Genomic DNA, 115,343 nt, shown 5'->3' with positions numbered 1-115,343 from the left:
GACGCTCCTCGGGTCGTCGCGGGTGCCCCACCCCGAGGTCAACCCCCAGGTCGCCTCCCTGGACCACGCGATGTGGTTCATGCGCCCGTTCCGCGCCGACGACTGGTTGCTCTACGACCAGACCTCGCCGTCGGCCGACGGCGGCCGCGCCCTGACGCAGGGCCGCATCTTCGACCGGCAGGGACGCATGGTCGCGGCCGTCACGCAAGAGGGACTCGCGCGCACCGGTCGCGAGATGCCCGAAGATCAGCACGCCCGGACCGATCGGTGAGCGCCGGATCGCGACCGCGGATCGGGGTTCTCGCGCTACAGGGTGACGTGCGCGAGCACGTCCACGCCCTGCACGCCAGCGGCGCCGAGGCCCTGCCCATCCGCAGGCGGGCCGAACTCGACGAGATCGACGGCATCGTCATCCCGGGCGGGGAGTCGACGACGATGAGCAAGCTGCTCGGCATCGTCGATCTCTTCGATCCACTCGTCGAGCGCCTCTCCGACGGACTGCCGGCCTACGGTTCCTGCGCGGGCATGATCATGCTCGCCTCCACCATCCTCGACACCCGTCCCGACGCGCGGCACCTCGACGCCCTCGACATCACGGTGCGCCGCAACGCCTTCGGTCGTCAGGTGGAGAGTTTCGAGACCGATCTCGACTTCGCCGGCATCACCGATCGCGTCGGCGCCCCGGCGATGCGCGCGGTCTTCATCCGGGCGCCGTGGGTCGAGTCGATCTCGCCCGACGTCGAGGTTCTCGCCCGGGTCCCACGGGGTCCGGCCGAGGGGAGGATCGTCGCCGTACGCCAGGGGAAGGTGCTCGCGACGTCATTCCATCCGGAAGTGACCGGCGACCGTCGTGTACATGAATACTTCGTGGAGATGGTGCGTCGGTAAGATCGTGCCGAACCAGCGATAGTGCAAGCGCCTGCGGCAGGAGTCGGCAGGTAGAGGAACGCCGGATGTGGGGCTCGTGGGCCCGGCAGCGTGCCGCGGGCACCCCCCGCCGCGCACCGGCACCGGGAAAGGACGGACATGAGCGGCCATTCCAAATGGGCCACCACCAAGCACAAGAAGGCGGTCATCGATGCCAAGCGCGGCAAGATGTTCGCCAAGCTCATCAAGAACATCGAGGTGGCGGCACGTACCGGCGGTGGTGACCCGGCCGGCAACCCCACTCTCTTCGACGCCATCCAGAAGGCGAAGAAGTCCTCGGTGCCCAACGACAACATCGAACGCGCCCGTAAGCGCGGCGGTGGTGAAGAGGCGGGCGGCGCCGACTGGCAGACCATCATGTACGAGGGCTACGGCCCCAACGGCGTGGCGATCCTGATCGAGTGCCTCACCGACAACCGCAACCGCGCCGCCGGTGAGGTCCGCACCGCGATGACCCGCAACGGCGGCAACATGGCCGACCCGGGCTCGGTGTCGTACCTGTTCACCCGTAAGGGCGTCGTCACGCTCGAGAAGAACGGCCAGTCCGAGGACGACGTCCTGATGGCCGTGCTCGACGCCGGTGCCGAAGAGGTCACCGATCTCGGGGACACCTTCGAGATCGTCAGCGAGCCGACCGACCTGGTCGCGGTGCGCAGCGCCCTGCAGGACGCGGGTATCGACTACGACTCGGCCGAGGCCAGCTTCCGCGCATCGGTGGAGGTCGCCGTCGATGCCGACGGCGCGCGCAAGGTCTTCAAGCTGATCGACGCACTCGAGGACTCCGACGACGTGCAGAACGTCTACAGCAACGTCGACATCAGCGACGAGGTCCTCGCCGAGCTCGAGAACGACTGATCGCCCACCGCCTTCACGAGGGCGTGTTGATCATCGGAGTTGTCCCCGCGCCCCGATAGGATCTCGAACAACTGTTCGTAACACTGTTCGGATTCCTGGGAGGGTACGAGTGCGCGTCATGGGCGTCGATCCGGGTCTCACCCGGTGCGGTATCGCACTGGTGGAGTCGGGTCGTGGGAGGTCGGTGACCGCACTCGACGTGGACGTGGTGCGCACGCCGAGCGACATGGAACTGGCCGAGCGTCTGCTGGCCGTCTACACCTCGGCGTGTCACTGGCTCGATGTCCATCAGCCCGATGTGGTCGCCATCGAACGGGTCTTCGCGCAGAACCAGGTGTCGACCGCGATGGGTACCGCGCAGGCCGGCGGCGTGATCGCGCTCGCGGCGAGCCAGCGTGGCGTACCCGTACGCTTCCACACGCCGTCGGAGGTCAAGGCCGCCGTCACCGGCAGCGGTCGCGCGGACAAGGCGCAGGTCACCGCGATGGTCACCCGGATTCTCGGCATGCAGACCAAGCCGAAACCCGCCGACGCCGCGGACGCACTCGCGCTCGCGATCTGTCACTGCTGGCGCGGGCCCATGATGGAGCGGATGGCCGCCGCGCAGAAACAGGCCGACGCGGCCGCCGCGAAGCACCGTCAGCGGCTCGCCCAGGCACGAGAGGGGAGTCGCGCATGATCGCGTCAGTCCGCGGTCCGGTTCTCGAGATCGCCCTCGACCATGCCGTGATCGACTGTGCCGGAGTCGGTTACCGGGTGCTCGCGACCCCGGTGACGTTGTCGCGGCTGCGGCGCGGCGACGAGGCGACGCTTCTCACCTCGATGATCGTCCGCGAGGACTCGATGACGCTGTACGGGTTCACCGAACCCGACGCCCGCGCGCTGTTCGCGCTGCTGCAGACGGTGACCGGGGTCGGTCCGCGGCTGGCGATGGCGACTCTCGCAGTCCTCGAGCCGGAGGCGTTGCGTCGCGCACTCGCCGACTCCGACACCAAGGCGCTGACGTCGGTGCCCGGCATCGGCAAGCGCGTCGCCGAACGACTCTGCGTCGAACTCCGGGACAAGGTCGACCGGCCGGCGGGCGACACGTCGGCCGGCACCGTCGTCGCCGGCGGAATCCGCGAACAGGTCGCCGAGGCGCTCGTCGGCCTCGGCTTCACCGCCGGCCCGGCCGAGAAGGCGGTCACCGCGGTGCTCGCCGAGAATCCCGACGCCGACGCCTCCACCGCGCTCCGCCGCTCGTTGGCGCTGCTGGGCAAGGCCTCGTGATGACGGGCGACCCCGACGACCTCGAGGAACGCGAGGTCAACGCGACACCGGTCCGTTCCGACGGTGACCTCGACGCAGGCCTGCGTCCCCGGTCGCTGGCCGACTTCATCGGTCAACCGCGCGTCTGCGAACAGCTCGAGCTCGTCCTGCACGGGGCGAAGGGACGCGGCGGGACCCCCGACCACATCCTGCTGTCCGGCCCACCGGGACTCGGCAAGACCTCGCTCGCCATGATCATCGCCTCGGAGATGGGCGCCGCGATCCGCGTGACGTCGGGACCGGCGCTCGAACGCGCCGGTGACCTCGCCGCGATGCTGTCGAATCTCGTCGAGGGTGACGTCCTGTTCATCGACGAGATCCACCGCATCGCCCGGCCGGCCGAGGAGATGCTGTACCTCGCGATGGAGGACTTCCGCGTCGACGTGGTGGTCGGCAAGGGGCCGGGCGCCACGTCGATTCCGCTGGACGTCGCCCCGTTCACCCTGGTCGGCGCCACCACTCGCTCGGGCTCGCTGACCGGCCCGCTGCGCGACCGCTTCGGGTTCACCGCGCACATGGAGTTCTACGACCCGGCCGAACTCGTCCAGGTCCTGAACCGTTCCGCGGGAATCCTCGGCATGGGACTGCGTCCCGACGCCTCGGAGGAGATCGCGCGCCGCTCGCGCGGCACGCCCCGCATCGCCAACCGTCTGCTTCGCCGTGTCCGTGACTACGCCGAGGTCCGCGGTGACGGCTCGATCACCGTCGACGTCGCCCGGGCCGCGCTCGCGGTCTACGACGTGGACGAACTGGGCTTCGACCGCCTCGACCGGGCCGTCCTCGACGCTCTGATCCGGGCGTTCGGCGGGGGACCGGTCGGGGTGTCGACGCTCGCCGTGGCGGTGGGCGAGGAGCCCGCGACCGTCGAAGAGGTCTGCGAGCCCTTCCTCGTCCGCGCGGGGATGATCGCCCGCACGCCGCGTGGCCGGGTCGCCACCGCAGCGGCGTGGCATCACCTCGGTCTGACGCCGCCCGCCGGCGCGATGAACGCGTCCTTCGGCACCCGGCCTCGCGACATCGGAACGGACCCCCTGTTCGACGAGCTGTGACCCCCACCCGCGCTGCGTGACGTCGCCGCATGTGACGCGGGGCACCACCTGCGGGGATGATCTTGCCGGCGGACGTGGCACACTGTGTGGAGCACAGCGTGGCCGTTGCCGCCTCACGCCCGTCGGCGCGGGGCGGGGGTCCACGCGGTACACCCCGAAAACACAAAGGACTGACTCTCACCCATGGACGCTCTGCTCTTCCCCCTCTTGCTGGCCCTTCTCGCCGGCTTCATGTTCTTGTCGATGCGGAAGCAGAAGAAGCGCATGGCCGAGATGCAGGACATGCAGAACTCGGTGTCCACGGGTGCGCGTATCCAGCTGACCTCCGGCCTGTACGGCACCGTCATCGACGCCACGTCGTCGGATTTCGTCGATGTGGAGATCGCCACCGGCGTGATGACCCGCTGGAACCGCCTCGCGATCATGCGCGTCATCCCCACCGACGAGGCCGCCGCCACCTACGCGGGCCACACCGCACCCGAGGTCGAGTACGACGACTACGCCGACCACTCGGACTCGGTGAGCCTGGACAAGCCGTCGTCCGACGACGCGCGCGACACCGACAAGTAATCCCCGCGCAGCGCCGCGCCGTCCAACGGCGTGGCGCCTCCTGCCCACCTCCCGCGCAACACCTGTCCTGCTGAGGTCTGCGTGCCGCGCTGTGATCTCGGCGCGCGCACGCAGACCTTCGGAGTCGGTGGGTCATGCGGTCCCAGCATCCTCGGCCGGTTGACGTTCCCAAAGGAGACCTGAACAGCTGTGACTACTCCTCGTTCGACTGCAAAGGCGGACAAGCCCGCCGGCAAGCGGTCGCGACCGAGTCGAGAGATCCCGCCGTGGCGTCCGCTCGTGGCCTTCCTCGCGCTCCTCGCCGTCGTGTACGGGCTGATCTACTTCACCGGTCCCCAGACGCTCGAACCCAAGCTGGGCATCGACCTCCAGGGCGGAACCCGGGTGACGCTCACCGCGCGCACCGAGGACGGCAAGGAGCCGACGCGGCAACAGCTCGACCAGGCCAAGCAGATCATCGAGCAGCGTGTGAACGGGCTCGGTGTGTCCGGCTCCGAGGTCGTCGTCACCGGCAACAACCTCGTGATCACGGTGCCCGGCGAGGACGGCGCGCAGGCCAAGTCGCTGAGTCAGACCGCGCGGCTGTACGTGCGGCCGGTGGTCGGCGCCACCGCGGCGACCCCGCAGCCGCCGAAGCCGGAGGACCAGACCGCGAAACAGGCCGACGCAATGCCCACCGAGGTGGCCGCGGCGGCGATCGCCGAACAGCGCAAGCTCCGCCAGGCCCCCGGCGACGCCAAGCAGGAACAGCTGGTGCCGCTGCAGGAGCAGATGGCGAAAATGGACTGCTCGCCGACCGCCAACGACCCCCTCCGGGGCAACGACCTGCCCGACCAGTACCTGGTGGCCTGTTCCACCGACGGCAAGGAGGTCTACCTCCTCGGCCCGCAGATCATCGACGGTCGCGACATCAAGGACGCGTCCGCCGGCACCGATCCGCAGACCGGTGAGTGGGTCGTCACCCTCGAGTTCAAGGGCAAGGCCGCGGACTTCTGGCCCAAGTACACCGCGCAGGAGGCCCCCAACCGCACGCAGACCGCGTTCACCCTCGACTCGGCGGTCGTCTCGGCGCCTGCGATCAACGAGCCGATCCCCGGTGGCCAGACCCGCATCAGCGGCAGCAGCGCCGACCCGTTCACCGAGAAGTCGTCGAACGAGCTCGCGAACGTGCTGAAGTACGGCTCGCTGCCCCTGTCGTTCAATGCCTCCGATGCCGAAACCGTCTCGGCGACACTGGGTCTCTCGTCGCTGAAGGCAGGTCTGCTCGCCGGCGCGATCGGTCTCGTCGCGGTGTTGATCTACGCGCTGGCCTACTACCGGATGCTCGGCCTCCTGACGACGCTGTCACTGGTGCTCGCCGGTGCGATGGTCTACGGCATCATCGTGCTGCTCGGACGCTGGATCGGGTTCACGCTCGACCTCGCCGGCATCGCCGGTCTGATCATCGGTATCGGTATGACCGCGGACTCGTTCGTCGTCTACTTCGAACGCATCAAGGACGAGATGCGCGAGGGCCGGAGTTTCCGTTCGGCCGTGCCACGCGGTTGGGCCAGCGCCCGCCGCACCATCTGGTCGGGTAACGCGGTCAGCTTCATCGCCGCCGCGGTGATCTACATCCTGGCGATCGGCGAGGTGCGCGGCTTCGCGTTCACGCTGGGCCTCACCACGATCCTCGACGTCATGGTCGTCTTCCTGGTGACCCACCCACTCGTGGTCTACGCCAGCCGGTCGGCGTTCCTGTCCAAGCCGAGCGTCAACGGCCTCGGCGCGGTCACCGAGGTGGCCCGCGAGCGAAAGGTCGCAGCCCGCCGCCAGGCCGAGGCCACCGGCACCGAAGCGGCCCGCGTCGACGCGTCCACCAGCGAGAAGGGGACTGTGCGATGACCCGTCCGGACAACCCGAACAAGGACGCGCGGGAGACCACCGGCACCACGGTCGCCGAACCGCCGGCGCCGTCCACCGGGACCGACGCCGACTTCGTCTCCGACACCCGGCGAGGGTTCTTCGCCCGGCTCTACACCGGCACCGGCGCCTTCGAGATCGTGGGCAAGCGGAAGACCTGGTACATCGTCACCGCCGTGATCATGCTGATCTGCCTGGCGTCGATCGCCATCCGCGGGTTCACCTTCGGCATCGACTTCGAGGGCGGCACCCAGATGTCGGTCCCCGTCGTCTCGTCGGAGGTCACCGCGGACTCGGTCGAGAAGGTCGTCGCCGAGGCCCTCGGCGAAGAGCCCGAATCGGTCCAGACCGCGGGCGCCGGCGACAGCGCCACCGTGCAGGTGCGCACCGAGACCCTCGACATCGCCCAGGCCGAGGCGGTCACGCGCGCGCTCGCCACGGAGTTCGGTCCCGAGCTGGCACCCAACGAGGTCAGCATCTCCGACGTCAGTTCCACCTGGGGCCGTGAGATCACCGAGAAGATGGTTCTCGCGCTCGCGGTGTTCCTGGTCATCGTGTTCGCCTACATCGCCGTCCGGTTCGACCGGGAGATGTCGATCGCGGCCATGGCATCGCTGTTCTTCGACATCGTGTGCACCGCGGGTGTCTACTCGCTGGTCGGCTGGGAGGTGACGCCGGCGACGGTGATCGGCCTGCTGACCATCCTCGGCTTCTCGCTGTACGACACGGTCGTCGTGTTCGACAAGGTCGCCGAGAACACCCGCTCGGTCCTGCAGACGACGCGTCGTACCTACGGCGAGCAGGCGAACCTCGCCATCAACCAGACCCTGATGCGATCGATCAACACGACGATCATCTCGGTGCTGCCGATCATCGCCCTGATGGTCGTGGCGGTGTGGCTGCTCGGGGTCGGCACGCTGAAGGACCTCGGCCTGATCCAGCTCGTCGGCGTCGTGGTCGGCGCCTACTCGTCGATCTTCCTCGCCGCGCCGCTGCTGGTGACGCTGAAGGAACGCCGTCCGGACGTCGCCCGGCACACCACGAAGGTGATGAACCGTCGTGCCGGGATCACTTCCGGCGCCGGCTCGACCGACACCGAGCGGCCGGTGCGTCGTCGCCGCGGCGCGGCCGACACGGACGACACCGACCGGGCGGTACCGACCGGCAAACGCCGTCGCAACCGCTAGTCTCACCGACGTGATCGTCAGGCACCGGGAGTTCATCAGGGTCCTGAGCCTGCTCGTCGGGGTCGTCACGGGCGCGGGCGTCCTGACGGCGTGCGGGGACGACGGGCCACCGACCCTCGACTACGTGGTCGACGCCCACGTGACCAGCTACAACGCGAACACCGTGGACGGCAACGCCGACGGCGTGATCATGGCGACCAGTCGTCTCCTGCCGGGTTTCAGCCTGCTCGGACCCCGGGGGCAGGTCATCCCGGACCGCGACGTCGGCACCGTGACCCGGATCCCCGGACGCGCCACGACGCTGCGGTACGAGTTCACCCCCGAGGCCGCCTTCACCGACGACGTCGCCCTCGACTGCGACGACCTGGTGTTGGCGTGGGCAGCGATGAGTGGGCGCTTCCCAGGTTTCACGCCGGCGACGACGGCCGGGTACCGCGACATCGAGAAGGTAGAGTGCGCACCCGGCGCGAAGTCGGCGACGGTGACGTTCGCGCCAGGACGTGAGTACCGCGACTGGCTGTCGCTGTTCGGCGCGGGCACGCTGCTGCCCGCCCACGTGGTGGCCCGCGAGGCCGGAGTCGCCAACGTCGTCGACCCCATCCGGGCGATGGACCGCGGTGCGCTGGCCCGCATCGCCACCGCCTGGAATACGGGCTTCGATCTGACCTTCGGTCCGGTCGACCATGCGCGGTTCCCGGCCTCCGGGCCATACCGCATCGACCGCTACTCCCGGTCGGGCGGACTCGTCCTGATCCCCAACGAATCGTGGTGGGGCGACAAGCCCGAGACCTCGCGCATCGCGATCTGGGGCCGCGGCACCGATTCGGCGCGCCGCCTTCCCGACGGGAAGTTCGACATCGTCGACGTCACCGCGGGAATCGTGGAGGGTGACATCGCCGGCACACCCGGCGCGGACGGACCGGCCTCACCCGCCCGGGCGCTCGGCGTGGAACAGGTCGTGCTCGCGGGACGAGGCGTCTTCGGGGACGTGCGGATGCGGCAGGCCTTCGCCTCCTGCGTTCCGCGTGCCGACCTCGCCCGTGACTTCTCCGGCGGCGCCCAGGTGTGGAATCTGCGCGTGCTCGCACCCGCCGACAACCTCGCCGGGCCGATGAACACCGAGTTCGGCCGCGCCTACGAGCGCCCGGATCTCGAACGGGCACGGACGCTGCTGCGCGCCGCGACCGGTCAGGGCGCGGGGGACGGGACATCGACGACGTCGGGTCTGCAGCCGCGTCGTGTCCGCATCGGGTACGTGGCGCCGACCCTGCGGTGGCAGCAGATGGTGGCGGCCATCGCGGCGTCCTGCCGGGAAGCCGGATTCGTCGTCGAGGATGTCGCCACGCCCGACGTGCAACCAGAATCACTGGGCAAGGATGTCGATGCCCTGATCACGGCCGGGGGAGACTCCTTCGCCGCATCCGGCGCCGCGGACCCGAGCCGGGACGCCTACACGCTGCGCGGCGGTGACCCGCTCAACCTCTCCGGCACCGGGGGCCCTCAGGTCAGTCGTGGGATCGACCAGTTCGCGGTCACCGTGTCCGTACCCGACCGGCTCCGTCTGGTCCGCTCGATCGAGAACGCGAGCTGGTCGTCGATGCCGTCGATCCCCCTGTTCGCCGCGCCGCGCATACGGCAGTGGAAGGATCAGGTGGGTGGCGTCGCGGCCGGACTCAGTCGCGCAGGCACCGGGTGGAACATGGATCGATGGACGATCGGCAAATGACGGTCGAGTGGCAGTGCAGACAAGCGGTAGGGGAGAACTGATGGGTGGCGTGGTACCCGAACGGACCGCGGAAGCGGTGGCACGTGCCCAGGCGGCGATCGCCCGGCACACCCGCCTCGTCGACGACTTCCCGAGCGCCGGGATCGCCTTCAAGGACCTGACACCGGTCCTGGCCGACGCGGAGGGATTGTCCGCGATCGTCACGGCCCTGACCCACGGCTGCGGCGCGATCGACCTCGTCGCCGGCATCGACGCACGCGGCTTCCTCCTCGGTGGTGCGGTCGCCCGCGAACTCGAGGTCGGGGTGCTCGCGGTGCGCAAGGGCGGCAAACTGCCGCCTCCGGTACACGCGGTCAGCTACAGCCTCGAATACGGCAGCGCGACGCTGGAGATCCCCGCCAACGGTCTCGACCTGAGCGGGCAGCGCGTCCTTCTCGTCGACGACGTGCTGGCCACCGGCGGTACCGCGGTGGCCGCTGCGGGTCTGCTCAGCCGGGCCGGGGCGAGTGTCACCGGCGTCGCGGTGATCATGGAGCTCGTCGGGCTCGGCGGGCGCGACACGATCGCTCGCGGGCTGGGCCCAGAGGTGCCCGTCCACTCGGTGGCGCTCGACTGACGGTCGCGGGTGACCGAGGATCTAGACTCGATTGAGACCACGACAGGACACGGACCATACGGAGGAGGACCGGCGATGCCCGATGAATCCGGCACGGCTGAGCGCTCCGTGACTCCCGCGGCCGACTCGTCTGCGTCGCCGGTCGGCGAGGGCACCGGACCCGGCGTCCCCACCGCGACGTCGACCTCGACCTCGCCATCCGCCTCGCGGCGCGTGCGCGCCCGTCTGGCCCGCCGCATGACCGCCACCCGCAGCCAGGTCCGGCCGGTCCTCGAGCCCCTGGTCACGCTGCACCGCGAGATCTACCCGAAGGCCGACGTCGCCCTGCTGCAGCGGGCCTACGACGTCGCCGAGGAGCGCCACAGCGGACAGAAACGCAAGTCCGGCGACCCGTACATCACCCATCCGCTGGCGGTCGCGACGATCCTGGCCGACCTCGGCATGGACACCACCACCCTGATCGCCGCGCTGCTGCACGACACGGTCGAGGACACCGGCTACTCGTTGCAGGCGCTCGAACGTGACTTCGGCCCCGAGGTCGCCCATCTCGTCGACGGCGTGACCAAACTCGACAAGGTCGCGCTGGGCAGTGCCGCCGAGGCCGAGACCATCCGCAAGATGATCATCGCGATGGCCCGCGACCCGCGTGTCCTCGTGATCAAGGTCGCCGACCGGCTCCACAACATGCGGACGATGCGGTTCCTCCCGCCGGAGAAGCAGGCGCGCAAGGCGCGCGAGACATTGGAAGTCATTGCGCCGCTTGCGCATCGCCTCGGTATGGCGACCGTGAAGTGGGAGCTCGAGGACCTCTCGTTCGCGATCCTGCACCCCAAGCGCTACGAGGAGATCGTGCGTCTGGTCGCCGACCGCGCCCCGTCGCGTGACACCTACCTCGCGCGGGTGCGTGCCGACATCAACAACGCGTTGTCCGCGGCGCGGATCCACGCGACGGTCGAGGGGCGTCCCAAGCACTACTGGTCGATCTATCAGAAGATGATCGTCAAGGGACGCGACTTCGACGACATCCACGACCTGGTCGGCATGCGCATCCTGTGCGAAGAGGACCGTGACTGCTACGCCGCGGTCGGCGTCGTCCACTCGTTGTGGCAGCCCATGGCGGGACGCTTCAAGGACTACATAGCCCAGCCGCGCTTCGGCGTCTATCAGTCGTTGCACACCACCGTGATCGGGCCCGAGGGCAAGCCGCTCGAGGTGCAGATCCGGACGCACGAGATGCACCGGACCGCCGAGTTCGGCATCGCCGCCCACTGGCGCTACAAGGAGAACGGCTACCGGAAGTCGGGCAAGAAGTCCGACACCACCGAGATCGACGACATGGCGTGGATGCGCCAGCTGCTCGACTGGCAGCGTGAGGCCGCCGACCCCGGTGAGTTCCTCGAATCGTTGCGGTACGACCTCGCGGTCCGGGAGATCTTCGTCTTCACGCCGAAGGGCGACGTGGTCACCCTCCCGGCCGGTTCGACGCCGGTCGACTTCGCCTACGCGGTCCACACCGAGGTCGGTCACCGCTGTATCGGTGCCCGCGTCAACGGCCGGCTGGTCGCGCTCGAACGCAAGCTCGAGAACGGCGAGGTGGTGGAGGTGTTCACCTCCAAGGCGCCCACCGCCGGCCCGTCGAAGGACTGGCAGACCTTCGTGGTGTCGCCGCGGGCCAAGGCCAAGATCCGCCAGTGGTTCGCCAAGGAACGCCGCGAGGAGGCCCTCGAAGCCGGTAAGGATGCGATCGCCAAGGAGGTCCGCCGCGGCGGACTTCCGTTGCAGCGCTTGCTGTCGGCGGAGTCGATGGCGGCGATCGCCAAGGAGCTGCGGTACACCGACGTCACCGCGCTGTACACCGCGGTGGGGGAGAATCATGTCTCCGCACGGCATGTCGTCAACCGGCTCGTGGCATCTCTGGGTGGTATCGAGGACGCGGAGGAGGCGCTCGCCGAGCGGTCCACACCGTCGACGATGCCGACCCGCTCGCGTCAGGGCGGAGATGCCGGCGTGGTCGTCGACGGCGTCGACAACGTGGTGATCAAACTCGCCAAATGTTGTACGCCCGTACCAGGCGACGACATCATGGGCTTCGTTACCCGCGGCGGCGGTATCAGCGTGCACCGCACGGACTGCACCAATGCGACCTCGCTCCAGCAGCAGTCGGAACGGATCCTCGACGTGTCGTGGGCGCCGTCCCCGGAGTCGGTCTTCCTCGTCGCCATCCAGGTCGAGGCCCTCGACCGTCACCGCCTGCTGTCCGACGTCACCAAGGTGCTCGCCGACGAACGCGTCAACATCCTCTCGGCGTCGGTGACCACCAGCCGCGACCGCGTGGCCATCAGCAAGTTCACCTTCGAGATGGGCGACCCCAAGCACCTCGGCCACGTGCTCAACGTGGTCCGCAACGTGGAGGGCGTCTACGACGTCTACCGCGTCACCTCGGCGGCGTGACCTCGAGTAGCGGCGTCCTCGCTACGCTCGGTCGACGCTACTCGGCCAGCGGGGCGCTGGTTGAGCCGGCACCGAGCGAAGCGAGGAACCCTCCCGCTGGTTGAGCCGGCACCGAGCGCAGCGAGGAACCCTCCTGCTGGTTGAGCCGGCACCGAGCGCAGCGAGGAACCTCCCTGCTGGTTGAGCCGGCACCGAGCGAAGCGAGGAACCCTCCCGCTGGTTGAGCCGACACCGAGCGAAGCGAGGAAACCTCCCGCTGGTTGAGCCGGCACCGAGCGCAGCGAGGAGCCGTGTCGAAACCACAGATCCCGTTGCGTCTTGTCCCGGTAGCCGGGCCAGAACGCAACGGGATCTGTGTCGTCGGAGCCGGTTTCGCTAGTCGATGACCGCGGTCTCGATCGTCACCGGGAGCTTCGGCTTGCCGTCGCCGGGTTGGCTGCCGGCCGGGCCGGGGGTGATGCCGCCGGCGTAGACCTTGTCCAGCACGGCGAGGCCGGGCTCGTCGACCTTGCCCACGATGGAGTAGTCGGGACCGAGTTCGCTGTCGTTGATCACGATGAACAACTGGCTGGACCCGGTGTTCGGGTTCTGCCCGCCCTGGCTGCTGTTGGCGATCGCCACCGTGCCGCGCGGGTAGACCACCGGCTGCGATCCGCTCATCGGGTCGGGCTGTCCGACCTTCTTCAGGTCGGTCGGTGGCTCGTCGGGGCTGGTCCAGCCGGGCCCGCTCATGCCGGTGCCGGTCGGGTCGCCGCACTGCAGGATCTTCAGCTTGTCGCTGGTGGTCATGCGGTGGCAGGTCGTGTCGTCGTAGAACTTGTTCTCGATCAGCGAGGTGACCGCGGCGACATTGCACGGGGCGCTGTCACGTTCCAGTGTGACCGGCAGGACACCCTGGGTGGTCGTGAAGGTGGCCTGCTCGGTGCCGGACTTCAGGACCTTGTCGTCGGGCTTGGGGGACTTGCGCTCGTTCTTCGCCGCCGCCTTCAGCTCGTCGAGTTCGGCCTGGTACTGCGGCTTCTGATCGGCCGGCACGGTGTCGGGAACCTGGTCGGGGAGCTGGTCGAACCGGCTCGGCGAGTCCTCGAACGCGCAGGTGGTCCAACGTGCGGCCTCCCGGTCGTCCATGATCTTCTTCACCACGACGGCGGTCACGCCGGCGACGACGGCGACCACGACGGCGGTCGAGACCGAGGCGATGACGATCTTCCGCTTGCGCCGTGCGAGACGCTCGGTTTCGAGGCGTTCCTCGAGCTTCCGCTTGGCCGCCTCGCGGCGCTCCTCATTGGTGGTCACGCGGGTGGATCCTCCTGAATCCCGGCATAGTCTGCCGACGATCTGCGCGGACGTCACTTACTCGAGAGGCAAGTGTGCCAGTTGTACCTGAGAACAGCGTTCAGTGGGTGGTGGAGTGGGGTGTCGCGGCACGCGTGCCAGCGCGACCGCACCGCCTGTCGGCCGCCGTGGGCAGCTAGGACACAATGGAGGGACCCGCGACCCGATCCGAGACCCTCGAGGAGTGCCATGCTGATCACCGGATTCCCTGCCGGCATGTTTCAGACGAACTGCTACCTCGTGGCGGCCGAAGCCGGATCTGATGCGGTGATCATCGACCCGGGCCAGGACGCCGCGCCGCGCGTGCGCGAACTGCTCGCCGAGAACGACCTCACCCCGGTCGCCGTCCTGCTGACCCACGGCCATCTGGACCACACCTGGAACGCCACGCAGTTGTGCGACGAGTACTCCATTCCCGTCTACATCCATGCCGCCGACCGGCCGATGCTGACCGATCCCGGCCTGGGCATCGGGCGCGCGCTCGGCGCGATGATCGGCGACGAGAAGTTCCGCGAACCGGAGAAGGTCGTCGAGTTCGACGACGGTGAGCCCGTCGAACTCGCCGGCATCCACTTCTCGGTGGACCTCGCACCCGGCCACACCCAGGGCTCGGTGCTGTTGGGCATCGAGGTGACCGTTCCGGGGGAGTCCGGGTCCGACGCTCCGACGACGGTCCCGGTCTGCTTCTCCGGTGACGTGTTGTTCGCCGGGTCCATCGGACGCACCGACCTGCCCGGCGGCAACCATCAGCAGCTGCTCGACTCCATCGCCGCGAAGCTGCTGCCGTTGCCGGACGACACCCTGGTGCTGCCCGGGCACGGACCGCAGACCACGATCGCGCAGGAACGCGCTGCAAACCCCTTCCTGGTCGACCTTCGGGCTCCGGGAACCGACACCATCGCCACTGATCGACCGAAGGGACGACACGGACTGTGAGCGGAGCATTTCAGGCACCCCGGGGTATCCCGGACTACTTCCCGCCGAGTTCGGCGGATTTCCGGAAGGTGCGGGACACGCTCACCGACGCCGCGCGTCGTGCGGGATACGGACACATCGAGCTGCCGATCTTCGAGGAGACGGCGCTGTTCGCCCGCGGTGTCGGCGAGTCGACCGACGTCGTCAGCAAGGAGATGTACACCTTCACCGACCGCGGTGACCGGTCGGTGACGCTGCGACCCGAGGGCACCGCGGGCGTGGTGCGCGCGGTCATCCAGCACGGCCTCGACCGCGGTCAGCTACCGGTCAAGGTCTGCTACGCCGGACCGTTCTTCCGCTACGAGAAGCCGCAGACGGGTCGCTACCGGCAGCTGCAGCAGGTCGGCGTCGAGGCGATCGGCGTCGACGACCCGGCACTCGACGCCGAGGTCGTGGCCGTCGCCGACGAGGGTTACAAGCGACTCGGACTGTCCGGCTATCGCCTGGAGATCACCTCGCTCGGTGACGATGCGAGCCGCCCGCGCTACCGGGAGGCGTTGCAGGAGTTCCTCTTCGGGCTCGACCTCGACGAGGCGACCCGTAAGCGCGCCGAGATCAACCCGCTGCGCGTGCTCGACGACAAGCGTCCGGAGATCCGTGAGGCGACCGCGAACGCGCCGTTGCTGATCGATTATCTGTCCGACGAGGCGAAGGCGCACTTCGACCTCGTGCTGGCCAACCTGGACCGCCTCGGCGTGGCCTACGAGATCAACCCGCGACTCGTGCGCGGCCTGGACTACTACACCAAGACCACCTTCGAGTTCGTGCACGACGGTCTCGGCGCGCAGTCGGGCATCGGCGGCGGCGGACGCTACGACGGACTGATGCGCCAGCTGGGCGCCAAACAGGATCTGTCGGGTATCGGTTTCGGCATCGGTGTCGACCGCACGATGCTGGCGCTCGAGGCCGAGGGTGTCGCCGGCACCCAGGCGGCGCGCTGCCAGGTCTTCGGCGTCCCGCTCGGTGCAGACGCCAAGGCCGAACTCGTCGGCGTCGCAGGCTCATTGCGTGCTGCGGGCATCAGCGTCGACATCGCCTACGGCGATCGCGGACTCAAGGGTGCGATGAAGGCCGCCGACCGTTCGGGGGCGCGTCTGGCACTAGTTCTCGGTGAGAACGAACTGGCCGACCGTCAGATCGAGGTCAAGGACCTGAGCAACGGCGAACAGCACAAGGTGGCGCTCGACGATCTCGTCGCCGAGGTCGCCCGGCTGCTCGGCTGAGGTCGTCGGCACAGCGACTTCGCAGCCGGTCGGGTTGATTCTCGTCACTCGGAGCCTTCCTTTCCCGTGTCCTAGTAACGTCTCCGTCGGTCACGGCAGGCCAGCAGATCTGCGTCGCGGCCGCAATTGGTCACGCGGGCATGCCCAGTGTTCGCGATCTCAAGATCAGGCTGGGTCGACGGAGGGTGGTAGTTCGCCATGGCGGAGTTGAGTCCGAAGATCAAGCAGAAGAATGCCGATAAGTGGTTGTCTGCGCTCGCACAGGATCTGTTTCCCGGTGAGACCGTTTGGGCGTTCTTCGGGCGTGGGCGCATCAAGCCGGTGACCAACGCAATCGCGGTGACAAACGCAAGGGTTGTCGGCTTCTATGCGGCGGAGCGCACAACAGAAAAGCGACTTCCGCTCGTGGTCTTCGGCGACAAGATTCGTGGAATCGATTTTCGCGAGAAGATGGGGACGATCAGCGTCGTCGTATCGACCGATGTCGGGGACGTCGTCGTTGGCATTGTAGACAAGACCGAGGTCGACTTTGCGCGTTACTATCTGGACTACCTCTGGCGAAATGGCGTTGATCCGGCTGTCAGTGCGGGTGTGAAGCAGTTTCGCGAAGAATCTGCGGCCGCGGATACTGCGAGACAGGAATGGCTTCGTCAACGTGATTCCGTCGAAGTATTCGGCAGTGCGATGAAAGACAAGTGGTGGGATGCCTGCGCTCGCCACTCTCGCGACGGTGAGCTGCCGTGGTTCATCATCAACGGAGGTGCGGACGGGCGTCTGTTCGCATTCGAAGATCGCCTGGTGATCTCGAAGACCGGGGGGATGACGAGTTTCATGGCCGGGGCGACCGGTGGAGGGAGAGAGACAGTCTTCCACTATGTCGACATCACAAGCATCGAGTACAACAGCGGTTTCATCAACGGTGTGCTGGAAATTCTGACGCCCAGCTACCAAGGCACGGCGAATCACGACTTCTGGAACACCGGCAGAAATTCGAACAGCAATCCCTACGAATTGTCCAATGCCCTGCCACTTCCCAAGTTGATGTATCAGCAAGTGCAGCCGCGGATCAGAGAACTCCAGCAAAAGGTTGCTGCGGCGAAGCGTCCGCACGTCATTCTGCAAGAGCAGGTCGCGCCAAGGCCGTCGTCGAGCGGTGGTCTCGCTGATGAGCTCTCGAAGCTCGCCGACATGCATCAGCGCGGACTGCTCGATGACGCCGAGTTCAAGGCCGCGAAACAAGCAGCAATCGCAAAGCGCTCGTAGCGCCGAGATCCGGCGATGCGCGACGGATGAGGCGGAGGACTACGCGCTGAGCTCGGCGGCCAGCACGTCCAACGACGCAGCAGCAGGTGGCGCTCGACATGTCGTCGCCGAGGTCGCCCGGCTACTCGGCTGACGGCGGCGCGGGGAATCGCCCCTGCCTGTCAGGGGCGGCTCTCGTGCGCGCCGATCACACGGCTCCAGGGTTGAGCCGCGCACGCGCGAGTTCGCTCGCGGAGGCGCCCAACGAGAGCCACAGCGCGCTGACGTCGTCGGCAAGTTGCTCCCGGCTGACCGGGAGGGTGCCCTCGGCCCACGAGAGGATCGCCTGGGCCGTGCCGCCGATGACGAAGGCCGGCGCGGTGTGGGCGAGGGAATCGGCCTCGAGTTCGACGCCGTGGATGGTCCGCGCGTGTTCGACGAGGATCGCGGTGAGGCCGGCCATCGCGTCGGTTCGCCGGGTGAGCGCGGCAGGTGTCCCGGCTGCCCCGCCCAACAGGATTCGAGCCTTGCGCCGATCGGTGCCGAGCACACCGATGATCGCGTCGACCGCTCTGCGGGCCTGTACGTCGAGGGGGGCGTCCAGCGATGCCAGGTATGCGGCGATCGCCGACTGTGCGACCTCGGTCGAGATGGTGTCGATCACCGCGTCCGCGAGGGTGTCGAGATCGGGGAAGCTCTCGTAGAAGTAGCGCTTGTTGAGGCCGGCATCGGCGCAGATGCCGGCCACGGTCGCCGCCCGCCACCGTCCTTCACTCATGAGGGTCGAGGCGACGTCGACGAGCGCGGTGCGTCGGCGCGCGGACCTGTCCGCGGCGGACTCGCCGCCGTAGCTGCGCTCAGTGCTCGTCGAACTCACCGGCCCATCCTTCCATCCGCGATGCCTGGGGTGTTGACACCCCGCACCCTATCTGGCACATTTCGGTACCACATGGATGTGGCACGCGCTGGTACCAGAAATGAGGATGCGATGAGTGCAGAGTTGACCACGGCCGATCAGAGACGCGGAGGGGAGCGGGCGCCGCTCGCCATGCTGTCCGAACTTCGAGCGCTTGCCGCCGACCATCCGCACCGGGCGCGCGTGGAGACCTGGAACTATCTGCGCCAGTTGGGATCTCGTCAGGACCGGGAAGCTCTGCGGTTGTTGTTCGGCGAGGGTGACGAACCGGAAGGCCTCGACGGCAAACTCGAAGGCCAGATCGTCGGCAAGCTGTTCGGGATCCCCGAGGCCGCGCTGGCCAATCCGCTGATGAAGATCGATCCCACGTGGCGAGGGAAGTCGTTCGACGCGCGGGCGGGTACGGGTCTCAACCGGTTGTCTCCGATCGCGGCGGTGGTCATGCCGATCATCACCGCCGGCCACCTCGGTCTGCGCTACGTCGACGGTGAGATGGAGGGGTTCCACTTCGACCATGCCCCGGACATCGGGCTCATCGAGCCGCGGGTCCGGGTGCGGGCCCTCGATTACGGTGTCCCGCAGTACAACAACCCGGCGGTGCGCACGTTCCCGATCCGCCGGACCCGCGACGAGATCGTCGAACTGACACCGGGCGTGTACCTCGGTCGTGCGCTGCTGTTCGCGTCGGACGAGGAAGTGCGCCTGATCGCCTACTTCGCGCTGCGTCAGCCCGTGGGCAGCCCGCTGTGATCGCGCTTGCGGGTGCTCGCGTCTGCGTGACCGGCGGTGCTCGCGGGATCGGTGCCGCGACCGCCGCGGCGCTGGTCGAGCGTGGGGCGACGGTGTGGATCGGCGACCGTGACCTGGTGGCGGCCACCGCGACCGCCGACCGGCTCGGGCCCCGGGCACACGCCCATCATCTCGATGTCACCGACACCGACTCCTTCGCCGGGTTCATCGACGCGGCCTCGGCACGCGGGCCGGTCGACATGCTGGTCAACAACGCCGGAATCCAACACATGGGACGTCTCGTCGACCAGGACCTCGACGCGTTGCAGCGCGAGCTGGACATCAATCTCGGCGCGGTGCTGACGGGCACCCGCCTCGTTCTGCCCGGGATGATCGAGCGCGGACGCGGCCACGTGGTCAACGTGTCGTCGATGGCGGGCAAGATCACCACGCCGGGGATCGCGACCTACTGCGCCTCGAAGTTCGGGGTCGTGGCGCTCTCACGGGCGGTCCGCGCCGAACTGGCGGGCACCGGTGTCACGTTGACGACGATCATGCCCGCGGCCACCCGCACCGACCTCACCTCGGGGGTGCTGCTGCGACTGCAGCCGACGCTCGATCCCGCGGAGGTGGCGGCGGCGATCGTCGACAGCGCGCGGCACGGCCGGGGAGAGGTCACCGTCCCGCGGTACCTCGCCGGCATGGGAGTCCTCGAGGAACTCATCCCGTCGCCGATCATGTGGTGGCTCAAGAGGTTCGTCGGGGGAGTCGACTACGGGGCCTTCGACCCCGCCAGGCGGAAGGCCTACCTGGACCGCAGTCGGGCGTCGTAGGGGTCAGGCCTCGTGCCGGCCGGTCATCTCGTCGGCCAGTACGTCCAGCGACACACCGCCCAACGCCAGTGCGCGCGTGTGGAAGTCCTTGAGCGTCCACTCCGGATGAGCGCTCAGTGCGGCGTGCCTGGTGTGCTCCCAGACCCGTTGTCCCAGTGCGTATGACGGCGCTTGCCCGGGCCAGCCGAGGTAGCGGTCGAGTTCGAAGCGCAGCACCGAGTGGTCCATGGCGACCGAGGCGGTCAGGAACTCCCAGGCCTTCTCCGCGTCCCAGATCCCGCCACCGAGCGGCTCCGGAGCCGGCAGGCGGCAGTGCACACCGATGTCGACGACCACCCGGGCCGCGCGCAGCCGCTGGGAATCGAGCATGCCCATCCGATCGCCCGGATCCTCGAGCCAGCCGAGTTCGTCCATCAGCCGCTCGGCGTAGAGTGCCCAGCCCTCACCGTGTCCCGAGGTGAACGACGCCAGCTTGCGCCACGCGTTGAGGTCGGGATCGACGATGGCCGAACCGAGTTGGAGATGATGGCCGGGGACGCCCTCGTGGTAGACGGTCGTCTTCTCCTGCCACGTGTGGAAAACGGTCTGGTCGTCGGGGACCGCCCACCACATGCGGCCCGGCCGCGACAGGTCGGCGGTCGGCTGGGTGTAGTAGATGATCCCGGTCGACGACGGCGCCAGGCGGCATTCGAGGCGGGACAGTCGTTCCGGGATGTCGAAGTGGCGGCCGCCTAGTCCGGCGACGGCGGCGTCGGAGGTCTCCTGCATCCACTCCACGAATTCGTGACGATCGTGGATCTGGTACTGCGGCTGCCGATCCAGCCAGGCGAGGGTCTCGGCGACCCCGCGTCCGGGGAGGAGCCCCTCCGCGATCTCGTGCTGCTCGGCGACGATCTGTTCGAGGCGCGTGATCGCCCACGCGTAGGCCTCCTCCGGATCGGCGTCGGCGCCCAGATACGACGGCAGGTGGAGCAGGTAGCGGTCCCGGCCCACCGCGTCGTCGTCGACGGCAGACGGGAGGACCTGGGTCTCGAGGTAGTGGGCGAAGGTGCCGAACGCGGTCCGGGCCGCGTCGAGGGCGGTGCCCAGCGTGCCGGCGAGCGCCGGGTCGTCGGCGATGGCACCCGTGTTCTCGGCGATGGCATCGGTGGCCGAATCGGCCTGCCGGACCACCGCGGCGACCTGACGGCGCGCGATCGGGGGACCGTGCCGCAGTCGGTGTGCCAACCCGTCGACGGCCCGGTTCAACGCGCCGGGGATCGCGGTGAGGCGGGCGAGGAACACCTCGCGATCGGACCGGGTGTCGGTGGGCATCAGGTCGAAGATGTCCCGCATGGCCTGCAGCGGTGAAGCGATGACGTTGCACTCGCCGATGTGCTCACCCGCGTCCGCGAGGGCGAGTTCCCGTCGCAGTGATGCGGTCATCGTCGCGACGGTCACCCGGTCGATCGCGTCGGCGACGGGAGCGTCGGCCAGTGCGGCCAGGGTGTCTGCGGCGACCGCGGCCCGTTCGGCACACCCGTGCGCGGAGAAGTCGGTCAGCGCGTCGTTCCGGCCGTCGTACCCGACCTCGGTGCTCAGCAGCGGATCGAGCTCGCACAGTCGATCGAGGTGGGCCTCGGCGATCGCGTCCACTTCGGTGCGTCGACGGGGACTCGTGGGGGTTGCGGCCATGGGGGTCATCTCGACATCGCGTCAGAGGTCGTTGGTGGCGAAGGTGTCACACCGGTTGGGGTCGCCGGACTGGTATCCGATGCCGAACCACCGCGCACGCTGCGTGGCCGAACCGTGCGTCCAGCCCTCCGGGTTGGAGCCCGGTCCCTGGATGGTGTCGTCGCCGATCGCCTTCGCGGTCTGGATGACGGTCGTGATCTGCTGCTCGGAGATGGGGGCGAGCAGGGCATCGGGACCGTCGTCGGCGTGATTGGCCCAGACGCCGGCGAGGCAGTCGGCCTGCAGCTCCACGCGCACCGACCCCGAGCGCGGGCCCTGCGAACCCATCCGCTGGCCCTTGGCGAGGGCACCGGTGAGGTTCTGCACGTGATGCCCGTACTCGTGGGCGACCACGTATTCCTGGGCGAGCGGACCGTCGCTGCCGCCCATGCGGCGCAGCTGCGTGAAGAAGGACGGATCGAAGTAGGCGGTACGGTCGGCGGGGCAGTAGAACGGCCCGGTCGCCGCACTGGCCGCGCCGCACCCGGTGTTGACCGAGTCGGCGAAGATGACGGTCTTCGGCGGCTGGTAACCCGGCATGAGGTCCGACCACACGTCGTCGACGCTGACCGTGGTCGCCTTGATGCGGCAGATGGTGTTCTCGTTCGCCATCTCATAGGTGCAGGCGTCGAGCTGCTGCTGGATCTCGGCCGCAGCCGACGACGTTCCCTGCTGGCCGGTCTCGCCGCCGAGTAGTTCGCCGGGGTTCACGCCGAACAGCAGGGCGACGATGGTGATGAGCAGCCCTGCACCGCCGCCGAGCGCGATACGCCCGCCACCGCCGCCACCGCCGGAGACGTTGCCGGTGTCGATCGATCCGCTGCCTTGGAAGGTCACGCGGTCATTCTGGCACGCCGTGGTGCCCGCGCCGGACATCTCCGGGTGGCCGGATTCGGGGCACCGACGCCGATGCGGCACGATGGGTACCTGGCCTGCGTTTCCACCGGGTCACGAACAAGCCGACACAAACAACGCTTCTCCACGCCGCCCGCCAGCCGGGCCGGCCGTGTGACGTTGGGAAGGACTCTCAGTGCTCCGCACGCATTCCGCAGGTTCGCTGCGCCGCGCCGACGCGTCGCAGACCGTCACCGTCGCCGGTTGGGTCGCGCGCCGACGCGACCACGGCGGTGTGGTGTTCATCGACCTGCGCGACTCCACCGGCCTGGTGCAGGTGGTGTTCCGCGAGGAGACGGTGGCCACGGCCGCCCACCGCCTGCGCGCCGAGTACTGCGTCGCCGTCACCGGTGTGGTCGAGGTCCGTCCGGAGGGCAGCGAGAACCCGAACCTCAGCTCCGGCGAGGTCGAGATCAACGCCGTCGAACTCGAGGTGCTCAACGAATCGGCACCGCTGCCGTTCCAGCTCGACGAGTCGCCGGGCGAGGAGGCGCGTCTGCGTCACCGCTACCTCGACCTCCGGCGCGAGGGGCCGAGCGCCGCTCTGCGTCTGCGGTCGAAGGCCAACGCCGCCGCCCGCGGTGTCCTCGCCGCCCACGACTTCGTGGAGATCGAGACCCCGACGCTGACCCGTTCGACGCCGGAGGGCGCCCGCGACTTCCTGGTGCCCGCGCGTCTGCAGCCCGGCACCTTCTACGCCCTGCCGCAGAGCCCGCAGCTGTTCAAGCAGCTGCTGATGGTCGCCGGCATGGAACGCTACTACCAGATCGCGCGCTGCTACCGCGACGAGGATTTCCGCGCCGACCGCCAGCCCGAGTTCACCCAGCTCGACATCGAGATGAGCTTCGTCGACCAGGACGACGTCATCGCGGTCGCCGAGGAGGTCCTGGTGGCGCTGTGGAAGCTCATCGGCGTCGAGATCTCGACCCCGATCCCGCGCATGACCTATGCCGACGCGATGCGCCGGTTCGGTTCGGACAAGCCGGATCTGCGCTTCGACATCGAACTCGTCGAATGTGCCGAGTACTTCGCGAACACCCCGTTCCGCGTGTTCCAGGCGCCGTATGTCGGCGCCGTCGTCATGCCCGGTGGTGCCTCGCAGCCGCGCCGTCAGCTCGACGCCTGGCAGGAGTGGGCGAAGCAGCGCGGCGCCCGCGGCCTCGCGTACGTGCTCGTCGGCGAGGACGGAACCCTCACCGGTCCGGTCGCCAAGAACCTGTCCGAGGAGGAGCGCGCCGGGCTCGCCGCTCACGTCGGTGCACAGCCGGGCGACTGCGTCTTCTTCGCCGCCGGCGAGGTCAAGTCCTCCCGCGCCCTGCTCGGCGCCGCCCGCGGCGAGATCGCCTCGAAGCTCGGTCTGATCAAGCCGGACGACTGGGCATTCGTGTGGGTCGTCGACGCGCCGATGTTCGAGCCGACGGCCGAGGCCACCGCCTCCGGCGACGTCGCACTCGGCAACTCGGCATGGACCGCGGTGCACCACGCGTTCACCTCGCCCAAGCCGGAGTCGATCGAGAAGCTCGACACCGCTCCGGGTGAGGCGCTCGCCTATGCCTACGACATCGTCTGCAACGGCAACGAGATCGGCGGCGGCTCGATCCGTATCCATCAGCGTGACGTGCAGGAGCGCGTCTTCGAGATCATGGGCATCGGCCACGACGAGGCGCAGGAGAAGTTCGGCTTCCTCCTCGACGCCTTCGCCTACGGCGCCCCGCCGCACGGTGGCATCGCCTTCGGCTGGGACCGGATCACCGCGCTGCTCGCGGGTGAGGCCTCGATCCGCGAGGTCATCGCGTTCCCGAAGTCCGGCGGCGGCGTCGACCCGTTGACCGAGGCGCCCGCGGCGATCACCCCGCAGCAGCGCAAGGAGTCGGGCATCGACGCCAAGCCGGTGCCGCGTGGCGGTGCCGAGCAGGACGCGAGCGTCCCGGGCAAGGCGACGACGGACAAGGCAACGACGGACAAGGACAAGGCAACGACGGACAAGTAGTTCCGTCGAGCAACGAAAAGCGGTGGCCGAGCGTGAGTTCGGCCACCGCTTTCGTTTCCGGACGGTTGCCGCCGAGCGGGCGCCCACCACCTGTGAGAGATTCTCCCCATGTCTGCGAGCAAGGGATTCCCGGAGGTGCGTCGGTGACGATCAAGGTGGCTCTCGAACACCGGACGAGCTACTCCTTCGATCGCCCGACGAAGATCTACCCGCATGTGGTCCGCCTGCGCCCCGCGCCGCACTCGCGGACGCCGATCGAGGCCTATTCGCTGAGGGTCGAGCCCGGTGAGCACTTCCTCAACTGGCAGCAGGACGCGTTCAGCAACTACCTCGCGCGGCTCGTGTTCCCCGAGCCGTCGACCTCGCTGAGCATCACCGTCAGCCTCGTCGCCGACCTGACGGCGATCAACCCCTTCGACTTCTTCATCGAGGACTGGGCCGAGCACTACGGGTTCGAATACCCCGAGGAGCTGCGCCGCGACCTCGAGATCTTCCTGCGGCCGGTGGGCGTCGGCGAGGGCGAATTCGCCGGTGCGCCGGTCCATCCGGAGGTCGCCGCCTTCGCCGCGCAGAACAAGCCGGTCGGCAGGACGCGTGTCATCGACTTCCTGGTGGCGCTGAACACCGCCGTGCGCGAGGCCGTCGGTTACACCGTGCGTCTCGAGGCAGGGGTGCAGACACCCGAGTTCACGCTGTCGAGTGCCATCGGTTCGTGCCGCGACTCGGCGTGGCTCCTCGTGGCGTTGCTCCGCGAACTCGGCCTGGCTGCGCGGTTCGTCTCCGGCTACCTCGTGCAGCTGACCTCCGACATCACGTCGCTCGACGGGCCCTCGGGTCCCGACGCCGACTTCACCGACCTGCACGCCTGGACCGAGGTCTACCTGCCCGGCGCCGGTTGGGTCGGTCTGGACCCGACGTCCGGCCTGTTCGCCGGCGAGGGACACATCCCGCTCGCGGCCACGCCGCATCCGGTGGGGGCCGCACCGATCACCGGCGCGACCGGTCCCTGTCACGCGACGCTCGACTTCTCCAACACCGTCACGAGATTCCACGAGGACCCGCGCGTCACCCTGCCGTACACACCCGAGCAGTGGAACCGCGTCGTCGACCTCGGTGCACTCGTGGACGAACGCATGGAGCGCGACGACGTCCGCCTCACGATGGGTGGCGAACCGACCTTCGTGTCCATCGACAACCAGGCCGACCCCGAGTGGAACACCGCCGCCGACGGACCCCACAAACGGCTCCTGGCATCCCGTCTCGCCGAACGGCTCAGGGGGGCCTACGCCCCGCAGGGTCTGGTGCGGCGCAGCCAGGGCAAGTGGTATCCCGGAGAACCGTTGCCGCGCTGGCAGATCGAGATCATCTGGCGCGCCGACGGCGAACCGATCTGGCGTGACCCAGACCTGCTCGCCGATCCGTGGTCGATGCCCGAACAGTGTGGCGCGGCGATCGAGACGGAGACCTACGGCGCCCACCCGGACACGAGCGGCGGTGGAGAACCGGCCCGGGCCGAACCGGCACACAAACTGCTGACCGCGTTCGCGGCGAATCTCGGTCTGCCCACGGAACAGGTGCTGCCCGCCTACGAGGATCCGCTCGTGCGGATGCGCGAGCTGGCCACCATGCCGCCCGGAGACCCCGGCGACGACCCGACCCTGCCCACCGCACGGAGGTTCACCCAGGCGGAGTTCGACGTCGAGCTGGATAGCCTGGCGGACGGCGACGAGGAGGTACTGGCGCCCGAGAACGATTCGGTGGCCCGGCGTCGCTCCGTGTTGTCCCGGCTCGACGCCGCGGTCACCGACCCCAGCGCCCACGTCCTTCCGCTGAACCGGTCGGAGGACCGGACCGCCTGGCAGAGTGCGGTGTGGTCGACCCGGCGCGGTCGGATCGTCCTCACGCCGGGTACCTCGCCCGCGGGTCTGCGCCTGCCGCTGAACTCACTGTCATGGGGGCCGTCGCCGACCCTGTTCGAGGCCGACCCGTCGGCGCGCCACGACGCTCTGCCCATCGACCCGGCCGCCGCACTCGGGCACACCGTGCGCGCGGTGGACCCGACGCAGTTCCTGCCGCGCACGGCGCTCGTCGCCGAGGTCCGCGACGGCGTCACATACGTGTTCATGCCGCCCACGTCGACGGGCGAGGAGTTCCTCGCCCTCGTCGAACTGGTGGAGGGCGCCGCCGCGACGACCGCGACCCCGGTCGTGATCGAAGGCTATGGGCCGCCGTCGGATCCGCGCCTGACGTCGCTGTCGGTGACTCCCGACCCGGGCGTCATCGAGGTCAACATCCAGCCGACGGCGAGCTTCGCCGAACAGTCCGAACTGCTCGAGTCCCTCTACGATCACGCCCGCCGCGTCCGGCTCGGCACGGAGAGCTTCGACCTCGACGGCAGCCACGGCGGCACCGGCGGCGGCAACCACATCACGCTGGGCGGTACGACGCCCGCCGACTCGCCGATGTTGCGCCGTCCCGATCTGCTGGTGTCGATGCTGACCTACTGGCAGCGCCACCCGTCGCTGTCCTATCTGTTCTCCGGCCGCTTCGTCGGCACCACCTCGCAGGCGCCGCGCGTCGACGAGGGCCGGGAATCGGCGCTCTACGAGTTGGAGATCGCCTTCGCCGAGATCGACCGGCTCGCCGCGAGGACCGGAACCGGCGAGGGGTCGCCGCCGAATCCGTGGGTCGCCGACCGTGCGTTGCGGCATCTGCTCACCGACATCACCGGCAACACCCACCGCGCCGAGTTCTGCATCGACAAGCTCTACAGTCCCGACTCGGTGCGCGGGCGGCTCGGACTGCTGGAACTGCGTGCCTTCGAGATGCCGCCGCACCACCGGATGGCGATGGTCCAGTCGCTGCTGGCGCGCAGCCTGGTGTCGTGGTTCTGGGGCAAGCCCTACCGGGCCCGGCTCATCCGCCACGGCGGCGACCTGCACGGCAAACATCTGTTGCCGCACCACGTCATCGCCGACATCGCGCTCGTCGCCGAGGAACTCCGCGAGGCGGGCTACCCATTCGAGACCGCCTGGCTCGATCCGTTCACCGAGTTCCGTTTTCCGCGGCTGGGGACCGTGCAGATCCGCGACCAGGAAGTCGAACTGCGCGGCGCCATCGAACCGTGGAACACGCTGGGGGAGGAGTCGACCGGAACCGGTACCGCCCGCTACGTCGATTCCTCGATCGAACGGGTCCAGGTGCGTGTCCTCGGCGGTGAGGACGATCGTTACCTGTTGACCTGCAACGGTTTCCCGATCCCGCTCCGGTCCACCGGCCGATCCGGCGAACGGGTGGCGGGCATCCGGTTCCGGGCCTGGCAGCCGCCGAGCGCTTTGCATCCGACGATCAGCATCGACACCCCGCTGACCTTCGACCTCGTCGACACCGTCAACGGGCGGTCGGTGGGCGGCGCGACCTACCACGTCGTCCATCCGGGTGGACGCGCCTACGACCGACCACCGGTGAACGCCGTGGAGGCCGAATCGCGCCGCAACGGGCGCTTCGAGGCGACCGGTCACACAACCGGCACCGTCGACGTCGGGCTTCTCCGGGAACGACAGGCCCGGCAGGCCATCGACTTCGGGGTCCCTGGGATCCTGGATCTGCGTCGGGCACGTACAGTTCTCCGGTGACTTCTTCGCCGGGCAACGCTTCCGCGGTGTTCGATGCCTCCACGGTCTTCGATCGTTACCGGAACGAGGGTTACACGCTCTTCGACGTCCCCGGACCCGGCGATGCCGAACCGGCCGCCGGCGCCCACCACGACGAGCTCCTCGACTCCGCCGGCATCGTTCGTCCCGCGTGGGAAGATCTCGTCCGGCTCTATCAGCGGCGCGGTGACGCCCGGTTGCGCGAGTCCGCGGATCGTCTCGCCGCGGCGGTCCGTGACGACGGTGTGGTCTACAACGAGTTCGACGGTCAGGCCACGCACACCCGAGACTGGGACATCGACGCGGTGCCGCTCATCGTCGACGGTGTCGAGTGGGCCGAGCTGGAGAGGGCCATCACCCAGCGGTCGATGCTGCTCGATCTGCTGCTGCGTGATCTCTACCGCGACCAGAAGACAATCACCTCCGGTCTCGTGGCCCCCGAGATGGTCTTCGGGCACCCCGGCTACATCCGCAAGGCGGCACGTCTCGAGGTCGCCGGACCTCACGCCCTGTTCCTGCACGCGGTCGACGTATCGCGTTCCGCCGATGGGCGTTTCGTGGTCTACCGGGACCGCACCCAGGCCCCGTCGGGCATCGGCTTCTCGATCGTCGGCCGCAGACTGCTGACCAAGACGTTCCCGCAGGTGTTCCAGGCCTGCGCGCCGCGACCGGTGACCGGTTTCGTCGGGACGATGCGCCTCGCGCTCGCCGAGTACGCCCCGCCCGGGGTCGACGACCCGACGGTCGCCGTGCTCAGCCCGGGAAGCATGTCCGAGACTGCCTTCGACCAGGCCTACCTCGCCTCGGTTCTCGGCTATCCGCTGGTCGAAGGTGCGGACCTCACCGTGCGTGACGGCGCGGTCTACATGCGTTCGCTCGGGCGGTACAAGCGGGTCGACGTCCTGCTGCGCCGCGTCGACGCCGCATATTCCGACCCGCTCGATCTGCGGACCGATTCCCGACTCGGCGTCGCCGGTCTGGTGGAGGCGATCTCGCGAGGCAACGTCACGGTGCTGAACACGCTGGGGTCCGGTGTTCTCGAGAATCCCGCGCTGCACACCGTGCTCGAACGGCTTGCGCCGGTCCTGCTCGACGAGGAACTCGCGCTCGGGTCGGTCACCACCTACTGGGCCGGAGATGCGCTGGAGCGCAGCAAGATCCAGAGTCGCATCGGTTCGCTGGTGCTGACCGACACCCGCACCGACGACGAGTTCATCGGGCCGTTGCTCGACGCGCGAACCCGTGCCGAGGTCGCCGCGCGGATCGAATCGCAACCGTGGGCCTGGGTCGGGCGCGAACTCGACGCCTACTCGGTGGCGCCGACCGTCACCGCCGGGACGCGACCCGGACGTCACACGACCGCGCTGCGTGCCGCGCCCGTGTCGGTGCGGGCCTTCAGCGTCGCCCAGGGGCCCACCTACGCGGTGATGCCGGGTGGTCTCGGCGCCGTCCTGGCCGACGGGGTCGAAGGGGCCGCCCACCACGTCGTGTCGGCCAAGGACGTCTGGGTCACCAGCACGGAGGTCGGCGGACACGTGTCGCGCCGTTCGGAGACCCGTGTCGAACCGGCCGGCGAGGTCGTACCCGAGACGGGCCGGCCCGTGCCGCTCGAGTACTCGGAGGTCGCGGCTGCCGCGAGTCCCCGCGTGCTCGCCGATCTGTTCTGGCTCGGCCGCTACGCCGAACGCACCGAGCAGGTCACCCGGCTGGCGAAGGTCTCGCGCCAGCGCTATCAGGACTTCCAGTACCGCCCATGGATGTCGGGGACCCCGGCGGTACCGCTGCTGCTGCACGCGGTCGCCACGATCACCGGAACCGACGGCTACCTCGACACCGCCGATCTGCTGGTCTCGGGCACCGACCGTCAGCCCGCGCCGGACCAGGTCAACGAGGCCATCGAGAAGATCGCCGATCTGACCGTCGCCCGCTCGATCCCGGGTACGGTCGCCTACTCGGTCGACCGGCTCGTCGGTTCTGCCCGGGCGGTCCGTGACCAGATGTCGACCAGTACCTGGATGGTCCTGGCGCCCGTCGAACGGGTCGTCGCGAGCACCGCGCGGCTGGTCTCGCGGTCGCGGGCGGAATCCGATTCCGCCCTGGACCTAGGTCCGGATCTGGCGCGGGCCCACGAGGAGGTCCTCCACGGCGTGCTCGCGCTGACCGGCCTGCAGGAGGAGTCGATGGTCCACGACCCGGGCTGGATGTTCATGGATCTGGGCCGGCGCATCGAACGCGCGATCACCCTCGCCCACCTGACTCTCGCGATGTTCGCGCAGGCGCACGACACCGACGTCGAACAGGCGCTGCTGGAGTCGTATCTGGTCGCCAACGAGTCGTCGGTGATCTACCGGCGCCGCAACCGCGGTCTGTACCGGTTCTCGAGCGTCGCCGAGTTGCTGCTGTTCGACCCGACCAACCCGCGGTCGATGATCTTCCAGCTCGAGAAGATGAACCACGATCTGACGTCGGTACCCGAACCGCTGCGCTCGGCCGGGGCCGAACGAGGTGTGCAGGACATGATCGCCGAGCTGCGTCGGAGCGGGCCGGCGGACCTCGCCGGCGTCGACTCACAGGGCCGCCGGGCAGCGCTCGCCGACCTGATGACCGCGCTCCGCGCGGGGGCCCGCGACCTGTCCGATCTGCTGGCCAGGAGCCGTTTCGCCATGCCTCGCCAGGCGCAGCCGATCTGGGGCGGAGGTGAGATGTGAGCACGCGCGTCTACCGGGTCATGCATCGCACCCGGTACACCTACAACGACGACGTGTCCTCGTCGTACGGCCGCTGCTACCTGACCCCGCGCGACCTGCCCGGACAACGGGTGCGGTCGACCACGGTCGACATCGAACCCGAACCCGACGACCGGTCGACGGGCATCGACGTCTACGGGAACCACGACAGCTACTTCCACGTCCGCACCGCGCACCGGGAACTGACGGTCACCGCACGGTCGGTCGTCGAGGTGGATCCGGTCGATCAGGGCGTGCTCATCGGCCCCGCGGCCCGGGCCCCGTGGGAGTCGGCACGCCCGGCGGTGGTCGGGGGCCGCGAGGCCGCGCTCGCCGTCGAGTTCGTCCTCGATCTCGACCCGCCGGAGATCACCCGGTCGGTGCGCGACTACGCCGCCGCGGTGTTCACCCCTCAGCGTCCGCTGATCGAGGCGGTCACCGACCTCACGACCCGGATCTTCACCGACTTCGCCTATCGTTCCGGTTCGACGGCCATCTCGACGCGGGTCGACACCGTCATGCAACGACGCGAGGGCGTCTGCCAGGACTTCGCCCGGGTCGCGATCGCGTGCCTGCGCTCGGTCGGACTCGCCGCCCGCTACGAATCGGGCTACCTGGCGACCGACCCGCCGCCGGGCAAGGAGAAGATCTTCGGCGCCGACGCGAGCCATGCGTGGGCGGCGGTCTGGATGCCCGACGGCCGCTGGCTGGCGTTCGACCCGACCAACGACAAACTGGTCGACGAACGCCACGTCACGCTGGCCTGGGGCCGCGACTACGACGACGCCCCGCCGTTGCGCGGGGTCATCTACACCGACTCGACGAAGAGCCACATCGACGTCTCCGTGGACGTGAGTCCGGCGCAGTCACCCGAACCCGGAACCGGGGCCTGAGACACCGCGCGTCGGGACCATCGCGGGCACATCGCGGCACGAATTGTGACCAGGGCACCGAAACCCCTGCGACGCAGTGGTTTCGACGCACACGCTCGCGGGTACAAGATCCGCAACGTCGTACAGAAGGATGAACAATGGTGTTGCACCCCCGTTGCAACGGGTACCTTGGGATACGCCATGACGGTCATTACTGAAAGCCGCATCACCAGCGTGGTGCGGGCGGCAGAGGCGCTGCTGTCACACCGCGCCGGTTCCTCGGTAGTCCTCGACGACCCCGAGGACCTCGGAGGTAGCGGCCGTACGACGGTCGTTCGGGTGCGGGTGGCGCAGAACCCCCTCAGCATGGACCGTTCGCTGGTGATCAAGGCGTTGCCCGAGCACGAGGACCCGCAGGCCTTCCACCGCGAGATCGCGTCGTACAAGTACGCCACCGCGCTCCCGAACGAATCGCGACCGGGCCCTCAGCTCATCGCCTCCGACCCCGACCTGCGCCTGATGGTTCTCTCTGATCTCGGTCACGGCCGGTCGATGATGGAGTTCCTCGACGGCGACGACCCGGTGGAGACCTCCCGCGCGGTGAGCGCCTGGGGTCAGGCCCTGGGCCGCATGCACGCGGCGACCGTCGGCGGCGAGATCGACTTCCTGGCGCTGGTCCGCCGCGGCCCGTCGGGTACCGAGGGGCGCGACATCCTCCGTGACGAGGCCAGACACTCGGTCGATGCGCTCTCCGGACAGGCCGCCGCGCTCGGTGTGCAGGTGCCGGATCGGGTTCTCGAGGCGCTCGAGACCGCCGCCGCCCTGTTCGACGACGGCGAGCACCGCGCGTTCAGCCCGTCGGACGTCGGTCCCGAGAACATCATGCTCAACGACGACGGCGTGCAGTTCATGGACTACGAGTGGGGCGGGTTCCGCGACGCCACCCTCGACATCGCCTACGCCGTGGTCACCATGTCCGCGCAGCTGCCCGCGCGCGCCGCGTCCCGCGCCACCGACCTCGAGGTGTCGATGGTTGACGCCTGGCGCTCCGAGGTGAACCCGATCTGGCCGGCCCTCGCGCACGAGCGCGAGATGCAGCGCAAGGTGCTCGTCGCCCGGCTGCTGTGGGTATGGCTGTCGACCGCCTGGATGCTGCCTGCCGACACCGACCTGGTCGACCCGGAGTCCGCGATCGGTCAGGACGCCGACGCGAGCCTGGAGATCCCCCCGTTCGACGCGGCACTCCAGAACTCCGCAGCGGGTACCCCGATCGAGAGTGGCGGATTCACCCACGACTGGGCGCTGCACACGAACGATCCGCGCGTCCTCGTATCCCGCTGGACCGATCTCGCGGCAGCCGCCGGCCGTGCCGGTGAGGACGCGATCGCCGACTTCGCGACCGCAACGGGCCTCGCGTTGCAGCGCATCTGGATGGCCTGATCGGCTCGTGGACGGATTGTTCGACCCGCCCGTGGATCCCCGGGCCGGAACCGGTGTGCCGACGCCCGGCGCCAACGGACTGACCGCGGCGCCGTCACCGACCGCACCGCTCGCGGTCCGGATGCGCCCACAGACCCTCGACGAGATCGTCGGCCAGCAGCACCTGCTCGGCGACGGTTCGCCGCTGCGGCGCCTGATCAGCGGGGTCGGTGCGGCATCGGTGCTGCTCTACGGCCCGCCGGGCACCGGCAAGACGACGATGGCGTCCCTGATCGCGCGCGCGACCGGCGGCCGGTTCGAGGCGCTGTCGGCGCTGTCCGCGGGCGTCAAGGAGGTGCGCGCCGTCATCGACGTGGCGAGGCGCCGCTTGATCGAGGGCCAGCAGACGGTCCTGTTCATCGACGAGGTCCACCGCTTCTCCAAGACCCAGCAGGACGCGCTGCTCGACGCGGTGGAGAACCGCATCGTGCTGCTCGTGGCGGCGACCACCGAGAACCCGTCGTTCTCTGTCGTCGCGCCCCTGCTGTCGCGGTCGCTGGTGCTCCAGTTGCGGTCGCTCACCGACGACGACATCCGTGAGGTGCTCACCCGGGCCGTCGCCGACCCGCGTGGCCTCGACAGGCAGGTGGAGGTGACCGACGCCGCCTACGATCACCTGGTGGCGGTCGCCGGCGGCGACGCCCGCCGGGCGCTGACGGCGCTCGAGGCGAGTGCCGACTCGACCACCCGGGTCGACCTCGCCGACGTGGAGACGGCCATCGACCGCGCGGCGGTGCGCTACGACCGCGACGGCGATCAGCATTACGACGTGACCAGCGCGTTCATCAAGTCGATCCGCGGTTCCGACGTCGACGCCGCGGTGCACTATCTGGCGCGGATGATCGCGGCGGGGGAGGACCCGCGCTTCATCGCGAGGCGCCTGATGATCCACGCCAGCGAGGACATCGGCATGGCCGATCCCACCGCGCTGCAGACCGCGGTGGCCGCCGCGCAGGTGGTCAACCTCGTCGGCATGCCCGAGGCCAAGCTGGCATTGACCCAGGCCACCATCCATCTGGCGACCGCACCCAAGTCGGCCGGAGTGGTGTCGGCGATCGGCGCCGCGCTCGCCGACGTCGAGGCCGGCAAGGCCCGAGCGGTACCCGCCCACCTGCGCGACAGCCACTACGCAGGGGCCAAGAAACTCGGCAACGGCGTCGCCTACCAGTACCCGCACGACCATCCGGACGGGGTGGTGGCCCAGCAGTACGCGCCGGACGACCTCGTGGGCGTCGACTACTACGAGCCCACCGATCATGGGCTCGAACGCGAGATCGGGCCGCGCGTCGCACGCCTGAGATCCATCGTCCGGGGTGCCGTCACACGTCGCCGATCCCGCTGATCACGGCGGGGATGACGTACCGGGACCGGTTCCGCGACGCGCCGACGGTACTCTGGGATGTCGCGACAACCAACGGCGAGGACAAGACCAACAGTGCAGACGCATGACATCCGGAAGCGCTTTCTGGACCACTTCATCAAGGCCGGCCACACCGAGGTGCCCAGCGCCTCGCTGTTGCTCGACGACCCCAACCTGCTGTTCGTCAACGCCGGCATGGTTCCGTTCAAGCCGTACTTCCTGGGCGAGCAGACCCCGCCGTACTCCCGCGCGACCAGCGTCCAGAAGTGTGTCCGCACCCTCGACATCGACGAGGTCGGCATCACCACCCGCCATAACACCTTCTTCCAGATGGCGGGCAACTTCGCCTTCGGTGACTACTTCAAGCGCGAGGCCATCAACTTCGCGTGGACCCTGCTGACCAACAGCGTGGAAGACGGCGGCTACGGCATCGATCCGCAGAAGCTGTGGCCCACCGTCTATCTCGACGACGACGAGGCCGAGGCCATCTGGCGCGACGAGATCGGTGTGCCCGCCGAACGCATCCAGCGTCGCGGCCTGAAGGACAACTACTGGTCGATGGGCGTCCCCGGTCCGTGTGGTCCGTGTTCGGAGATCTTCTACGATCGCGGCCCCGAATACGGCATCGAGGGCGGCCCGGAGGCCGACGAGGACCGCTACATCGAGATCTGGAATCTCGTGTTCATGCAGAACGTCCGTGGTCCGGGGGGTGGCAAGGACAATTACGAGATCCTCGGGCCCCTGCCCAAGAAGAACATCGACACCGGCATGGGCGTCGAGCGCGTCGCCTGCATCCTGCAGGGCGTCGACAACGTCTACGAGACCGACCTGCTCAAGCCGATCATCGATCTGGCCGCCGAACTCACCGGCCGCGCCTACGGCGCCGGCTCGCATGCCGACGATGTGCGCTTCCGCGTGATCGCCGACCACGCCCGCACCTCGGCGATGCTGATCGGTGACGGCGTGCTGCCCGGCAACGACGGCCGCGGCTACGTGCTGCGTCGCCTGCTGCGCCGCGTCGTGCGGTCGATGCGTCTGCTGGGGGCCGGGGACAACCAGGCCACCATGGGCGCGATCATCGGCAAGGTCATCGACCTGATGGCCCCGTCGTATCCGGAACTCGAGACCGAGCGCACCCACATCGTGGACGTCGCGGTGGGCGAGGAGACCTCCTTCGCCAAGACGCTGGCCGCCGGTTCCAAGCTGTTCGCCGACGCCGCGACCGCCACCAAGAAGTCTTCGAGCACCACCATCACCGGCGCCGACGCGTTCACCCTGCACGACACGTACGGCTTCCCGATCGACCTCACGCTCGAGATGGCCGCCGAGGCCGGACTGTCGGTGGACCAGGAGGGCTTCACCGCCCTGATGGCCGAGCAGAAGCAGCGCGCCAAGGCCGATGCCACGGCGCGAAAGACCGGGCACGCCGACCTGAGCGTGTACCGCGACTTCCTCGACCGCGGACCCACCGAGTTCACCGGCTTCGACGAACTCGTCTCCGAGGCGCGCGTCCTCGGACTCGTCGCCGACGGCGCACGTGTGCCCGTGGCGACGGCCGGGCAGGAACTCACCCTCGTGCTCGACCGCACCCCGCTCTATGCCGAGTCGGGTGGCCAGATGGCCGACGTCGGCACCATCACCACCGGTTCCGGTGTGCGCCTCTCGGTCACCGACGTGCAGAAGGTCGGAAAGTCGGTGTGGCTGCACAAGGTTCGGGTGGACGAGGGCGAGATCGAGGAGGGTGACGAGGTCCTCGCCGCCGTCGACACCGCATGGCGCCACGGAGCGACGCAGGGCCACTCGGGCACCCACATGGTGCACGCCGCCCTGCGCGAGGTGCTCGGACCCGGTGCGACGCAGGCCGGTTCGCTGAACCGTCCGGGCTACCTGCGTTTCGACTTCAACGCCCGCGGACCGGTGACCGAGTCCCAGCGTCGGGAGATCGAGGAGATCGCCAACGCGGCCGTCGAGGCCAACTATCAGGTCAACACCTTCGAGACCGGACTCACCGAGGCCAAGGCGATGGGCGCGATGGCGCTCTTCGGCGAGAACTACGGCGATGTCGTCCGCGTCGTCGAGATCGGCGGCCCGTTCTCGATGGAGCTGTGCGGTGGCACACATGTCGTGTCGTCGTCGCAGATCGGTCCGATCACGCTGATCGGCGAGTCCTCCGTCGGCTCCGGGGTGCGCCGCGTCGAGGCTTACGTCGGCATGGACTCGTTCCGTTTCCTGTCGAAGGAGCGAGCGCTGCTCGCCGGTCTGGCGTCGTCGCTGAAGGTGCCGTCCGAGGAGGTGCCCGGCCGCGTCGAGCAGCTCGTCACCAAGCTGCGCGACGCCGAGAAGGAACTCGCACGGGTGCGTGCCGAACAGGCGCAGACGGCCGTCTCCGGTCTCCTCGACACCGCGACCACCATCGGCTCCACGCTCGTCGTCGAGGGCCGGGTCCCCGGGCTCGACGCCAACGGACTGCGTTCGGTCGTCACCGACCTGCGTGGCCGGGTCGCCGACCGCCAGGCCGTGATCGCCATCTTCTCGCCGAACGGCGAGGGACCGGATGCCAAGGTGCCGTTCGTGATCGCCACGACCGCCGCGGCCCGCGACGCCGGTATCAAGGCCGGCGACCTCGTCAAGGAGGTGGCGCCGCTCGTCGGTGGCCGTGGAGGTGGCAAGCCCGACCTCGCCCAGGGATCGGGAACCGAACCCGGCGGTGTCGACGCCGCCCTGTCGCGTATCCGTGAGTTCGTCGGCTGATGCCTTCAGATCAGGGCCCGTCGCCCCGACGCGGTCGCCGACTCGGCATCGACGTCGGGAGTGTCCGGATCGGTGTCGCGGTGTGCGACCCCGACGGCATCCTCGCCACACCGGTCGAGACGGTCCGCCGAACTCCTTCGGCCGCAACCGATCTCGACCGGATTGTGGACCTGGTGAACGAGTACGAGGCGATCGGCGTCGTCATCGGGCTGCCGAAGACGCTGAAGAACACGACCGGGGTGGCCGCGGAGACCGCGCGCGCCTTCGGGGACCGGCTCGCCGAGCGCATCGCGCCGGCCGAAGTGCATTGGCAGGATGAACGTTTCACCACCGTGACCGCGCAGCAGGCGCTGCATGCGAGCGGCCGGTCGGTGAAGTCGTCACGAGGGGTCATCGATCAGGCGGCCGCGGTCGCTATCCTTCAGGGATGGCTGGATGCGCGACGGTGAGTCCGATGGTCCCTCGACAGAGTCGGGAGGGGAACCGGCGGTGACCGAAGAACGGCGTCGTACGCGACACCGGGACAACCATGGCGGCCGTGCCGAGGGCATGGATCCGGAACGTCTGCGGTATTTCACGCAGCCGGCCGAGGGGTCGCCCAACACACGGCATCGTCGTCGGCGTACGGGACAGCTCGGCGAGCCCGGTGACCTCGCGAACCCGCCTCAGGGCGGCACGGCGGGTCATGTCGGTGCCCCCCGGCGTGCGACGCCCGTCCGGATCCCGCCGGGCGGACAGCCCCCGCGGCCTCCGCGTACCCAGGCGGCACCTCCGCCGCCGGTCGCTCCGCGCCGGCCCGCGCCGCCGCCCCCTCCGCCGACGCCCGCTCACGAGGCGGCCGACACCGCCGAGCCCGAGCTGCCGCAGGCCCCAACCGAGTACCTCGAACCACGCTACGACGAGCGCGAGTTCAGCGACGTCGACAATCAGGAGTCCGCGTACCCCGAGTCCGCGTACGCCGAACCCGCGTACGCCGAACCCGTGCCGGACGGCCGGCGCGGACACGGCGGTCGCGACGAGGAGGACTGGTGGCCGGGCGCCGACGACGTCGAGCCGGCACCGGCATCACGGCGCCCGCGACGACGCTCCCGCGCGAACCAGAAGAAGCGCCGGGTGGTTCTGGCGCTCGCTGTCGTGTTCATGCTCGCGCTCGTCGGCGGCGTCGGATACTACGGTCTGCGTGCGACCGGGGTTCTGGAGTCGCGTAAGGACTACACCACCACGGCGGGCGCCGGCGACGTGATCGTCGACATCCCCGAGAACTCGACCCTCGCCGACTTCGGGCGCATCCTGGTCGACGCCGATGTCGTCGGCAGTGTGCGTGCCTTCATCGACGCCGCGGACGGTCAGCCGATGTCGGGTGGGCTCTACAAGATGAGGACCCAGATCCCGGCGTCGACCGCCGTGGAGATGCTCACCGACGACAGCGCCCAGCACCGCGTCGGACGCGTGGTGATCCCGCCGGGTCTCCAGCTCGACTCCAAGACCGGCATCGACGGCAAGATCACGCCGGGTATCTTCCAGATGATCCAGGACGCCACGTCGACCGAGGTCAACGGCCAGCCCGAGGGCGTCACCGTGGCCCAGCTCGAGGAGGCGGCCGCGAAGGCGACCCCCGAGGAGCTCGGGGTGCCCGAGTGGGCTAGGGAGAACGTGGCGTCGATGACCGGGGACCACCGCCGCATCGAGGGCCTCATCGCGCCGACGACGTGGGAACGCGTCGAACCCGATCACACCGCCGTGCAGATCCTCAACGAGATGATCACCCAGAGCGCGGTGATGTTCGACCAGTGGGGGCTGGTGGACAACAACAAGTCGGGACTGGCGCCGTACGAGACGCTGATCGCCGCGTCGATCGTCGAACGCGAGGTGCGCCACGTCGAGGACGCCCCCAAGGTCGCCCGCGTCATCCGCAACCGTCTCGACGAGGATCAGCGGCTGGAGATGGACTCGACGCAGAACTACACCGCCGCCGTCACCAACATCGACGTGCACGGTGAGGCCTACAAGGCCGACAACGAGTGGAACACCTACCGCTACAAGGGTCTTCCGCCGACCCCGATCGCGGCCGTCGGTGTCCCGGCACTCGAGGCGATGCTCGACCCGGCACCGGGATCGTGGCTGTATTTCGTGACCGTCGACACGGCGGGAACCACGTTGTTCGCGAACACCTTCGAAGAACACAAGCGCAATCGCCTCGTCGCCTGTCAGAACAAGCTGGTGTCGACGGGATGCCGGTGATCCGTTCGCCGTACGGGGATCACCGCCGGGCGGCGGTGCTCGGTTCGCCGATCGGCCATTCGCGGTCACCGGCGGTGCATCTCGCCGCCTATCACGCCCTCGGACTCGACGGCTGGTCCTACGACCGGATCGAGTGCACGGCCGACGAGCTGCCCGGGATCGTGTCGGGCGCGGCACCCGAGTTCATCGGGTTCTCGGTGACGATGCCGAACAAGCTGGCCGCGCTGGACTTCGCGACCGAGCGGACCGAACGTGCTGCGCTGGTCGGATCGGCGAACACTCTGGTGCGCACCGATGACGGCTGGCGGGCCGACTGCACCGACATCGACGGCATGACGGGCGCGCTGGCGGCACTGGGCGTCGACGCCGACATCGCCGCGGGGGCCGCCCCCGATGCGGTCGTGATCGGCGCCGGCGGCACGGCGCTGCCGACCGTCGTGGCGCTCGCCGAGGTCGGCGTCTCGACGATCTCGATCGTGGCGCGCGACGCCGGACGTGCCGCGGCGGTCCTCGACCTGTGCGACCGCCTGGGCATCGCCGGTGAGGTCATCGCCTTCGAGGCCGGTGCCGCACTCGAACATCGCTGTCGCGACGCCTCCGTCGTGGTGTCGACGGTGCCCGCGCCGGCCGCCGAGATCCTCGCGCCGGCCATCGCCCACGCGGGCAAGGTCGTGGACGTGATCTACGACCCCTGGCCGACGCCGCTGGCGCAGGCCGTCGAGGCGGCCGGTGGTGCCGTCGTCGGGGGACTGGTCATGCTGCTGAACCAGGCGTTCCGTCAGGTCGAGCTGTTCACCGGGTTGCCGGCACCTCGCGAGGCGATGACGAAGGTGCTCATCCCCAACGCGTGAGGGTGTGGAGACCTCGCTCGCCGGCACCCACCGGGGGCGCGATGCTCGGCGCATGGTCGAGCTCTCGATTTCGGTGTGGCTGCTCACGATCGCCGTCACCGACGCGCGCACCCGGCGCATCCCCAACGTGATGGTCTGGCCCGGACTCTGGGCGGTGGCGCTCAGCGCGGTCGCACAGCCGTCCGTCGGACTCGCCGCGGCGGCGGCCGCGACGCCGTATCTGCTGACCTTCGCCGCCGGGTGGTGCGGCGGGGGTGACGTGAAGCTGGCCTTCGCCTGCGGCGGTCTCACGCTGTCCTGGGACACCGCGCTGGTCATGGTGGCTCTCGCCGCCCTGCTCTCCCTGGTCGCGGTCCCGGTCGCGACGATGGCAGAGACATCGCCGACGGCGCGGTCACGAGGCCGGGCGCACGCACCGGCGCTCGTCGGCGCGTTGATCGTCGTGTCCGATCTGCGCTGACGACGCCCGCCCCACGACCGCTGTCGGCCACTCGTGGGGCACATGGAACAATTGATCACTGTGCTGCGCTGGATAACTGCCGGAGAATCCCACGGACCCGCCTTGGTCGCCCTCGTCGAGGGCATGGTCGCCGGGGTCGAGGTGACCTCCTCGGACATCGCCGAACAGCTCGCCCGCCGTCGCCTCGGTTACGGCCGGGGCGCGCGGATGAAGTTCGAGGCCGACAAGGTCACCGTGCTCGGTGGCGTGCGCCACGGCCGCACGATGGGCGGCCCGGTGGCCATCGAGATCGGCAACACCGAGTGGCCCAAGTGGGAGACCGTGATGGCGGCCGACCCGGTCGATCCCGCCGAACTCGAGGGCAGCGCCCGGAACGCGCCGCTGACCCGTCCGCGCCCCGGGCACGCCGACTACTCGGGCATGCTCAAATACGGCTTCGACGACGCCCGTCCGGTCCTCGAACGTGCCAGCGCCCGGGAGACCGCTGCCCGCGTGGCCGCGGGCACCGTCGCCCGCAACTTCCTACGCCAGGTCTTCGGCATCGAGGTCGTCTCCCACGTCATCTCGATCGGCGCGAGCGATCCCTATGTCGGTCCGCCGCCGCGCTTCAGCGACCTCGAGGCCATCGACGCCAGCCCGGTCCGCGCGTTCGACGCCGCCGCCGAGAAGTCGATGATCGACGAGATCGAAGCCGCCAAGAAGGACGGCGACACCCTCGGCGGTGTCGTCGAGATCGTCGCCACCGGCGTGCCGGTCGGACTGGGTTCGCACGTCAGCGGAGAGACCCGGCTCGACGCGCGCCTGGCGGCCGCTCTCATGGGCATCCAGGCCATCAAGGGAGTTGAGGTCGGCGACGGCTTCACGACCGCCCGCCGCCGCGGCAGCGAGGCCCACGACGAGATGGTGCCCGGACCCGACGGCGTGCTGCGGTCGACCAACCGCGCGGGCGGCCTCGAGGGCGGCATGACCAACGGCGAGGACCTGCGCGTCCGGATCGCGATGAAGCCGATCTCGACGGTGCCGCGCGCGCTGTCGACGATCGACATGGAGACGGGGGAGACCGCCAGCGCGATCCACCAGCGTTCGGACGTGTGCGCCGTGCCCGCGGCCGGTGTGGTCGCCGAGGCGATGGTGGCGCTCGTCGTCGCCCAGGCGGCACTGGACAAGTTCGGCGGCGACTCGGTCGCCGAGACCTCCGCGAACCTCGGCGCCTACCTGACAGCCGTCCACGCGCGCCCGCCGCGCCCATGACGCAGACGCCGACCCCCACGCGGCCGACCACGGGGCGCCGCCCCGCCGCAGTGCTGATCGGCTTCATGGGTGCGGGCAAGTCGACCGTCGGGCGTCTGCTCGCCGACCGGCTCGGGGTCGACTTCGTCGACACCGACATCGAGTTGGTCCGGCGTACCGGGCGCAGCATCCCCGAGATCTTCTCCTCCGACGGGGTCGACGGGTTCCGCACGATCGAGGAGAACGTCGTGACCGATGTCCTCGACAACCACAGCGGGGTGGTGTCGCTCGGTGGAGGTGCGGTGACCACCGCCGGAGTGCGGGATGCACTGACCGGTCACCGTGTGGTCTACCTGCGGGTCAGCGCCGAACGCGGCTACGAGCGGGTCTCCGGCACCGACCGGCCGCTGCTCGACACCGAGGACCCGGCCGCCCGCTATGCCGAACTTCTCGCCGAGCGCACCGACACCTATTCGTCGGTGTGCTCCTTCGAGGTGGACGCCGATGCCGCTCCCGAGGACGTCGCCGACGCCATCGTCACCGAACTCGCCCGCGAACTGATGTGAGGACAGACCCATGACCGACACCGAACCCGTTGTGATCCGCGTCGATGCCGGCGCGCCGTATGACGTGACGATCGGCCGCGGGCTGCTCGGCGAGGTCGCCGCGGCCGCGGCCGGCGCCGACCGCATCGCGATCCTGTACCAGCCCCCGCTCAACAAGACCGCCGAGCAGATCCGGGAATTCCTGGCGGACAAGGGCTTCGACGCGCACCGCATCGAGATCCCGGACGCCGAGGCGGGCAAGGACCTGTCGGTGGCCGCGTTCTGCTGGGAGGTCTTCGGCCGGATCGGTCTCAAGCGCAACGACAAGGTCATCAGTCTCGGCGGCGGTGCCGCCACCGACCTCTCCGGGTTCGTCGCCGCCACCTGGATGCGCGGCATCGGGGTCATCCACGTCCCGACCACGCTGCTGGCGATGGTCGACGCCGCGGTGGGCGGCAAGACCGGCATCAACACCGAGGCGGGCAAGAACCTCGTCGGGTCGTTCCACGAGCCCGACGCGGTCCTGATCGACATCGGCACGCTCGAGACGGTGCCGCGCAACGAGATCGTGGCCGGGCTCGCGGAGGTCATCAAGACCGGTTTCATCGCCGACCCGACCATCCTCGACATCATCGAGGCCGATCCGGAGGCCGCCCTCGACCCGACCGGGCCGGTGCTCCCGGATCTCATCCGCCGGTCGGTGCAGGTGAAGGCCGACGTCGTCTCGGCCGACCTGAAGGAGTCCTCGCTGCGCGAGATCCTCAACTACGGCCACACCCTGGGCCACGCGATCGAGCGACGCGAGCGCTACCGCTGGCGTCACGGTGCCGCGGTGTCGGTGGGCCTGGTGTTCGCCGCCGAACTGGCGCGCCTGGCCGGGCGTCTCGACGACGCGACGGCCGACCGTCACCGGTCGGTGCTCGAACTCGTGGGCCTGCCGACCTCCTACGACCCCGACGCCTTCGCCGACCTGCTCGAGGGCATGGCGGGGGACAAGAAGAACCGTTCGGGTGTGCTCCGCTTCGTCGTGCTCGACGGACTGGCCAAGCCGGGCCGGCTCGAAGGACCCGACCCCGGCCTCCTCGCCGCCGCCTACTCCGCGGTGGCCGGCGGGGCGGGGAAGAGCACCTCGGTCCTGCTCTAACCACACGTCGGTACCCGCGGCGACCGGGGTAACCCATTGGTCCGTGATCCGAAAGAACGCGACGGACCCAGGTCCGCTGCCTGATCCGAAAGATCGCGACGAACCGAACGCCGCCGCCGGAGGTGCGAGGTACGGAAGCCTCCGGGCTGAGTAAGCGACGAAGGCGCGCGCATCGAAGTCGACGAGGCTCGAAGGCCAGGTGAGTCGACTTCGTGAGCCCTTCGCGACGCGTCCGCCGTAGGTTCCGGAGTTCGCGTCCCCGAGAGCGACGTCCGAGGGCATTCTGCCCTCGGACACCGCTGAGCGGGATGCGACTTATCGCGCACCGGTCCGTTGGAAAGGGCGAGCGCCGACGGACGCGTCCACGTGAGCGCTGGCGGAGGGCGTATTGCCCTTGCCGGCCCCTGAGATGGACGCGACTTTCGGCCCCGCCCGGCCCGCAGTGCAGCCCCTGGCGGCCCAGTGCACGGACAAGGGTCGCGGGTGTGACGAGCCCGTCGCGTGTGATCCGCGGAGCCCGTTGCCTACCGTGACTCGGTTTCTTTTGTATTCCACGACGTCCGGCCAGCCGGCCGCGGGTACTGAGGTGCGCACCCCCGAAACGACATCAATTGGCGTGGGGTTGCGGCGTGCGCGCCTCACACCTACATGAACAGACGAACCCACTGCCTTCGCCGGGCAGTGGGTTCGTTTGTTTGTAAGGTTCGTCGTCTGTCGCCTACTGGGCCGCGTCGGCGTGCCGGTCCTCGTGGACCGACCAGTCGTCGGAGGCGCCCTTGTTCTGCTCGCGGCGGATCAACCAGCGGCCGATGGCGGCACCGACGAACGCGGGGACGAACACGAGCAGAGCGGTGAACGAGGCACCGGCGATCAGCTCGACGAACAGGCCGGCCTGGCCGATCCCGGCGAGGACCGTGTTGCCGATGATCCACGAGATCAGCCCGGCGGCGACCCCGGCCAGGACACCGGCCTTCAGCCAGCGCACGGTGAGATCCGCGTAGTCGTCCGGATCGGGATTGGCGCGCGCATCGCGAATACCGTCGAAACCACCCCAGACCAGGGCTACCAGGACGACCGCCGCGATGGCGACGGTGCGCCACACGGTGGAGTTCAGCGGGGCCTCGACCACTGCGACACCGAGCAGGATTCGGGCGAGGACGTGAACAGCGGTCATCGCCAGACCGCGTACCAACCACGTAGACATGCGCGTCATACTACGCATCCGTGCCGTGATTGCGGACACACCTGGTCGATGTGGCCGGCTCCGCGTGCCGGGTTCGCACAGTCGGACGTCCCGCCGTAGCGTTGCTCGGGTGCCGATCATCCACGACACCGCCGGCCGACGAGACCGGCTGCGGAACCAGTTACGCGACCACTCGGGAGCCGACGCGGAGGTCGCGGCGTTCGTCGTCTCCGACCTCGTCAACGTCCGGTACCTGACCGGCTTCACGGGTTCCAACGCGGCAGTCCTCATCGACGTGTGCGACCCCGCGGGGGACCGGATCGCCACCGACGGCCGCTACCTCACCCAGGTCGCCGCGCAGGTCCCCGATGTCGAGCCCGTCATCGAACGCGCCTGCGTCCCCGCCCTGGTTGCGCACGCGCGGACCGCGGGTGCCGCCCGTATCGGCTTCGAGGCCGATGCCGAGACCGTCGCCGGGCACCGTGCGCTGACCGCGTCGATCGAGGATTCCGGGGTCGAACTGGTCGGTCTCACCGGCGTCGTGCAGGGTCTGCGGGCCGTCAAGGATGCGGGGGAGATCGCGTTGCTGCGCGCTGCCTGCGCGATCGGCGATGCCGCTCTGGCCCGGATCATCGCCGACGGTGTCCTGCGCGCCGGAACCACCGAACGCGAAGCCGCCCGCGCCCTGGAGTTCGAGATGTACCGCCTCGGCGCCGACGGCATCGCCTTCGAGACGATCGTCGCCGCCGGGCCGCACTCGGCGATTCCGCACCACCGGCCCACGCACACCGCGCTGGCCGACGGCGACCTCGTCAAGATCGACTTCGGCGCCGTCGTCGGCGGCTACCACTCCGACATGACCCGAACCTTCGTGCTGCAGCGTGCCGCGGACTGGCAACGCGACATCTACGACCTCGTCGCCACCGCGCAGGCCGCCGGACGGACCGCTCTCGCCCCGGGCATGGAGCTGCGGGACGTCGACGCCGCGGCGCGTGCCGTCATCGACGACGCCGGGCACGGCGACCACTACGTGCACGGACTCGGCCACGGCGTGGGCCTCGAGATCCACGAAGCGCCGGGAATCGGCAAACTCTCGACGGGTACACTGCCATGCGGTGCTGCGGTCACCGTGGAGCCCGGTGTGTACCTACCCGGATGGGGTGGGGTCAGGATCGAGGACACCCTGGTCGTCACACAAGGCGACCCGGAACTGTTGACCACCACCGACAAGACATTCACCGTCATCTGACTGCAAGGGAAGAAACACCACATGGCGACCACCGCCGATTTCAAGAACGGCCTCGTGCTGCGCATGGACGACCAGCTCTGGCAGATCCAGGAGTTCCAGCACGTCAAGCCGGGCAAGGGTCCCGCATTCGTGCGCACCAAGATCAAGAACGTGATGAGCGGCAAGACCGTCGACAAGACCTTCAACGCCGGCGTCAAGGTCGAGACCGCCACCGTCGACCGTCGGGACATGACCTTCCTGTACAACGACGGCACCGACTACGTCTTCATGGACGCGCAGGACTACGAGCAGTTCGCCCTGCCGCCGGCCGTGGTCGGCGACGGCGCGCGCTTCCTGCTCGAGAACATGACCGTGCAGGTCTCGCTCAACGAGGGCACCCCGCTGTTCGTCGAACTCCCGGTCACCGTCGAGCTCATCGTCGCCCAGACCGACCCGGGTCTGCAGGGTGACCGCTCCACCGGCGGCACCAAGCCCGCCACGCTGGAGACCGGCGCCGAGATCCAGGTGCCGCTGTTCATCAACACCGGCGACAAGCTGAAGGTCGATTCGCGCGACGGCAGCTACCTCGGCCGCGTCAACTCCTGACCTGTGAAACAACCCGGAACCCGACACAAGGCGCGGCGGCGCGCGGTGGACCTGCTCTTCGAGGCCGAGGCCAAGAAGGTCAGTCCCAGCCAGCTCGTCGCCGAACGCCGAGAGTATGTCCGCACCGACGAGAGCGTCGGCTCGATCCACGACTACACCGCCACGGTGATCCAGGGTCTGGCCGACGATCAGGACCAGATCGATGCGGTCATCTCCTCCCATCTGCGCGAGTGGACGCTGGAGCGTCTGCCCGCGGTCGACCGCGCCATCATGCGCCTGGCGACCTGGGAGCTGTTCAACTCGCTCGACGTCGACCCCATCGTGGTGGTCGACGAGGCGGTGGAGCTCGCCAAGGAGCTGTCCACCGATGATTCGCCGGCCTTCGTCAACGGAGTGCTCGCCAAGATCGCCGAGCTCGCGCCGCAGGTCCGTGCCGCCGCGTCCGCCGAGCCGAGCGGTCCGGCCGCCGGCGATTCCGCCGCGGACTGAACGGCACCCCTCTCCGGGTTCCTCCGGAGTGACGCGATGCGTCGAGAATGTGGCGCAGGTCGCGGGAATTCGTCTGTCTCGCGACGCGGTGTAAAGTGTCGCGAGACAGACATCCTTTAACGATCCGTCCTGCGAGGCGGAGAAGGAGGTCGGCTTTGGCCAGCCCCGCTCCCAGGGTGCTGCTCGATGCCGCTGACGTGTCGCGCACGATTGCTCGTGTCGCACACCAGGTGATCGAGAAGACAGCTCTGGACTCGCCCGACGCCCCGCGCGTCGTTCTCATCGGAATTCCCACTCGCGGAACATCTCTCGCGACTCGTCTGGGTTCCAAGATCGGCGAGTTCGCCGGTGTCGAGGTGCCGGTGGGCTACCTCGACATCACTCTCTACCGCGACGATCTGCGCGGCAAGCCCCATCGCCCGCTCGAACGGACGATGGTCCCCGCCGGCGGCGTCGACGGCGCGATCGTGATCCTCGTCGACGACGTGCTCTACTCGGGGCGCACGGTCCGCGCCGCCCTGGACGCGCTGCGCGATCTCGGACGCCCCGCCGCGGTCCAGCTCGCGGTGCTGGTGGACCGCGGCCACCGCGAATTGCCGCTGCGCGCCGACTATGTCGGCAAGAACATCCCGACCGCTCGCGACGAGCAGGTGTCGGTGCATCTCACCGAACACGACGGAGTCGACGAGGTCGTCCTCAGCTCGGCTACGAACGCCGTTGCCGCCGAGGGCGATTCGTGATGCGGCATCTGCTCTCCACGCAGGACCTGAACCGCGACGAGGCCACAGCGCTCCTCGACGACGCCGAGCGTTTCGAACAGGCCCTCACCGGTCGTGAGGTCCGCAAGCTCCCGACGCTCCGTGGCCGGACCGTCATGACGGTCTTCTACGAGAACTCCACCCGCACCCGCGTCTCCTTCGAGGTGGCAGGCAAGTGGATGAGCGCCGATGTCATCAACGTCAGCGCCTCGAGTTCCTCGGTGGGCAAAGGCGAATCGCTGCGCGACACGGTCAAGACCCTGCACGCCGCCGGTGCCGACGCCCTGATCGTCCGCCACCCCGCGTCGGGCGCGCCGGCCCAGATCGCCGACTGGACAACCGATTCGAACGGTGAGGGTCCCGCGATCATCAACGCCGGAGACGGCACCCACGAACATCCCACGCAGGCCCTGCTCGACGCGCTCACGCTGCGCCAGCGGCTCGGCTCGCTGGAGGGACGTCGCATCGCGATCGTCGGCGACGTCGTGCACTCACGGGTCGCGCGGTCCAACGCGCACCTGCTGTCGACCCTCGGCGCCGAGGTCGTCCTCGTCGCCCCGCCGACCCTGCTCCCGGCGGGAGTGGGTGAGTGGCCGGTCACCGTCTCGGGCAACCTCGACGCCGAACTGCCCGCCGTCGACGCGGTGATGATGCTGCGCGTCCAGGCCGAGCGGATGAACGGCGGATACTTCCCGAGTCCCCGTGAGTACTCGGTCCGCTTCGGTCTCAGCGACCGCCGCCTGGCGATGCTCGCCGACGATGCGGTCGTCCTGCATCCGGGGCCGATGCTGCGCGGTATGGAGATCGGCTGGTCGGTCGCCGACTCGCCGAAGGCCACCGTCCTCGAGCAGGTCCGCAACGGCGTCCACGTACGCATGGCGGTCCTCTTCCGGCTGCTCGTCGGGTCCGACTCCGCGGGAGCCCACCTGTGACCACCACCCCCAGCACGTCAGGAGTTCGCACGTGACCGCCCCGGCAACCGGAACCGTCCTCATCGGCGAGGTCCGTCCCTACGGCGAGGGCGAGCCGATCGATGTCCTCGTCGTCGACGGCGTGATCACCGAGATCGGCGCGGGCCTGTCCGCACCCGAAGGTGCCGAGCGCATCGAGGGCAGGGGCGGAGTGCTGCTGCCCGGGTTCGTCGACCTCCACACCCATCTGCGTGAACCCGGTCGCGAGGACACCGAGACCATCCGGTCCGGCTCCGAGGCCGCCGCCCTGGGCGGTTACACCGCAGTGTTCGCGATGGCCAACACCAGCCCGGTCGCCGACAACTCCACCGTCACCGACAACGTGTGGCGCTCCGGCCGCGAGGTCGGGCTCGTCGACGTGTACCCGGTGGGTGCGGTCACCGTCGGGCTCGAGGGCGAACAGCTCGCCGAGATGGGCATGATGAACGCCGGCGCCGCGGGCGTCCGGATGTTCAGCGACGACGGCAAATGCGTCCACGACCCGCTCCTCATGCGCCGCGCCCTGGAGTATGCGACCGGACTGGGCGTGCTCATCGCCCAGCACGCCGAGGAGCCGCGCCTGACCGTCGGCGCCGTCGCCAACGAGGGCGCCACCGCGTCCCGGCTCGGACTGGCCGGCTGGCCGCGTGCCGCCGAGGAGTCGATCGTCATCCGCGACGCGCTTCTCGCCCGCGACGCCGGAGCACGCATCCACATCTGCCACGCCTCGACCGAGGGCACGGTCGAGCTGCTGCGCTGGGCCAAGGACCAGGGGATCGCGATCACCGCCGAGGTGACCCCGCACCACCTGCTCCTCGACGACTCGCGTCTCGAAACGTACGACCCGATCAACAAGGTCAATCCGCCGCTGCGGGAGGTCCGTGACAAGGAAGCCCTGCGCCGGGCCCTCGCTGATGGGATCGTCGACTGTGTGGCCACCGACCACGCGCCGCACGCCGCGCAGGAGAAGTGCTGCGAGTTCGCCCAGGCCAAGCCGGGCATGCTCGGGCTGCAGACCGCGCTCCCGATCGTCGTCGAGACCCTGGTCAAACCGGGACTCCTCGACTGGCGCGGCGTCGCACGGGTCATGAGCGAACGGCCGGCGCAGATCGTCGAACTGACCGATCAGGGCCGCCCGATCGAGGTCGGCGAACCCGCCAACCTCGCCGTCGTCGACCCGGACACCTCGTGGGTGGTCCGCGGAGACGAGCTGGCCAGCCTGTCGCGCAACACTCCGTTCGAGGAGATGACGATGCCGGCGACCGTCACCGCCACCGTCCTGCGCGGGGTGGTCACCACCCGCGAGGGTCGGGTGACCCGATGAGCGTCGAGTCCCGCCGAGGGCTGGTGCCGGCCATCCTCTCACTCGTCGTCGCCGCGTCGCTCTTCACCACCTGGCTCGGCTACGGCAGGTTCGTGTTCAACGCGTGGTTCATCGGCGTGTGCGCGCTCATCGCCCTCGGCCTGCTGTCGATGTTCTACCTGCTGATCACCGGCAACAAGAAGAAGCAGGCGGCACAGGCCGAGCTCATCGGCGAACTACCGCCGACCCCGGCCGACCTCGGGGCGGAGTACCGCGGCCCCGACACCGGCCTCTACCTCGGCAGCACCATTGCACCGAGCTGGCAGAACCGCGTGGTCGTCGGTGACATCTCCGACCGCGCGTCGGCGACGATCGCCGAGTTCGCAGCGGGCGTCCTCATCTCCCGCCAGGGCGCGAGCGACATCTGGATTCCGCGAGAGGCGATCACCGCGGTACGGACCGAACGCGGCATCGCGGGCAAGGTGATGAGTGCCGACGGTGTCCTGGTGATCCGATGGGTCCTGCCCAGCGGCACCGAGATCGACACGGGAATCCGCGCAGACGACAAATCGATCTACCCCGGCTGGGTGAACGCCTTTGCCGGGCAGCATGACAGTGGACAGGGGACACAGGAATGAACACAGCGGTCTTGGTGCTGGAGAACGGCCAGGTGTTCACCGGCCGGAGCTTCGGCGCAGTGGGCGAGACCCTCGGTGAAGCGGTGTTCTGCACCGCGATGACCGGCTACCAGGAAACCCTGACCGACCCGAGTTACCACCGGCAGATCGTCGTGGCCACCGCGCCGCAGATCGGCAACACCGGCTGGAACACCGAGGACGGCGAGAGCACCGGCAGCGCGGGCAGCACCGGGGTCGACGGCGACTCCGGAAAGATCTGGGTGGCCGGATATGCGGTGCGAAACCCCACCCGACGAGTCTCGAACTGGCGCGCGACCACCTCGCTCGAGGACGAACTCGTCAAGCAGGGGATCGTCGGCATCGGCGGGATCGACACCCGCACCGTGGTCCGCATCCTCCGCGACCACGGCTCGATGAAGGCCGGCATCTTCTCCGGACCGGCGCTCGCCGACACCGACGAACTCGTCGGTCGGGTGCGCAACCAGCCGGACATGAAGGGCGCCAGGCTCGCCGATGAGGTCACCACGTCCGACGGGTATGTCGTGGAGCCTCTCGAGGCGCACCGGTTCACCGTCGCCGCCATCGACCTCGGGATCAAGACCAACACCCCGCGGATGTTCGCCGAGCGGGGCGTCCGTACGCATGTGCTGCCGGCGACGGTCGCGCTCGACGCGATCGCCGACCTCAGGCCCGACGGCGTGTTCCTGTCCAACGGTCCGGGCGACCCGGCGACCGCCGACGACATCGTCGAGCTCACGCGTGGTGTCCTCGGGCAGGACCTGCCGCTGTTCGGCATCTGCTTCGGCAACCAGATCCTGGGCCGGGCCCTCGGCCGGTCCACCTACAAGATGAAGTTCGGGCACCGGGGCATCAACATCCCGGTTGTCGACCACGCCACCGGCAAGGTCTCGATCACCTCGCAGAACCACGGCTTCGCACTCGAGGGCGAGGCGGGGGAGGAGTTCGACTCCGACTTCGGCCGCGCACGGGTCAGTCACGTCTGCGCCAACGACGGCACCGTGGAGGGCGTCGAGCTGCTCTCCGGCCGCGCCTTCTCCGTGCAGTACCACCCGGAGGCGGCCGCCGGCCCCCACGACGCCGCGTATCTGTTCGACAAATTCGTCACCCTGCTCGAGGGTGACCGTGCGTCCCGGAAGACCAAGAATCAAGGAGCGAGTGCCTGATGCCGCGCCGCGAAGACATCAACCACGTCCTGGTCATCGGCTCGGGGCCGATCGTCATCGGTCAGGCTTGTGAATTCGACTACTCGGGTACCCAGGCCTGCCGCGTCCTCAAGGCCGAAGGCCTGCGTGTCAGCCTGGTGAACTCCAACCCGGCGACGATCATGACCGACCCCGAGTTCGCCGATGCCACCTACATCGAGCCGATCACCGCCGAGTTCGTCGAGAAGGTGATCGAGGCCGAGCGCGACGCCGGACATCCCATCGACGCCGTGCTCGCCACCCTCGGCGGGCAGACCGCATTGAACACCGCGGTCGCGCTGCACGACCGCGGCTCGCTGGAGAAGTACGGCATCGAGCTGATCGGCGCCGACTTCGACGCCATCCAGCGCGGTGAGGACCGCCAGATGTTCAAGGACATCGTGGAGAAGGTCGGCGGCGAGAGCGCGCGCTCCCGCGTCTGCCACACGATGGACGAGGTCCGCGAGACCGTCGCCGAACTCGGCTTCCCGGTCGTCGTGCGTCCGTCGTTCACCATGGGCGGCCTCGGCTCGGGCATGGCCTACGACGACAACGACCTGGAGCGGATCGCCGGCGGCGGTCTCGCCGCGTCGCCGACCGCCAACGTCCTCATCGAGGAGTCGATCCTCGGCTGGAAGGAGTACGAGCTCGAGCTGATGCGCGACAACCGCGACAACGTCGTGGTCGTCTGCTCCATCGAGAACCTCGACCCGGTCGGTGTGCACACCGGCGACTCGGTGACCGTCGCCCCGGCGATGACCCTCACCGACCGCGAGTACCAGATCATGCGTGACCTCTCGATCGACATCCTGCGCGAGGTCGGCGTCGACACCGGCGGCTGCAACATCCAGTTCGCCCAGGACCCGCGCGACGGACGCCTCGTCGTGATCGAGATGAACCCGCGTGTGTCGCGGTCGTCGGCACTGGCGTCGAAGGCGACCGGCTTCCCGATCGCCAAGATCGCCGCGAAGCTGGCCATCGGCTACAGCCTCGACGAGATCGTCAACGACATCACCAAGGAGACCCCGGCCTGTTTCGAGCCCACGCTCGACTATGTCGTGGTCAAGGCGCCGCGGTTCGCGTTCGAGAAGTTCCCGGGCGCCGACGACACGCTGACCACCACGATGAAGTCGGTGGGCGAGGCCATGAGCCTCGGCCGCAGCTTCGCCGAGGCGCTCGGCAAGGTCATGCGCTCGCTGGAGACCAAGGCCGGCGGCTTCTGGGTGGAGGCCAACCGGCCCGACCCGAAGACCGTCGATCTGCCCGCGCTGCTCGAGGAGATCAAGACGCCGAAGGACGGGCGTCTCTACAAGCTGATGCTGGCCTTCGAGGCCGGCGCCACGATCGAGGACCTGTACGAGGCCACCGCCATCGATCCGTGGTTCCTGGCCGAGATCGGCGGGATCGCCGCGCTGGGTGCGGAGATCCGCGACGCCGACATCCTCGACGAGGCCTTGCTGCGCGAGGCGAAGTCGACCGGCTTCTCCGACCGTCAGATCGCCGCTCTCCGTTCGGATTTCGAGGACGAGGCGGCGGTGCGTGCGCATCGCCTGTCGCTCGGTGTGCGCCCGGTCTACAAGACCGTGGACACCTGTGCGGCCGAGTTCGAGGCGAAGACGCCCTACCACTACTCGACCTATGAGCTCGATCCCGCGGCCACCAGCGAGATCGCGCCGCAGCCGGATCGTCCCAAGGTGCTGATCCTCGGTTCGGGCCCGAACCGCATCGGACAGGGCATCGAATTCGACTACTCATGTGTCCACGCCGCACTCACGCTGAGCGAGGCCGGCTACGAGACCGTGATGGTCAACTGCAACCCGGAGACGGTCTCGACCGACTACGACACCGCCGATCGCCTGTACTTCGAGCCGCTGACCTTCGAGGACGTGCTCGAGGTCTACCACGCCGAATCCCAGTCGGGCACCGTCGCCGGTGTCATCGTGCAGCTCGGTGGCCAGACTCCGCTGGGTCTCGCACGTCGCCTCGAGGAGGCGGGTGTCCCGATCGTCGGGACCAGCCCGGCCGCCATCGACCTCGCCGAGGATCGCGGCGAGTTCGGCAAGGTCCTCACCGAGGCCGGTCTGCCGGCCCCGGCGTTCGGTACCGCGACGAGCTTCGCCGAGGCCCGTGACACCGCCGCACGCATCGGCTATCCGGTGCTGGTGCGTCCGTCCTACGTCCTGGGCGGCCGCGGCATGGAGATCGTCTACGACGAGAAGTCCCTGGAGGACTACATCTCTCGCGCCACGGAACTGACCCCCGACCATCCGGTGCTGGTCGACCGGTTCCTCGAGGATGCGGTGGAGATCGACGTCGACGCCCTGTGCGACGGCGAGGAGGTCTTCATCGGCGGCGTGATGGAGCACATCGAGGAGGCCGGTATCCACTCCGGTGACTCGGCGTGTGCGCTGCCGCCGGTCACCCTCGGCCGCGCCGACCTGGCGATGGTCCGCACCTCCACCGAGGCACTCGCCAAGGGCATCGGGGTGAAGGGTCTGCTCAACGTCCAGTACGCGCTCAAGGACGACGTCCTCTATGTCCTGGAGGCGAATCCGCGCGCGAGCCGCACGGTGCCGTTCGTGTCGAAGGCGACCGCGGTGCCGCTGGCCAAGGCGTGTGCCCGCGTCATGCTCGGGTCGTCGATCGCCGACCTGCGCAAGCAGGGCATCCTGCCGGAGACCGGCGACGGTGGCGAGACCCCGGCGACCGCGCCGATCTCGGTGAAGGAAGCGGTCCTGCCGTTCAACCGGTTCCGTCGCCACGACGGCAGCGGGGTCGACAACCTGCTGAGCCCGGAGATGAAGTCCACCGGCGAGGTGATGGGCATCGACGCCGACTTCGGTCGCGCGTTCGCCAAGTCGCAGACCGCCGCCTACGGGTCGCTGCCGACCAGCGGCAAGATCTTCGTGTCGGTGGCCAACAAGGACAAGCGGGCGCTGATCTTCCCGGTCAAGCACCTCGCCGACCTCGGCTTCGAGATCCTGGCCACCGAGGGAACCGCAGATGTGTTGCGTCGCAACGGAATCAAGTGTGAGACCGTCCTCAAGCACTTCGAGGCCACCGCGGGAGAGCGGACGGTCGTGGACATCATCCGGGCGGGCGAGGTCACGATGGTGATCAACACCCCGTTCGGCAACTCCGGCCCCCGCGTCGACGGCTACGAGATCCGCAGTGCCGCGGTGTCGGTGAACATCCCGTGCATCACCACGGTGCAGGGCGCCAGCGCGGCGGTGCAGGGCATCGAGGCCGCGATCAACGGCGATGTCCAGGTCCGCTCCATCCAGCGACGCCACGCGGACATGGCCGGCCTCTCATGACGGTGGCGTCCGCATGACGCGGGCGTCCGGCTTCGGCGCCCGCTACCGGCGGGTGACGGCCGAACGCGGACGCCTGTGCGCGGGTATCGACCCGCACGCGGGTCTGCTGACCGACTGGGGCCTGGACGTGTCCGTCGACGGGTTGTCGCGGTTCGCCGACATCTGCGTCGAGGCGCTGGCCCCGTCGGCGGCGGTGATCAAGCCGCAGGTCGCCTTCTTCGAGCCGTTCGGCGCCGCGGGCTTCGCGGTGCTCGAACGGGTCATCGCGGGCTGCCGCGAGGCGGGTGCCCTGGTGATCGCCGACGCCAAGCGCGGTGACATCGGCTCGACCATGTCGGCGTACGCACAGGCGTGGTTGGCCGACGCCTCACCGCTATGCGCCGACTCGGTGACCGCCTCGCCGTACCTCGGCTACGAATCGCTGCGCCCGGCGCTTGACCTGGCGCGGGCGGGGGAACGCGGCGTGTTCGTCCTCGCGCGAACCTCCAATCCGGAGGGCGGAGACGTGCAGCAGGCGCGGACGGGGGAGCGGACGGTCGCCCAGTCGATCGTCGATGCCGCGGCGGCCGAGAACGCCGACGGCACCGCGACCGCCGGCCTCGTCGTGGGTGCGACCCGCGAGCACGGACTCGACCTGGCCGACCTGAACGGCCCGATCCTGGCGCCGGGTCTGGGTGCTCAGGGAGCCACCGCCGAGGATCTGAAGGCGGTCTTCGCCGGCGCCGACCCCGGGTGGGTGCTGCCGGCGAGTTCGCGCGGAGTGCTCCGCGCCGGTCCAGACGTCAACGCACTGCGCGACGCGTTCGTCCGGGCGCGCGACGAGATCGAGACCGCGCTGGGCTGAGGCGACCGCCCGGTTCCGTGCGACGCCGCGACACGCGCAAAGCGTCGTCGAATTCCAGACGAATCTGGTCACACCACTCCAGTCACATCTGTCTCAGTACGTCGATCGCTCGATTGCAAGTATTTCGCATTGCTATCGATCTAGTTCACCGGCGCCACTGTCGTGACCTGCGGGTATGATGTAAAACCCGTCGTCAGAGCGGTGCAACACCGAGTGGAGCGCCGGCGTGCCGGGCCGAAGTGCTGCGGTGCACTACAACATGAGAAAACACCGCGAAAACGGGGGGTCGCGCTCGCAAATGCCTGATCACGTGGGTACGGTCGCATTCGCCGCCAACAATCGGCGGTGCCGGACGGGTACCCCACCCGACCGCATCGTTGCGAAGACGACGCAGCGCCGCCAGCGTGGCAACAGCCGTCGGACGCCTCACGGCGGACGATGACAGTCCCAATCAAGAACGAAAGACGGAGGAACCCGTGGCCCTTCCCCAGTTGACTGACGAGCAGCGCGCCGCTGCGTTGGAGAAGGCAGCTGCCGCTCGTCGCGTCCGCGCTGAGCTCAAGGAGCGCCTGAAGCGCGGTGGCACCGATCTCCAGCAGGTGCTCAAGGACGCCGAGAACGACGAGATCCTGGGCAAGATGAAGGTCTCGGCACTGCTCGAGGCCCTGCCCAAGGTCGGCAAGGTCAAGGCTCAGGAGATCATGACCGAGCTGGAGATCGCCCCGACCCGCCGCCTGCGCGGTCTCGGCGACCGTCAGCGCAAGGCTCTGCTCGAGAAGTTCAGCTCCTGAACGTGAGCAATGCAACCGAACACGGCAGCGTGACGGTCTCGTGGGACCGGCGGTGACCAACCGGCCGGATACCGCGGGAGCCGCACGCACGAGGGGTCGACTGATCGTTTTGGTCGGCCCCTCGGCCGTCGGCAAGTCCACCGTGGTCGCCAGGGTGCGCGCCGCATTGCCGGACCTGTACTTCAGCGTCTCGGCGACGACCCGCGCAGCGCGTCCCGGTGAGGTCGACGGCCGCGACTACCACTTCGTCTCGGCCGAGGACTTCGACCGGATGATCGCCGGCGACGAGCTCTTGGAGTGGGCCGAGATCCACGGTGGCCTGCAGAGATCGGGTACCCCGCTCGCGCCCGTCCTCGCCGCTCTGGAGGCCGGTAAACCCGTTCTGGTGGAGGTCGACCTCGTCGGTGCGCGCAACGTCGTCACCCGTCTGCCCGAGGCGACCACCGTCTTCCTCGCCCCGCCGAGCTGGGACGAACTCGTCGCCCGGCTGACCGGCCGCGGCACCGAGAGCCCCGAGGCGATCGAGCGCCGGCTCGCCACCGCGAAGGTCGAGATGGCCGCCCAGGATGAGTTCGACCACGTCATCGTGAACAGCGAAGTCGACCGAGCGGCCTCCGACTTGGTATCCTTGCTGGTCGGACCTGAGCAGCCCACCGCGCCCGCGACCTGACCAGCCTCTCTGACATCCCAGACCTCGACGCAGGAGTTTGTGTGACCACCCCGACCAATTTCGACATCACCGAGATCGCCGACGCACCGGCATACGACACACCGCTGGGTATCACCAATCCGCCGATCGACGATCTCCTCGAGCGCGCCTCGTCGAAGTACGCCCTCGTCATCTACGCCGCCAAGCGTGCGCGCCAGATCAACGACTACTACAACCAGCTCGGTGACGGCATCCTCGAGTACGTCGGCCCGCTGGTCGAGCCCGGCCTCCAGGAGAAGCCGCTGTCGATCGCGCTCCGCGAGATCCACTCCGATCTGCTCGAGCACACCGAGGGCGAATAGTCGCGGCGTCGGGGATGACCACACCGACCAAGACACGACGCCGAATCCTCATCGGCGTCGGTGGAGGCATCGCCGCATACAAGGTGTGCTCGGTGATCCGCCACTTCACCGAGTCCGGGCACGACGTCCGCGTGGTGCCGACCCCGGCAGCCCTCGAGTTCGTCGGCAAGGCCACCTTCGAGGCGCTCAGCGGTAACCCGGTCAGCACCACCGTCTTCGACGACGTCGACGAGGTCGCGCATGTGCGTCTGGGCCAGGGCGCCGACCTCGTGATCATCGCGCCGGCGACCGCGGACCTCATGGCCCGCGCTGCTCAGGGACGCGCCGACGATCTGCTCACCGCATCGCTGCTCACCGTGCGGTGCCCGGTGCTGTTCGTGCCGGCCATGCACACCGAGATGTGGGAGCACCCGGCCACCCAGGCCAACATCGCGACCCTGCGCGAACACGGTTCGACCGTCATGACCCCGGCGTCCGGTCGCCTGACCGGCACCGACTCCGGCCGCGGTCGTCTCCCGGACCCGCAGGAGATCGCCCTCATCGGCGAGCTGCTCCTCGACCGCGCCGACGCGCTTCCGTACGACCTCGCCGGTGTCCGAGTGCTGATCAGTGCCGGCGGCACCCGCGAACCGCTCGATCCGGTGCGCTACCTGGGCAATCACAGCTCGGGCAAGCAGGGTTTCGCCCTGGCCCGGGCAGCTGCACAGCGTGGGGCGAGCGTCACCGTCGTCGCCGGTTCGACGACCGACCCGGGTGACCCCGCCGGCGTGCACATCGTCCGGATCTCGAACGCCCAGGAACTCTCCGAGGAGATGACCAAGCGCGCGGCCGACGCCGATGTCGTCATCATGGCCGCCGCCGTGGCCGACTTCCGGCCCGTCGCGGTGGCCGACGCCAAGATCAAGAAGGGCGATCAGGGTCCGGCCCCGATCGAGCTGACCACCAACCCGGACATTCTCCGCGGGCTCGTCGAGGCGCGGGACGACGGCCGTATCCCCTCGGAGACCGTCATCGTCGGATTCGCCGCCGAGACCGGCGACGAGACCGGCGGGGTCCTCGACCACGGTCGCGCAAAGCTCGCCCGCAAGGGTTGCGACCTGCTGGTGGTGAACGCGGTCGGCGACGGCAAGGCGTTCGGCACCGAGGACAACACCGGCTGGCTGCTGTCGGCCAAGGGTGACGAGACCGCGCTGCCCTTCGGGTCGAAAACACTCATGTCGAGTCGAATACTTGACGAAGTGCGACAACTGGTGCCTGATGGTCCGGGGGCCTGAGCGGCACCGCAGCGAAACCGACCGCTGTGTAGTTTTGAAGTGACTCCCACCGGCCACGACGACCGGACGATACCTGCCAAACGGCGCCGGAAGATCCGCGCGCGAGATCTCGAGAGGATCTGATGACCACCTCGTCACGCCTGTTCACGAGCGAATCCGTCACCGAGGGGCATCCCGACAAGATCTGTGACGCGATCAGCGACTCGATCCTCGACGCCATCCTCACCGACGACCCCAACGCGCGGGTCGCGGTGGAGACGCTGGTGACCACCGGCCAGGTCCACGTCGCGGGTGAGGTCACGACCACCGCGTACGCAGACATCCCCGGCATCGTCCGGGCCAAGATCCTCGAGATCGGTTACGACTCCTCCACCAAGGGCTTCGACGGCGCGTCGTGCGGCGTCAACGTCGCGATCGGCGCCCAGTCGCCGGACATCGCCGGCGGCGTCTTCAACTCCCACGAGAGCCGCAGCGGTATCTCCGAGGACGAGATCGACAGCCAGGGCGCCGGCGACCAGGGCCTGATGTTCGGTTACGCCACCAACGAGACCCCCGAGCTGATGCCGGTGCCGATCGCGCTGGCCCACCGTCTCTCCCGTCGTCTCACCGAGGTCCGCAAGGACGGCACGCTGCCGTACCTGCGTCCCGACGGCAAGACCCAGGTCACCATCGAATACGACGGTGACACCCCGGTCCGCCTCGACACCGTCGTCCTGTCGACCCAGCATGCGGCCGACATCGACCTCGACAACCTCCTCGCTCCCGACATCAAGAAGCAGGTCGTCGACGCGGTGCTCGCCGACATCGACCTGCCGACCCTCGACACCTCCGACTACCGACTGCTGGTCAACCCGACCGGCAAGTTCGTCCTCGGCGGCCCGATGGGTGATGCCGGCCTGACCGGACGAAAGATCATCGTCGACACCTACGGCGGCATGGCCCGCCACGGCGGCGGCGCCTTCTCCGGCAAGGACCCGTCGAAGGTCGACCGCAGCGCCGCCTATGCGATGCGCTGGGTCGCCAAGAACGCGGTCGCCGCCGGCCTGGCAAATCGCATCGAGGTCCAGGTGGCCTACGCGATCGGCAAGGCCGCGCCGGTCGGCCTGTTCGTCGAGACCTTCGGCACCGAACACGTCGACCCCGCGGTCATCGAGCGGGTCATCAAGGAGAACTTCGACCTGCGTCCGCTCGCGATCATTCGCGACCTGGACCTGCTGCGCCCGATCTACGGCCCGACCGCCGCGTACGGCCACTTCGGTCGTACCGACGTCGATCTGCCGTGGGAGCGGACCGACCGCGCGGACAAGCTGCGCGCGGCCGCCGGTCTCTGACCCCGAAGGGCGCAGTCCCTGCCCCCGAAAGGCGCACGGGTCCCGGCTGATTCGCTGCCGGTGGCCCGTGTTCTGCCCATTCTCGGACTCGCACACCTCGACCGGCCGTTCGACTACCTGATCGACTCCGATCAGGATGCGACGGCGGTTCCCGGTGTGCGGGTCCGTGTTCGGTTCTCCGGTCGTCTCGTCGACGGGTACCTGCTCGACCGGATCGAGAAGAGCGATCACCCCGGCAAACTGGGGTGGCTCGACCGGGTCGTATCCGCCGAACCGGTCCTGTCGCCGGAGTTGGCGACGCTGTGCCGTGCGGTCGCCGATCGCTACGCCGGCACGATGGGAGACGTTGTCCGTCTGGCGATCCCGCCGCGACATGCGCGGACCGAGAAGGAGACGACACCCGAGCCCGCGACTGTCGTCGAGGCGCCCGATCTGGAGGCGTGGTGTCGCTATCCACTGGCCGAATCGTTCCTCGAGGCGCTCGCCGACGGCGGGCACCCGCGGGCGGCGTGGCAGGCCCTGCCGGGTGAGGACTGGCCGCGTCGGCTCGCCGAACTCGCCGCGGCGACCCTGGCGGCCGGACGCGGATGCATCATCGTCGTGCCCGACCAGCGGGACCTCGACCGGGTGTGGGCGGAATGCGAGCCACTCATCGGCGATCGGGGAGTGGCTCTGGCCGCCGGGCTCGGGCCCACCGCGCGGTACCGCCGCTGGCTGGCCGCACGCCGGGGTGCGGCGAAGCTCGTGATCGGCACGCGCAGTGCGGTTTTCGCGCCGGTCGCCGACCTCGGTCTGGTGGTCGTCTGGGACGACGGCGACGACAGCATGGCCGATCCGCGGGCGCCGTATCCGCACCCGCGGGAAGTCGCGGTGCTGCGGTCGCACCAGGAACGCTGCGGACTCATCCTCGGCGGCTTCGCCCGGACGGCGGAGGCGCAGGCGCTCGTCGCATCGGGCTGGGCACACGACCTCGTCGCCGACCGTCCGCTCGTCCGCCACCGCAGCCCACGGGTGCAGGCCATCTCCGACGACGACCGCCAGATCGCGCGCGATCCGATGGCGAGGTCCGCACGCATCCCCGAGGTCGCCTTCGATGCGGCCCGTTCGGCGTTCGCCGCCGACCAGCCGGTGGTGTTCAGCGTTCCGCGCCGCGGTTACGTGCCGTCGCTGGCGTGTACCCGGTGCCGGGAACACGCGCGGTGTCGTGCCTGCAACGGACCCGTGCAGATGGACGGCCACCAACGTCTGAGTTGCCGATGGTGTGGCCGCCCGGAGCGATCGTTCCGCTGCCCCGAGTGCGGCAACACGAAGGTGCGGGCGACGGTCACCGGCGCCCGACGGACCGCCGAGGAACTCGGACGCGCCTTCGCGGGCGTGCCGGTCCACACCAGTGGCGGAGACACCATCATCGACGAGATCGAGCCCGGCGCACGGCTCGTCGTCGCGACACCGGGGGCCGAACCGGTCGCCCCGGACGGCTACGGGGCGGCGATCGTCGTCGACACGTGGGCACAACTCGACCGAGCCGATCTTCGTGCGGAGGAACACGCGGTGCGACGCTGGATGGCGCTGGCCGGCATGGTCCGACCGCACGGCGACGGAGGTCGCGTGGTGATCGTCGCCGACTCGACGCTGGCGCCGGTCCAGGCGCTGATCCGTTGGGATCCGGTCGGTTTCGCATCGCTGCAGCTGAATCAGCGTGTCGAACTGGGCTTCCCGCCGGCGGTCACGATGGCGTCGGTGGACGGTCCGACGCAGGTGATCACCGACTTCGTCGAACATCTCGAACTACCCGAGGGGTCGGACGTGCTCGGGCCCGTGCCGCTTCCACCGGGAGTGCGGCCGCCGGCCGGTAGCGCCGAGTGGGAGGCCGCCGCGGACGACGAGATGGACCGCATCCTGGTGCGGTTGCCGCGCAAGCACGGACGGCTCCTCGCGCAGGCTCTCGCCGCGGGGCAGGCGCGGCGCAACACGCACCGGCAGACCGGGCCGATCCGGGTTCAGGTGGACCCGCCTACGATCGGATGAATGCGCATCGTTTTCGCCGGCACCCCCGAGGTGGCCGTGCCGTCGTTGCAGGCCCTGCTGGACTCGCCGTCGCATGAGGTCGTCGGCGTCATCACCCGGCCCGACGCGGTGTCGGGGCGTGGTCGCAAGGTCGTGCGGTCACCGATCGGCGTGCTCGCCGACGAGCACGGCCTGGAGGTGATCACCCCGCGACGGATGTCCGAGCCGGAGGTCGCCGAGGTTCTGCGACGCTGGGCCCCGGATTGCGGTGCGGTGGTGGCCTACGGCGGACTCGTGCCGGAGGATCTTCTCGCGCTCCCGACCCACGGCTGGATCAACCTGCATTTCTCGGTGCTGCCGGCCTGGCGTGGCGCCGCGCCGGTGCAGGCAGCGATCGCCGCGGGCGACGAGGTGACCGGTGCGAGCACCTTCCGCCTGGAGAAGGGTCTCGACACCGGGCCGGTGTTCGGCGTCCTCACCGAGACCATCCGGCCCACCGACACCAGCGGTGACCTCCTCGGGCGTCTGGCCGAGGCCGGGTCGGGTCTACTGGTGAACACGCTCGACGGCATCGAGGCCGGGGGACTCGTCCCGGAACCGCAGACCGCTGCCGGTGTAAGCCACGCGCCGAAGGTCGAGGTCGAGGACGCGCGGATCCGCTGGGATCTGCCCGCGCACATCATCGATCGCCTCATTCGCGCCTACACCCCGGCACCCGGTTCGTGGACGAGTCTCGATGAAGCCAGGATCAAGGTGGGCCCCGTGCGGCCCGTCGCCGACGACGACACGTCGCTGCCGGAACCGGTACGCGCGGAGCCACTGGCCGCGGGGGTCATCGCGGTGACCAAGAAGGCGGTGTTCGTCGGTACCGGTTCGACGCCGGTACGACTCGGCACCGTTCAGCCGCCCGGTAAGAAGCCGATGCCGGCCGCCGACTGGGCCCGTGGCGCCCGACTCACCGATGGGACGGTGCTGGGATGAGTACAGATCGACGACCGAACCAGGGCAAGCGCGACAACAGCTCCGCGAAGTTCCGCCAGAAGGATCTGGACCCGGCGCGTGTCGCGGCCCGGGACACCCTGCGCGCGATCCGTGAGCGTGACGCCTACGCGAATCTGGTTCTCCCGAAGATGCTGCGGGACCGCAGGATCGAAGGTCGCGACGCGGCCTTCGCGACCGAACTCGCCTACGGCACGGCGCGGGCCCAGGGGCTGCTGGATGCAGTGATCGCCTCGGCGGCCAAGCGTCCCGTCGGCGAGATCGACGGCCCGGTGCTCGATGTACTGCGGTTGGGCGCTTACCAATTGCTGCGTACGCGCGTCGGATCCCATGCCGCGGTGTCGACGTCGGTGGACCTGGTGCGTTCCGAGAACGGGATGGGACCTTCGGGTTTCGCGAATGCCGTGCTGCGCAAGGTGTCGCAGAAGACCGAGGAGATGTGGGTCGACGAGCTCGCGCCGTCGCCGGCCGAGGATCTCGTCGGCTACCTGGCCTTCCAGTACGCGCATCCCCGCTGGATAGCGGAAGTGTTCCGGGATGCGCTCGGCGGCTCGGCCGGCCAGTTGCAGGCGGCACTCGCTGCCGACGACGAACGTCCGCCCGTACATCTGGTCGCCCGGCCGGGTTACATCACCGCCGAGGAGCTGGCGCTGACCAGCGGGGGAGAGGAAGGCAGGTTCTCGCCGTATTGCGTGTATCTGCCGAGCGGTGATCCGGGCGACGTGGATGCGATCCGTGAGGGATATGCCGGTGTGCAGGACGAGGGCAGCCAGCTGATCGCGCGCGCGGTGACGGTCGCCGAGGTCGCCGACGACTCCGGCCGCTGGCTCGACATGTGCGCCGGACCCGGCGGCAAGGCCGCGCTGATCGGCGCGCTCGCCGACATCGACGGCGCCCGGCTGGACGCGATCGAGGTGTCGAAGCATCGCGCCGAGCTGATCCGCAAGGTCGTCAGCGACCTCCCGGTGACCATCCATGTCGCCGACGCCCGGTCGAGTGGCCTCGAACCGGGATACGACCGCATCCTGCTCGACGCGCCATGTTCCGGGCTCGGCTCGCTGCGTCGCCGGCCCGAATCGCGTTGGCGCCGAACCGCTGCCGACGTCGACGAGCTCGTCGTGCTGCAGAAGCAGTTGCTGACCGAGGCGCTTCGGCTCGTGAAACCCGGTGGAATCGTGGTCTATTCGACCTGTTCGCCGCACCCGGCCGAGACCACCGCCGTGGTCGCCGACGTGCTGGCCTCGGTCGACGGTGCCCGCCAGCTCGACGCCCGCCCGCTGGTGACCGTCGGAGAGCTCGGACCGGAACTGCTCGGCGATGGTCCGCATGTGCAGTTGTGGCCGCACGTCCACGGCACCGACGCGATGTTTATGGCGGCGCTCACGAGGGACTAGAGGTCAGTGTCCTGCTGACCCTGTCACTGCTGCGACGCCTTGGTAGTCGGCGACCGCGGCTTGGCCGGTCGGTTCGTATTCGAGGATCAGGAGTCCTGCGGGCGTTGCCGTTTGGTGTGTCAGTCGAAATCCGAGGCTGGTTGCGTTGCGACCGAACAACTGTCGGCCGGTGCCGAGCGCTGTCGGGGCGACGACCAGGCGTAGCGCGTCGACGAGACCGGCTTCGAGGAGCGACCCGGCGAGGGTGTTGCTGCCGTGGACCTGAAGTTCGCGGCCAGACTTCGATCGCATGGTTGACACCGCTGCCACTGCATCCCCGCCGAGGAGAGTTGCGGGCCCCCACGGGAGTTCGGTGAGCGTGCTGCTCACGACGTACTTGGGTAGGCCGTTCATCCGTTCCGTGAACGGGTCTCCGGGGTCGGTGATCTGCGGCCAGTCGCGGGCGAAGGCCTGGTAGGTTCGACGCCCCAGGAGCAGTCCGTCGGCGAGGTCGAGCCACGCCGATGCCTTCCGGATGAAGGTCTCGTCCATGTGCGGCACGAGCCATCCGCCGGCGGAGAAGCCGTCGGAGGTGTCCTCGTCGGCCGATCCGGGTCCCTGGGTGACGCCGTCGAGAGTCATGAATTCGGTGATGGTGATCTTCATTGCCGGGCCTCGCTTTCCACCAGTTCGGTGAGCGCGGCGGTCACCGAGCCCCAGCCGTCGTAGAAGCCGAGTTCATGATGTCGGTCGCGATCGGATGGATTGCCGTGGCGCACGACGACGCTGTACTCGGTTCCGTCGGTGTGTTCGGCGAAGGTGATCTCGGCGGTCATGGGGACCGGTGCCGGTTCCGCGGGTCGCCAGGAGCTGTCGATCGCGTTGGTGAACACCAGACGCTCGGTGGCGTCGACGACGAGGAAGACGGCGTCCATGTGCGGGATGAAGGTCTCCCCGTCGTCGCTCATCTGCGTGACCAGGGCGCCGCCGGGGCGTGGCTCGAGTCGTTCGACTCGGGTGACGGTCGGGGAGGGCGTCCACCATTTCGCAAGCTGCTCGGGTCGGGTCCACGCATTCCAGATTCGTTGTCGCGGTGCGCGGATGATGCGTTGCAGGGTCAGGTCGAGTTCGGGGTCGATCATGATGTCTCCTCTGGTTCGGTGACGAAGGCTTCGAGTCGGTCGGTGCGTTCGGTCCAGACGATGCGCTGGTGTTCGAGCCAGGTCTGCAGGCGTCGCAGGCGTCGCCGGTCGAGCGTGCACATCCGCGTTCGGCCGGTCTTCTTGGTCATGACCAGTCCGCTCTCCTCGAGGACCTTCAGGTGCTTCATGAAGGAGGGGAGCGTCATGGGGAAGGGGCCGGCGAGTTCTCCGACTGTCGCGGGGCCGCGCCCGAGTCGCTCTACGACGGCGCGGCGGGTCGGGTCCGCCAGCGCACCGAAGATCTCGTCGAGCGTGACCGAACTGTTTGCCATGTGGCTAAGTGTTGCATGATTGGTCGCTGAACTCAACGGCTAAGTGATCTGGGTGAGGAGTGGTTGTGGAAAGGCACGGCGGAGCAGTGAGTATTCAGGTACTATCGAACGTATGTACGAAACCGATGTAGCGGAAACGCGGAGGCCGGCAACGGGCGACTTGCGCGCTCTCGTGAGCCTCCTTGCCGGCATGGCTGCGGGGGCTGGCGAGGCCGAGTCGGTGGAGCGGCTGACTCTGCTCGAGGAGATCAAGTCGGCGTGCACTGCGGCCCAGGTGCGTGAGACCGCGAATCTCGACCGGCTGCGTGCGGACGACGAGGCCGCGCGCAATGTTCCGCAACCGCGCCGGGGTCGAGGGCTCGCCGCCGAAGTCGGCTTGGCGCGCAAGGCCTCACCGCAGAAGGGGAGTCAGTACCTCGGATTCGCTCGTGCTCTGGCGCACGAGATGCCGCACACGATGGCCGCACTCACGGACGGGGTGTTGACAGAATGGCGAGCCACGATCCTCGTCCGCGAAACCGCTTATCTGACTCGCGAATCGCGGGAGGAGATCGACCGGCGGGTGTGTGGCGATCCGGAGGCGCTGGTGGGCGCCTCGGACCGAGAGATCGAAGCGCGGGCGAAGCGTCACGCGTACGAACTCGAGCCGGCGGCGGTGGTTGCGCGAAAGGCCAAGGCCGAGAGAGATCGTCGAGTCAGCGTACGATCTGCACCGGATCTGATGACCAAGCTGTCGGCGCTGTTGCCGATGACGCAGGGGATCTCGGTGTATGCCGCGCTCAAGAAGCACGCCGATTCGGTGCTCGGTGCGGACGATCGCACCCACGCCCAGATCATGGCCGACACGCTGGTCGAACGCGTAACCGGTCGCGCTGCCGCAGAGCCGGTTCCGGTGTCGGTGGATGTCGCCATGTCCGATGAGTGTCTGCTCGGGCTGAACGATTCGGCCGCGGAAGTGAGGGGGTATGGGCCGATCCCGGCAGCAGTGGCACGGGAACTTGTCGCCGCCTCGGTTTCGCCGGACGGTGAGACCGCCTCGACGCTGCGTCGTCTCTATGCACGTCCGTCCGATGGTGCGTTGGTGACGATGGAGTCCCGTTCCCGCGGATTCCCTCCCGCACTCGCGCACTTCATCCGGTTACGAGATCAGCGGTGCCGCACTCCGTACTGCGGTGCGCCCATCACGGAGATCGATCACGCGAAACCCCATCGTCACGACGGCCCCACGAGCGAGGCCAACGCCGACGGCATCTGCGTCACCCACAATCGTGCGAAAGAGGCCGATGGCTGGACATATTCGGTCCGCGTGGCCGGCGACATCCGGGTCATCGACGTCATCACTCCGACCGGTGCACGACATCGGAGTACGGCACCGCCGGCCGTCGGGCATCGAGACCCTGAACAAAGCGTCATCGAAACGAAGCTGCTGCAGTTGCTCGCGGTGGCCTGAGTCTTCGGTCGAGTCCGGGTTGTGGATGACACTTCCCGACATTCGTAGGCTCGTATTAGGTTGTCTGATGTGGCGTGTCGTCATGGGCGTCTGCGCCGAGGACGGGGGAACGGACCTGATGGCGGATCGTTTTGGGAGAGCCCATTTCGTCGGGTGCTTACTCGTTGCGGCTATTGCGCTCGTAGTTGCGGGTTGCGCCACGAGCCGCCTGGTTTTATGTCGGATTGAGAGCCAGTCCATGGCGTCGGACGGGAGAACCGTGCCGACATCGTGGCGTGCGATTCTCTTCCCCCGAACCCGGATCTGCCCGCTGTGGGTGTCGAAGAGGGATTGCAGCCCTGGCCGACGCTGCCCCCATTTCCCGGGTGGCCGGCCAGCGGGGTCTGAGACACCCGAGCGCTTTCGTCCGCAGACCCCACCTCGCCCTACACTTGTCCACCATGTGCACCGCCGGTAACGCGCCCATGATCGCCCCGTCCATCCTTTCCGCGGACTTCGCGAATCTCGCCGACGAGGCGGCGGCCGTTGCCAAGCCCGGAGCCACCCGTGCCGACTGGTTGCACGTCGATGTCATGGACGCGCACTTCGTGCCGAACCTGACCCTGGGTCTGCCGATCGTCGAGAGCCTGCTGAAGGCGACCGACATCCCGCTCGACTGCCATCTGATGATCGAGAACCCAGAGCGCTGGGCGCCGCCTTATGCCGAGGCCGGCGCGTACAACGTCACCTTTCACGCGGAGGCGACCGAGAACCCGATCGGCGTCGCCCGCGACATCCGCGCCGCCGGCGCGAAGGCCGGCCTGTCGCTCAAGCCGGGTACCCCGCTCGATCCCTATCTGGAGATCCTCCGCGACTTCGACACCCTGCTGATCATGAGTGTCGAACCCGGCTTCGGCGGACAGAAGTTCATGCCCGAGGTCCTCGAGAAGGCCCGCGCCATCCGCAAGTTCATCGACGCCGAGGACCTGAGGCTGCTCGTCGAGATCGACGGCGGCATCAACGCCGACACCATCGAAGAAGCCGCCGAGGCCGGAATCGACTGCTTCGTCGCCGGCTCGGCCGTCTATGGTGCCGCCGACCCTGGCCAGGCCGTCGCCGCCCTACGCGAATCCGCCGCCCGGGCGCGCGCCAAGAGCGACGTCTGACGCACCTCGTGGACATCGCCGCCGCCATGGATCGCGCCGTCGAGGCGTCGTATGCGGCCATGGGTGTCAGCTCGCCCAATCCTCCTGTCGGAGCAGTGATCCTGGCGGCCGACGGCACCCTGGCGGGCGTCGGTGCGACCCAACCGCCGGGCGGCCCGCATGCCGAGGTGATGGCACTGCGCGCGGCCGGCGAGGCAGCGCGGGGTGGTACCGCGATCGTCACGCTCGAGCCCTGCAACCACACCGGACGCACCGGGCCGTGTTCGCAGGCACTCATCGAAGCGGGCGTTGCCGAGGTCCACTACGCGGTCGGTGACCCCAACCCGGTCGCCGCGGGCGGCGCCGACACCCTGCGAGTTGCCGGCGTCCGGGTGACCGGGGGAGTCGCGGCCGACACCGTGGAGAACGGTCCACTGCGTCCGTGGCTCACCCGACAGCGGCTCGGGCGGCCGATGGTCACCGCCAAGATCGCCGCCGGCATCGACGGCCGGATCGCCGCACCCGACGGCACCAGTCAGTGGATCACCGGTCCCGAAGCGCGCGACCACGCCCACCGGCAGCGCGCACGCCTTGACGCCATCGTGATCGGCACCGGCACCGCACTCGCCGACAACCCCACACTCACCGCCCGCACCTCCGCCGGCGGCCTCTACCCACAGCAGCCGGCACGCGTGGTGCTCGGACACCGCGACCTGCCCGCCGACGCCAACCTCCGCGACGACACCGGAGGGCCGCTGGTCCTGGTCCGATCACATGACCCAGCCGACGTCCTCGCCGCACTTCCCGACGCGCTCTGGGTCCTGGTGGAGGGCGGCCCGCACATCCTGGGCGCCTTCTTCGACGCCGGGCTCGTCGACGAGGTGCACGCCTACGTGGCGCCGATGGTGCTGGGCGCCGGTCGTAGCTCCGTCGAGATACCCGGGGTCATCACGCTCGCCGACGCCAAGAGGTTCCGCACCGTGCACACGACGACGCTCGGCGATGACGTCTTGATCACACTCGCACGGCGTTCGCCGACGATCCGGCAGGACTGAGCAGGCCGAGATGAGCGACACACCGACAGGCATCCATTTCACTCAGCGAAATCGCAATGCGACGCCGTTCTTGCATCGTGCTAGCGTCGATATCACCAGTTCTCGGGGCGGGGTGAAATTCCCCACCGGCGGTGATGAGGGTGCGGTGGATACGCATCTTCCAGCCCGCGAGCGCCTGTCGAACGGCAGGGACAGCAGATTCGGTGAGATTCCGGAGCCGACGGTCACAGTCCGGATGCGAGAGAACAGGCGACACAGTGCCGCCCTGTCTGCTCCGAGCGAGCAGGAGGAGTGCGTGTTCACCGGAATCGTGGAAGAACTCGGCGTCATCGCCGACCGCGAGGATCTCTCTGATGCAGCCCGCTTCACCGTGCGGGGACCCATCGTCACCGCCGACGCGGGCCACGGCGACTCCATCGCGGTCAACGGCGTGTGTCTGACCGTCGTCGACCTCCGTCCCGGCGAGTTCACCGTGGACGTGATGGGTGAGACGCTGCGCCGCAGCTCCCTGTCCGACCTCGCCGCGGGGAGCACCGTCAATCTCGAGCGCGCCATGCCCGCGAACGGGCGTTTCGGCGGCCACATCGTGCAGGGCCACGTCGACGGGACCGGTCGCGTCCTGTCCGTCAGTCCGTCGGAGAACTGGACGGTCGTGCGGATCGGCGTCCCGGACAAGCTGACCCGCTACCTCGTCGAGAAGGGGTCGATCACCGTCGACGGGGTGTCGCTGACCGTCTCGTCGGTGGGCGGATCGGGTGACGACTCGTGGTTCGAGATCTCCCTGATCCCCACCACCCTCAACGAGACCAACCTCGGTGCCACCACGCCGGGCACCGTGGTCAACCTCGAGGTCGACGTGATCGCGAAGTACGTGGAGCGCCTTCACCTGGGCTCCGAACACAGAGATGTCCCTGCGCTTGATGTCCCTGCGCTTGATGTGACAGAGGCGAAATGAGCACAACGAGTGAGGTTCTGATGAACGAATCGCCGCGCGACGGTGACGACGTGACCAGTGGTGAGGGAGTCACGTTCGACACGATCGAACGGGCCATCGCCGACATCGCCGCGGGCAAGGCCGTCGTCGTGGTCGACGACGAGGACCGCGAGAACGAGGGCGACCTGATCTTCGCGGCCGAGATGGCCACCCCGGAACTCGTCGCCTTCATGGTGCGCTACACCTCGGGCTACCTGTGCGTCCCGCTCGACGGCGACGCCTGCGACCGCCTCGGCCTGCCACCGATGTACTCGATGAACCAGGACAAGCACGGCACCGCCTACACCGTGACCGTCGACGCCCGCGAGGGCATCGGCACCGGGATCAGCGCCTCGGACCGCGCCACCACGATGCGTCTGCTCGCCGACCCGGCGGCCACGGCCGGCGACTTCACCCGTCCCGGACACGTCGTCCCGCTGCGGGCCAAGGAGGGCGGCGTGCTGCGTCGTCCCGGCCACACCGAGGCCGCCGTCGACCTGGCCCGCCTCGCCGACCTCGCACCGGCAGGCGTCATCTGCGAGATCGTCAGCCAGAAGGACGTGGGCTCGATGGCCCGCACCGACGAGCTGCGCGTCTTCGCCGACGAACATGACCTCGCGCTGATCTCGATCGCCGACCTCATCGCGTGGCGCCGCCGCCACGAGAAGCACGTCGTGCGCGTCGCCGACGCCCGGATCCCCACCCGCCACGGCGACTTCCGCGCCGTCGGCTACTCCAGCGTCTACGACGACGTCGAGCACGTCGCCCTGGTGAAGGGCGACATCGCCGGCGAGGACGGCGAGGGACACGACGTCCTGGTTCGTGTGCACTCGGAGTGCCTGACCGGCGATGTCTTCGGCTCGCTGCGCTGCGACTGCGGTCCGCAGCTCGACGCCGCGATGGAGATGGTGGCCGCCGAAGGCCGCGGCATCATCCTGTACATGCGCGGCCACGAGGGACGCGGCATCGGCCTGCTGCACAAGCTGCAGGCCTACCAGCTGCAGGACGCCGGCGCCGACACCGTCGACGCCAACCTGGAACTGGGCCTGCCCGCCGACTCCCGCGACTATGGCCTCGGCGCCCAGATCCTCGTCGATCTCGGGGTCACGTCGATGCGGCTGCTCACCAACAACCCGGCCAAGCGCGTCGGCCTCGACGGCTACGGCCTGCACATCGTCGACCGCGTGCCGATGCCGGTGCGCGCCAACGCCGAGAACCTGCGCTACCTTCGCACCAAGCGCGACCGGATGGGACACGACCTCGTGGGCCTCGACGATCACGCGCATCCCAGCGACGACGCATCCGAAGGAGCCCCCGCATGAGCGGCCACGGAGAACCGACCCTCGAACTCGCCGACGCCGGCACGCTCCGGCTGGCGATCGTGTCGTCGCAGTGGCACGAGAAGATCTGCGGCGCACTGCTCGACGGTGCGCTCCGGGCGGCCGACGAGAACGGTGTCACCGAGCCCACCGTCGTGCAGGTCGCCGGTGCGATCGAACTGCCGGTCATCGTGCAGGCGCTCGCCCGCACCCATGACGCCGTCGTCGCGCTCGGTGTCGTGATCAAGGGCGAGACACCGCATTTCGAGTACGTGTGCGACGCGGTGACCGCCGGGCTGACCCGCGTCTCGCTCGACGAGTCGACCCCCGTCGGCAACGGTGTGCTGACGGTGCTGACCGAGGACCAGGCGATCGCGCGGTCCGGCCTGCCCGGCTCGACCGAGGACAAGGGCGCGCAGGCGACCGTCGCCGCGCTGGCCTCGGCACTGACTCTTCGTGCACTGCAACGCGGCGAAGCCCTGCCGACTGCGGTCGGAGGAGCATCGGCGTGACCTCCCCTCGTTGGGACCTGGTGTACCGGCCGCGCAAGCTGCCGCGATACGCGATCGCGGCAGCCGTCGTGATCATGGCGATCCACACCACCTTCGGGCTGCTGCTGACGATCGACGACGTCGGCGTCCGTAACCTCGGCGGCGCCGACCAGGTCGCGATCATCCTCATCGGTGTCCTGTTCACGGGCGCCGCCCTGCTGCTGACCCGGCCGCGGTTGCGTGTCGGCCCCGACGGCGTCGAGGTGCGCAACCTGGTACCCACGCGCCTGTTCACCTGGGACAAGGTCCTCGGACTGACCTATCCGGAGAAGGGGTTCGGCGCCTGGCTGCTGTTCCCGTCCGACGAACACATCACCGTGCTGGCGGTCCAGGCGGGCGACGGTCCGCGGGCCATCGAGGCGATGGCGCGGTTCCGCGAGCTCGAAGAGCGCTATCGCGGGACCGTCCGACCCGCCAACTAGCCTGGAACACGTGGCCGACCCGACTACCTACCGTCCTGCTCACGGAACCATCCCGACCGATCCTGGGGTGTACAAGTTCCGTGACGAGCACGGTCGTGTCATCTACGTGGGCAAGGCCAAGAACCTCCGGTCACGCCTGACGTCGTACTTCGCCGACATCGCCTCGCTGCATCCGCGCACCCGCCAGATGGTGACGACGGCGGCGTCGGTCGAGTGGACCGTCGTGGGCACCGAGGTGGAGGCACTCCAGCTCGAATACAACTGGATCAAGGAATTCGATCCGCGGTTCAACGTCCGCTACCGCGACGACAAGACCTATCCGATGCTGGCCGTCACCCTCAACGAGGAGTACCCGCGGCTGTTCGTCTACCGCGGTCCGCGGCGCCGCGGCGTGCGCTACTTCGGGCCGTACTCCCACGCATGGGCGATCCGAGAGACCGTCGACCTGCTGACGCGGGTGTTCCCCGCGCGGACCTGCTCGGCGGGCGTGTTCAAGCGGCATCAGCAGATCGACCGTCCGTGCCTGCTGGGCTACATCGACAAATGTGCCGCGCCGTGCATCGGCCGGGTCGACGCCGAGGAACACCGCGAGATCGTCGAGGACTTCTGCGACTTCCTGGCCGGCCGCACCGACCTGCTGATCCGCAAGCTGGAACGTGACATGACGGTTGCGGCCGAGGACCTCGACTTCGAGCGCGCGGCCCGCCTGCGCGACGACATCGGCGCACTGCGGCGTGCCATGGAGAAGCAGGCCGTGGTGCTCGGAGACGGCACCACCGCCGACGTCGTCGCGGTCGCCGGCGACGAACTCGAGGTGTCGGTCCAGGTCTTCCACGTGCGCGACGGCCGCGTCCGAGGTCAGCGAGGCTGGGTCGTCGAACGCAGCGACAACGGGACCGACGGCGATGTCATCGGCGACTTCATCACCCAGTTCTACGGTGCGCAGGTCGATTTCGACGCCACGGTCGACGTGGGTGAGGACCGCGCTCACGGCGAGTCGGTGCCGCGTGAGGTGCTGGTCCCCGAATTACCGGCCAACGCAGCCGAACTCGAGGAATGGCTGTCCGGACTGCGGGGGAGCAGGGTCACCCTGCGGGTGCCGCAGCGCGGTGACAAGAAGGCGCTGTTCGAGACCGTCGCCCGGAACGCCGGGGAATCGCTCACACAGCACAAGCTCCGACGCGCCGGCGACCTGACCACCCGGTCGGCCGCGCTCACCGAGCTTCAGGAGTCCTTGATGCTCGACCAGGCGCCGCTGCGCATCGAGTGCGTCGACATCTCACATGTGCAGGGCACCGACGTGGTCGCCTCCCTCGTCGTGTTCGAGGACGGCCTGCCGCGCAAGTCCGACTACCGGCACTATTCGATCCGCCACGCCGCGGGTGACGGCCATTCCGACGACGTCGCGTCGATCGCCGAGGTCACCCGCCGCCGGTTCCTGCGTCACCGTGCCGACCGCGACGCACCACCACCGGAGTCGGGGGAGGTCGGCGCCGAGCCCCAGACCCCCGCGCAGCCACGGAAGTTCGCGTATCCGCCCAACCTGTTCGTCGTCGACGGCGGTGCGCCACAGGTGCATGCGGCGGCGGCGGTCCTCGACGAACTGGGGGTCACCGACGTCTCGGTGATCGGCCTCGCCAAACGCCTCGAAGAGGTGTGGGTGCCCGGCGAGGACGACCCCATGATCCTGCCGCGCAGCAGCCAGGCCCTGTTCCTGCTGCAACGTGTACGCGACGAGGCGCACCGGTTCGCCATCACCTTCCACCGCAGCAAGCGAAGCAAGCGGATGACCGAGTCGGTGCTCGACGGCATCCCGGGTCTCGGGAAGACGCGACGCACCGCGCTGGTGACGCACTTCGGATCGGTCGCGCGTCTGCGTGAGGCATCCTTGGAGGAGATCGCCAAGGTACCCGGGATCGGCCTGACCACCGCGCGTGCCGTGCAGACCGCACTCGGCGGTGACATGGTTGCAGAGACGGTGTCGCCGGTGATGAGCGAGACCGTGAACGAGGCAGAGATGACGGTGGTGACCGGTGACGCGGGACGGGGTGTCGATGAGTGAGCGGGCCGAGGCCGAACACGACGAGAGGCCGGCCGATGGCACGTCCGACGCGGCGCCGGACGAACTGACCGTCCTGTTCGTCACGGGCATGTCCGGCGCGGGTCGCTCGACGGCGGCCAACGTACTCGAGGACGACGGCTGGTACGTCGCCGACAACGTTCCGCCCTCACTGATCTCGACGATGGTCGGGATGGTCCGCGAGAGCGATCCCACGATCACTCGTCTCGCCATGGTGCTGCGTGCTTCCGACCCCAACCTCGCCCATGAACTCGAGCAGCTGCGGGACAGCCTCGGACAGTCGGGGATTCGTACCCGTCTGCTGTACCTCGACGCGAGCGAGGAGGCACTGGTCCGCCGGTTCGAACAGGTTCGTCGCCGACACCCGTTGCAGGGCAAGGAGACCCTCGTCGAGGGCATCGCCCGCGAACGTGCGATCCTGGCGCCCATCAAGAACGTCGCGGACCTCGTCGTGGAGACCTCGGGGCTGACCGCGGCCAAGTTGCGTTCCGTGGTGGAGGGTGTGGCACCCGGTGACACCGAACCGCGGCTGAGCATCGCGGTGCAGTCCTTCGGCTTCAAGTACGGATTGCCCATCGACTCCGATCTCGTCGCCGACGTACGGTTCCTGCCCAATCCGCACTGGATCGACGAACTGCGCGACCACAACGGTCGGGAGGCGCCGGTCCGCGATTACGTCCTCGGTCAGCCCGACGCCGGTGACTTCCTCGACCTCTACACCGGCCTGGTGTCCATCGTCGGTCGCGGCTACCTGCGGGAAGGCAAGCGCTACATGACGATCAGTGTCGGCTGCACCGGCGGTAAACATCGCAGTGTCGCCATCTCCGAGGAGCTCGCCCACCGGCTCCGCAAGGCCGTCGACGACGCCGGCGCGGCCTCCTACGACGTGCGCGTGATGCACCGTGATCTGGGGCGCGAATGACCCAGAAGATCGTCGCCCTCGGAGGCGGCCACGGCCTGTACGCGACACTGACCGCGATGCGCTATCTGAGTACCGACATCACCGCGGTGGTGACGGTCGCCGACGACGGGGGATCGTCGGGCCGCCTGCGTGCGGAGCTCGGACTCATCCCGCCCGGTGATCTGCGAATGGCGCTGGCCGCGTTGATGTCTGCGCCGAAAGCCCTCGAGGACTTCCAGACCGCCGGAGATCCCGACACCCGACGACGCCACGAGCTGTGGGCGGAGGTGCTGCAACACCGCTTCGGTGGTCGCGGCGCACTCGCCGGACACCCCATCGGCAACCTGATGCTCGCCGGTCTCACCGAGGTCCTCGGCGACACCGTGGCCGCACTGCAGGAGCTGCGGTCGATGTTCGGGATCGTCGGACAGGTGCTGCCGATGTCGACCGTCCCGCTCGACATCGAGGCCGACGTGTCCGGGCTCGAGGCCGACCCGCGCATCAGCCGCGAGATCCGCGGTCAGGTCGCGGTCGCGACGACGCCCGGCAAGGTGCGCCGCGTGCGGTTGATCCCCGAGGATCCACCGGCCTGTGAAAGTGCGGTCGAGGCAATCGAATCCGCCGACCTGGTGATGCTCGGCCCGGGTTCCTGGTTCTCCAGCGTGATCCCGCATGTGCTGGTGCCGGAGCAGCTCAAGGCGTTGCAGCGCACCAGCGCCCGAAAGGTGCTCGCGGTCAACCTCGCACCCGAACCGGGGGAGACGCCCGGGTTCTCGGTGGAGCGGCATCTGCACGTCCTGCACGCCCATGCCGACACGTTCCGCGTCGACCACGTCCTGGTGGACGCGTCGTCGGTACCGGCCGGACGCGAACGCGAGCATCTCGTACGCGCGGCCGGACTGTTCGGCGCGGAACTGAACGTCGGCGATGTGGCGGTACCCGGCCGCCAGGTCCATGACCCGGCGAAAGTCGCCGCCGTGGTGAACGAACTGTGCGAAGGTGAATCGAACCGTTACTCTGACCGGGCGGACGCCTGAGCCAGGCGATGATTCGGCGTTTTCTCGAGGGACGTGTGGGCTGTTGACAGGAGGACAGGGACCGGTGGCGATGACGGCGGCGGTGAAAGACGAGCTGAGTCGCCTGTCGGTGACTCAGGTGAGTTGCCGGAGAGCCGAGGTGTCGGCGCTGCTGCGTTTCGCCGGCGGTCTGCACATCGTGGCGGGCCGCGTCGTGGTGGAGGCCGAGGTCGACATGGGCAATGTCGCGCGGCGCCTGCGACGCGAGATCCACGACCTCTTCGGCTACGGCTCGGACGTTCACGTCCTGCGCGGCGGCGGGCTGCGCAAGTCGGCGCGCTACATCGTGCGCATCACCAAGGACGGCGAGGGCCTCGCCCGGCAGACCGGCCTGCTCGACCTGCGTGGCCGCCCGGTGCGCGGCCTTCCGGCCCAGGTCGTCGGCGGTAGCGTCGCGGATGCCGAAGCCGCTTGGCGCGGAGCATTTCTCGCCCATGGATCGCTGACCGAGCCCGGGCGTTCGTCGGCGCTGGAGGTCAGCTGCCCCGGACCCGAGGCCGCGCTCGCGCTCGTCGGCGCAGCCCGCCGGCTCGGCGTCACCGCGAAGGCCCGCGAGGTCCGCGGCGCCGACCGTGTCGTGATCCGCGACGGCGAGGCGATCGGCGCGCTGCTCACGCGGATGGGTGCCCACGACACACGCCTGGTGTGGGAGGAACGCCGCATGCGCCGCGAGGTGCGTGCGACCGCCAACCGCCTCGCCAACTTCGACGACGCCAACCTCCGACGTTCGGCCCGCGCGGCGGTGGCCGCGGCCGCTCGCGTCGAACGCGCTCTGGAGATCCTCGGCGACGAGGTGCCCGATCACCTCGTGGCGGCGGGCCAGCTGCGCATCACCCACCGGCAGGCCTCTCTCGAGGAACTCGGCCAGCTCGCCGACCCGCCGATGACCAAGGACGCCGTCGCCGGACGCATCCGCCGTCTGCTGTCGATGGCCGACAAGAAGGCGCGCCAGGACGGCATCCCGGATACCGAGGCGGCGGTCACCTCGGAGCTCCTCGACGAAGCCTGAGCGGAGCGGGAAAGCCGACAGGCGGACCTGCGGTGTGCCGGACCGAACCCCTCCTACTAGGCTGAGGTCGACGTGTGCGGACCGGGGATCACTCGTGTGCCATCGGTGACCGCTCACGGCGCGGCCAGCAGGGCTTGACCCACAGGCCTGACCATGAATACCGCTAAGGAGCACAACTGTGACTGTTCGGGTAGGCGTCAACGGATTCGGCCGGATCGGCCGCAACTTTTTCCGTGCCGTCGAAGCGCAAAAGGCTTTGGGCACCACTGACATCGAGATCGTCGCGGTCAACGATCTCACCGACAACGCGACTCTCGCACACCTGCTGAAGTTCGACTCGATCCTCGGTCGTCTGCCCGAAGACGTCAGCCTCGAGGGCGACGACACCATCGTGGTGGGCGACAAGAAGATCAAGGCGCTCGAGGTCAAGGAAGGCCCCGCCGCGATCCCGTGGGGCGACCTGGGTGTCGACGTCGTCGTCGAGTCGACCGGCATCTTCACTGCACGCGCCAAGGCCCAGGGTCACCTGGACGCCGGCGCCAAGAAGGTCATCATCTCGGCCCCCGCGTCGGATGAGGACATCACCATCGTCATGGGCGTCAACGACGACAAGTACGACGGCAGCCAGAACATCATCTCGAACGCCTCGTGCACCACGAACTGCCTCGGCCCGCTGGCCAAGGTCCTCAACGACGAGTTCGGCATCGTCAAGGGCCTCATGACCACGATCCACGCCTACACCCAGGACCAGAACCTGCAGGACGGTCCGCACAAGGATCTGCGTCGCGCCCGCGCCGCCGCCATCAACATCGTGCCCACCTCGACCGGTGCCGCCAAGGCCATCGGCCTGGTGCTGCCGGAGCTGAAGGGCAAGCTCGACGGCTACGCCCTGCGTGTGCCGATCCCCACCGGCTCGGTCACCGACCTCACCGCGCAGCTGGCCAAGACGGCCACCGCCGATGAGATCAACGCCGCGCTCAAGGCCGCTGCCGAGGGCCCGCTGAAGGGCATCCTGAAGTACTACGACGCCCCGATCGTCTCCTCCGACATCGTCACCGACCCGCACAGCTCGCTGTTCGACGCCGGCCTGACCAAGGTCATCGACGATCAGGCCAAGGTCGTGTCCTGGTACGACAACGAGTGGGGCTACTCGAACCGCCTCGTCGACCTCATCGGTCTCGTCGGCAACTCGCTCTAGTCCACTCGTCGTACAACGGAAAGAGGAGTCAACGCCTCATGGGTGTTCCCACTCTGAAGAACCTTCTGGAAGAGGGTGTTTCGGGTCGGGGAGTGCTGGTCCGCTCGGATTTCAACGTCCCGCTCGACGGGTCGACGATCACCGATCCCGGCCGCATCCTCGCCTCCCTGCCCACCCTCAACGCGCTCATCGACGCCGGTGCCAAGGTGATCATCACCGCGCACCTGGGTCGTCCGAAGGGCGAGCCCGACCCGAAGTTCTCGCTCGCGCCTGTCGCGGCGCGCCTCGGCGAGGAACTCGGCCGCAACGTGCAGCTCGCCGGTGACGTGGTCGGAACCGACGCGCTCGCCCGCGCGGAGGGTCTCACCGACGGCGACGTCCTGCTCCTGGAGAACATCCGCTTCGATCCGCGGGAGACCTCCAAGGACGACGCCGAACGCGAGAAGCTCGCCGAGGCCCTCGTCGAACTGGTCGGCGAGGACGGCGCGTTCGTGTCGGACGGCTTCGGAGTGGTCCACCGCAAGCAGGCCTCGGTCTACGACGTCGCCAAGCTCCTCCCGCACTACGCGGGAGAGCTGGTGGCGGCCGAGGTCGAGGTCCTGTCGAAGCTCACCGACGAGGTGACCCGCCCCTACGCGGTCGTCCTCGGCGGCTCGAAGGTCTCCGACAAGCTCGGGGTCATCGAGGCGTTGGCTCCCAAGGTCGACACGCTGGTCATCGGCGGCGGCATGGCGTTCACCTTCCTGGCCGCACAGGGCCATCCGGTGGGTACCTCGCTGCTGCAGGAGGACCAGATCGACGTCTGCAAGAGCCTGCTCGAGCGTTTCGGCGACGTCATCCACCTGCCCGTCGACGTGGTGGTGGCCGACAAGTTCGCCGCCGACGCCCAGGCGCAGACGGTGGCCGCCGACGCCATCCCCGACGGCTGGATGGGTCTCGACATCGGACCGGAGTCGGTGAAGCGATTCGCCGCGGTCCTCTCGGGTGCCCAGACCGTTTTCTGGAACGGTCCGTCCGGTGTGTTCGAGTTCGAGAAGTTCTCGGACGGCACCCGCGGGGTCGCGGAGGCCATCGCCGGTGCGACCGGCAACGGCGCGTTCACCGTGGTCGGTGGCGGCGACTCGGCCGCCGCGGTGCGGACCCTGGGTCTGCCCGACTCCGACTTCTCGCACATCTCCACCGGAGGTGGCGCATCGCTGGAGTACCTCGAGGGCAAGGAACTCCCCGGACTGAAGGTGCTGGAGAGCTGAACCATGGCAACTCGTAAACCGCTCATCGCGGGCAACTGGAAGATGAACCTCAACCACCTCGAGGCCATCGCGCTGGTTCAGAAGATCGCCTTCGCGTTGCCCGCGAAGTACTTCGACAAGGTCGACGTGACGGTGATCCCGCCGTTCACCGACATCCGCAGCGTGCAGACCGTCGTCGACGGCGACAAGCTCCTGCTCACCTACGGTGCGCAGGACCTGTCGCAGCACGACTCGGGTGCCTACACCGGCGAGATCAGCGGTGCCTTCCTCGCGAAGCTCGGCTGCACGTTCGTCGTCGTCGGCCACTCGGAGCGTCGGACCCTGCACGGTGAGACCGACGAGATCGTGCTGGCCAAGACCAAGGCCGCGCTCAAGCACGATCTCACCCCGATCGTCTGCATCGGCGAGGGGCTCGAGATCCGCGAGGCGGGTGAGCACGTCGCGTACAACGTGGCACAGCTCAAGGGCTCTCTCGCCGGCCTGTCGGCCGCCGAGATCGCCAAGACCGTCATCGCCTACGAGCCGGTCTGGGCCATCGGCACCGGCCGGGTGGCCGGCGCCGCCGACGCCCAGGAGGTCTGCAAGGCGATCCGCGAGACCCTCGCGGAGATCGCCGACGAGCAGACCGCGGCCTCGGTCCGCATCCTCTACGGCGGCTCGGTGAATGCCAAGAACGTCGGCGACATCGTCGGCCAGACCGACGTCGACGGTGCTCTCGTCGGCGGCGCGTCGCTGAAGTCGGACGAGTTCGCGACGCTGTCGGCGATCGCCGCGGGTGGCCCCTTGCCCTGACGGGTCACACCCACGCGTACACTGTGGCAGGTTGGTGTCGGCTCACGTCGGCACCACCTGCTACAGCTGTATCTCCAGGTGTTTACGGAAGGGCGTTTCGACTCGTGACTGTGCAAGGTGCACTCGACATCGGATTGATCGTGACCAGCGTGCTGCTGATCGTGCTCGTCCTGCTGCACCGCGGCAAGGGTGGCGGTCTGTCGTCGCTGTTCGGCGGCGGTGTCCAGTCCAGCCTGTCGGGTTCGAGCGTCGTCGAACGCAACCTCGACCGGCTGACCATCTTCGTCGGCCTCATCTGGGTGATCTTCATCGTCGGCGTGGGCGTCGACATCAAACTCTCCTGAGCTGGTTTCTGCTTCGGACCTCGGGCGACGCGTGATACGCGTCGCCCGATGCTTTCCCCGGGATGCCGGATGGCCCCGATCTCGGGATACTTGGTCGCATGAGTGAAACCGCCCCCTCCCGGGGAGCCCCGGCATCTCGTCCGTCCATGTCGATCGTCGACCACATCGTCGTCGACGACGAGGGCCGTGCACTCACCGAACCCTTGCGTGAGGACATCCGTCTGCTCGGCGGCATCCTCGGCGAGGTCGTCGCCGAACATTCCGGCACCGACGTCTTCGATCTCGTCGAATCAGCTCGTGTGGCCGCTTTCGGCGTGCGCCGCAACGAGATCGACCGCAACGAACTCGCGGAGATGTTCACCGACCTCGACGTGTCCACCGCGGTTCCGGTCATCCGCGCCTTCAGTCACTTCGCGTTGTTGGCCAACCTGGCCGAGGACATCCACCGCGAACGTCGCCGTGCCATCCACGTGCGAGCCGGTGACCCGCCGCAGAGGTCCAGCCTGGCCGCGACCTACCGGCAGCTCGCCGACGCCGGACTCGGCGACGAGGAGGTCGGCAAGGCACTCGCCGACGCCAACGTCGTGCCGGTCATCACCGCCCATCCCACCGAGACCCGGCGCCGCACGGTGTTCGAGGCGCAGAACCGGATCACCGAGCTGATGCGCTTCCGCGGCCGTACCGAACTGACCCCCGACGAGGACGCCGAGGTCACCGAGGCGATCCGGCGTCAGATCCTCACGCTGTGGCAGACCGCGCTCATCCGCCTCGAACGACTCACCATCCAGGACGAGATCCGTTCGGGGCTGCGCTATTACGACGCCTCGTTCTTCGACGTGGTGCCGGCCATCAACACCTCCGTGCGCGCCGCCCTGCGGTCGGCCTACCCCGGCGCGGGTCTCGCCGACGAGCCGATGATCCGCATGGGGTCCTGGATCGGCGGCGACCGCGACGGGAACCCGTTCGTGACCGCCGAGGTGGTCACCCTGGCGGCCACCCTGGCCGCCGAGACCGCGGTGGGACACCACCTCGCCGAACTCGAGAACCTCGCCCAGGAACTAAGCATGTCTGCGCGGCTGATCACCGGAACCGAACCGCTGCTCGAACTCGCCGGTGCCGACTCCGAGGACCCCGGCGCCGACGAGCCGTTTCGGCTCGCGTTGCGGCACATCCGATCCCGCCTCGCGGCGACCGCCAACCAGATGTTCGACGAGGACTTCCTCTCGTCGAGCGATCTGTTCCTCGGCGACGGCAAACCGCCCTACTCCGACGCCGCCGAGTTGCTCGTCGACCTCGACGTCATCGACGCGACCCTGCGGGTCAACAACGACGCCTCCATCGCCGACGACCGGCTCCTCACCCTCCGGGAATCGGTGCGCACGTTCGGCTTCCACCTGTCCGGGCTCGACATGCGGCAGAACTCCGACATGCACGAGGAAGTGGTCGCCGAACTCCTCGCCTGGGCAGGCGTGCACGGCGACTACGCCTCGCTCGACGAGGCGGAACGCGTCGAGATCCTGTCCGCCGAACTGCAGCGGCGCCGTCCGCTGACCAGTCCCGATGCGGAACTGAGCGAGCTGGCGACCAAGGAACTCGCGATCGTGCGGGCGGCCGCGAAGGCAGTCGCGACGTTCGGTCCGGAAGCGGTGCCCAACTACATCATCAGCATGTGCACCTCGGTGAGCGACATGCTCGAAGCGCTCATCCTGCTCAAGGAGGCCGGCCTCTACGACCCCGGCGCCGCCGGCGAGAACGACCCGCGCTCCACGGTGCGGGTCGTACCGCTGTTCGAGACGATCGAGGATCTGCAGCAGGGCGCTGCGACCCTGCTCGCCGTTCTCGAGGTGCCCTTCTACCGGGCGCTCGTGGAGTACCAGAACGGCATGCAGGAGATCATGCTCGGTTACTCCGACTCCAACAAGGACGGCGGGTACATGGCCGCCAACTGGGCGCTCTACCGCGCCGAACTCGACCTCGTGGAGGCGGCGTCCCGGTCGGGAATCCGGTTGCGGCTCTTTCACGGTCGCGGTGGAACCGTCGGCCGCGGCGGCGGCCCCAGCTACGACGCCATCCTCGCTCAGCCGCCCGGGGCGGTGCAGGGGTCGCTGCGCATCACCGAGCAGGGCGAGATCATCGCCGCCAAGTACGCCGAGCCGGTGACCGCCCGCCGCAACCTGGAGACACTGCTGGCCGCGACCATCGAATCGTCGCTGCTCGACGTCGAAGGTCTCGGCGACGAATCGGAGTCGGCGTACGAGATCATGGACGACATCGCCGCCAGGGCACGTGCGGCCTACAGCCGTCTCGTGCACGAGACACCGGGGTTCGTCGAGTACTTCACCACCTCCACGCCGTTGTCGGAGATCGGTGCCCTCAACATCGGCAGTCGTCCGGCGTCTCGTAAGCAGACCGAGAAGATCACCGATCTCCGCGCGATCCCATGGGTGCTGTCGTGGACGCAGTCGCGGGTGATGCTGCCGGGCTGGTACGGCACCGGTTCCGCGTTCGAGGAGTGGGTGGCCGACGACCCGACTCGCCTGGAGGCCCTGCAGCGCTACTACGAGAAGTGGCCGTTCTTCCGCACCGTCATGTCCAACATGGCGCAGGTGTTGGCGAAGTCCGACATGGGGCTGGCGCATCGCTACGCACAGCTCGTACCCGACGAGGAGCTGCGCGAGCAGGTGTTCGGAATGATCGTCGACGAGCACGAGCGCACGATCGGCATGTGCGCCAAGATCACCGGCATCGATGATCTGCTGCACGACAACGCGGCCCTCAAACGTTCGGTCTACAACCGATTCCCGTACCTCGAGCCGCTCAATCTGCTCCAGGTGGAGCTGCTGCGCCGGTTCCGCGCGGGGGAGGACACCCCGTTGTTGCGTCGCGGCATCCAGCTGACCATGAACGGTCTCGCGTCGGCGCTGCGCAACAGCGGTTAGCCTCGAGGAGCTGTGCTCAGCCGTAGTGGCAGACGTAACTGACGGCCTCGGTGACCTCGATGTCGAACGAGGAATCGCCGGGCACCGAGAACGAGGTGCCGGCGCCGTAGGGAGTCCAGTCCTCGCTGCCGGCGAGACGCACTCGGCAGGTGCCGGAGTGCAACTCCATGATCTCGGGTGCCCCGGTCCCGAAGTTCAGCGTCGCGGGCAAGATGACGCCGGCCGACTTGCGGGTCCCGTCGGCGAGGAGGAACGTGTGGCTCACGCACTTGCCGTCGAAGTAGACGTTGGCGCGCGGGTCGAGCGTCACGTTCGCGTAGGTCGAGGTCTCGGTCACGATCACCGAGCCTAGCGTGAAGCTATGAAATCACGTGATCTGGGAGGCGGCATCCTCGTCGAGGAACCACATGGTCTCGTCGGTGCCGCGGGCGCCGGCGCACGGCCAGTCGGCCGGGTCGGCACCGCGATGCGCGGCGGCGACGGCTTCGGCCTTGTCGCCGCCGGCGACGAGGAACCACACGTTGCGGGACCGATTGACCACCGGCAGGGTCAGGGTGATCCGACGGGGCGGCGGCTTGGGGGAATCCTGCACGGCGACAACCGATTTCTCGGTCTCCGCGGTGGCTGCGGTGTGCGGGAAGAGGGAGTTGATGTGGCCCTCGCCGCCCATGCCGAGCAGGTGCAGATCGAAATGCGGTGCCACGCCGTCCGACGACCGTCCGGCCAGGATCGCCGCGTAATCGGCTGCGGCAGCCTCGATGTCGTCGCCGAGCGGGCCGTCGGACGGGGCCATCGGGAACACCCGCGACGGATCCACCGGCACCTTGTCGAGCAGGGCCTCACGCGCCTGACCGGAGTTGCGTTCCGGGTCGTCGGCGGGCACGAAACGGTCGTCGCCCCAGTACACGTCGACCCGCGACCAGTCGATGGTGCCGCTGTCGGCGGCGAGCGCCGACAGGATCGCGATGCCGTTGCTGCCGCCGGTGAGCACGATGCTCGCGTCCCCGCGTTCGGCCTGTGCGCGGGTCACCAGGTCGACGAAGCGCGCGGCCGCGGTGGCGACGAGTTCCGGCTTGGACTCGAAGACGAGCGTCTCGACAGCGGTCATGGTGTGAGAACTCCTTCGTTCGTGTCGATGAAGTCGACCCCGGGGACACCCCGCAAGGCGACGGCATAGACCTCGTCGGTGTCGAGGCGCCGGAGCTCCTCGGCGATGCACACGGGTAGGTCGCGGTGGCCCATCGCGATTCGGCCGTCGGGCTTGCCCGGCATCGTCAGCACCGCGTTGTTGCCCTCGTCCACGGCGAGGATCGTCGGACCCTCGTCGCGGTGAAGACGGATCTCGAAACTCCCGCGACGGCGCCGCGTGGGTACGTCGAGCGCCGAATGCAACCACCCGGCGATGAGGTCCACCGCCGGGGAATCGTGCGCGCCCGTGACGTCCACCGCGGTGATGCGCGAATGCGGCGGACGGTCGACCGCCGAGGCGAGGATGGCCCGCCAGTGCGTGATGCGCGACCACGCGATGTCGGTGTCGCCGGGGGAGTATGTCTCGAGGCGGCGCGCGAGCACCGTGGCCGGATCGGCGTCCTTCGTGGCATCGAGGATGCGACGGTGACCGAGCCTGCCGAGGGGATCGTCCGCGGGGCGTGCGGGGCCTTCGCCGGGCCACCACGTGACGACGGGGGTGTCCGGCAACAGGAACGGTGTGACGACGCTCGCCGGTTCGTCGGCGAGCGCGCCGTACAGCGACAGCACCACGACTTCCGACGCGCCGGCGTCCCCGCCCACGCGAATCTGTGCGTCGAGGCGCGAATTCCCTTCGCGGGTACCGTGATACACGACGATGACGCGGCTGGGGTGCTCGCGGCTGGCACCGATGACGGCCTCGATGGCGCCCTCCATCGGTTCGCCCTGTTCGACGCAGACGACCAGGGTGAGCACGCGACCGAGACTGAGCGCGCCGCCGGCCGCCCGCACCTCGATGATCCTCTTCGCGACACTTCGGGTGTCCGTGTCGGGCAGCTCGACGATCATCGCGGATCCTCCTGGAGGGGCTGGGCGGTGGACATCAGGGCCGGCGCCACGCGCGTCCCACGCGGGCCATCATCTCGTCCGCCGACGGCGGACCCCAGGTTCCCGACTCGTAGGTGTCGGGGGAGTCCTCGGCGGCCCACTGTTCGAGCACGGGATCGAGGATCTTCCACGACAATTCGACTTCCTCGTTGACCGGGAACAGTGACGGCACGCCGAGTAGGACGTCGAGGATGAGGCGCTCGTATGCCTCCGGGGACGCCTCGGTGAACGCGGTGCCGTAGCTGAAGTCCATGTTCACGTCGCGGACCTCCATGCTGGAGCCCGGCACCTTGGATCCGAAGCGCAGGGTGATGCCCTCGTCGGGCTGCACCCGGATGACCAGCGCGTTCTGGCTGAGCTCCTCGGTCATCGTCTGGTCGAACGGCAGATGCGGGGCGCGCTTGAAGACCAGCGCGATCTCGGTGACGCGCCGGCCGAGACGCTTGCCGGTCCGCAGGTAGAACGGCACACCCGCCCAGCGACGGGAGTCGACCTCGAGGGCGATCGCGGCAAAGGTCTCGGTCTTGGAGTCCTTGGCGAAGCCGTCCTCCTCTTTGAGCCCGGCCACCTTCTCGCTGCCCTGCCAGCCCGGACCGTACTGGCCGCGGGCGGTGTTCTGATCGATCGGCAGGACGTTGCGAGTGGCCGCCAGGACCTTGATCTTCTCGGCCTGTAACTGCTTGGGCTCGAAGGAGATCGGTTCCTCCATCGCCACCAGGGCCATCAGCTGCAGCAGATGGTTCTGGATGACGTCGCGTGCGGCACCGATGCCGTCGTAGTAGCCGGCCCGCCCACCGATGCCGATGTCCTCGGCCATCGTGATCTGGACGTGGTCGACGTAGTGCGAACTCCACAGCGGGTCGAACAGCTGGTTGGCGAAGCGCAGCGCCAGGATGTTCTGCACCGTCTCCTTGCCCAGGTAGTGGTCGATGCGGAACACCGACGACTCCGGGAAGACGTTGTTGACGATGGCGTTGAGTTCGCGGGCCGACTCGAGATCGTGGCCGAACGGCTTCTCGATGACCACGCGGCGCCAACTGTCGCCGTCCGGTGTCGCCAGCCCGCTGCGCTCGAGCTGTTCACACACCGTCGGGAACGCCTTGGGCGGGATCGACAGGTAGAACGCGTGATTGCCGTCCGTGCCGCGTTCGTCGTCGAGCGACTTGAGGGTGTCGCACAAGTTGTCGAACGCGGCGTCGTCGTCGAAATCGCCCTGCACGAAGCGGAAACCCTCCGCGAGGCGCTCCCACACCTCCTCGCGGAAGCCCGTGCGGGCGTGTTCCCGCACGGCGTCGTGCACGATCGCCCCGAAGTCCTCGTCGGTCCAGTCGCGTCGGGCGAAACCGACGAGAGCGAACGACGGGGGGAGCAGGCCGCGGTTGGCGAGGTCGTAGACCGCAGGCATCAACTTCTTGCGTGCCAGGTCACCGGTGACGCCGAAGATGATCAGACTGCACGGACCCGCGATGCGGGGCAGCCGTTTGTCCTGTGGGTCACGGAGCGGATTGGTCCAAGAACCGGGTCCCACTGAATCCTCACCGGCGGCCACGACGGCCTCAGCCCTTGATCGCCGCGGACAACTGCTCGGCGGTCGCGTTGAGCAGGTCGTTCCAGGCGTCCTCGAACTTGCTCACGCCCTCCTCCTCGAGGACCTTGAAGACATCGACCGTGTCGACGCCGAGCGCCGCGATCTTGTCGAAGACCTCCTGCGACTCCTGCGCGAGACCGATGATCGAGCCGGTGTTGACCCAACCGTGGTCGGCGAAGGCGTCCATCGTCTTGCCCGGCATGGTGTTGACCGTGTTGGGCGCGACGAGCTCGCTGACGTACAGGGTGTCCGGGTAGTCCGGGTTCTTCACGCCGGTCGACGCCCAGAGCGCGCGCTGCGGGCGAGCGCCCTTGGCGAGGAGGTCCGGGAAGCGCGACTCGACCTCGAAGACCTGCTGGTAGGCCGAGTAGGCGAGACGGGCGTTGGCCAGCGCCGCCTTGCCCTTCAGCTCGGTGGCCTCCGGGGTGCCGATGGCGTCGAGGCGCTTGTCGATCTCGGTGTCGACGCGGGAGACGAAGAACGACGCCACCGAGTGGATGTTCGACAGGTCGTGGCCGGCTTCCGCGGCGGCGTCGAGGCCGTCGAGGTAGGCGTCCATGACCTCCTTGTAGCGCTCGACCGAGAAGATCAGCGTCACGTTGACGCTGATGCCCTCGGCGATGACCCGGGTGATCGCCGGGAGTCCGGCCTTGGTGGCCGGGATCTTGATCAGCAGGTTCGGGCGGTCCACGATCTTCCACAGCTCGATGGCCTGGGCGACCGTGGCGTCGGTGTCGTGCGCCAGACGGGGATCGACCTCGATGGACACCCGGCCGTCGACGCCGTCGGACTCCTCGTGCACCGGGGCCAGTACGTCGCAGGCGTCGCGGACGTCATCGGTGGTCACCGTGCGGATGGTGCCGTCGACATCGGTGCCGCGGGCGGCCAGCTCGGTGACCTGTGCGTTGTAGGCGGTGCCCTTCGACAGTGCCGCCTGGAAGATCGACGGGTTGGTGGTCACGCCGACCACCGACTTGGTCGAGATCAGTTCGGCGAGATCACCGGAGGTGATCAGGTCCCGGGACAGGTCGTCCAGCCACACCGAGACACCGGCGGCGGACAGTTCGGCGAGCTTCTCGTTCTGGGTCACGATTCTCTCCTTGATGAGTGTGGATGAGCCGGTGTCGTGGGCGGCCGGTCAGCCGGCGACGACTCGTTCGGCGGCGGCGGTGACCGCCTCTGCGGTGATCCCGAACTTGGTGAAGAGCACCTTGTAGTCGGCCGACGCGCCGAAGTGCTCGATGCCGACGATCTCGCCGCCGGCACCGACGATCCGGTACCACGGCATCGCGATGCCGGCCTCGACGGCGACACGCGGAACCGAGGGAGGCAGCACGTGGTCCCGGTACCCCTTGGGCTGCTCGTCGAACCACTCGACACACGGCATCGACACGACGCGGGCCTTGATTCCCTTGTCGGCCAAGGCCTTCTGTGCCTCGACCGCCAGGTGCACCTCGGAACCGGTGCCGATCAGCACGACCTGCGGGTCGCCCTCGGAATCGCTGAGCACGTAGCCGCCGTTGGCGACGCCCTGCGCCGAGGTGCCCTCCAGGATCGGGACGTTCTGGCGGGTGAGCGCCAGACCGACCGGGTGGTTGCGCCGGGTCAGCAGGTGCGCCCATGCGTGAGCGGTCTCGTTGGCATCGGCGGGACGCACGACGTCGAGGTTCGGGATCGCGCGCAGTGCGGCCAGGTGCTCGATCGGCTGGTGGGTCGGGCCGTCCTCGCCGAGACCGATGGAGTCGTGGGTCCAGACGTAGATCGGGTCGATCTCCATCAGCGCGGCCAGGCGCACGGCCGGACGCATGTAGTCGGCGAACTGCAGGAAGGTGCCGCCGTAGGCGCGGGTCGGGCCGTGCAGGGCGATGCCCGACAGGATCGAACCCATCGCGTGCTCGCGGACACCGAAGTGCAGGGTGCGGCCATACGGGTTGGCCGACCACTTCTTGGTGCTGATCGACGTCGGGCCGAACGAGGGCTCGCCGTCCATCGTGGTGTTGTTCGAGCCGGCGAGGTCGGCGGAACCGCCCCACAGCTCGGGAAGGACGGGCGCGAGGGCGCCGAGGACCTTGCCCGACGCGCTGCGCGTGGCCACGTCCTTGTCGCCGACGTTCCAGGTCGGCAGCTGCTCGGTCCAGCCCTCCGGGAGCTCATGGGCGGTCAGGCGATCGAACAGTGCCTTGGCGTCGGGGTTCTTCTCGGCCCACGCGTCGAACGATGCGGTCCAGGCCTTGCGCTCCTCGGCGCCGCGGTCGACGAGTTTGCGGGTGTGCGCGATGACCTCGTCGGTGACCTCGAAGTTCTTCTCCGGGTCGAAGCCGAGGACCTTCTTGGTGGCGGCGACCTCGTCCTCGCCGAGTGCGGCGCCATGAGCCATGCCGGTGTTCATCATGTTGGGCGCCGGGTAGCCGATGATGGTGCGCAGGCAGATGATCGACGGACGGTCGACGACCTCCTGGGCGGCCTTGATCGCGGCCTCGATGGCCACGACGTCCTCGCCGCCCTCGACGGTCTGGACGTGCCAGCCGTACGCCTCGTAGCGCTTGGCGACGTCCTCGGACAGGGCGATGTCGGTGTCGTCCTCGATCGAGATCTGGTTCTGGTCGTAGAACACGATCAGGTTGCCGAGCTGCTGGGTGCCGGCGAGTGAGCTCGCCTCGGAGGTGACGCCCTCCTCGATGTCACCGTCGGAGGCGATCACGTAGATGTAGTGGTCGAACGGGCTCGCGCCGACCGCGGCATCAGGGTCGAACAGGCCGCGCTCGCGGCGGGCGGCCATCGCCATGCCGACCGACGAGGCGAGACCCTGACCGAGCGGCCCGGTGGTGATCTCGACGCCGCGGGTGTGGCGGAACTCCGGGTGACCCGGGGTCAGCGAATCCCAGGTGCGCAGCGCCTCGATGTCCTCGAGCTCGAGACCGAAGCCACCGAGGTACAGCTGGATGTAGAGGGTCAGGCTGGAATGTCCGCACGAGAGCACGAAGCGGTCGCGGCCGGCCCAGTCGGTGTCGGTGGGATCGTGACGCATGACGCGCTGGAAGAGCGTGTAGGCCAGGGGGGCGAGGCTCATCGCGGTGCCGGGATGACCACTGCCACACTTCTGCACCGCATCGGCGGCCAGCAGGCGGGCCGTGTCGACGGCCCGGGTGTCGAGGTCGCTCCAGTCGTCCGGATGGCGAGGGGTGGTCAGTGCGCGGATCTCATCTGTGTCGGCCACGATGGTGATTGTCTCCTGTGCCTGCTCGGGTTTTCGGCGCGTTCGGGTCCAGAGTAATCGGCCGCGAGGGTGCCCTGCGCGCCGACCGAAACTTACCGCCCGGTTCGCCGATCGGCGCCGGTCGCGGGCTCGGCCACGACGCGATTACGGTTCGCGAAGGCAAACGTCTACCATGCTCTGTAGTAGCCCGCGGCGATCTGTGCGGGCGGACGAGGAGTGTTCGTGAGGATAGGGGAGCGTGTGAGCGGAGACCATCCCGCCGCATCCCACTCGACCGACACCGCATCACCGCAGGTCTCGACCGAGCCGGTCCTGCCGGCGGATCTGACGTGGGCCGGACGTGTGCGCGCGACGGTGCTCGCCTATGTCGCGCTCACCAAACCGCGGGTCATCGAGCTGCTGCTGGTGGCGACGATCCCGGTGATGCTGCAGGCCGATCGCGGCCATGTCGACATCGCCGTCATCGCCTTCACCCTGATCGGTGGCTGGCTCGGCGCCGGCAGCGCGAACACCCTCAACATGGTCGTCGACGCCGACATCGACAAGAAGATGAAGCGCACCGAGCGCCGACCGCTCGCCCGGCGCGCGGTGGCCACACGGAGTGCGCTGATCTTCGGTCTCGTGCTCTGGGCCGCCTCGTTCGCGGTGCTGTACTTCGCCGCGAACCTGCTGTCCTCGCTGCTCGTCTCGGCGACGATCATCTTCTACGTCGGCGTCTACACGATGATCCTCAAGCGCCGCACCTGGCAGAACGTGGTGTGGGGCGGCGCCGCCGGATGCATGCCGACGCTCGTCGGCTGGGCAGCGGTGACCGGCTCACTCAGCTGGCAGCCGATCGTGCTGTTCCTGGTCATCTTCTTCTGGACCCCGCCACACACCTGGGCGCTGGCGATGCGCTACAAGGAGGACTACAAGGCGGCCGGCGTGCCGATGCTCCCGGTCATCGCGACCGAGGAACGCGTCACCAGGCAGATGCTGGTCTACACGTGGCTGACCGTCGTCACCTCGCTGGCCCTGATCCCGGCGACGAGCTGGATCTACACGGTGATCGCGCTGGTCGCCGGCGGCTGGTTCCTCGAGCGGGTCACCAAGCTCTACCGCGACACCAAGCGCGGCGCCGAGGTGAAACCCCTCAAGGTGTTCCTGCAGTCCAACGAGTACCTGGCGATCGTCTTCTGCGGTCTCGCGGTCGACGCGGTCGTCGGCCTGCAGACGATCTCGTCGTACTTCTGATCTCCGTTCGCCGCCGCCGTCAGGAATCCGAGGGCAGCAGCACCGTCGTACCCGTCGTCTTGCGGGCTTCGAGATCTGCATGGGCCTGTGCGGCGTCGGCCAGGCGGTAACGCTGTCCCACCCGCACGTCCACGTCGCCGTCGAGGATGGCCTCGAAGTACTCGCCGGCCCGCCAGTTCAGTTCCTCCGGCGTCGCGGTGAAGTGCGCCAGGGTGGGTCGTGTCACCGCCAGCGAACCGGCCGGGTTGAGGCGCTGCAGATCGAACGGCGGCACCGGTCCACTCGACGCCCCGAACAGCACGATGATGCCGCGGACCGCCGTGGCGGCCAGCGACTGCTCGAAGGTGTCCGCGCCGACGCCGTCGTAGACCACCGGGACACCGAGGCCGTCGGTGAGTTCCCGGACGCGCGCGGCCAGGTCGTCCCCGTACCGCAACACATGGTCGGCGCCGGCCTGCCGGGACAGGTCCGCCTTCTCGTCGGAGGACACCGTCGTGATCACCCGCAGTCCATGACGTTTGGCCATCTGGGTGAGGATCAGCCCGACCCCGCCGGCCCCCGCGTGGATCAGCACGGTGTCCTCCGGATGAGGGTGGGCGCTGCCGTCGAGCAGGTAGTGGGCAGTGAGACCCCGGAGCAGCGACGAACCGGCGATCGCGTCGTCGACACCGTCGGGCACGACCACCGCCTGCGCGGCGGGGACCGCGACGAGCTCGGCATACGACGCAGGCGCGGCGCACCAGGCGACCCGCTGTCCCACCTCGAAGCCGGTGACCTCCGGACCCACGGAGATGATCTCGCCGGCACCCTCGGTGCCCGGGATGTACGGCGGGATCGACGGGTACAGGCCCCGCCGGAGATAGGTGTCGATGTAGTTCACGCCCACCGCGGAGGTCCGGACGATCACCTCGTCGGCGGCCGGGATGGGGTCGTCGACGGTACCGAAAGCCAGGACGTCCGGGCCGCCGTGACGGGTCACCTGTATCGCACGCACGACACCGTTCTACACGCCGAACAGGCCGGATGTGACGCCCATCCCGGTATCGGGAGCGCTCTGCGCTCACCGGTATGCTGAGCGTCATGACTGACAGTGCCGCCACCGACACCACCGCAACGCCGACGGTTCAGGCCCCGGGCGATGTCGTCGCCTCGGTGAAGAAGTTCGTCGCCCGTGAGGGCGGCAGCGCCAAGGTCGTCCTGCAGGCGATCGGTGCGGCCGGTGTCCGTATCACGCTCGTCGGTGACGCCGGTGGAGTCCTCGGCGACCGGGTGGTCCCCGACCTCGCCACCGCCCAGGCCGTCGTCGACGCCGTCGATGGCCTCGAGATCGCCGAGTGGGACCGTGACCTCACCTCGGAGACCACCGTCAAGCCGTCGCATTACCGCAAGATGGCCGGCTGGGTCGCCCGGCAGAAGCGCTTCCCGAAGCCGCGCAACCGCGCGATCCTCTGACGCGGCCGTCCACCCCGTACACGAGAACGACCCCCGACGTGCACATCGTCGGGGGTCGTTCTCGTTGTGGGCGGGGACTCAGGCAGCGTCGACGCGCGGCTGATCGGTCGCCCGCGCGACCAGCACCTGCCAGGTCGCGCCGATGAGCAGCAGCGCGCTGCCGAACATGTGCGCGATGACGAGCGCGACGGGGAGATCGGTCGCGAACTGGACGAATCCGATCACACCCTGCAGTGCGAGCAGCGCCACGAAGACCAGCGCCGAGCGCTGCTGCGGACGCGCGAACACGCGGGCGTACACGAGTGCGGCCAGGCCCAGACCGACCAGGACGAACACCGCGTCGGCGTGGAGCTGGGTGGCGTTGTCGGGGTCGAGTCCGTTCCGTGGGGCGTCGACGTCGCCGGCGTGCGGACCGGAACCCGTGACCACCGTGCCGAGATAGATCGTCACCCAGGTCACCACATAGATCAGCCAGGCGAGGTAGACCCCGAGCCGGCGCGTGGCCGACGCGGGGACATCGGCGTCGACGGCGGCGGGTTCGGCGGGCGTCGGGTAGGGCCGCAGCCGATAGACCAGGACGGTTGCGGCCGACACGAGCGCCATCGACAGCAGGAAGTGCAGGGCGACGACCCAGGGGTTGAGGTCGGTGAGGACGGTGATCCCGCCGATCACGCCCTGGAACGGGATGCCCAGCGCGATCAGGGTGACCGTCCACTTGTCGCGGCGCGCCGACCCGGCGTAGCGGAGCACCGCGACCCAGGCGGCGATCGCGATGATGATCAGCACCCAGGTGAGCATCCGGTTGCCGAACTCGATGGCTCCGTGAATGCCCAGTTCCTCGTGCGGGACGAAGGAGTTGTCGGTGCATCGCGGCCAGGTCGGACAACCGAGACCGGAACCGGTCACCCGAACCGCGCCGCCGGTGGCGACGATGCCGACGTTCGACACGAGCAGGGCGATCGCCCAGCGGTGGACGAAGCGGATCGTCGGCCGGCCGAATCCGGGTATGAACCGCCAGACCCCACGCGCCGCCGGCCGGGGGTCGCGCTCGGCGGGAGCCGGGTCGTCGGGTCGTGTCGAAGAAGTCTGCGACGTCGTCATCGGAATCGGAACCACCTCACGGCCAAGGTGCCGGCCACTGCGGCCCACACCAGCAAGACGCCCACCCCGAAGGCGTCGAACGAACCTCGTGCGGCCATCTCCAGGGCCTCACTGAGCGCACCCGAGGGGATGCACCGTGCAAGGGTGTGCACGGGGCCGGGCACGTTGGAATCGACGACCACGAGGCTGCCGAGACCGATGAACGCGAACCACAGCAGGTTCGCCAGGGCCAGGACGACCTCGGCCTTGAGCGTGCCGCCCAGCAGCAGGCCGAGGGTGGCGAAGCAGGCGGTGCCGATGGTGATCACCAGGGCGCCGATGAGCAGGCCGAGCGCGTCGGGCCGCCAGCCGAAGGCGAATCCGATGGCGCCCAGGATGACCGACTGCAGGGCCACCACGATCAGCACCGCCACCGATTTCCCGACGATGATGCCCCACCTCGGGATCGGTGTGGCGCCCAACCGTTTCAGCGCGCCGTAGCGCCGGTCGAAGCCGACGGCGATCGCCTGGCCGGTGAACGCCGTCGACATCACGGCGACCGTCAGGATCGCCGGGACGAAGAGCGTGGCGCGCTCGGCCGGACCGTCGCCGAAGGTCGTGTTGATGGGCAGCAGGCACAACCCGATGAGCAAGGTGATCGGGATGAACATGGTGAGCAGCAACTGCTCACCGTTGCGGAGCAGGAGCTTGAGCTCGAGAGCGGACTGGGCGACGATCATCGCCGTCAGGGATGCCGGGCGCGGCGCGGGACGGAACATGCCCTCGGCGAAGAGGGCCGTCTGGGGAGCGGGGGAGTTCACTGTGGGGCTGTTCACTGTCGTAGGGCCCGTCCGGTCAGGTCGAGGAAGACGTCTTCGAGACTCCGGGTCTCGACCCGCAGGTCGGTGGCGAGGACGTTGATCTTGGCGCACCAGGCGGTCACGGTCGCGAGCACCTGCGGGGTCATCGGGCCGAGGACGAGGTAGGAGCCCGGGTTGGGCTCGGTGCAGTGATATCCCTCGGGCAGTGCGAGCGTCAGCATCGACAGATCGAGTCCGCGGGGCGCGGTGAACCGCAGTTCGTTCTCGGCGCCGGTGCTGGTGAGGTCGGCGGGGGTTCCGGCGGCGACCGCGCGGCCGTGATCGATGATCACGACCTGATCGGCGAGCTGCTCCGCCTCGTCCATGAGATGGGTCGTGAGGAGGACGGACACGCCGTCGGCGCGGAGGCGGTCGACGAGCTCCCAGACGACGAGACGTGCGTGGGCGTCGAGGCCGGCGGTCGGCTCGTCGAGGAACACGAGCTCGGGACGGCCGACGATGGCGCAGGCGAGGGCGAGGCGCTGCTGCTGCCCGCCGGACAGCCTGCGGTACGACGTGCGTCGGACCTCGCCGAGCCCGAGCGCTTCGATGAGGAACTCGGGGTCGATGGGGTCGGCCGAATACGCCGCGACCAGCCGCAACATCTCCTCGGCACGAGCTCCGGGGTAGGCGCCGCCGCCCTGCAGCATCACGCCGACGCGGCGCCGGAGCGCGTCGTTGTCGGCAATCGGATCGAGTCCGAGGACCCGCACGGTGCCGGCGTCCGGCTCGGTGAAGCCCTCACAGATCTCGACGGTGGTGGTCTTGCCCGCGCCGTTCGGTCCGAGGAGGGCGAGGATCTGGCCGCGTTCCACGGTCAGATCGAGCCGGTCGACCGCGGTACGGTCGCCGAAGGTCTTGACCAGTCCGCGTACCTCGACCGCGGGAACACTCAGCAGACGATCGTTCATCTGATCGTCGTCGTTGATCTGCCGAGAAGTCGTGCCGCGCACACAGGTCAGACTAGGCGCTCGGACCCCGCGGACGAAAAACGCCGTGCGCGGGTGCGGTGGGGGATCGTCACCGCGTCGGCGCGTTCTCCGCGGGCTCCGGGGTGTCGTCGGAGGCCCCCCTTCTGCGACGACGCCATCGGCGCGGTGACCGGTCCTCGAAGAACAGCGCGGTCAGCGCTGCGACCATGATCACACCTGCCAGAAGACCCTGCGCGAGAACGACTCCGCTGGTGTTGGAGCTCGTCGGCATCACCACGATGGCGATGATCGCCGATGCGGAGATGGTCGAGATCCGGAACCACGGGCCGGTCGCCCAGGCAGCCAGCGGAATGACCGCCCACAGCAGGTACCAGGCCTGGACGAACGGGAAGAACAGCACGACTGTGGCCATCGACACACCGAGCGCGCCCAGCGGGTGCAGGCGTCCGCCCAGCGTCGCGAGCATCCACCGGATGATGAAGAGGCCGGCGACGAGCTGCCCGATCGGGCGTGCGACCTCGAGGATCGCCTGGGTGTGCTCGCCGAGTCCGAGGGTCACACCGATCCGACCCGTCGTCACCCCGAGCAGCGTCGGCATCGACATCCACGACCGGACGATCTCGCCGGTCGACAGCGTGCCCGTCCAGCCGAATCCGAGCCCGGTCGCCAGCGAGATCCCGACCATCACGATGCCGAGCACGACCACGTAGAACCCGGCGGAGACGCCGAGGGCGTACACCGACCACTTCGACCGCGTCCACCACTCCCGGACGGGTGCGTGCCGCAGGGCAGGCAGCGTGGCACCCCAGCGCATCGCCAGGGCGATGCCGACGAAGCCGAGCGCGAGCATCGAGGTCACCTTGATCATCGACGACGCGGCGAGCACGGCTCCACCGGCGATCAGGATCCAGCCTGCTCTCGTGGGTATCAGCGTCCCCGGTTTCCGTAACCGGTCGACGCCGTAGATGGCGCGGAAGCTCAGCTCGAGGCCCACGAGCATCAGACCGAGCATGAGTGCCTCGTTGTGGATGCCGCCCACCAGATGCAGGATCACGAGCGGGTTCATCGCGCCGAGCCACAGGGCGGCCACCGACGACACCCCGCAGCGCTTCGCCAGTCGCGGCAGCGCCCACACGATGAGCGCGATGCCGATCAGGGCGACGATGCGGTGCAGGAAGATCGCGGCGGTGATGTTCGCGCCGGTCACCTTGGTGATGCCCTCGCCGATCCACAGGAACAGCGGTCCGTAGGGCGCGGGGGTGTCCCGCCACAGGTTGGGCACCGACCGCGTGAGGATGTGGTCGACGCCCAGACCGCGGACCGGGCTCACCGAGTAGGGATCCATGCCGCGGGAGGCGATCGCACTCTGGGCCAGGTAGGAGTAGATGTCCTTGCTCAGCAGCGGGGGAGCCAGCACGATCGGTGTGATCCACAGCATGAGGGTCCGGTCGGCCTGGCGGCGGCTCATCCGTCGTTCCGGACTCCGGCCGTGCCGGACCTCGACGCTGAGGCGGCCGACGGCGAAGCGGCCGATCAGCAGCCATGCGACCACCAGGGTGATCGTGCCGCCGATCGACAGTGCGAGGGCGGTGCCGAACATCCGGGATGGCAGTGACAGCACACGCATGCCGGCGACGGGGTTCTGCAGCACCGGCACCGCACCGGTGCCGAGGGCGCCGATCAGGATCAGGACCGAACCGGTGGCGCCGAAGAGCTTGATGCGGCGGAGACGACGGGTCTCCGCGGCGTTGAGGGGTCCGACCTCGCGTTCGTCGTCGTGTAGGCGGGCGACGGTCTTTCCGTAGTCGCCGCGCTGCTCGGTGGTGTCGGTGTCGGGGCCGACGGGGCGCTGTTTGCGCAGACCGAGATAGTTCAGCACGGTGATCAGGTGATTCCACACGAGTCCGAAGAAGTCCGGCACACGGCGGCCAGCTGTGGTTTCGGGCACACGACGACTCTAATCGGCGGGGACGGATCCCTCGCCACCACCCTTTATCGGCGACACGCGGGACCGGAGGACGGAATCGGACGCATCGCTAAGGGCACCCTTGCTGGCAGCGAGGAATCAATTACGTCACACTCGTGTTGTGAAAACCATGCGGAACGATGTTGTGCTGCCCTCGGGCGGCCGCAATGCCGTGCCCTCCGCTGGTACGGCAACCCCTCACACGACCGCCGGTGCCGATGCGCACCACGACGGTCAGACCCGTGATGCGGTCCTGAACCTGCTCGTCGACGACGGCCCGCTGACCGCGGGCGAGATCGGCGAGCGTCTCGGTATCTCCGCGGCCGGCGTGCGCCGCCACCTCGACGCGCTCACCGCGGCCGGGGACATCGAGGTCGCATCGACCGGTTTCGGTCAGCGGGGCCGCGGACGTCCGGCCAAGTGGTTCCAGCTCACCGCATCCGGACGCGGCAAGATGCGCCACGCCTACGACGACCTCGCCGGGGCGGCGATGCGCAAGCTCCGTGACCTCGGTGGTCACGACGCGGTCGCCGAGTTCGCCCGTGAACGAGTCGAGCGGATCGTCGCCGACGTCGAACCGAGCACCGATCCGGTGAGTGTGGCAGACACCGTCGACGAGATCGCCGATGCGTTGACGGGTGCGGGTTACGCCACCAACACCCGGCAGGTCGGCAACGGCATCCAGATCTGCCAGCACCACTGCCCGGTGGCGCACGTCGCCACCGAGTTCCCCGAACTGTGCGAGGCCGAGACCGCGGTCTTCACCGAACTGCTCGGCACGCATGTGCAGCGCCTGGCGACCATCGCCAACGGTGACTGCGCCTGCACGACCCACGTGCCGATGCATCCACCACCGGAATCGCCCCCGCGCGAGACCCCACTCTCCACGACCGCACCCGCCCAGCCCACGACAACCCGAAAGGCCACGCGATGACCGTCACCGATCCGGCCGCCACCACGCCGTCCGCCGCGGCTCCCCTCACGCAGGAGGAGACGATTGCGTCCCTCGGGACGTACGGCTACGGCTGGGCCGACTCCGACGTCGCCGGTGCCAGCGCCAAGCGCGGCCTGTCCCCGGCCGTCGTCGCCGACATCTCGTCGAAGAAGAGCGAGCCCGAGTGGATGCTCGAACAGCGACTCAAGGCTCTGAAGATCTTCGACAAGAAGCCGATGCCGCACTGGGGTGCAGGACTCGAGGGCATCGACTTCGACAACATCAAGTACTTCGTGCGCTCGAGCGAGAAGCAGGCCGCCTCGTGGGAGGACCTGCCCGAGGACATCAAGAACACCTACGACAAGCTCGGCATCCCGGAAGCGGAGAAGCAGCGGCTGGTCGCCGGTGTCGCCGCGCAGTACGAGTCCGAGGTCGTCTACCACTCGATCCGCGAGGATCTCGAGAAGCAGGGCGTGATCTTCCTCGACACCGACACCGGCCTCAAGGAGCACCCGGAGCTGTTCCAGGAGTACTTCGGTTCGGTCATCCCGGCCGGCGACAACAAGTTCTCCGCGTTGAACACCGCCGTGTGGTCGGGTGGATCGTTCATCTACGTCCCGCCGGGTGTCCACGTCGACATCCCGCTGCAGGCCTACTTCCGGATCAACACCGAGAACATGGGCCAGTTCGAACGCACGCTGATCATCGTCGACGAGGGTGCCTACGTGCACTACGTCGAGGGTTGTACCGCGCCGATCTACAAGACCGACTCGCTGCACTCCGCGGTCGTCGAGATCATCGTCAAGAAGGGCGGCCGCTGCCGCTACACGACCATCCAGAACTGGTCGAACAACGTCTACAACCTGGTCACCAAGCGTGCCAAGGCCGAGGCCGGCGCCACCATGGAGTGGATCGACGGCAACATCGGTTCCAAGGTCACCATGAAGTACCCGGCCGTGTGGCTGACCGGTGAGCACGCCAAGGGCGAGGTCCTCTCGGTCGCATTCGCCGGCGAGGGACAGCACCAGGACACCGGTTCGAAGATGGTCCACCTGGCACCGAACACCTCGAGCAACATCGTCTCGAAGTCGGTGGCCCGCGGCGGTGGCCGTGCCTCCTACCGCGGTCTGATCAAGATCAACAACGGCGCCCACGGCAGCCGGTCGACGGTCAAATGCGATGCGCTGCTGGTCGACACGATCTCGCGCAGCGACACCTACCCCTACGTCGACATCCGTGAGGACGATGTGACGATGGGGCATGAGGCGACCGTCTCGAAGGTCAGTGACGATCAGCTCTTCTACCTGATGAGCCGCGGCCTGACCGAGGACGAGGCGATGGCCATGGTGGTCCGCGGCTTCGTCGAGCCGATCGCCAAGGAACTCCCGATGGAATACGCGCTCGAGCTCAACCGCCTGATCGAGCTTCAGATGGAAGGAGCCGTCGGCTGATGGCCGATCCGACACTCCCGGTCTCCACACCGGGCTCGCATTCGCCTGTCGTCAACAAGGGTGAACTGTTCACCTCGTTCGACGTCGACGCCTTCGAGGTGCCCAGCCCTCGCGAAGAGGCCTGGCGCTTCACCCCGTTCCGCCGCCTGCGCGGTCTGCACAACGGTTCCGCCCAGCGGACGGGTGAGGCGACCGTCGAGGTCACCGGTATCGCAGACGGTGTGACCGTGGACACCGTCGGACGCGATGACGAGCGTCTCGGCCAGGGCGGCGTGCCCTTCGACCGGGTTGCCGCACAGGCGTACTCGTCGTTCACCCAGGCCACGGTGGTCACCGTGGGCCGCGAGGTCGAGCTGTCCGAGCCGGTCACCATCACGGTCACCGGCCCCGGAGAGGGCGAGACCGCCTACGGGCACACCCAGGTCCGGCTCGAACCCTTTGCCCGTGCCGTCGTGGTGCTGGACCAGAAGGGCGGCGGGACCTTTGCCGAGAACGTCGAGTTCGTCGTCGGCGACAGCGCCGCGCTCACCGTCGTCAACGTGCACGACTGGGATGACGACGCCGTGCACGTCGCCGCCCATCACGTGCGCACCGGCCGCGACGCCGTGGTCCGCCACTTCGCGGTCAGCTTCGGCGGCAACCTCGTCCGGCTGTCGCCGATCGTCCACTACGACGCGCCGGGTGGCGACGTCGAGCTGTGGGGGCTGTACTTCGCCGACGCCGGACAGCATCTCGAGCAGCGCCTGCTCGTCGACCACAGCCAGCCCAACTGCCGCTCGAACGTGGTGTACAAGGGTGCGCTGCAGGGCGACACGAGCGGCGACCGGTCGCGCGAGGCCCACACCGTCTGGATCGGCGATGTGCTGATCCGCGCCGAGGCCGAGGGCACCGACACCTTCGAGCTCAACCGCAACCTGGTGCTCACAGACAACGCCCGCGCCGACTCGGTGCCCAACCTCGAGATCGAGACGGGCGAGATCGTCGGTGCCGGCCACGCCAGTGCCACCGGACGTTTCGACGACGAGCAGCTGTTCTACCTGCAGGCTCGCGGCATCCCCGAGGATCAGGCGCGCCGCCTGGTCATCCGCGGATTCTTCGGCGAGGTGATCGCCAAGATCGCCGTTCCCGAGCTGCGCGAGCGTCTGTCCGCCGCCGTCGAGCGCGAGCTCGAACTCGCCGGCGCCTGAACCGCTTCCGCGCCCGACCGAACCTTCCTCAGCCCGTAAGAGAGAACACAGAACATGACCACACTGGAAATCCGTGACCTGCACGTCGACGTCGCCCAGACCGACGCCGACGCCGAGCCCATCCGCATCCTCAAGGGTGTGAACCTGACCGTGAAGTCCGGTGAGACGCACGCGATCATGGGCCCCAACGGCTCGGGCAAGTCGACGCTGTCCTACGCCATCGCCGGCCACCCCAAGTACCAGGTGACCTCGGGTTCGATCACCCTCGACGGCGAAGACGTCCTGGAGATGAGCGTCGACGAGCGTGCGCGTGCCGGCCTTTTCCTGGCCATGCAGTACCCCGTCGAGGTGCCCGGCGTCTCGATGTCGAACTTCCTGCGCACCGCAGCCACCGCGGTCCGCGGCGAGGCCCCGAAGCTGCGCCACTGGGTCAAGGAGACCAAGGAGGCGATGACCGCGCTGGAGATCGACCCGTCGTTCTCCGAGCGCAGCGTCAACGAGGGCTTCTCCGGCGGTGAGAAGAAGCGTCACGAGATCCTCCAGCTCGACCTGCTCAAGCCGAAGATCGCGATCCTCGACGAGACCGACTCGGGTCTCGACGTCGACGCGCTGCGCGTCGTGAGCGAGGGCGTCAACCGGTACAAGGAGCAGGAGAACGGCGGCATCCTGCTGATCACGCACTACACGCGCATCCTTCGGTACATCAAGCCCGACTACGTCCACGTCTTCGTCAACGGCCGCGTCGTCGAATCCGCCGGTCCGGAGCTGGCCGACGAGCTCGAGGAGAACGGCTACGAGCGCTTCACCTCGGCGGCCAAGGCCGGCTGAACCAACACCCCAGGAGGTGCACGTACGTGACACTCTCGCCTGAGACGACAACCGCGGCAACCGCTCTCGATGTCGAGGCGCTGCGGGCGGACTTCCCGATCCTGTCGCGCACCGTTCGCGACGAGAAACCGTTGGTGTACCTCGATTCCGGGGCCACCTCGCAGCGTCCGGTCCAGGTGCTCGACGCCGAGCGGTACTTCCTGACGCACCACAATGCGGCGGTGCATCGGGGAGCCCATCAGCTCGCCGAAGAGGCCACCGACGCCTACGAGGACGCGCGCGAGGTCATCAGCGGGTTCGTCGGGGCGTCGTCGGACCAGTTGGTGTTCACCAAGAACGCCACCGAGGCTCTCAACCTGGTGACCTTCACGCTCGGAGATCCGCGCTCGGCGTCGATCCTCGGCGGATCGGCGCTGGGTCCGGGCGACACCGTGGTGATCACCGAACTCGAACACCACGCGAATCTGGTTCCATGGCAGGAACTCTGCCGTCGGACCGGTGCGACCCTGCGCTGGTACGGCGTGACCGACGACGGTCGTATCGACCTGGATTCGCTGACCCTCGACGAGTCGGTGAAGGTCATCGCGTTCACCCATCAGTCGAATGTCACCGGTGCCGTCGCCGACGTCGCCGAACTGGTCTCGCGTGCCCGTGCAGTCGGTGCGCTGGTCGTGCTCGACGCCTGCCAGTCGGTGCCGCACATGCCGGTCGACTTCTCCGCGCTCGACGTCGACTTCGCCGCCTTCTCCGGACACAAGATGTTCGGTCCGAGCGGGGTCGGCGCGCTCTACGGCAAGTCCGAACTCCTGGATGCGTTGCCGCCCTTCATCACCGGTGGCTCGATGATCGAGACCGTGACGATGGAGGTGTCCACCTACGCGCCGCCGCCGCAGCGTTTCGAGGCGGGTGTTCCGATGACCTCGCAGGTCGTGGGTCTCGGCGCCGCGGTGCGTTACCTGCAGACGATCGGCATGGAAGCCGTTGCCGCACACGAGCACGCGCTCGTCGGACATGCGCTCTCCCGGCTCGGTGAGATCGACGGTCTGCGCATCGTCGGACCCACCACGACCGAGAACCGTGGGGGAGCGGTCGCGTTCGTCGTCGACGGCATCCACGCGCACGACCTCGGTCAGATCCTCGACGACGAGGGCGTCGCGATCCGTGTCGGTCACCACTGTGCCTGGCCGCTTCACCGCCGGTTCGGTGTGGCCGCGACCGCACGTGCATCGTTCGCCGCCTACAACACATTCGCCGAGGTCGACGCGCTGGCCGCGGCGATCGTCAAGGCGCAGAAGTTCTTCGGGGTGAACTGAGCCATGCGTATGGAGCAGATGTACCAGGAAGTGATCCTGGACCACTACAAGCATCCGCACGGTCGGGGACTGCGTGAGCCGTTCGGCGCAGAGGTGCACCACGTCAATCCGACGTGCGGTGACGAGGTGACCCTCCGCGTCGCGGTGTCCGGAGACGGCGCCACCATCGACGACGTCTCCTACGATGGCCAGGGCTGCTCGATCTCCCAGGCGTCGACGTCGGTTCTCCACGACCTGATCGTCGGCAAACCGATCGGCGAGGCGCTGGCCACCGTCGAGTCGTTCACCGCGATGATGACCTCCCGTGGCAAGGACCCGGGCGACGAGGACATCATCGGTGACGGCATCGCCTTCACCGGGGTCAGCAAGTACCCGGCACGCGTGAAATGCGCACTCCTCGGCTGGATGGCGTTCAAGGACGCACTTTCCCAGACGGTGAACGCCCCCATCGACAGTCAGAAAACAGAAGTGGAGTCAGCATGAGTGACGAGACCACCACCGCGACAGACACACCGGCAACCGACACCACGGCTACCGGCACACCCGCCGCCCCGTCCACCTCGCTGCCGGCCGTCGAGGACGTCGAGGAGGCGATGCGCGACGTCGTCGACCCCGAACTGGGTATCAACGTCGTCGACCTCGGACTCGTCTACGGCATCGAGGTGACCGACGACGCCGTCGCGAAGATCGACATGACCCTCACCTCCGCCGCGTGCCCGCTGACCGACGTCATCGAGGACCAGTCCCGCGGCGCGCTGGTCAACAGTGGTCTGTGCACCGATCTGGAGATCAACTGGGTCTGGCTGCCGCCGTGGGGCCCGGACAAGATCACCGACGACGGCCGGGAACAGCTGCGGGCCCTCGGCTTCACCGTCTAGATCGACTGTGCGACATGCGATCCGGCCGCCTCTGAGGCGGCCGGATCGATCGCTTTCGCGACGACCACCTCGTGAACGGTCGGCGTGCTGTGGGCGGCACTGACGCGCCGTGAGCCGGCCGAGGACCAGATCTTCTCGAGAACCCCGATGTAGGCCCGGGTGCGGGCGACGTCGGCGAAATCGAGTTCGATCGTGACCTCGGTCGGGTCGGTGACGCTGCGCATCACCCGGTAGGCGAGGACCCCGTTGTCGGCGCGTACACGTTCGTAGCCGTCGAACGCTCGGCGCCAGGCGTCGAAGTCGGGGATGGTGTCGGTGATCCGGAGCTGATACATGACGGTCGCCCTTCTCGATGGGTGGATTCTTCGACCGTACGAACGGGAGCCCCGTCCGAACATCCCCACCACGGGGGATTTCCGGCCTAGCCTTGACCGATGGGCGTCGATCTCCTGAGTCGGGTCGAGCGCTCCTGCGCACGAAACGCTGGTGTGAAGAGTCTTCGGCTGGCGGTGCTCGCTGACCTCGGAGCGGCAGTGGCGTTCGACGGCCACGTGTGGCTTCTGACCGACCCCGCGACCTCGGTCGGCACCTCTCCGCTGGCGACGCTGCCAGGCTTACCGATGACCCGTCTGCCGGATCTGATCCGTGCCCGATATCTGACGACGAGCACTCGCTGGACCTGTCTCACCGGATCGCGGGGGCCGGCCACGTCGTGGTGTCGAGCCAGGGATCGCGAAGCCGCATCGTCATCCCCGTGGCGCGAGATCCTGGCGGAGTTCGGGGTCTGCGACGTGGCGACGCTCGTCTTCGCCGACCGGTTCGGGTGTTGGGGCTGGCTGGATCTCTGGCGCTTCGAGCCCCGTCCGCAGTTCTCCGCCGAGGACATCGCCCGGATGTCGCAGATCACTCCGCTTGTCACGGCCGCGTTGCGATCACGGCAGGCCGGACACTTCACCGATTCCGTCCGCACCGCGGACTCCACCGGACCCGCCGTCGTGGTGCTCGATCAGGGTCTGCGACTTCGCGGACAGACCGCGGGAGCGGGATCGCGGCTCTATCAACTCAATCCACCCGATGCCGGGCCGGACGGGCGCATCCCGGACGTACCGGCGATCCCGGCGGCGGCCTACAACGTGGCGGCACAGCTCATCGCCCGCGAGCAGGACGTCGCCGCCGCGCCGCCGCGCGCGAGAGTGTTTCTCGAGCAGTACGGATGGCTGACCCTGGAGGCCGACCGGATCAGCGGGGCCGGACCGCCGGCCGGCCGCGAGATCGCCGTCACGATCGAACCCAGTGGTTTCACCGACCGTCTCGACCTCTTCGCCCGGGTGAACGGCCTGACCGGTCGTGAGCGGGAGGTGCTCGGCCATATCTGTGCGGGTATGGACAACCGGTCGATCGCCGCTGCGGTGTCGGTGTCCGAATACACCGTGCACGACCATGTGAAGTCGGTCCTGGCCAAGTCGGGATGCGGCAACCGCACCATTCTGCTGGCGCGGGTCGCGGGATGACCGACGCGGTCGAAGGCGAGTAGAACCGTTGGTGTGAATCGGTTTGAGAGTCGAGTCGAGCGGATGATCCGCGAGGCGACCGAGCGCGGGGAGTTCGACAACCTGCCCGGGGCGGGCAAGCCGTTGGACCTCTCCGACATCGACGATCCCGACTGGTGGGTCAAACGCAAGATCCGCGACGAGAACCTGGACTCGTCGGCCCTCCTTCCCGCACCTCTCCAATTACGCCGGGAGGCACAGGATTTCCCGGAGTCGTTGCGCGACATCGCCGACGAGGACGCCGTGCGTGAGATCCTCGACGACTTCAACCGCCGCGTGCGCGAAGCTCATCTCACCGCGCGTCAGATCGCGATGCCCCACAGCGTCGTCGCCCACACCATCGACGTCGACGACATGATCCGGCAATGGCGCGAGCTTCGCCGACGCGGATGAAACCCGACGGAGTGGACGTTGGCCAACCTTCACATTCATGGCCACTGGGAGCCTCGTCTACTCCGGCAGGTTCCACATCGCGGGCCGGTATGCCGGGTACCTGTCCGGCGCCATCGAGGAGGTCATGTCACCGGCGCTGGAAGCGCGGGGTCGAGCCGAGGTCCCCGGCCCATTCCGGCGTGGACATCGCACCGCGGGCCACGACGGCGCGGGTGCGCATGTCGACGGCCCGGATGACCCGGGTCATCGCGCCCATGGTGCCGGTCAGGTCGTTGCGACGGCTGAGGTAGCTGCGCTGCGACTCGATCGGCATGGCGAAGAACGCCTCGAAGAACGCGATCGTCTGGGTGGGGCTGAGCCGCAGCAGCGCGCTGAGCCCGCGCAGTCGAAGGTTGTGGACCGCGCGCGCCGAGGCGGGCCACAGGTCGGGGGCCGGATCGCGCCCCGCGGCCAGCGCGGCCACCACCGCATCGACGCACATCAGTGACGTGGCGACGCTGTAGCCGGTCGTCGGATTCTTGAATCCGCCTGCGGCGCCGAAGCAGAACGTCGGGTCCCGCCACGGCTGAGGCGAGGACCCGGTCAGCGGGAACGCCACGTGTTCGACGCGACGGATACCCGACGGCAACCCGCCGAGCCGGACCTCGAGCCGGCGCTTCAGCTCGTCGAGATCCAGGGCGGGCAACCCGGCCAGGCACGTCTCCTCCAGGAGATACTCGTCCCCGCCGAGTGGCACGACGTACAGGAACGACGGCAACGAGCGACGGTCGACGATCCCGCCCCGCCAGTCCATCAGCAACGCCCCGTGACCCTCCAGAACCGGTGCGGCGGTGGCCTTGTCGACGACGATGCCGTAGGCGGTCTGTCGTGGCGCCTCGTGGGGGAGTGCGCCACGGCAGTCGACCACCACGTCCCCGGTCAGTGCCCGACCGGTGTCGAGTTGCACTCGCGCACCGTCGATCCCGGTGACGCGGTCGGTCACGATCTCGGCGCCGTCGAGAGTCAGCGAACGTTGCAGTCCCGGGGTGTCGAACACCGTGTAACCGCGGTCGACCTCTTCGAGGGCGGTGCCGGCGACGCCGATGCGTTCGAGGCGGGCGGCGAAGGCCGTCGGATCGAGCCAGCCGGGCAACTCGTCGGACCAGCAGGCGAAGGTGGACTGCCAAACCCGTTCGGGACGAGGGTCGACCACGGTCACCGGTATCGCGGCGGCCAGCAGCCGGTGCGCGAGTGCGCGCCCTGCCGGTCCCGCGCCCACAACGATCACTCCAGCGCTCACACGTCTTCCTTCGTCGCAGCCGGTGATCCGGACGGGAACTCCGGGCCGCCGGGCGCCGTCACGAGCCGCCGGTCGCCAGCATGCCCCCGTCGACGGCGAGGGTCTCGCCCGTGATCCAGGCCGATTCGTCACTGGCGAGGAACGCGACCGCGCGGGCGACGTCCTCGGGTTCGCCGATGCGCTTCATCGGATACGCCGCGGCGGCCCGGGCCTCGTTCTCGCCCGCGATCAGTCCGGAGGCGAACTTGGTGCGCACGATCGCGGGCGCGATCGCGTTCACCCGGATGTTCGGCCCCAGTTCCCACGCCAGCTCCGCGGTGAGGCGGATGAGCGCCGCTTTCGATGTGCCGTAGGCCGCGATCACCCCCGTCGACCGCAGGCCGGCGACCGAGGAGATGTTGACCACCGAACCACCGGTGTCCTTCATGCCCGCCCGGTACGCCTCCTGGACGAAGCCGAGGGCGGCGACGACGTTGGTGTCGAAGGTCTTGCGGTAGGCGCCCAGGTCGGCGTCCATGAGCGGTCCGGCGAGAGGGGCGATGCCGGTGTTGTTGACCAGGATGTGGATTCCGCCACCCTGCTTCACGGCCGCGGCGACCGCACCCGCCCGGTCGTCGGCGTCGCCGGTGTTGGCCGCGAACGCGGTCACCGTCGCCGAGGGCACGGCCTGGCGAATGCGCTCCGCGGCCTCGGCGAGGGGCTCCGGCTTGCGACTCGTGATGACCACCGAGGCACCGCGCCGGGCGAGCTCGGTGGCGATGGCCTCGCCGATGCCCCGGCTGGCGCCGGTGACCAGGGCAGAACGGCCGGTGAGGTCGGACGTCTGGGGAAACGAGGACTGGGGAATCGTTGTGGATTGCGTCACGTCTGCCACCGTATCGGTCCACCGTGTCGCCGTGGGGCGACTCCGCAGCGCGGTCTGGAGCCTTGTCGTGGCAAAACCACTGGATTCGCCCCGGTAGACTGGTCCGTCGTGATCACCGCGACCGACCTGGAGGTACGAGCGGGCGCTCGGACCCTGTTGTCGGCGCCCGGCGACGCCCTCCGTATCCAGCCCGGCGACCGGATCGGCCTCGTGGGCCGCAACGGCGCCGGCAAGACCACCACCCTGCGCATCCTGGCGGGGGAGACCGAACCCTACGCCGGCACCGTCCGGCGCTCGGGCGAACTCGGGTATCTGCCCCAGGACCCGAAGGAGGGCGACCTCGAGGTCCTCGCCAAGGACCGGGTGCTGTCGGCGCGCGGACTCGACGAGATCCTGCGCGACATGGAGAAGCAGCAGGCGCGCATGGCCGAGGCCGCCGACGACAAGCTGCGCGACAAGGCCGTCGCCCGCTACGGACGTCTCGAGGAGCGCTTCGCCGCCCTCGGCGGCTACGTCGCCGAATCCGAGGCCGCACGCATCTGCAACAGCCTGGGCCTGCCGGACCGCGTCCTGAACCAGCCGCTGCGCACCCTCTCGGGTGGTCAGCGTCGCCGCATCGAGCTCGCACGCATCCTGTTCGCCGCCTCCGACGGCTCCGGGAAGTCCGACACCACGCTGCTGCTCGACGAGCCGACCAACCACCTCGACGCCGACTCGATCGCCTGGCTGCGCAGCTTCCTGATGAACCACGAGGGTGGGCTGGTCGTGATCAGTCACGACGTCGACCTGCTCGCCGACGTCGTGAACCGGGTGTGGTTCCTCGACGCCGTCCGCGGCGAGGCCGACATCTACAACATGAGCTGGAAGCGCTACCTCGACGCGCGCGCCACCGACGAACAACGTCGTCGCCGCGAACGCGCCAACGCCGAGAAGAAGGCCTCCGCACTGCGTGCGCAGGCCGCCAAGCTCGGTGCCAAGGCCACCAAGGCCACCGCCGCGCAGAACATGCTCAAGCGCGCCGAGCGCATGATCGACTCGCTCGACGAGGAGCGAGTGGCCGACCGCACCGCACGGATCCGCTTCCCGGAGCCGGCGACCTGCGGCAAGACGCCGCTGATGGCCTCGGGCCTGTCGAAGAGCTATGGCTCACTGGAGATCTTCACCGGTGTCGACCTCGCCATCGACAAGGGCAGTCGCGTCGTCGTGCTCGGGCTCAACGGTGCCGGTAAGACGACGCTCCTGAAAATGCTTGCCGGCGTGGAGAAGCCGGACACCGGGCAGCTCGAACCCGGGTACGGCCTGAAGATCGGCTACTTCGCACAGGAGCACGACACCCTCGACGACCAGGCATCGGTGTGGGAGAACATCCGCCACGCCGCACCCGACGCGGGTGAACAGGAACTGCGAGGCCTGTTGGGCGCGTTCATGTTCAGCGGCGCCCAGCTCGACCAGCCCGCCGGCACCCTGTCCGGTGGTGAGAAGACCCGCCTGACGCTGGCCGGTCTGGTGTCGTCGGCCGCCAACGTCCTGCTCCTCGACGAGCCGACCAACAACCTCGACCCGGTGTCACGCGAACAGGTGCTCGACGCCCTGCGCAGCTACACCGGGGCCGTCGTCCTCGTGACCCACGACCCCGGCGCCGCCGCCGCACTCGATCCGCAACGCGTGATCCTCCTGCCCGACGGCACCGAGGACCACTGGAGCGACGAGTATCAGGAGATCATCGAGCTCGCCTGACCCTTCGAGACGCTCGCAAGCTCGCTCCTCAGGGAGCGGTGGCGCGACCGCTCCCTGAGGGATCGTGAACTAACCTGCGGGCCAGTACTTCTTGCGCAGTTCGCCCTTGACCAGCTTGCCGGTGGGGGTACGCGGCAGTTCGTCGACGAAGTCGACCGACCGCGGCGCCTTGTAGGCGGCGATGCTGTCCTTGGTGAATGTGATGAGCTCGTCGGCCAGTTCGTCGGACGGCTCATATCCCTCGGCGAGCTGCACACACGCTTTGGCCACCTCACCGAGGTCCGGATCGGGGACACCGATCACCGCGACGTCGAAGACGGCGGGATGGTTGATGAGGACGTTCTCGGCCTCCTGCGGGTAGATGTTCACCCCGCCGGAGATGATCATGAACGCCTTGCGGTCGGTCAGGTACAGATAACCGTCGGCGTCGACGTACCCGACATCGCCTGTCGTGGACCAGTTCTCGTGTTCCGGGTGCTGGGCCTTGCGGGTCTTCTCCGGATCGTTGTGGTACTGGAAGGTCACGTCCTCGCGTTCGAAGAAGACCTGTCCGACCTCGCCGACGGGGAGCTCCTTGCCGTCCTCGTCGCAGATGTGGATGACGCCGAGCAGCGGCTTGCCCACCGAGCCGGGGTGATCGAGTGCTTCCTGCGGGCCGATGAACGTCGCGCCGGCGGCCTCGGTGGAGGCGTAGTACTCATGGATGACCGGGCCCCACCAGTCGATCATCGCCTTCTTGACCTCGACCGGGCAGGGTGCCGCGGCGTGGACCGCGATCTTGAGGCTGCTGACGTCGTAGGAGTTGCGGACCTCCTCGGGCAGCTTCAGCATGCGGATGAACATGGTCGGCACCCACTGGCTGTGCGTCACCTTGTAATTCTGGATGGCGGCCAGTGCGGCCTCGGGCTCGAAGCGGTCGAGCATGATCACGGTGCCGCCGACCGAGTTGGTCACGCCGCAATAGCGCAGCGGCGCAGCGTGGTACAGCGGTGCGGGGGACAGGTAGACGGCGTTCTCGTCGAAGCCGTACATCGGCGCGAAGATCGCCGTGTAGGTGTCGGGGATCTGATCGACCTGGCCGTCGGGCATCGGGGTCTTGATGCCCTTGGGGCGGCCGGTGGTGCCCGACGAATAGAGCATGTCGGTGCCGCGCGGCTGATCGGTGCGCGGTTCGGCGGAAGCGTTGGCGAGAACCTTGTCGTAGCTGTCGAAGCCCTCGAGATCGCCGCCCCACACGACCCGGCGACCGGTGCCCGTCAGTGCCTCGATCTCGCCGGAACGCGAGACGGCGTCGGCGACCGAGGCGCCGGCGAACAGGACCTGGGCGTTGCAGTCGTCCAGGATGTAGTTGGTCTCGGCGGCTGTCAGGTGGTGGTTGATCGCCGTCACGTACAGGCCGCTGCGCAGGGCCGCCCAGTACACCTCGAAGACACGGAGATCGTTGGCGGACACCACCGCGATGTTGTCGCCGCGCTTGAGGCCCAGCGACTCCAGGTAGTTGGCGAGCCGCGTCGAGTTCTCGTCGAGCTGCCGGTAGGTCAACTTCTCGCCGGTCGCGGCGCGGATGACGGCGGGCTTGTCCGGAGTGGACTTGGCGAAGACTCCAGGGAACAAGGGTGCACTCCTCTGACGAAGGGGACTTTCACCCCGAACGTCCGTTATCTAACGATCGTTCGGAGTGTCGTGAGTCACAGTACCTCAGGTCTCGCGACGGGCCTCACGTCTGTCGGGAGAAGGCCCGAATCTGCGCTCAGTGCGCGGCGAGGAACCGGTCCATCGTCCGTTCGGCGAGCGCGGTGATCGTCAGGGCGGGATTCACCAGTCCGACGGCACCCGGCACGAACGAGCCGTCGACGACGTAGAGGTTGTCGTAGCCGCGGACCGCGCCGTCCATCGACGCCGCCTCACCCATGACGACCCCGCCGAGTCCGTGATATGTACCCGCCGAACCGAATCCGACGGCGCGAGAGTAGATCGGGACCCCGCTTGCGGGCCGGCCGTGGCGCGCCTCGGTGCGCTGGTGGAACTCGCCGACGAACGCGGCCGCCTGACGGTCGACCTTGTTGTGTCCCTCGGGAGACGGGTAGTTGAGCTTCGCCGTCCGGCTCGCGTGGTCGAAGTCGACCGTGCCGCGCTCGTCGGTATGGGTCTGCACGAGATGGGTGGTCCCGGCCTTCCCGAGTGGTGCGGGTAGCGGCGTCGCCTGATAGACCATCGACATCGGCGTCTCCGACAGCCTGTCCTCGTAGATGCGGGCGAATCCCGGTCCGCCCTGGACCAGGCCGAAGTCGTCGGACGGATTGGTTCGGATCGTCAGGAAGTCGCCGTTCGTCCCGAAGCCGTCGCCGATGCGCGGAGAGAGCTGGGGCAGAGTGCCTTTCGCACGCGCCTCGACGAGCATGCGAGTGGTGTGGAACGAGCCGGCCGCCATGAACAGATGATCGGCCTCGGCGGTCACCGTCCGGATCGTGCGACCCTGCTCGTCGCGGACCCGCGCGGTGACGACGAAACCGGCCTGGCGTGCGCGCGGCCGGATGTCGAAGACCTCGTGCATCGGCTTGATCGTGACGTTGCCGGTCCGTTCAGCGGCGGCGAGGTAGGTCTGGTCGGTCGATTTCTTGGCGCCGCTGTTCACGCCGTAGCTCAGCTCGCCGACGATGACCGACGGCCGTGTGCGGCCCGCCATCTCGGCGCGGACGATGTCCCAGTCGATCGCGAAGTCGAAGAAGTGGGGGGTGGCGCCGTAGCGGGCGATCACCTTGAGCCAGGACCGGGGGCCGACGTAGTTCGGGTGTTCGAGGATGTCGGCGGGCAGTGGCGAGACACCGAGGGTGCGCTTGGCGCGTGGGTAGTACGTGGAGAGGAGTTCGGAGTATTTCGCCGCGGCGGGGAAGATGTGCTCGAAGTCCTGACGCCGGGGGACCGGGGTGAACGATCCGAACACCAGCGAACCGCCGCCGACACCGGCGCCGTAGACGGCCTCGATTCCGTTTCCGACGACGTGGTCGAGGACGCCGGGGTACGGCTCGACCGGGACGGCGGTCGCGCTGTTCGCGCCCGCCTTGTTGCCGAACCAGGCGGCGCGCTTGTCGGGGCTGGAGAAGGTGGCGAAGGTGGTGCCGTCGGGTCGGATCGGCCAGCGGCGGCCACGCTCGAACACCGTTGTGGCGAGACCGGCTTCACCGAGTCGCAGCGCGGCGACCGAGCCGCCGAAACCGGTGCCGATGACGATCGCGGTGCGTCCGGCCGCGGCCTTCGCCTGTGGTGCGGTGGCGGCCAGCGCGGCGAGAGCACCGGCGCCCGCCGCGGAGCGGAGGACGGTCCGGCGGGAAACGGAAGAGGTGGGAATGTCCGAGTTCACGACTGGACCTTAGCGCGCACTAACTAAGGTTAGGAATACCTTAGGAATTAGTCAGCTGTGGGATGAATCACCCGCTCCGGGCCCCGACATGACGACGACCGGCGAGCCGCGCCGAACGGCATTGGGCGCGGCTCGCCGGTCCGGTCGAG

At 68.6% G+C, this 115,343-nt stretch carries 101 protein-coding genes and 1 riboswitch (1 of these 102 running past the window's edge); of the genes, 77 read left to right on the top strand and 24 right to left on the bottom strand.

All coding sequences use genetic code 11. From position 1 onward, the window contains the following. From NWF34_RS00505 to NWF34_RS00450, 12 genes are all read left to right on the top strand, one after another. Positions 1–271, top strand: partial view of an acyl-CoA thioesterase II gene (locus tag NWF34_RS00505; protein WP_258324022.1) — the 3' portion only. It extends 584 nt beyond the left edge of the window; 271 of the gene's 855 nt are visible here — the last part of the coding sequence; its start codon lies beyond the left edge, outside the window; the stop codon is at positions 269–271. After that, complete coding sequence (gene pdxT / locus NWF34_RS00500; protein WP_258324021.1) at positions 268–888, top strand: pyridoxal 5'-phosphate synthase glutaminase subunit PdxT; 621 nt, start codon at positions 268–270, stop codon at positions 886–888. The genes NWF34_RS00505 and pdxT overlap by 4 nt, the downstream gene beginning before the upstream one ends. Before the next feature lie 138 nt (positions 889–1,026). Then, complete coding sequence (locus tag NWF34_RS00495) at positions 1,027–1,782, top strand: YebC/PmpR family DNA-binding transcriptional regulator (protein ID WP_006436341.1); 756 nt, start codon at positions 1,027–1,029, stop codon at positions 1,780–1,782. Positions 1,783–1,891: 109 nt separating this feature from the next. Next, positions 1,892–2,461 carry a crossover junction endodeoxyribonuclease RuvC gene (gene ruvC, locus NWF34_RS00490; protein ID WP_006436340.1) on the top strand — a complete coding sequence of 190 codons (570 nt, stop codon included), beginning with the start codon at positions 1,892–1,894 and terminating at the stop codon, positions 2,459–2,461. Beyond that, a complete protein-coding gene (gene ruvA / locus NWF34_RS00485; protein WP_024497172.1) occupies positions 2,458–3,051 on the top strand; it encodes a Holliday junction branch migration protein RuvA in 594 nt (197 codons plus the stop codon). The genes ruvC and ruvA overlap by 4 nt, the downstream gene beginning before the upstream one ends. Next, positions 3,051–4,139 (top strand): Holliday junction branch migration DNA helicase RuvB, encoded by a 1,089-nt coding sequence (ruvB, locus tag NWF34_RS00480; RefSeq protein WP_258324020.1) that lies wholly within the window; start codon positions 3,051–3,053, stop codon positions 4,137–4,139. Before ruvA ends, ruvB begins: the two co-directional genes overlap by 1 nt. 183 nt (positions 4,140–4,322) lie before the next feature. Next, complete coding sequence (yajC, locus tag NWF34_RS00475; protein ID WP_024497170.1) at positions 4,323–4,709, top strand: preprotein translocase subunit YajC; 387 nt, start codon at positions 4,323–4,325, stop codon at positions 4,707–4,709. Between the two features lie 189 nt (positions 4,710–4,898). Continuing rightward, complete coding sequence (secD, locus tag NWF34_RS00470) at positions 4,899–6,593, top strand: protein translocase subunit SecD (RefSeq protein WP_024497169.1); 1,695 nt, start codon at positions 4,899–4,901, stop codon at positions 6,591–6,593. After that, positions 6,590–7,798: a protein translocase subunit SecF gene (gene secF, locus NWF34_RS00465; protein WP_024497168.1), complete on the top strand. Its 1,209-nt coding sequence runs from the start codon at positions 6,590–6,592 to the stop codon at positions 7,796–7,798. Before secD ends, secF begins: the two co-directional genes overlap by 4 nt. Positions 7,799–7,808: 10 nt before the next feature. After that, positions 7,809–9,524: an ABC transporter substrate-binding protein gene (locus NWF34_RS00460; protein WP_258324019.1), complete on the top strand. Its 1,716-nt coding sequence runs from the start codon at positions 7,809–7,811 to the stop codon at positions 9,522–9,524. A 40-nt stretch (positions 9,525–9,564) separates the two neighbouring features. Continuing rightward, the gene (locus NWF34_RS00455) at positions 9,565–10,140 is read left to right on the top strand and encodes an adenine phosphoribosyltransferase (RefSeq protein WP_024497166.1); all 576 of its coding nucleotides are present in this window, start codon (positions 9,565–9,567) and stop codon (positions 10,138–10,140) included. 75 nt (positions 10,141–10,215) lie between these two features. Beyond that, the gene (locus NWF34_RS00450; protein ID WP_024497165.1) at positions 10,216–12,591 is read left to right on the top strand and encodes a bifunctional (p)ppGpp synthetase/guanosine-3',5'-bis(diphosphate) 3'-pyrophosphohydrolase; all 2,376 of its coding nucleotides are present in this window, start codon (positions 10,216–10,218) and stop codon (positions 12,589–12,591) included. Positions 12,592–12,966: 375 nt separating this feature from the next. On the opposite strand, the gene NWF34_RS00445 is transcribed toward NWF34_RS00450, so the two are convergent. Further along, complete coding sequence (locus NWF34_RS00445; RefSeq protein WP_024497164.1) at positions 12,967–13,887, bottom strand: peptidylprolyl isomerase; 921 nt, start codon at positions 13,885–13,887, stop codon at positions 12,967–12,969. Between the two features lie 228 nt (positions 13,888–14,115). Between NWF34_RS00445 and NWF34_RS00440 the strand changes: the two genes are divergently transcribed. From NWF34_RS00440 to NWF34_RS00430, 3 genes are all read left to right on the top strand, one after another. Further along, positions 14,116–14,862 carry an MBL fold metallo-hydrolase gene (locus NWF34_RS00440; RefSeq protein ID WP_159405576.1) on the top strand — a complete coding sequence of 249 codons (747 nt, stop codon included), beginning with the start codon at positions 14,116–14,118 and terminating at the stop codon, positions 14,860–14,862. Continuing rightward, entirely contained in the window at positions 14,859–16,124 is a 1,266-nt protein-coding gene (gene hisS / locus NWF34_RS00435) for a histidine--tRNA ligase (RefSeq protein ID WP_258324018.1), read from the top strand. The genes NWF34_RS00440 and hisS overlap by 4 nt, the downstream gene beginning before the upstream one ends. Positions 16,125–16,322: 198 nt before the next feature. Then, positions 16,323–17,387 carry an SHOCT domain-containing protein gene (locus NWF34_RS00430; protein WP_258324017.1) on the top strand — a complete coding sequence of 355 codons (1,065 nt, stop codon included), beginning with the start codon at positions 16,323–16,325 and terminating at the stop codon, positions 17,385–17,387. A 187-nt stretch (positions 17,388–17,574) separates the two neighbouring features. On the opposite strand, the gene NWF34_RS00425 is transcribed toward NWF34_RS00430, so the two are convergent. Beyond that, positions 17,575–18,243 (bottom strand): TetR/AcrR family transcriptional regulator, encoded by a 669-nt coding sequence (locus NWF34_RS00425; protein WP_258324016.1) that lies wholly within the window; start codon positions 18,241–18,243, stop codon positions 17,575–17,577. 111 nt (positions 18,244–18,354) lie between these two features. Between NWF34_RS00425 and NWF34_RS00420 the strand changes: the two genes are divergently transcribed. Further along, a complete protein-coding gene (locus NWF34_RS00420) occupies positions 18,355–19,032 on the top strand; it encodes a hypothetical protein (protein ID WP_258324015.1) in 678 nt (225 codons plus the stop codon). Beyond that, positions 19,029–19,844: an SDR family oxidoreductase gene (locus tag NWF34_RS00415; RefSeq protein WP_159405579.1), complete on the top strand. Its 816-nt coding sequence runs from the start codon at positions 19,029–19,031 to the stop codon at positions 19,842–19,844. Before NWF34_RS00420 ends, NWF34_RS00415 begins: the two co-directional genes overlap by 4 nt. A 3-nt stretch (positions 19,845–19,847) precedes the next feature. Here the strand turns inward: NWF34_RS00415 and NWF34_RS00410 are convergent, their stop codons facing one another. After that, positions 19,848–21,518, bottom strand: a complete 1,671-nt coding sequence (locus NWF34_RS00410; RefSeq protein WP_375295606.1) for a DUF885 domain-containing protein — start codon at positions 21,516–21,518, stop codon at positions 19,848–19,850. Positions 21,519–21,539: 21 nt separating this feature from the next. Next, entirely contained in the window at positions 21,540–22,394 is an 855-nt protein-coding gene (locus tag NWF34_RS00405) for a neutral zinc metallopeptidase (RefSeq protein ID WP_024497158.1), read from the bottom strand. Between the two features lie 193 nt (positions 22,395–22,587). On the opposite strand from NWF34_RS00405, the gene aspS reads away from it, so the two are divergent. From aspS to aroB, 14 genes are all read left to right on the top strand, one after another. Next, complete coding sequence (aspS, locus tag NWF34_RS00400; protein ID WP_159405581.1) at positions 22,588–24,441, top strand: aspartate--tRNA ligase; 1,854 nt, start codon at positions 22,588–22,590, stop codon at positions 24,439–24,441. Between the two features lie 143 nt (positions 24,442–24,584). After that, positions 24,585–28,076 (top strand): DUF2126 domain-containing protein, encoded by a 3,492-nt coding sequence (locus NWF34_RS00395; RefSeq protein ID WP_258324013.1) that lies wholly within the window; start codon positions 24,585–24,587, stop codon positions 28,074–28,076. Next, positions 28,073–30,802 (top strand): circularly permuted type 2 ATP-grasp protein, encoded by a 2,730-nt coding sequence (locus tag NWF34_RS00390; protein ID WP_258324012.1) that lies wholly within the window; start codon positions 28,073–28,075, stop codon positions 30,800–30,802. Before NWF34_RS00395 ends, NWF34_RS00390 begins: the two co-directional genes overlap by 4 nt. Then, positions 30,799–31,713: a transglutaminase family protein gene (locus NWF34_RS00385; protein WP_258324011.1), complete on the top strand. Its 915-nt coding sequence runs from the start codon at positions 30,799–30,801 to the stop codon at positions 31,711–31,713. The genes NWF34_RS00390 and NWF34_RS00385 overlap by 4 nt, the downstream gene beginning before the upstream one ends. A gap of 180 nt (positions 31,714–31,893) precedes the next feature. After that, a complete protein-coding gene (locus tag NWF34_RS00380) occupies positions 31,894–33,132 on the top strand; it encodes a hypothetical protein (RefSeq protein ID WP_258324010.1) in 1,239 nt (412 codons plus the stop codon). Between the two features lie 7 nt (positions 33,133–33,139). Then, positions 33,140–34,513, top strand: a complete 1,374-nt coding sequence (locus NWF34_RS00375) for a replication-associated recombination protein A (protein WP_258324009.1) — start codon at positions 33,140–33,142, stop codon at positions 34,511–34,513. Positions 34,514–34,606: 93 nt separating this feature from the next. Next, entirely contained in the window at positions 34,607–37,282 is a 2,676-nt protein-coding gene (gene alaS, locus NWF34_RS00370; RefSeq protein WP_258324008.1) for an alanine--tRNA ligase, read from the top strand. Further along, the gene (ruvX, locus tag NWF34_RS00365) at positions 37,282–37,731 is read left to right on the top strand and encodes a Holliday junction resolvase RuvX (RefSeq protein WP_258324007.1); all 450 of its coding nucleotides are present in this window, start codon (positions 37,282–37,284) and stop codon (positions 37,729–37,731) included. The genes alaS and ruvX overlap by 1 nt, the downstream gene beginning before the upstream one ends. Further along, positions 37,718–39,523, top strand: coding sequence for an endolytic transglycosylase MltG (gene mltG, locus NWF34_RS00360; RefSeq protein ID WP_258324006.1), 1,806 nt, complete (start codon positions 37,718–37,720; stop codon positions 39,521–39,523). The genes ruvX and mltG overlap by 14 nt, the downstream gene beginning before the upstream one ends. After that, positions 39,514–40,374: a shikimate dehydrogenase gene (locus NWF34_RS00355; protein WP_375295605.1), complete on the top strand. Its 861-nt coding sequence runs from the start codon at positions 39,514–39,516 to the stop codon at positions 40,372–40,374. The genes mltG and NWF34_RS00355 overlap by 10 nt, the downstream gene beginning before the upstream one ends. Positions 40,375–40,426: 52 nt before the next feature. Further along, the gene (locus NWF34_RS00350; protein ID WP_258324005.1) at positions 40,427–40,834 is read left to right on the top strand and encodes an A24 family peptidase; all 408 of its coding nucleotides are present in this window, start codon (positions 40,427–40,429) and stop codon (positions 40,832–40,834) included. Between the two features lie 42 nt (positions 40,835–40,876). Then, on the top strand, positions 40,877–42,085 hold the full coding sequence (gene aroC / locus NWF34_RS00345; protein ID WP_258324004.1) for a chorismate synthase: 1,209 nt from the start codon (positions 40,877–40,879) through the stop codon (positions 42,083–42,085). Continuing rightward, complete coding sequence (locus NWF34_RS00340) at positions 42,082–42,630, top strand: shikimate kinase (protein WP_258324002.1); 549 nt, start codon at positions 42,082–42,084, stop codon at positions 42,628–42,630. Before aroC ends, NWF34_RS00340 begins: the two co-directional genes overlap by 4 nt. Positions 42,631–42,640: 10 nt before the next feature. Then, the gene (gene aroB / locus NWF34_RS00335) at positions 42,641–43,753 is read left to right on the top strand and encodes a 3-dehydroquinate synthase (protein ID WP_258324001.1); all 1,113 of its coding nucleotides are present in this window, start codon (positions 42,641–42,643) and stop codon (positions 43,751–43,753) included. Between the two features lie 718 nt (positions 43,754–44,471). Here the strand turns inward: aroB and NWF34_RS00330 are convergent. Further along, complete coding sequence (locus NWF34_RS00330) at positions 44,472–44,957, bottom strand: B-4DMT family transporter (RefSeq protein WP_258324000.1); 486 nt, start codon at positions 44,955–44,957, stop codon at positions 44,472–44,474. Between the two features lie 109 nt (positions 44,958–45,066). Between NWF34_RS00330 and NWF34_RS00325 the strand changes: the two genes are divergently transcribed. The 18 genes from NWF34_RS00325 (at position 45,067) to NWF34_RS00240 (ending at position 65,078) form a co-directional block, all read left to right on the top strand. After that, on the top strand, positions 45,067–46,185 hold the full coding sequence (locus NWF34_RS00325; RefSeq protein WP_258323999.1) for a Xaa-Pro peptidase family protein: 1,119 nt from the start codon (positions 45,067–45,069) through the stop codon (positions 46,183–46,185). Between the two features lie 21 nt (positions 46,186–46,206). Continuing rightward, positions 46,207–46,770 carry an elongation factor P gene (efp, locus tag NWF34_RS00320; RefSeq protein WP_006436310.1) on the top strand — a complete coding sequence of 188 codons (564 nt, stop codon included), beginning with the start codon at positions 46,207–46,209 and terminating at the stop codon, positions 46,768–46,770. A gap of 3 nt (positions 46,771–46,773) precedes the next feature. After that, positions 46,774–47,259: a transcription antitermination factor NusB gene (gene nusB / locus NWF34_RS00315; RefSeq protein WP_258323998.1), complete on the top strand. Its 486-nt coding sequence runs from the start codon at positions 46,774–46,776 to the stop codon at positions 47,257–47,259. 155 nt (positions 47,260–47,414) lie between these two features. Beyond that, a complete protein-coding gene (gene pyrR / locus NWF34_RS00310) occupies positions 47,415–47,999 on the top strand; it encodes a bifunctional pyr operon transcriptional regulator/uracil phosphoribosyltransferase PyrR (RefSeq protein ID WP_258323997.1) in 585 nt (194 codons plus the stop codon). Continuing rightward, the gene (locus NWF34_RS00305) at positions 47,999–48,949 is read left to right on the top strand and encodes an aspartate carbamoyltransferase catalytic subunit (protein ID WP_006436307.1); all 951 of its coding nucleotides are present in this window, start codon (positions 47,999–48,001) and stop codon (positions 48,947–48,949) included. Before pyrR ends, NWF34_RS00305 begins: the two co-directional genes overlap by 1 nt. A 31-nt stretch (positions 48,950–48,980) precedes the next feature. Next, positions 48,981–50,291: a dihydroorotase gene (locus NWF34_RS00300; RefSeq protein ID WP_258323996.1), complete on the top strand. Its 1,311-nt coding sequence runs from the start codon at positions 48,981–48,983 to the stop codon at positions 50,289–50,291. Next, entirely contained in the window at positions 50,288–50,908 is a 621-nt protein-coding gene (locus NWF34_RS00295) for a hypothetical protein (RefSeq protein ID WP_258323995.1), read from the top strand. The genes NWF34_RS00300 and NWF34_RS00295 overlap by 4 nt, the downstream gene beginning before the upstream one ends. Next, entirely contained in the window at positions 50,905–52,092 is a 1,188-nt protein-coding gene (carA, locus tag NWF34_RS00290) for a glutamine-hydrolyzing carbamoyl-phosphate synthase small subunit (protein ID WP_024497138.1), read from the top strand. The genes NWF34_RS00295 and carA overlap by 4 nt, the downstream gene beginning before the upstream one ends. Then, complete coding sequence (carB, locus tag NWF34_RS00285; RefSeq protein ID WP_258323994.1) at positions 52,092–55,427, top strand: carbamoyl-phosphate synthase large subunit; 3,336 nt, start codon at positions 52,092–52,094, stop codon at positions 55,425–55,427. Before carA ends, carB begins: the two co-directional genes overlap by 1 nt. Before the next feature lie 13 nt (positions 55,428–55,440). Beyond that, positions 55,441–56,271: an orotidine-5'-phosphate decarboxylase gene (gene pyrF / locus NWF34_RS00280; protein WP_258323993.1), complete on the top strand. Its 831-nt coding sequence runs from the start codon at positions 55,441–55,443 to the stop codon at positions 56,269–56,271. A 476-nt stretch (positions 56,272–56,747) separates the two neighbouring features. Continuing rightward, the gene (gene mihF / locus NWF34_RS00275; RefSeq protein ID WP_004021989.1) at positions 56,748–57,062 is read left to right on the top strand and encodes an integration host factor, actinobacterial type; all 315 of its coding nucleotides are present in this window, start codon (positions 56,748–56,750) and stop codon (positions 57,060–57,062) included. A gap of 40 nt (positions 57,063–57,102) precedes the next feature. Then, positions 57,103–57,732: a guanylate kinase gene (gmk, locus tag NWF34_RS00270; RefSeq protein ID WP_258323992.1), complete on the top strand. Its 630-nt coding sequence runs from the start codon at positions 57,103–57,105 to the stop codon at positions 57,730–57,732. Between the two features lie 41 nt (positions 57,733–57,773). Further along, positions 57,774–58,073: a DNA-directed RNA polymerase subunit omega gene (rpoZ, locus tag NWF34_RS00265; protein ID WP_006436300.1), complete on the top strand. Its 300-nt coding sequence runs from the start codon at positions 57,774–57,776 to the stop codon at positions 58,071–58,073. 14 nt (positions 58,074–58,087) lie between these two features. Then, positions 58,088–59,347, top strand: a complete 1,260-nt coding sequence (coaBC, locus tag NWF34_RS00260; RefSeq protein ID WP_258323991.1) for a bifunctional phosphopantothenoylcysteine decarboxylase/phosphopantothenate--cysteine ligase CoaBC — start codon at positions 58,088–58,090, stop codon at positions 59,345–59,347. A 122-nt stretch (positions 59,348–59,469) separates the two neighbouring features. Next, a complete protein-coding gene (metK, locus tag NWF34_RS00255) occupies positions 59,470–60,678 on the top strand; it encodes a methionine adenosyltransferase (protein WP_258323990.1) in 1,209 nt (402 codons plus the stop codon). Positions 60,679–60,738: 60 nt separating this feature from the next. Beyond that, entirely contained in the window at positions 60,739–62,706 is a 1,968-nt protein-coding gene (locus NWF34_RS00250; protein ID WP_258323989.1) for a primosomal protein N', read from the top strand. Continuing rightward, entirely contained in the window at positions 62,707–63,666 is a 960-nt protein-coding gene (gene fmt, locus NWF34_RS00245; protein ID WP_258323988.1) for a methionyl-tRNA formyltransferase, read from the top strand. Beyond that, on the top strand, positions 63,663–65,078 hold the full coding sequence (locus NWF34_RS00240) for an RsmB/NOP family class I SAM-dependent RNA methyltransferase (RefSeq protein ID WP_258323987.1): 1,416 nt from the start codon (positions 63,663–63,665) through the stop codon (positions 65,076–65,078). Before fmt ends, NWF34_RS00240 begins: the two co-directional genes overlap by 4 nt. A 3-nt stretch (positions 65,079–65,081) precedes the next feature. Here the strand turns inward: NWF34_RS00240 and NWF34_RS00235 are convergent, their stop codons facing one another. From NWF34_RS00235 to NWF34_RS00225, 3 genes are read right to left on the bottom strand one after another with little or no spacing between them, the layout of a single operon-like run. Further along, the gene (locus NWF34_RS00235) at positions 65,082–65,723 is read right to left on the bottom strand and encodes a dihydrofolate reductase family protein (RefSeq protein WP_258323986.1); all 642 of its coding nucleotides are present in this window, start codon (positions 65,721–65,723) and stop codon (positions 65,082–65,084) included. Next, positions 65,720–66,199: an SRPBCC domain-containing protein gene (locus NWF34_RS00230; RefSeq protein WP_258323985.1), complete on the bottom strand. Its 480-nt coding sequence runs from the start codon at positions 66,197–66,199 to the stop codon at positions 65,720–65,722. Before NWF34_RS00230 ends, NWF34_RS00235 begins: the two co-directional genes overlap by 4 nt. After that, on the bottom strand, positions 66,196–66,531 hold the full coding sequence (locus NWF34_RS00225; RefSeq protein ID WP_258323984.1) for a helix-turn-helix transcriptional regulator: 336 nt from the start codon (positions 66,529–66,531) through the stop codon (positions 66,196–66,198). Before NWF34_RS00225 ends, NWF34_RS00230 begins: the two co-directional genes overlap by 4 nt. A 190-nt stretch (positions 66,532–66,721) precedes the next feature. Between NWF34_RS00225 and NWF34_RS00220 the strand changes: the two genes are divergently transcribed. The 16 genes from NWF34_RS00220 to ppc all read left to right on the top strand — a co-directional run bounded on the left by NWF34_RS00220 (position 66,722) and on the right by ppc (position 85,014). Beyond that, positions 66,722–67,981 carry a 13E12 repeat family protein gene (locus NWF34_RS00220; RefSeq protein ID WP_258323982.1) on the top strand — a complete coding sequence of 420 codons (1,260 nt, stop codon included), beginning with the start codon at positions 66,722–66,724 and terminating at the stop codon, positions 67,979–67,981. A gap of 440 nt (positions 67,982–68,421) precedes the next feature. Then, the gene (rpe, locus tag NWF34_RS00215; protein ID WP_040004721.1) at positions 68,422–69,126 is read left to right on the top strand and encodes a ribulose-phosphate 3-epimerase; all 705 of its coding nucleotides are present in this window, start codon (positions 68,422–68,424) and stop codon (positions 69,124–69,126) included. 8 nt (positions 69,127–69,134) lie between these two features. Beyond that, entirely contained in the window at positions 69,135–70,160 is a 1,026-nt protein-coding gene (gene ribD, locus NWF34_RS00210; RefSeq protein WP_258323981.1) for a bifunctional diaminohydroxyphosphoribosylaminopyrimidine deaminase/5-amino-6-(5-phosphoribosylamino)uracil reductase RibD, read from the top strand. Between the two features lie 94 nt (positions 70,161–70,254). After that, a riboswitch (FMN riboswitch) is annotated at positions 70,255–70,411 on the top strand. A 44-nt stretch (positions 70,412–70,455) separates the two neighbouring features. Then, positions 70,456–71,115, top strand: a complete 660-nt coding sequence (locus NWF34_RS00205; protein ID WP_258323980.1) for a riboflavin synthase — start codon at positions 70,456–70,458, stop codon at positions 71,113–71,115. 20 nt (positions 71,116–71,135) lie between these two features. After that, a complete protein-coding gene (locus NWF34_RS00200; RefSeq protein WP_096273936.1) occupies positions 71,136–72,455 on the top strand; it encodes a bifunctional 3,4-dihydroxy-2-butanone-4-phosphate synthase/GTP cyclohydrolase II in 1,320 nt (439 codons plus the stop codon). Further along, positions 72,452–72,964 (top strand): 6,7-dimethyl-8-ribityllumazine synthase, encoded by a 513-nt coding sequence (gene ribH / locus NWF34_RS00195; RefSeq protein ID WP_258323979.1) that lies wholly within the window; start codon positions 72,452–72,454, stop codon positions 72,962–72,964. Before NWF34_RS00200 ends, ribH begins: the two co-directional genes overlap by 4 nt. After that, entirely contained in the window at positions 72,961–73,425 is a 465-nt protein-coding gene (locus NWF34_RS00190) for a PH domain-containing protein (RefSeq protein ID WP_258323978.1), read from the top strand. Before ribH ends, NWF34_RS00190 begins: the two co-directional genes overlap by 4 nt. A gap of 10 nt (positions 73,426–73,435) precedes the next feature. Beyond that, on the top strand, positions 73,436–75,487 hold the full coding sequence (gene uvrC / locus NWF34_RS00185) for an excinuclease ABC subunit UvrC (RefSeq protein ID WP_258323977.1): 2,052 nt from the start codon (positions 73,436–73,438) through the stop codon (positions 75,485–75,487). Continuing rightward, entirely contained in the window at positions 75,480–76,427 is a 948-nt protein-coding gene (rapZ, locus tag NWF34_RS00180) for an RNase adapter RapZ (RefSeq protein ID WP_258323976.1), read from the top strand. The genes uvrC and rapZ overlap by 8 nt, the downstream gene beginning before the upstream one ends. Continuing rightward, complete coding sequence (gene yvcK, locus NWF34_RS00175) at positions 76,424–77,443, top strand: uridine diphosphate-N-acetylglucosamine-binding protein YvcK (RefSeq protein ID WP_258323975.1); 1,020 nt, start codon at positions 76,424–76,426, stop codon at positions 77,441–77,443. Before rapZ ends, yvcK begins: the two co-directional genes overlap by 4 nt. 70 nt (positions 77,444–77,513) lie before the next feature. After that, positions 77,514–78,491: a DNA-binding protein WhiA gene (whiA, locus tag NWF34_RS00170; RefSeq protein ID WP_174324723.1), complete on the top strand. Its 978-nt coding sequence runs from the start codon at positions 77,514–77,516 to the stop codon at positions 78,489–78,491. 178 nt (positions 78,492–78,669) lie between these two features. Beyond that, positions 78,670–79,689 carry a type I glyceraldehyde-3-phosphate dehydrogenase gene (gene gap, locus NWF34_RS00165; protein WP_258323974.1) on the top strand — a complete coding sequence of 340 codons (1,020 nt, stop codon included), beginning with the start codon at positions 78,670–78,672 and terminating at the stop codon, positions 79,687–79,689. A gap of 38 nt (positions 79,690–79,727) precedes the next feature. Continuing rightward, positions 79,728–80,939, top strand: coding sequence for a phosphoglycerate kinase (locus NWF34_RS00160; protein ID WP_258323973.1), 1,212 nt, complete (start codon positions 79,728–79,730; stop codon positions 80,937–80,939). A gap of 3 nt (positions 80,940–80,942) precedes the next feature. After that, complete coding sequence (tpiA, locus tag NWF34_RS00155; protein WP_006436275.1) at positions 80,943–81,731, top strand: triose-phosphate isomerase; 789 nt, start codon at positions 80,943–80,945, stop codon at positions 81,729–81,731. Between the two features lie 110 nt (positions 81,732–81,841). After that, complete coding sequence (gene secG / locus NWF34_RS00150) at positions 81,842–82,075, top strand: preprotein translocase subunit SecG (protein ID WP_006357231.1); 234 nt, start codon at positions 81,842–81,844, stop codon at positions 82,073–82,075. A 98-nt stretch (positions 82,076–82,173) separates the two neighbouring features. After that, the gene (gene ppc / locus NWF34_RS00145; protein WP_258323972.1) at positions 82,174–85,014 is read left to right on the top strand and encodes a phosphoenolpyruvate carboxylase; all 2,841 of its coding nucleotides are present in this window, start codon (positions 82,174–82,176) and stop codon (positions 85,012–85,014) included. A gap of 16 nt (positions 85,015–85,030) precedes the next feature. On the opposite strand, the gene NWF34_RS00140 is transcribed toward ppc, so the two are convergent. Genes NWF34_RS00140 through tkt form a run of 6 tightly spaced genes read right to left on the bottom strand, consistent with a single transcriptional unit; the run spans position 85,031 to position 91,895 of the window. Beyond that, positions 85,031–85,357 (bottom strand): pyrimidine/purine nucleoside phosphorylase, encoded by a 327-nt coding sequence (locus NWF34_RS00140; protein ID WP_258323971.1) that lies wholly within the window; start codon positions 85,355–85,357, stop codon positions 85,031–85,033. Between the two features lie 24 nt (positions 85,358–85,381). After that, the gene (gene pgl / locus NWF34_RS00135) at positions 85,382–86,122 is read right to left on the bottom strand and encodes a 6-phosphogluconolactonase (protein WP_258323970.1); all 741 of its coding nucleotides are present in this window, start codon (positions 86,120–86,122) and stop codon (positions 85,382–85,384) included. Then, positions 86,119–87,051, bottom strand: a complete 933-nt coding sequence (locus tag NWF34_RS00130; RefSeq protein ID WP_258323969.1) for a glucose-6-phosphate dehydrogenase assembly protein OpcA — start codon at positions 87,049–87,051, stop codon at positions 86,119–86,121. Before NWF34_RS00130 ends, pgl begins: the two co-directional genes overlap by 4 nt. A 34-nt stretch (positions 87,052–87,085) precedes the next feature. Continuing rightward, a complete protein-coding gene (gene zwf, locus NWF34_RS00125; RefSeq protein ID WP_258323968.1) occupies positions 87,086–88,639 on the bottom strand; it encodes a glucose-6-phosphate dehydrogenase in 1,554 nt (517 codons plus the stop codon). A gap of 7 nt (positions 88,640–88,646) precedes the next feature. Beyond that, positions 88,647–89,768 carry a transaldolase gene (gene tal / locus NWF34_RS00120; RefSeq protein WP_258323967.1) on the bottom strand — a complete coding sequence of 374 codons (1,122 nt, stop codon included), beginning with the start codon at positions 89,766–89,768 and terminating at the stop codon, positions 88,647–88,649. A 48-nt stretch (positions 89,769–89,816) separates the two neighbouring features. Continuing rightward, entirely contained in the window at positions 89,817–91,895 is a 2,079-nt protein-coding gene (tkt, locus tag NWF34_RS00115; protein ID WP_258323966.1) for a transketolase, read from the bottom strand. 240 nt (positions 91,896–92,135) lie between these two features. On the opposite strand from tkt, the gene NWF34_RS00110 reads away from it, so the two are divergent. Next, positions 92,136–93,128, top strand: coding sequence for a heme o synthase (locus tag NWF34_RS00110; RefSeq protein ID WP_182156099.1), 993 nt, complete (start codon positions 92,136–92,138; stop codon positions 93,126–93,128). 19 nt (positions 93,129–93,147) lie between these two features. On the opposite strand, the gene NWF34_RS00105 is transcribed toward NWF34_RS00110, so the two are convergent. Further along, the gene (locus NWF34_RS00105; RefSeq protein ID WP_258323965.1) at positions 93,148–94,122 is read right to left on the bottom strand and encodes a quinone oxidoreductase; all 975 of its coding nucleotides are present in this window, start codon (positions 94,120–94,122) and stop codon (positions 93,148–93,150) included. Positions 94,123–94,196: 74 nt separating this feature from the next. On the opposite strand from NWF34_RS00105, the gene NWF34_RS00100 reads away from it, so the two are divergent. After that, on the top strand, positions 94,197–94,580 hold the full coding sequence (locus NWF34_RS00100) for a hypothetical protein (RefSeq protein WP_258323964.1): 384 nt from the start codon (positions 94,197–94,199) through the stop codon (positions 94,578–94,580). Between the two features lie 78 nt (positions 94,581–94,658). On the opposite strand, the gene NWF34_RS00095 is transcribed toward NWF34_RS00100, so the two are convergent. The 4 genes from NWF34_RS00095 to mptB form a co-directional block, all read right to left on the bottom strand. Further along, positions 94,659–95,681: a heme A synthase gene (locus NWF34_RS00095; RefSeq protein ID WP_258323963.1), complete on the bottom strand. Its 1,023-nt coding sequence runs from the start codon at positions 95,679–95,681 to the stop codon at positions 94,659–94,661. After that, positions 95,678–96,481 (bottom strand): ABC transporter permease, encoded by an 804-nt coding sequence (locus NWF34_RS00090; protein WP_375295608.1) that lies wholly within the window; start codon positions 96,479–96,481, stop codon positions 95,678–95,680. The genes NWF34_RS00095 and NWF34_RS00090 overlap by 4 nt, the downstream gene beginning before the upstream one ends. An 11-nt stretch (positions 96,482–96,492) precedes the next feature. Beyond that, positions 96,493–97,431: an ABC transporter ATP-binding protein gene (locus NWF34_RS00085; protein ID WP_051349536.1), complete on the bottom strand. Its 939-nt coding sequence runs from the start codon at positions 97,429–97,431 to the stop codon at positions 96,493–96,495. Positions 97,432–97,540: 109 nt separating this feature from the next. After that, a complete protein-coding gene (gene mptB / locus NWF34_RS00080; protein ID WP_258324103.1) occupies positions 97,541–99,373 on the bottom strand; it encodes a polyprenol phosphomannose-dependent alpha 1,6 mannosyltransferase MptB in 1,833 nt (610 codons plus the stop codon). Between the two features lie 175 nt (positions 99,374–99,548). Here mptB and NWF34_RS00075 point away from each other — a divergent pair, with 175 nt between their 5' ends. The 7 genes from NWF34_RS00075 to NWF34_RS00045 are packed head-to-tail and all read left to right on the top strand — an operon-like array spanning position 99,549 to position 106,009. Then, positions 99,549–100,352: a metalloregulator ArsR/SmtB family transcription factor gene (locus NWF34_RS00075; protein ID WP_258323962.1), complete on the top strand. Its 804-nt coding sequence runs from the start codon at positions 99,549–99,551 to the stop codon at positions 100,350–100,352. After that, positions 100,349–101,803 carry a Fe-S cluster assembly protein SufB gene (gene sufB / locus NWF34_RS00070; RefSeq protein WP_024497102.1) on the top strand — a complete coding sequence of 485 codons (1,455 nt, stop codon included), beginning with the start codon at positions 100,349–100,351 and terminating at the stop codon, positions 101,801–101,803. The genes NWF34_RS00075 and sufB overlap by 4 nt, the downstream gene beginning before the upstream one ends. Next, entirely contained in the window at positions 101,803–102,990 is a 1,188-nt protein-coding gene (gene sufD / locus NWF34_RS00065; protein WP_024497101.1) for a Fe-S cluster assembly protein SufD, read from the top strand. Before sufB ends, sufD begins: the two co-directional genes overlap by 1 nt. A 54-nt stretch (positions 102,991–103,044) precedes the next feature. After that, a complete protein-coding gene (gene sufC, locus NWF34_RS00060; RefSeq protein ID WP_258323961.1) occupies positions 103,045–103,818 on the top strand; it encodes a Fe-S cluster assembly ATPase SufC in 774 nt (257 codons plus the stop codon). Between the two features lie 26 nt (positions 103,819–103,844). Next, positions 103,845–105,131, top strand: a complete 1,287-nt coding sequence (locus NWF34_RS00055; protein ID WP_258323960.1) for a cysteine desulfurase — start codon at positions 103,845–103,847, stop codon at positions 105,129–105,131. Positions 105,132–105,134: 3 nt separating this feature from the next. Then, positions 105,135–105,614: a Fe-S cluster assembly sulfur transfer protein SufU gene (gene sufU, locus NWF34_RS00050; RefSeq protein ID WP_258323959.1), complete on the top strand. Its 480-nt coding sequence runs from the start codon at positions 105,135–105,137 to the stop codon at positions 105,612–105,614. Beyond that, positions 105,611–106,009 carry a metal-sulfur cluster assembly factor gene (locus tag NWF34_RS00045; RefSeq protein WP_258323958.1) on the top strand — a complete coding sequence of 133 codons (399 nt, stop codon included), beginning with the start codon at positions 105,611–105,613 and terminating at the stop codon, positions 106,007–106,009. Before sufU ends, NWF34_RS00045 begins: the two co-directional genes overlap by 4 nt. Here NWF34_RS00045 and NWF34_RS00040 read toward each other — a convergent pair. Continuing rightward, positions 106,006–106,344: a hypothetical protein gene (locus NWF34_RS00040; protein ID WP_258323957.1), complete on the bottom strand. Its 339-nt coding sequence runs from the start codon at positions 106,342–106,344 to the stop codon at positions 106,006–106,008. The genes NWF34_RS00045 and NWF34_RS00040 overlap by 4 nt on opposite strands. A gap of 99 nt (positions 106,345–106,443) precedes the next feature. Here NWF34_RS00040 and NWF34_RS00035 point away from each other — a divergent pair, with 99 nt between their 5' ends. Together NWF34_RS00035 and NWF34_RS00030 are read left to right on the top strand one after the other, a co-directional pair. Then, on the top strand, positions 106,444–107,520 hold the full coding sequence (locus NWF34_RS00035; protein ID WP_258323956.1) for a helix-turn-helix transcriptional regulator: 1,077 nt from the start codon (positions 106,444–106,446) through the stop codon (positions 107,518–107,520). 63 nt (positions 107,521–107,583) lie between these two features. Then, positions 107,584–107,952 carry a DUF1992 domain-containing protein gene (locus NWF34_RS00030; RefSeq protein ID WP_258323955.1) on the top strand — a complete coding sequence of 123 codons (369 nt, stop codon included), beginning with the start codon at positions 107,584–107,586 and terminating at the stop codon, positions 107,950–107,952. A gap of 127 nt (positions 107,953–108,079) precedes the next feature. Here NWF34_RS00030 and NWF34_RS00025 read toward each other — a convergent pair whose 3' ends face one another. Together NWF34_RS00025 and NWF34_RS00020 are read right to left on the bottom strand one after the other, a co-directional pair. Further along, positions 108,080–109,231: a lycopene cyclase family protein gene (locus NWF34_RS00025; RefSeq protein WP_258323954.1), complete on the bottom strand. Its 1,152-nt coding sequence runs from the start codon at positions 109,229–109,231 to the stop codon at positions 108,080–108,082. 58 nt (positions 109,232–109,289) lie between these two features. Then, positions 109,290–110,105 (bottom strand): SDR family oxidoreductase, encoded by an 816-nt coding sequence (locus NWF34_RS00020; RefSeq protein ID WP_258323953.1) that lies wholly within the window; start codon positions 110,103–110,105, stop codon positions 109,290–109,292. Between the two features lie 99 nt (positions 110,106–110,204). On the opposite strand from NWF34_RS00020, the gene NWF34_RS00015 reads away from it, so the two are divergent. Further along, on the top strand, positions 110,205–111,833 hold the full coding sequence (locus NWF34_RS00015) for an ABC-F family ATP-binding cassette domain-containing protein (protein WP_024497091.1): 1,629 nt from the start codon (positions 110,205–110,207) through the stop codon (positions 111,831–111,833). A gap of 69 nt (positions 111,834–111,902) precedes the next feature. Here NWF34_RS00015 and NWF34_RS00010 read toward each other — a convergent pair whose 3' ends face one another. Further along, a complete protein-coding gene (locus tag NWF34_RS00010) occupies positions 111,903–113,447 on the bottom strand; it encodes an AMP-binding protein (RefSeq protein ID WP_258323952.1) in 1,545 nt (514 codons plus the stop codon). A 136-nt stretch (positions 113,448–113,583) separates the two neighbouring features. Further along, positions 113,584–115,194 carry a GMC oxidoreductase gene (locus NWF34_RS00005; RefSeq protein WP_258323951.1) on the bottom strand — a complete coding sequence of 537 codons (1,611 nt, stop codon included), beginning with the start codon at positions 115,192–115,194 and terminating at the stop codon, positions 113,584–113,586. Positions 115,195–115,343 lie beyond the last annotated feature (149 nt).

Origin of the sequence: Gordonia sp. GONU (genome assembly GCF_024733855.1) — a bacterium.
Taxonomy (GTDB): domain Bacteria; phylum Actinomycetota; class Actinomycetes; order Mycobacteriales; family Mycobacteriaceae; genus Gordonia; species Gordonia amicalis.
The sequence above is the reverse complement of the archived record's forward strand: the minus strand, read 5'-3'. Positions and strand labels throughout refer to the sequence as shown.

Bases quoted from the DNA above. Each gene is read 5' to 3' on its own strand.
- NWF34_RS00100 (WP_258323964.1), top strand. From the start codon at position 94,197: ATGCTGAGCGTCATGACTGACAGTGCCGCCACCGACACCACCGCAACG.
- NWF34_RS00295 (WP_258323995.1), top strand. From the start codon at position 50,288: ATGAGCGTCGAGTCCCGCCGAGGGCTGGTGCCGGCCATCCTCTCACTC.
- NWF34_RS00040 (WP_258323957.1), bottom strand. From the start codon at position 106,344: ATGTATCAGCTCCGGATCACCGACACCATCCCCGACTTCGACGCCTGG.
- rapZ (WP_258323976.1), top strand. From the start codon at position 75,480: ATGAGTGAGCGGGCCGAGGCCGAACACGACGAGAGGCCGGCCGATGGC.
- efp (WP_006436310.1), top strand. From the start codon at position 46,207: ATGGCGACCACCGCCGATTTCAAGAACGGCCTCGTGCTGCGCATGGAC.
- NWF34_RS00440 (WP_159405576.1), top strand. From the start codon at position 14,116: ATGCTGATCACCGGATTCCCTGCCGGCATGTTTCAGACGAACTGCTAC.
- NWF34_RS00420 (WP_258324015.1), top strand. From the start codon at position 18,355: ATGAGTGCAGAGTTGACCACGGCCGATCAGAGACGCGGAGGGGAGCGG.
- NWF34_RS00220 (WP_258323982.1), top strand. From the start codon at position 66,722: ATGGCTGCGGGGGCTGGCGAGGCCGAGTCGGTGGAGCGGCTGACTCTG.
- NWF34_RS00450 (WP_024497165.1), top strand. From the start codon at position 10,216: ATGCCCGATGAATCCGGCACGGCTGAGCGCTCCGTGACTCCCGCGGCC.
- sufC (WP_258323961.1), top strand. From the start codon at position 103,045: ATGACCACACTGGAAATCCGTGACCTGCACGTCGACGTCGCCCAGACC.
- yvcK (WP_258323975.1), top strand. From the start codon at position 76,424: ATGACCCAGAAGATCGTCGCCCTCGGAGGCGGCCACGGCCTGTACGCG.
- aroC (WP_258324004.1), top strand. From the start codon at position 40,877: ATGGAACAATTGATCACTGTGCTGCGCTGGATAACTGCCGGAGAATCC.
- NWF34_RS00340 (WP_258324002.1), top strand. From the start codon at position 42,082: ATGACGCAGACGCCGACCCCCACGCGGCCGACCACGGGGCGCCGCCCC.
- NWF34_RS00495 (WP_006436341.1), top strand. From the start codon at position 1,027: ATGAGCGGCCATTCCAAATGGGCCACCACCAAGCACAAGAAGGCGGTC.
- pyrF (WP_258323993.1), top strand. From the start codon at position 55,441: ATGACGCGGGCGTCCGGCTTCGGCGCCCGCTACCGGCGGGTGACGGCC.
- NWF34_RS00240 (WP_258323987.1), top strand. From the start codon at position 63,663: ATGAGTACAGATCGACGACCGAACCAGGGCAAGCGCGACAACAGCTCC.
- NWF34_RS00035 (WP_258323956.1), top strand. From the start codon at position 106,444: ATGGGCGTCGATCTCCTGAGTCGGGTCGAGCGCTCCTGCGCACGAAAC.
- ppc (WP_258323972.1), top strand. From the start codon at position 82,174: ATGAGTGAAACCGCCCCCTCCCGGGGAGCCCCGGCATCTCGTCCGTCC.
- sufD (WP_024497101.1), top strand. From the start codon at position 101,803: ATGGCCGATCCGACACTCCCGGTCTCCACACCGGGCTCGCATTCGCCT.
- whiA (WP_174324723.1), top strand. From the start codon at position 77,514: ATGACGGCGGCGGTGAAAGACGAGCTGAGTCGCCTGTCGGTGACTCAG.
- carA (WP_024497138.1), top strand. From the start codon at position 50,905: ATGAACACAGCGGTCTTGGTGCTGGAGAACGGCCAGGTGTTCACCGGC.
- NWF34_RS00225 (WP_258323984.1), bottom strand. From the start codon at position 66,531: ATGGCAAACAGTTCGGTCACGCTCGACGAGATCTTCGGTGCGCTGGCG.
- tpiA (WP_006436275.1), top strand. From the start codon at position 80,943: ATGGCAACTCGTAAACCGCTCATCGCGGGCAACTGGAAGATGAACCTC.
- NWF34_RS00380 (WP_258324010.1), top strand. From the start codon at position 31,894: ATGACGGTCATTACTGAAAGCCGCATCACCAGCGTGGTGCGGGCGGCA.
- NWF34_RS00130 (WP_258323969.1), bottom strand. From the start codon at position 87,051: ATGATCGTCGAGCTGCCCGACACGGACACCCGAAGTGTCGCGAAGAGG.
- ribH (WP_258323979.1), top strand. From the start codon at position 72,452: ATGAGCGGCCACGGAGAACCGACCCTCGAACTCGCCGACGCCGGCACG.
- sufB (WP_024497102.1), top strand. From the start codon at position 100,349: ATGACCGTCACCGATCCGGCCGCCACCACGCCGTCCGCCGCGGCTCCC.
- aroB (WP_258324001.1), top strand. From the start codon at position 42,641: ATGACCGACACCGAACCCGTTGTGATCCGCGTCGATGCCGGCGCGCCG.
- fmt (WP_258323988.1), top strand. From the start codon at position 62,707: ATGCGCATCGTTTTCGCCGGCACCCCCGAGGTGGCCGTGCCGTCGTTG.
- NWF34_RS00430 (WP_258324017.1), top strand. From the start codon at position 16,323: ATGGCGGAGTTGAGTCCGAAGATCAAGCAGAAGAATGCCGATAAGTGG.
- NWF34_RS00230 (WP_258323985.1), bottom strand. From the start codon at position 66,199: ATGATCGACCCCGAACTCGACCTGACCCTGCAACGCATCATCCGCGCA.
- yajC (WP_024497170.1), top strand. From the start codon at position 4,323: ATGGACGCTCTGCTCTTCCCCCTCTTGCTGGCCCTTCTCGCCGGCTTC.
- NWF34_RS00085 (WP_051349536.1), bottom strand. From the start codon at position 97,431: ATGAACGATCGTCTGCTGAGTGTTCCCGCGGTCGAGGTACGCGGACTG.
- rpe (WP_040004721.1), top strand. From the start codon at position 68,422: ATGTGCACCGCCGGTAACGCGCCCATGATCGCCCCGTCCATCCTTTCC.
- NWF34_RS00045 (WP_258323958.1), top strand. From the start codon at position 105,611: ATGAGTGACGAGACCACCACCGCGACAGACACACCGGCAACCGACACC.
- NWF34_RS00305 (WP_006436307.1), top strand. From the start codon at position 47,999: ATGCGGCATCTGCTCTCCACGCAGGACCTGAACCGCGACGAGGCCACA.
- NWF34_RS00350 (WP_258324005.1), top strand. From the start codon at position 40,427: ATGGTCGAGCTCTCGATTTCGGTGTGGCTGCTCACGATCGCCGTCACC.
- NWF34_RS00455 (WP_024497166.1), top strand. From the start codon at position 9,565: ATGGGTGGCGTGGTACCCGAACGGACCGCGGAAGCGGTGGCACGTGCC.
- metK (WP_258323990.1), top strand. From the start codon at position 59,470: ATGACCACCTCGTCACGCCTGTTCACGAGCGAATCCGTCACCGAGGGG.
- carB (WP_258323994.1), top strand. From the start codon at position 52,092: ATGCCGCGCCGCGAAGACATCAACCACGTCCTGGTCATCGGCTCGGGG.
- NWF34_RS00200 (WP_096273936.1), top strand. From the start codon at position 71,136: ATGAACGAATCGCCGCGCGACGGTGACGACGTGACCAGTGGTGAGGGA.
- sufU (WP_258323959.1), top strand. From the start codon at position 105,135: ATGCGTATGGAGCAGATGTACCAGGAAGTGATCCTGGACCACTACAAG.
- NWF34_RS00030 (WP_258323955.1), top strand. From the start codon at position 107,584: ATGATCCGCGAGGCGACCGAGCGCGGGGAGTTCGACAACCTGCCCGGG.
- NWF34_RS00160 (WP_258323973.1), top strand. From the start codon at position 79,728: ATGGGTGTTCCCACTCTGAAGAACCTTCTGGAAGAGGGTGTTTCGGGT.
- ruvA (WP_024497172.1), top strand. From the start codon at position 2,458: ATGATCGCGTCAGTCCGCGGTCCGGTTCTCGAGATCGCCCTCGACCAT.
- NWF34_RS00355 (WP_375295605.1), top strand. From the start codon at position 39,514: ATGCCGGTGATCCGTTCGCCGTACGGGGATCACCGCCGGGCGGCGGTG.
- ruvB (WP_258324020.1), top strand. From the start codon at position 3,051: ATGACGGGCGACCCCGACGACCTCGAGGAACGCGAGGTCAACGCGACA.
- NWF34_RS00075 (WP_258323962.1), top strand. From the start codon at position 99,549: ATGCGGAACGATGTTGTGCTGCCCTCGGGCGGCCGCAATGCCGTGCCC.
- NWF34_RS00330 (WP_258324000.1), bottom strand. From the start codon at position 44,957: ATGTCTACGTGGTTGGTACGCGGTCTGGCGATGACCGCTGTTCACGTC.
- pgl (WP_258323970.1), bottom strand. From the start codon at position 86,122: ATGACCGCTGTCGAGACGCTCGTCTTCGAGTCCAAGCCGGAACTCGTC.
- coaBC (WP_258323991.1), top strand. From the start codon at position 58,088: ATGACCACACCGACCAAGACACGACGCCGAATCCTCATCGGCGTCGGT.
- NWF34_RS00095 (WP_258323963.1), bottom strand. From the start codon at position 95,681: ATGACGACGTCGCAGACTTCTTCGACACGACCCGACGACCCGGCTCCC.
- NWF34_RS00235 (WP_258323986.1), bottom strand. From the start codon at position 65,723: ATGAAGATCACCATCACCGAATTCATGACTCTCGACGGCGTCACCCAG.
- secF (WP_024497168.1), top strand. From the start codon at position 6,590: ATGACCCGTCCGGACAACCCGAACAAGGACGCGCGGGAGACCACCGGC.
- ruvX (WP_258324007.1), top strand. From the start codon at position 37,282: ATGCCTTCAGATCAGGGCCCGTCGCCCCGACGCGGTCGCCGACTCGGC.
- NWF34_RS00410 (WP_375295606.1), bottom strand. From the start codon at position 21,518: ATGGCCGCAACCCCCACGAGTCCCCGTCGACGCACCGAAGTGGACGCG.
- mltG (WP_258324006.1), top strand. From the start codon at position 37,718: ATGCGCGACGGTGAGTCCGATGGTCCCTCGACAGAGTCGGGAGGGGAA.